Genomic DNA, 115343 nt, shown 5'->3' with positions numbered 1-115343 from the left:
CAATTCTCCGGCAATTCCAACGCGGCCCGCACCGCGCTGGGCGGGATCAAGCGTGCGGCCGACATCATGAACTTCCTCGACAGCTCGATGGAAGCGCAACTGATGGACTCCATCCGCGACATCGACGAGGACTTGTCCGGCCAGATCGAAGACCTGATGTTCGTCTTCAACAACTTGGCAGACGTCGACGACCGGGGTATTCAGGCGTTGCTGCGCGAAGTGTCCTCGGATGTGTTGGTGCTGGCGCTCAAGGGCTCCGACGACAACGTCCAGGAAAAAATCTTCAAGAACATGTCCAAGCGCGCAGCCGAACTGTTGCGCGACGACCTGGAGGCCAAAGGCCCGGTGCGCGTCAGCGATGTCGAATCGGCCCAGAAAGAAATCCTCACCATTGCCCGCCGTATGGCCGAAGCCGGAGAAATCGTTCTCGGCGGGAAGGGCGGCGAAGAGATGATCTAAGTGAGCAACGGTGAGTCGCCCGGAGATGTAATTCGCGCCAAGGATGTGGGGGCTTTCGACGTATGGGGGCTGCCCAGTTTTGACCCTTACCAAGAGCCGCCCGAAGCGCCTGAGCCCGAACCGGTTGAAGAGCTGCCTGTCGACAGCGAAGACGTGCCGCTCGACGAAGTGCAGCCACTGACCCTCGAAGAACTCGAAAGCATCCGCCAGGAAGCCTGGAACGAAGGCTTTGCCACGGGCGAAAAAGAAGGCTTTCACAGCACCCAGCTCAAGGTGCGCCAAGAAGCCGAAGTGGCATTGAGTGCCAAAGTCGCCAGTCTTGAGCGCTTGATGAACCACTTGCTGGCGCCGTTGGCGGAACAAGACCAGCAACTTGAAAAAGCCATGCTTGGGCTGGTCGAACACATGACCCGGCTGGTGATTCAGCGCGAGTTGAAAACCGATTCAAGCCATATCGAACAGGTGCTGCGTGATGGCTTGAAACTGCTGCCCATGGGGGCTGACAACATTCGCCTGTTTATCAACCCACAAGACTTTGACCAGATCAAAGCCCTGCGCGAGCGCCATGATGAGCACTGGCGGATTGTCGAGGACGACAGCCTGCAACCTGGGGGGTGTCGCATCGAGACTGAACACAGTCGTATCGACGCCAGTATCGAAACGCGGATCAAGCTGTCGATGAGCCAGTTGTTTGATCAGTTGCACGAGCAATCGCTGCACCCGGCTGCGGCAGACATCGACGTCGACCTGGACCTGCCCGATGCGCCTTAAACGCACCAGCTTTGCCAAGCGCTTGAGCAGTTACGCCGCGGCGGTGTCATTGCCCGCGCAGCCGGTGGTCGAAGGTCGCTTGTTGCGCATGGTGGGCCTGACCCTCGAAGCCGAGGGCCTGCGTGCCGCCATGGGCAGTCGCTGCCTGGTGATCAATGACGACAGCTTTCACCCGGTCGAAGTTGAAGCCGAAGTCATGGGCTTTTCCGGCAGCAAGATTTTCCTGATGCCGGTGGGCAGCGTGGCGGGCATCGCGCCGGGCGCCCGGGTGGTGCCGTTGGCCGATACCGGTCGTTTGCCGATGGGGATGAGCATGCTTGGCCGGGTACTCGACGGTGCGGGCAGGGCGCTGGATGGCAAAGGTCCGATGAAGGCCGAAGACTGGGTGCCGATGGACGGCCCGACCATAAACCCGCTCAAGCGTGACCCTATCAGCGTGCCGCTGGATGTGGGCATTCGCAGCATCAACGGTTTATTGACGGTCGGTCGCGGCCAGCGTCTGGGCCTGTTTGCCGGTACGGGGGTGGGTAAGAGTGTGCTGCTGGGCATGATGACTCGCTTCACCGAGGCCGACATCATCGTGGTCGGCCTGATCGGGGAGCGGGGACGTGAGGTTAAGGAGTTCATCGAGCACATTCTCGGAACCGAGGGCCTCAAGCGTTCGGTGGTGGTCGCGTCCCCGGCTGACGATGCGCCGCTGATGCGTCTGCGTGCGGCCATGTACTGCACGCGGATTGCCGAGTACTTTCGCGACAAAGGCAAAAACGTCCTGCTGCTGATGGATTCCCTGACCCGTTTCGCCCAGGCCCAGCGAGAAATTGCCCTGGCCATTGGCGAGCCGCCGGCGACCAAGGGCTATCCGCCGTCCGTGTTCGCCAAGCTGCCCAAACTGGTTGAGCGGGCCGGCAATGCCGAGGCCGGTGGCGGCTCGATTACCGCGTTCTACACGGTGTTGTCTGAAGGCGATGATCAGCAAGACCCGATTGCCGACTCGGCGCGGGGTGTACTCGATGGTCACATCGTGCTGTCGCGGCGTTTGGCTGAAGAAGGCCATTACCCGGCCATCGACATTGAAGCCTCCATCAGCCGGGTCATGCCCTCGGTGGTCAGCGCCGAGCATATGCGTCGAGCGCAGCAATTCAAGCAACTGTGGTCGCGCTTCCAGCAAGCGCGGGACCTGATCAGTGTGGGCGCCTACGTGCCGGGCGGCGACCGTGAAACCGATACGGCCATCAGCTTGCAGCCAGCGATGGTGGCCTACCTGCGCCAAGGGCTGAACGACAATATCAGCCTGGGCGAAAGCAGTGGTCATCTGGGCACTCTTTTCGCGCCGGCTGCGGGGGGTTAAGTGCTTATGATCAAGGGTATGAAAACCTGCGCTGGCGCTGGCGAAGACGGTGATCTTTTGCTGGCTGGGTCATCAGGCCGCAGCCTCCGGCAGCTCCCACGGGGTGGACGATGCCCAGAGGTCGTTGGCTATGGCCAGTGATGCAAGAGCGGCGCGTCTGGCGCCGGTGGTCGAAATGGCCGAAAAAACCGAGAAGGCCGCCGCTCAGCGTCTGGGGCACTTTCAGGGGCAAGTCAACCTGGCCAACAGCAAACTCGGCGACCTTGAGAACTTTCGTGGCGAATACCAGTTGCAATGGGTCGAGCGCGGCAGTCAGGGCGTGAGCGGCCAATGGCTGCGCAACTACCAATACTTCCTCAACCAGCTCGAAACTGCGGTTGGCCAGCAGCGTCAGAGCCTGCAATGGCATGAAAACAACCTCAACAAAGCCCGCGAGAGCTGGCAACAGGCCTATGCCCGGGTCGAGGGGTTGCGCAAGCTGGTGCAACGCTACGCCGACGAAGCTCGCCAGCTCGAAGACAAGCGCGAACAGAAACTGATGGACGAACTGTCCCAGCGCCTGCCACGCCAAGAGGTTTATTGAAAACAATTTACGGTAGCCGCTGACGAGTTGCCGTCAGCGTCTATAGTTCAGGGTCAATCGATATTGGACACAGGAGCAGTCGCATGGCAGTGACGTCGCACGTTTCAAACGATGGCAAGCAGTTGACGATCGCCATCAAGGGCCGCTTTGATTTCAGCAAGCATCAAGCATTTCGTGAGGCTTACGAAAAATGCGCGCTCACATCTCCTCAGGTGGTCGTGGACCTCAAAGAGGCCACCTACCTCGACAGTTCGGCGCTGGGCATGCTGTTGTTGCTGCGCGACCATGCCGGGGGCGATGAATCGGATGTGCGGGTGGTGAACAGCAATCCGGAAGTGCGCAAAGTTCTGGCTATCTCCAACTTCGACAAGCTGTTCGACATTAATTGAACGGCCCATTGCCGCAGGCGCATGGGTTGACGGTATTGATCGCCGAGGACGGCGCTGCTGACCGGCTTTTGCTGTCGAGTATCGTGCAGCGTCAGGGGCATAAGGTGCTGCTCGCCAGTAATGGCGCCGAGGCCGTAGAGCTGTTCCGTGAACAACGCCCGCAACTGGTGTTGATGGACGCTCTCATGCCTGTGATGGACGGCTTTGAAGCCACGCGCCAGATCAAGGCGCTGGCTGGAGAGGTGCTGGTACCGGTTATTTTTCTGACATCACTCAACCATGCCGATGCCCTGGCCCGCCCGCTTGAGGCGGGCGGTGATGACGTGCTGATCAAACCCTACAATCCGTTGCTGCTGGCGGCCAAAATCACCGTGATGGACCGTCTGCGCCGCCTGCAGGAAACCGTCCTGCAACAGCGTGATCTGATTGCCCGGCACAATGACTACCTGCTCAACGAGCAGCGAGTGGCCAAGGCCGTGTTTGATCGGGTGGCGCATTCGGGCTGCCTGAGTGCGCCCAATATTCGTTATCGACAATCGCCGTACGCCTTGTTCAATGGTGACTTGCTGCTAGCCGCCTACACCCCGTCGGGCGATACCCACTTGCTGCTGGCCGACTTCACCGGTCATGGCTTGCCAGCGGCGATTGGTGCGATGCCGCTGTCGGAAGTGTTCTACAGCATGACGGCCAAAGGCTACGGCCTGGGTGAAATGCTGCGTGAAATGAATGCCAAGCTCAAACGTATCCTGCCCGTCGACATGTTCTGCTGTGCCACGCTGGTGTGCGTCAGTGCGCAGCGCCGTAGCGTCGAGGTGTGGAGTGGCGGCATGCCCGAGGGTTATCTGCAAGCAAGGGCAACGGGGCAACGCATCACGCTGGTCTCGCAGCATTTGCCATTGGGGGTGTTGAATGCCAAGGCGTTTGACCATTCGACGCAGGTCTTGCCGATGCTCCCCGGTGATCAACTGTTTTTACTCACCGATGGGGTCACGGAGACCAGTGGTCCGGATGAGCAAATGTTTGGCGTGGAACGACTACAGTGCGTGCTGGATGCCAATCGCGATCCGCAGCACTTGATCGACGAGGTTGAGCAAGCCTTGAGAGATTTTCAGGGCTGCACGCGCGATGACGTGAGCATGGTGCAGATCACCTCGAAACTGCCGGAGCATCCGGGCGTACCGGTCATGCTCTACACCGACAGCGGTCAATGCAGCCCGCTCGACTGGTCGGCCAGTTTTGAGTTTCGTGCCTCAACCCTGCAACAATTCAATCCGTTGCCGTATTTGCTGCACTTGCTGATGGAAGTCCACGGGCTGCGCGCACAAGCGGCGGTGATTCATTCAGTTTTGACCGAGCTGTACAGCAATGCGCTGGAGCATGGTGTGTTGGGCCTCGATTCTCGGCTCAAGCGTGACGCCGAAGGTTTTACAATATATTACCAATTGCGCAATCAGCGCCTGGCTGAGCTACAAAGTGGTTTCGTGCGTGTTTCGATGCAGGTCATGCCATGCCCCGGCGGCGGGCGGCTTGAGCTTGACGTTGAAGACAGTGGTCAGGGCTTTGATGTCGCCAGGATGCTGGCCAGGCCGCTTGAGCGGGATCGTCTGTCAGGACGCGGGCTCGATTTGGTGCGCCAACTGTGCCCGACTGCGCGCTGGTCCGAGGAAGGTCGAAAGTCGACCGTAGAGTTTTCATGGGAGGCTCTGGCATAATCTGCAACATTCTTGATCAAGGAGTGAACAAGTGTCTGAAATTCATATGGATGAACAAGTCATCAGCTCATTGCGAGAGGTTATGGAAGGGGGGTTTGCGGACCTGCTGGACACCTTTCTCTCGGACTCCGAAGAGCGCATTGGCCAACTGCACAATGCTCACGAAGCGCGCGACCTGACTCAGGTTGCTCACAGCTTCAAAGGCAGCAGCAGCAACATGGGTGCCATTCGATTGGCGCAGCTGTGCGGTCAGCTCGAAGAGCGGGCGCAAAAGAAACAGCTGGTGGGTATCGAAGAGTTGGTCATCAAAATTGATGATGAGTACCAAATGGTGCGCCAGCTCTATCGTGCCGAGCGCCAGCGAGTCGCCCCGTCCAATTTTGCACCTGGCGGTTAATGGCAAAGCTGGCCCGAACCTTGCTCAGTCCCTTGGACCTGTACCTATGCCAGCCGTACAGTGGAGACTTTGCCAATGCCACTCGCCGCCAATCCGTTACTCCAGACACCCGCTGTTGCTGCGTCCAAATCAACGCTGGGCAACGCTGCGCAGCTTGGCGTCGGCCCCGCAAAGTCTGGGGCTGAGCATTTTTCCAGGGTCTATGCCAAAGCGTCTGATGCCACGTCTGCTCAAGCAAGCCCCAAGGCTGTCGCCCAGCATGAAGCGGTCAATGACCACGTTGAGCAAAGCCCTCCCGCCATTGCCGATACCGGCAAACACTTGCCTGGTGGCAAGAGCAAAGACACCGATCAGCCTGACAATACGCCCAAGCCTGACGAATCCCAATCAGCCCCCGATTTGCCTGAGCCCGCTGCGTTAGCACCCACAGCACCTCCTGTCGCCGAGGCTCCGCCGCCTGCTGCGCCTGCACAACCTGACATCCAGGCTGCGCAATTAGCGGCCGCCGCCATAACGGCGCAAGCCCAGTCACAGCCCGCCGCGGCGCCCGAAGACCCCTTTGACCCGCAGGCAGACCCGCTGGATAACATGCCGGCAGTGCGATTGGCGATGGAGCAGGGCGGTCATGTGTCTGCCAGCAGTCAGCCTGCGGCGAAAAACCTTCAGTCGGATAATTTGACCACCGCCGTCCAAGGCCAGCCGAGCGCGATCGCGATGCTGATCGATCCCGAAGCCGATGCATCCGCCCGTGGTGAAGGTGGCGACAAGGCTTTCAAGGGGCTGGTTGACGAGGGGTTGAAAGACCTGAAAAGCGCTTCCAGCGACACTCGGGTCGATGACTTCGCCAATCGCCTGGCTGCACTGACTCAAGCCGTCGTTCCAAAAACGGCGAATGCGTTGCCGGTTAACCAGCCGTTGGCGATGCACCAGAGTGGCTGGACCGAGGACGTGGTCAACCGCGTGATGTACTTGTCCAGCGCCAACCTCAAATCTGCCGACATCCAACTGGAGCCAGCCGAGCTGGGGCGTCTGGATATTCGGGTCAACATGGCGGCCGACCAGTCGGCGCAAGTCAACTTCATGAGTGGCCATGCGGGGGTGCGTGAAGCGCTGGACAGCCAAATGCATCGTCTGCGTGACATGCTGGCCCAGCAGGGCATGAACCAGGTCGACGTTAACGTGTCGGACTCATCAGGCAATTGGCAGGGCCAAGGCCAGGAGCAGCATGCTCAAAGCCGCTCTACTGGCCAGCGGCTTCAAGGCGCTGGCGAAGAGGACGTGGCTGTCGCTGCACCCGAGGCCGCAGCCCCAGGCATCGTCCTGGGCTCCAGCGCCGTGGACTACTACGCTTAAGCCCGCCCCCCCCTGCTCGCGAATTTTTTGATATTTAATCGATCGCGAGCAAGCTCGCTCCAGCAGTCTCAATGTGATCCCCGGTCGTTCTGGCATAACACTTGCTCTGCCTAGCCATGCACCTGTGAAAACCCAAAAGTGACGGATTATTGGCATGGCGACGAGCGACGCAGTAAAAGATCCCGCCGACAAAGGCAAACTCAAGCTGATTATCCTGATCGTCGTGGGCGTGCTGCTGGCGATCGGCGTGTCGGTGGGTGCCACCTGGTACTTCATGAGCGCCGACAAAAGCGCGCCGCCGGTGGCTGAATCCAGCGTCAGGCCCGCCGCTATTTACGAACCACTGCCTCCCGCCTTTGTCGTCAATTTCAATGACAACGGCCGCCAGCGCTATCTGCAGGTGAGCGTCACCTTGCAGGCGCGTGATCAAAATGACCTCAATGCACTCAAGGTGCATATGCCGGTGATCCGCAACAATTTGGTCATGCTTTTTTCCGGACAGACCTTTGACAGCCTGGCGACCCCCGTGGGCCAGGAAATGTTGCGTCAGAAAACCACTGCCAGCGTGCAGGAAGTCGCGAAAAAAGAACTTGGCAAAGTGGTTATTGACCAAGCGCTGTTTACTAACTTCGTATTGCAGTAGGACCACGACATGGCCGTGCAAGACCTGCTGTCCCAGGATGAAATTGATGCGCTGTTGCATGGTGTCGATGACGGTCTGGTACAGGCCGAAGCCGCCGCCGAGCCCGGTAGCGTCAAAAGTTACGACCTGACCAGTCAGGACCGAATTGTCCGGGGCCGTATGCCGACCCTGGAAATGATCAACGAGCGTTTCGCCCGTTACACCCGCATCAGCATGTTCAACATGCTGCGCCGCTCGGCCGACGTGGCAGTGGGCGGGGTGCAAGTGATGAAGTTCGGCGAGTACGTGCATTCGCTGTACGTGCCCACCAGCCTCAATCTGGTCAAGATCAAGCCGTTGCGCGGCACCGCGCTGTTCATCCTCGACGCCAAGCTGGTGTTCAAACTGGTGGACAACTTCTTCGGCGGCGACGGCCGTCACGCCAAGATCGAAGGCCGCGAATTCACCCCCACCGAGTTGCGGGTCGTGCGCATGGTGCTGGAGCAAGCCTTCATCGACTTGAAGGAAGCCTGGCAGGCGATCATGGAGGTCAATTTCGAGTACATCAACTCGGAAGTGAACCCGGCCATGGCCAATATCGTCGGCCCTAGCGAAGCCATTGTGGTTTCGACCTTCCACATCGAGCTCGATGGCGGTGGCGGCGACCTGCACGTGACCATGCCGTACTCGATGATCGAGCCGGTGCGCGAAATGCTCGATGCCGGTTTCCAGTCCGATCTGGACGATCAGGACGAACGCTGGAGCAAGGCCCTGCGCGAAGACGTGCTGGACGTCAGCGTGCCGCTGAGCGCCACCGTTGCCCGGCGCCAATTGCGCCTGCGAGATATTTTGCACATGGCGCCTGGTGATGTAATCCCGATCGAATTGCAGGACGAGTTGGTGATGCGCGCCAATGGCGTACCCGCCTTCAAAGTCAAGCTGGGCTCGCACAAAGGCAACCTTGCCTTGCAAGTGGTTGAGCCCATCGTTCGGCGCTAAGCGCCGGGCCACCCGAATTTGCTGTGCTAATGATTCACTGCTCGCCGAGGACACCTGATGGCTAACGAACACGATACAACTGCTGCTGACCAGGCGCTGGCTGATGAATGGGCGGCAGCGCTGGAAGAAACCGGCGATGTGGGCCAGGCCGATATCGACGCACTGCTGGCCGCCGATGCTGCCAAAAAACCGGCCTCCAATCGTTTGGCGATGGAAGAGTTCGGCAGCGTGCCGCGCAATAACGACCCGGTCTCGCTGGACGGTCCCAACCTGGACGTGATTCTGGATATTCCGGTGTCGATCTCCATGGAAGTGGGCAGCACCGACATCAACATTCGCAACCTGCTGCAACTCAACCAGGGCTCGGTGATCGAGCTGGATCGTCTGGCCGGTGAACCGCTGGACGTACTGGTCAACGGCACCTTGATTGCCCATGGTGAAGTGGTTGTGGTCAACGAAAAGTTTGGCATCCGTCTGACCGACGTGATCAGCCCAAGCGAACGCATCAAGAAGCTTCGCTAAATGAAACGGGTTCTCGGCGGTTTACTGGCGTTACCCCTGAGCGTGCTGGCGGCAGAGCCGCTGGCCAGCGTAGCCACCGCGCCGGTGGCCGGCAGCAGTTTGGGTGGGCAGTTGACGCAACTGGTGCTGGGTTTGTTGTTGGTGCTGGGGTTGATCTTTGCCTTGGCCTGGCTGCTGCGCCGCGTTCAGCAAACCGGGCCGCGGCAAGGGCAGGTCATTGAGTTGATCGGCTCACGCGCACTGGGCACGCGTGACCGGTTGGTGCTGGTGCAAGTGGGCAATGAGCAAATCCTGCTCGGTCTTACACCGGGCCGTATTACCCCGCTGCACGTGCTCAAAGAGCCTGTCTCGGTGCCGGGCAACGCTCAGCCGGCCAGCCCGGAGTTCGCCAAGCGATTGATGGAAATACTCGGTCAGCAAAAGGACAAGCCGTAATGCGTTTAGTCGTCGCGCTGTTGTTGGCGTTGCTCGCACCGGTCGCATTCGGGGCTGACCCGCTGTCGATTCCGGCGATCACCCTGGGCACTGGGGCCAACGGCCAGCAAGAGTATTCGGTCAGCCTGCAAATTTTGCTGATCATGACCGCCCTGAGCTTTATCCCGGCGTTCGTGATGCTGATGACCAGCTTTACACGGATCATCATCGTGTTCTCGATCTTGCGTCAGGCGCTGGGGCTGCAACAAACCCCGTCCAACCAGATCCTGACCGGCATGGCGCTGTTCTTGACGATGTTCATCATGGCGCCAGTGTTCGACAAGGTTAACCAAAACGCTTTGCAGCCGTACCTCGCGGAAAAACTCACGGCTCAGGACGCGATTCTCAAAGCCGAAGGCCCGATCAAGGACTTTATGCTGGCGCAGACCCGCACCAGCGACCTTGAGCTGTTCATGCGTCTGTCCAAACGCACCGACATCGCCACACCGGACGCCGCCCCCTTGACCATTCTGGTGCCCGCGTTTGTCACGTCCGAGCTTAAAACCGCGTTCCAGATCGGCTTTATAATCTTCATCCCGTTCCTGATCATCGACCTGGTCGTGGCCAGTGTGCTGATGGCCATGGGCATGATGATGCTTTCGCCGCTGATCATCTCGTTGCCGTTCAAAATCATGCTGTTTGTATTGGTCGATGGTTGGGCGCTGATTATCGGCACCCTGGCCAGCAGTTTCGGCGGAGTCTGAGCCCATGACCCCAGAAGTCGCGGTTGACCTGTTTCGCAGTGCGTTGTGGCTGACCACGATGATGGTTGCGGTGCTGGTGATCCCCAGTTTGCTGGTGGGTTTGTTGGTGGCCATGTTTCAGGCGGCCACTCAAATCAACGAACAGACCCTGAGCTTTTTACCGCGGTTGTTGGTGATGCTGATCACCTTGATCGTGGCCGGGCCGTGGTTGGTGCAAACCTTTATGGAATACATCCTGCAGTTGTACGGCAGCATTCCGCAGTTGATCGGCTAAATGTCGCTGCTGGCCCTGACGGACGCGCAGATCAGTACCTGGGTCGCCAGCTTTATGCTGCCGCTTTTCCGGGTGGGCGCACTGCTGACCACCATGCCGATCATCGGTACGACCCTGGTGCCCAAGCGCATCAAGCTGTTTCTGTCGTTGGCGATCACCCTGGCGATCCTGCCCAGCCTGCCGCCGTTGCCCACGGTCAACCCGCTGGACCTCAGCGGGCTGATGCTGATTGCCGAGCAAATCATCATTGGCGCATTGCTCGGGTTTTCATTGCAGCTGTTTTTCCAGGCGTTCGTGGTGGCCGGGCAAATCGTCGCGATCCAGATGGGCATGGGCTTCGCGTCCATGGTCGATCCGGCTAACGGGGTCAACGTAGCGGTCATCGGGCAATTTTTTACCATGCTCGTGAGCCTGCTGTTCCTGTCCATGAACGGGCATCTGGTGGTGTTTGAAGTGCTCACCGAGAGCTTCACCACCTTGCCGGTCGGTGGCGGGCTGCTGACCCAGCACTATTGGGAAATCGCCAACAAATTGGGCTGGGTCCTGGGCGCGGCCCTGTTGCTGGTGCTGCCCGCAATCACCGCCTTGCTGGTGGTCAACATTGCCTTTGGGGTGATGACCCGCGCTGCGCCGCAACTGAACATCTTTGCCATTGGTTTTCCGCTGACCTTGGTGCTGGGCATGGTGATTCTGTGGATCGGCATGGCAGATATTCTCAACCAGTATCAACCGCTGGCCTCCGAGGCCTTGCAGTTTTTACGTGAACTGGCACAGGCAAAATAGCCATGGCAGAAAGCGAGAGCGGTGCCGATAAAACAGAAGACCCCACGGAGAAACGAAAAAAAGACTCCAGGGAAAAGGGCGAAATCGCCCGCTCTAAAGAACTCAACACCTTGGCCATCATGCTGGCGGGCTCAGCCGGGCTACTGATTTTTGGCGGTGCCCTGGCCGAAGACATGATGGAGTTGATGCGCTACAACTTCAGCATCAGCCGCGAAACCCTGCTTAACACCGACTCCATGGGCGCGTTTTTACTGCACTCGGGCAAAGTCGCCCTGATCGCCGTGCAACCGGTGCTTGTCACCTTATTAATTGCCGCACTCATCGGTCCTGTTTCACTGGGTGGCTGGCTGTTTGCCGCGGGCAGCCTGGCGCCAAAATTCAGCCGCATGAACCCGGCGGCCGGGATCAAGCGCATGTTCTCGGCCAAGGCGCTGGTTGAACTGCTCAAGGCGCTGGCCAAGTTTTTCATCATCCTGATCGTGGCGTTGCTGGTGTTGAAATCCGACATCGACGATCTGCTGCGCATCGCCCACGAGCCCCTGGAACTGGCGGTGATCCACAGCCTGCAAGTGGTGGGCTGGAGCGCTTTGTGGATGGCCTGCGGCTTGATCCTGATCGCCGCCGTCGATGTGCCAGTGCAACTGTGGGAGAGCCACAAAAAACTGTTGATGACCAAGCAGGAAATCCGCGACGAACACAAAGATCAGGAGGGTCGACCCGAGGTTAAACAGCGCATTCGCCAAGTGCAGCGCGAAATGTCCCAGCGCCGCATGATGAGCGCCATCCCGGACGCGGACGTCATCATCACCAACCCGACGCACTACGCCGTGGCCCTCAAATACGACCCGGAGAAGGGCGGGGCGCCGATGTTGCTGGCCAAGGGCAGCGACTTTTTGGCGCTGAAAATTCGAGAAATCGGCGCCAAACACAACATCCTGCTGCTGGAGTCCCCGGCGCTGGCGCGTTCGATCTACCACTCGACTGAGCTTGAGCAGGAAATCCCGGCGGGCTTGTACCTGGCTGTGGCGCAAGTCCTGGCATACGTGTACCAGATCCGCCAGTACCAAGCCGGCAAGGGCAAACGGCCTGATCCGCTCAAAGAGGTGCCCATCCCGCCGGATTTGCGGCGGGATGAGTGAAACGCACGATCAGCGGGTGAGTTAGACGCCGGTCTCTCTGATGCCCTCGACCTTCTTCGCCACGCTGTTTTGTCTGTGGACCTCAGGCAGGTGGCTTATTTTAACTGTCACTCGTTGTGGCGTTGTCCGTTCGTGCGCCTGGCTTAGAGGCGTGTACTCGGGTGCTAATTCCCGCGGATCACGCTGCATTGCAAGGGGCAAGGTTTCAAAGTCTGGAGGCGATGATTGAAAGTCAATCAGATGATAGTCCGGTGGGCCTCTATCGTGCGGTTAGGTGTAAATCTGGCTGATTGAGTCAGGGCATTTTCCATGGCGTCCAAGGAGTTCAGAGAGCCTCGATTAGAGAGCCCTTGGCTGGCAGAGCGGTGCGCACTGATCCCCTTCTTCATGGCGACAGCTCCAAGGCTTGCGCTGCTGGTGGCCATTACCGCTCCAATTGCTGTTCCCGGTGCGCTGGCTGCCACTGCCCCATGCAGTATTCCAAGCGCGCCGGCGGCATAAGCGACAATCGCAGAGCCGCTTGTGCGGGCAGGGCTGCTTATAGCAATGACGATGCCTCCAATCGATGCAGAAATGCCCCCTAAAGCAAAAAAATCACTCACGTGAGCAAAGAAGTGTCCTGAAGGATCTCGATAATTAACCGGGTTATTCAGGCAGTAGCTGTAGCGATTGATCCCTCCCTTACCAAATGGGCTCCAACTGTCCGGACTATTAAAACGCATCAATACTGGATTAAACGTCCGGTAACCATTGCCCAATAAATAATGCCCGGTGACAGAGTCGGCTCGTTCGCCATTAAAGCCTAACAAGTGGGTGTATGTGTGTTCGTTCGCATGATGACCAAACGGTGAATAGGCGATGGTCTGTTGTTCTGCTCCGTTTGTCGTCTGCAAGACAGAACGTTGTAAATCGGTGGCAAGCAAGCTGCTGGTGTATTGATTGGCTTGGCGTGTCTGTTGGGCCAGTAATTGATCGCCATGCTGCATGATCGAGTACTGCGCGTCGCCTTGGATTTCTGTGGTGATCCGGTTTTGGCAATAAAACCGTAGGCTGTCTGACTGCCGCGCAGACTTTGTGCCGGTCAGACGGTCAAGGGGGTCGTAATGATAGGTATACAGCGCAACTCTCTCCATGAACCTTCTCTTTGTAAACAGCGCAAGAGCACCTAGGGTGAACTTCATTCGCCGCGCTGGGTACTGGTAGATCTGCTAGGTATAGCCGTCCTGACAGCCTGTCATTTCTGACGGTAGAGGCTTTTGGTAAACCTGCTTAACGTGTGACAACGGGCATCATTTTGTTCGTGTGCTGGCAATTGAAATGCGCGTGTCGATCGAGTTAACCCTTGTGCCCATGAGCCTTTGGAACTCAAGGTGATCCATGGCCTGCATAGCGCCTTGTAGGTGGGCTGCCGTCGATGTGCTTGTTCAGTTGCGTGTGAGGCGCATGAAACGGCTGATGATCAAGCAGTAAATTCCGGCGCGCTTATACACATCCTCATAATAACTCCATGCTCTAATACCATAATCATGTGAAATAAATCGTGCGCGTCCGGATTTTGGTGTGTCGTTACCAATAAGTCAGATTTGCCCGTTCAGAGTTGGCTAGAACGCCGCGTATGTTTCCTGAGCTGACTTGAGCATTGAAGCCCCGCAGGTGCCGAGCGCGAAGTGAGCCATTTACACCGGCACTCGTAAGTTGGTGATCAAATGATGCGCGCGCTTTTAGATAATTCATCTGGTTAAGGGATGAAAGGTCCTTGATGTTTTTTACATGCCTTAGGGTTTCGGGGTGGTTCAGTATAGGGCCAAGGGTTTTGCTGTAGGCCTGCTGTTGCAGTGAAAGGGGCTCAATGGTCTCGCTGACGAGCATGAATCGCGAAGGTTTACCTGTTTCATGTATCGTGGCAATACGGGTTTGGGGGTTGTAATCTAATATTAGTGAATAGACTTCTTTGTTATTGCTGTCATATCTTCTTCTTCCAAACATGCGGCCTGGTTCTTCAAAGTCATGAAATGTGTGGCCTCGCGAAAGCGGCTGATCAAGGCTTGTTATGTTGAGGGGTAAATAAGTGTCGAGGAGTCTATTAAATCTTTCTGTAACTGTGCTCAGGAATGTGAATGGCAAGTGTCCATTGTCATCGCGAAGATTGACAGGATTGTTCAGGCAGTAGGCATAGCTGTTAATCCCTCCTTTATCAAAAGGGCTCATGCTGTCAGGGCTATTGAAGCGCATGAGGATTGGATTAAATGCTCGGTAGCCATTGCCCAATAAATAATGCCCGGTGACAGCGTCAGCACGTTCACCGTTATAGCCTGATAAGCGTTTGAAACCGCTTTGCTTCGGATGATGCCCATAGGCGGTATAGGCAGAGGCATACTGTTCTTGAGTATCGAGTGTATGCAGGATCGACCGCTGCGAATCGGTCACGCACAAGGTGGCTTTTTGCTGGTGAGGTTCGTGTGTCAGTTGGGCCAGTATTTGATTACCCTGCTGCATGATCGAGTGATGCGCGGTGCCCTGGATTTCAGTGGTGATCCGGTTTTGGCAATAAAACCGTAGGCTGTCTGACTGCCGCGCAGACTTTGTGCCGGTCAGACGGTCAAGGGGGTCGTAATGATAGGTATACAGCGCAACTCTCTCCATGAACGTTCTCTTTATAAATAGCGCAAGAGTGTCTAGGGTGAACTTCATTCGCAGCGCTGGGTACTGGTAGATCTGCTAGGTATAGCCGTCCTGACAGCCTGTCATTTCTGACAGTAGAGGCTTTTGGTAAACCTGCTTAACTTGTGACAACGAGCGTCATTTTGTTCGTGTGCTGGCAATGGAGATGCGCGATGTCGATCGAGTTAACCCTTATTCCCAATGGCTCTATCAAAACCTGCGTGTTGAGTGATACGCAGGAAAAAGCCAAGGTCGATCTTGAGGGCTTATTTCCGAAATTCCCCGCGCTGGATGGCACCTTTGCGATTTTTTGGCTGGATCAGCTCAAAGAGCGCCACATTGTGGGGTTCAGCACCGAAGGCACCAATCTGCTCGCCGTCATCTCATTACCCACCGTGCCGCGCAGTTGTGGGCGGGAGCATTACTACAGCGCGATCATGGCGCGCTGCTACAAAGAGCGTGATTCGATACTGTCGTTTATGCGCAAATCACTGAGTTTTGAAGGCATCAACGGTCGCTGTGTGCGCAGTTTTATCCTGTACAAACTCATCCGCCAATTACAGCTGGACAGCGTGCCAGTATGGGAGGAGCACCCGCATGTGCGTGACGGTCGGTGTGGTGCCATTTTGATTGGTGGCAGCGGCACTGACCGCTATGAGCCCAACCGCAAGATAGACGTCGTTTTCGGCTCCAACAGCAGTGCGTGCCTGGTGATTGACCTGGGCGAATGGCGCTGGAACTGAGTCACGCTTCTTTTGCCTCGCCAGAGGCAGATCAAACGATCGTGAGCAAGCTGGAGCCTACAAATTTTGGGTTTGCCTCCCGGTGATGTGGCCATTTGCCAAAGTTGGAAGGTTTCTTGCAGTGGCAGGCTTCAGGGCGCATCTGGCGTCAAAAGTTTGCTAAAGGTTTGTCGCAATGTCATTGGATCGCTCTCAGTTAATCAACACCGCACGCAACGGTCTGGCCGGTTTGGGTCAGGGGCAGTTAGGCGTGCCGCTGTTGTTGCTGGTGATGCTGGCAATGATGATGCTGCCCATCCCGGCGTTCCTCCTGGATGTGTTTTTTACCTTCAATATCGCGCTGTCGATCGTGGTGCTGCTGGTGTGCGTATACGCACTGCGACCGCTTGATTTCGCGGTGTTCCCGACCATTCTGCTGATCGCGACGTTAATGCGCCTGGCGCTTAACGTAGCCTCGACCCGGGTGGTCATGCTCCACGGTCAAGAGGGTCACGCCGCTGCCGGTAAAGTGATTCAGGCATTCGGTGAGGTGGTGATCGGCGGCAACTACGTCGTCGGTATCGTGGTGTTCGCGATTTTGATGATCATCAACTTTGTGGTGGTGACCAAAGGTGCCGGGCGTATTTCCGAGGTCAGCGCACGGTTCACCCTCGACGCCATGCCCGGCAAGCAAATGGCAATCGACGCCGACCTTAACGCAGGCTTGATCGATCAACACCAGGCCAAGCTGCGCCGCCAGGAAGTCGCCCAAGAGGCTGAGTTCTACGGCTCGATGGACGGTGCCAGTAAGTTCGTGCGTGGTGACGCCATCGCCGGTCTGTTGATTCTGTTCATCAACCTGATTGGCGGTATGGCCGTCGGTATTTTCCAGCACGGCATGAATTTCAGCGAAGCCGGCAAGGTGTACGCCTTGCTGACCATCGGTGACGGTTTGGTGGCGCAATTGCCGTCGCTGCTGTTGTCGACTGCCGCCGCGATCATGGTGACGCGTGCCTCGGGCTCCGAAGACATGGGCAAGCAGATCAATCGCCAGATGTTCGCCTCGCCCAAGGCCCTGGCGGTGTCGGCTGGCTTGATGGCGGTGATGGGGATTGTGCCGGGCATGCCGCACTTCTCATTCCTCAGCCTGGCGGCCGTTGCCGGTGGTGCTGCTTACCTGATGTGGAAAAAACAAAACGTGGTCAAGGTGCAGGCCCTGCAAGAGGTGCAGCGTCAGCAAGAGCTGCTGCCTTCGCCAGCCCGTGCCCAGGAAACCAAAGAGCTGGGCTGGGACGATGTGACGCCTATCGACATGATCGGGCTTGAGGTGGGGTATCGCCTGATCCCGTTGGTAGACCGCAATCAGGGTGGGCAATTGCTGGCGCGGATCAAGGGGGTGCGTAAAAAGCTGTCTCAGGACTTGGGCTTTTTGATGCCGACCGTGCACATCCGCGACAACCTCGATTTGGCGCCCAGCGCTTATCGCCTGACCCTGATGGGCGTGATTCTGGCCGAGGCCGAGATCTACCCGGATCGCGAGCTGGCGATTAACCCCGGGCAGGTGTTCGGCACCCTCAACGGGATTACCGCCAAAGACCCGGCCTTTGGCCTGGAAGCGGTGTGGATCGAAGTCAGCCAGCGCAGTCAGGCGCAATCGCTGGGCTATACCGTGGTCGATGCCAGTACCGTGGTTGCAACGCACCTCAATCAAATTCTGTACAAGCACTCCCATGAGTTGATTGGCCATGAGGAAGTGCAGCAATTGATGCAGCTGCTGGCCAAGTCTTCACCTAAGTTGGCCGAAGAGTTGGTACCGGGTGTATTGAGCCTGTCGCAGTTGCTTAAGGTCTTGCAGGCGCTGCTGGCCGAGCAAGTGCCGGTGCGCGATATACGCAGCATTGCCGAGGCGGTCGCGAACAATGCCCATAAGAGTCAAGATACTGCCGCTTTGGTTGCCGCTGTGCGGGTCGGCTTGTCCCGCGCCATCGTGCAAAGCATTGTCGGCGTTGAGTCTGAGCTGCCTGTGATCACCTTGGAGCCAAGGTTGGAACAAATATTGCTCAATAGTTTGCAGAAGGCAGGTCAAGGTCAGGAAGACGGTGTTTTGCTGGAGCCAAGCATGGCTGAAAAACTCCAGCGCTCCTTGATCGACGCGGCTCAGCGTCAGGAAATGCAAGGCAATCCAGTGATCTTGCTGGTGGCCGGCCCGATACGCGCGATGCTTTCGCGGTTTGGCCGTTTGGCGGTGCCTAACCTGCACGTGCTGGCGTACCAGGAAATTCCTGACAACAAGCAAGTGACGATCGTTGCGACAGTTGGCCCTAACGGCTGAGGGTTTGATTTATGCAAGTGAAGCGATTTTTCGCCGCAGACATGCGTCAGGCCATGAAACTCATTCGTGACGAATTGGGGGCTGATGCCGCCATTATTGGCAATCGCCGGATCGCTGGCGGCGTTGAGTTGACCGCGGCCCTGGATTACAAGTTGTCCGCACTGGCACCCAGGGTGCCGAATGTTGAGCTGGAAGAAGAACTGCGCAAGACCCAATCGAAGATTGTGTCGGCCCAGGCCGAGTTGAGTCTGCGCGGTGAGGGCGATGCCGAGGCCAGCCGTCAGTTGTTCGCCGGCTTGCCGCTGACGGCCGCTGAACCGTTGATTGAACCCACGCTGGTAGAACCGCCGCGCCCGCTGCCCGCGCCTGCGCCGTCGATTGATCAGCGTGCTTTCGACAACATGCGCAATGAGCTCAATGGTTTGCGCGAGCTGCTCGAAGTGCAACTGGGCTCGCTGGCCTGGAACCAGTTGCAAGGCTCCCGGCCCGAACAGGCTAACTTGTGGCGGCGTTTGCAACGCATCGGTTTGTCCGGTCCGTTGTCGCGCGATTTGTTGGCGCAAGTGACCCAGATAGAGGAACCGCGTCAGGCCTGGCGGATGTTGCTGGCGTACCTGGCACGCATGATTACGACCCCGCAGCTTGAGCCCCTGGAAGAGGGCGGTGTGATCGCGATGGTCGGTCCCGCAGGCATGGGCAAAACCACAACGCTGGCGAAGCTGGCGGCGCGCTATGTACTCAAATATGGCGCGCAAAATATCGCATTGGTGAGCATGGATAGCTTTCGTATCGGCGCCCAGGAGCAGCTTAAAACCCTGGGACGCATTTTGAATGTACCGGTGACCCACGTGGCCCCCGGCCAGTCGTTGGGCCAAACCCTTGAGCCGCTGGTACGCAAGCGCGTGGTGCTGGTAGATACCGCAGGCCTGCAAGCCAGCGACCCGGCGCTGCGCCTGCAACTTGACAGTCTCGCGGGGCGCGGGATCAAGGCGCGCAACTACCTGGTGCTGGCCACTACCAGCCAGAAGCAAGTGCTGGCGGCGGCTTATCTCAGTTACAAGCGCTGCGGGCTGGCGGGATGCATTCTGACCAAGCTCGATGAAACGGCGAGTCTGGGTGAGGTGCTGAGCCTGGCAATCGGCCACGCGCTGCCGGTGGCGTATCTCACGGACGGTCCAAGGATTCCCGACGATCTTCACCTGCCGCGTCGGCACCAATTGGTTAGCCGGGCCGTCAGTGTACAAATGCAGGAAGAGCCCAGCGAAGAAGCCATGGCCGATATGTTCGCTGATATTTACCACAGCCCGCCCAAACGGGTTGGCTGAGGTAGCGATGATTACGTTGCAATGTACCTACATTGATGGTCTGCACGGTGTTGTTCCTGGGGAACACGCAGCAGTCTCTGTAGCCGCGTCTAAGTAAGACAAGGTAAAAAAAGATCATGGGCAGCATGCATCCCGTACAGGTGATCGCAGTGACCGGCGGCAAGGGTGGCGTCGGTAAAACGAATGTGTCAGTCAATTTGTCCATCGCGCTGGCCGAAATGGGCCGGCGCGTCATGTTGATGGACGCCGACCTCGGGTTGGCGAATGTCGATGTCCTGCTGGGGCTGACCCCCAAATTTACCCTGGCCGATGTGGTCGAGGGTCGTTGCGAGCTGCGTGATGTCTTGCTCCTGGGCCCCGGCGGGATTCGCATCGTGCCAGCGGCCTCGGGCACCCAGAGCATGGTGCACTTGAGCCCTGCGCAACACGCGGGCTTGATTCAGGCCTTCAGCGATCTGAGCGATAACCTGGATGTGCTGGTCATCGACACCGCCGCCGGGATTGGCGAATCGGTGGTGAGTTTTGTGCGCGCCGCCCAGGAAGTGCTGCTCGTGGTGTGCGATGAGCCGACCTCGATCACCGATGCCTATGCCTTGATCAAGCTGCTCAACCGTGACTACGGCATGAACCGTTTCCGGGTTCTGGCGAACATGGCCCAGAGCCCTCAGGAAGGGCGCAACCTGTTTGCCAAATTGACCAAGGTCACTGACCGTTTTCTGGACGTGGCTCTGCAATACGTCGGCGCTGTGCCCTATGACGAATGTGTTCGCAAGGCTGTGCAAAAGCAGCGTGCGGTCTACGAAGCCTTCCCGCGTTCCAAGTGCTCGCTGGCGTTTAAGGCCATTGCCCAGAAGGTGGATACCTGGCCGTTGCCGGCCAATCCGCGGGGTCATCTGGAATTCTTTGTCGAGCGCTTGGTACAGCAAGCGGGTAGGGGACGGGTCTAATGACTGCCAGCGGCTATCGCATGTACAGCAAGCCGTCGCGTGACAGCCAATATGAGCTGATCGAGCGCTACGCGCCGCTGGTCAAGCGCATCGCGTATCACCTGCTGGCGCGTTTGCCTGCCAGCGTGCAGGTAGACGATCTGATCCAGGCTGGAATGATCGGCCTGCTTGAAGTGTCGAGCAAATACGACGCCACCAAGGGTGCGAGTTTTGAGACCTACGCGGGGATCCGCATCCGTGGCGCCATGCTCGATGAGGTGCGCAAGGGTGACTGGGCGCCGCGTTCGGTGCACCGCAACACACGCATGGTCAGTGACGCCATTCGGGTAATTGAAGCTAAAACAGGGTGTGACGCTAAAGATCACGAAGTTGCGGCCGAACTTAAGTTAAGCCTTGATGATTATTACGCCATCTTGAACGACACCCTGGGCAGCCGGCTGTTCAGTTTCGACGACCTGTTGCAGGACGGCGAACACGAAGGGCTGCATGAGGATGGCGCCAGTGCTCATCTTGAGCCGTCGCGAGACCTGGAGGATGAACGCTTTCAGGCCGCGTTGGCCGAAGCCATCAGCCTGTTGCCGGAGCGCGAACGGCTGGTGCTGGCGCTGTACTACGACGAAGAGCTCAACCTCAAGGAAATCGGTGAGGTGCTGGGGGTGAGCGAGTCGCGTGTCAGTCAGTTGCACAGCCAGTGCGCGGCACGATTGCGCGCGCGTCTGAGCCAGTGGCGAGCGCACTGAGGCGACGCCAATCCTGTCGCCGCTGGCGCAGGCTGCGATAAGGGCCCATGGACCTGCTCTTCTATGGGGCTGGGGTCGTTGCGCAACCCATCACGGCCTGCCAGCGGCTACACCGTTATCGATTGTTAAATGCACCGAATTGATTGAAATGGCGCGTTCAGAAACAGGGCGCGTTTAAGACTGCTTGGAGGTCGAATTGGACAAGAATATGAAAATCCTCATCGTTGATGATTTTTCAACGATGAGGCGGATCATTAAAAACCTGTTGCGTGACCTCGGGTTCACCAACACGGTCGAGGCGGATGACGGCACGACGGCGCTTCCGATCCTCAATCTGGGTCACATCGACTTTTTGGTGACTGACTGGAACATGCCTGGCATGACCGGTATTGAACTGCTGCGCCATGTGCGAGCGGACGACAAACTCAAGCATTTGCCCGTGCTGATGGTGACTGCCGAAGCCAAGCGTGAGCAGATCATTGAAGCTGCCCAAGCCGGCGTAAACGGCTATGTGGTCAAGCCGTTCACCGCTATCGCACTCAAAGACAAGATCGAAAAGATCTTCGAACGCATCGGTTGAACGGTTCTCTGGGGGGCGCAATGCAGCAGATAGATTCAACAACGGGCGAGTTTGAGTCGACCCTCAAAAAACATGCTCACGAACTGGTCGAAAGCCTCGAAAAGGGCCAGTTTGGCGACGCCGTGCAATTGATTCATGAACTGAACCAGACCCGTGATCGCGGTCTGTACCGCGAAGTTGGCAAGCTGACGCGCGAATTGCACAGCGCCATAGTCGATTTTCATATTGATCCGACCATGCCGCGCGCTGAAGAAGTGTCGCAGATCACGGATGCCACTGAGCGTTTGGCTTATGTTGTGAAGTTGACGGAAGCCGCCGCCAATCGAACCATGGATCTGGTGGAGAACTGTACGCCCCTGGTCAATGGCCTGGGGCAGGAAGCCAAAGCCTTGAGTGCTGACTGGGGGCGCTTCATGCGCCGTGAAGTCGGTGCCCAAGAGTTTCGTGAGCTGGCACATCGGGTTGACAGTTTTTTGACGCGAAGCGAAGCCGAGCAGCAGATTGTCTCCAGTAATTTGACCGACATTCTGCTGGCCCAGGATTATCAGGACCTCACCGGTCAGGTGATCAAGCGCGTCACGCAGTTGGTCACGGAGGTTGAACGCAATTTGCTCAAACTGGTGCTGATGGCCAGCCAGGTAGATCGTTTCGCCGGGATCGAACATGACCGTGAGGCGCTGCGTGCGGAAAATAATTCGCAAAAAGACCTGACGAAGGGTGAAGGTCCGCAGATTCATGCCGATAAGCGTAGTGACGTCGTATCCGGCCAGGATGATGTTGACGATTTGTTGTCCAGTTTAGGTTTCTAGGTCTTGAGTAGGCGTGCGGGCGCAGTTGTCCGGCGCTGAAAGTCCCTACTTCAAGGAGCACGTACATGAGCTTCGGCGCCGATGAAGAAATCCTTCAGGATTTTCTGGTTGAAGCCGGCGAAATTTTAGAGTTGCTGTCCGAACAACTGGTCGAGCTAGAAAGCCGACCGGATGATGCTGACTTGCTCAATGCTATTTTTCGCGGTTTTCACACTGTAAAAGGGGGCGCCGGCTTTCTGCAGCTCAATGAGCTGGTCGAGTGCTGCCACATTGCCGAAAATGTCTTCGACATCTTGCGCAAGGGTGAGCGCGGCGTCGACTCGGATCTGATGGACGTGGTGCTTGAGGCGCTGGACGCGGTCAACGCCATGTTTGCGCAAGTGCGCGAACGCAGCCCGATCACCGCGGCCACTCCAGAGCTGTTGGCGGCGCTGGCGCGACTGGCCGAGCCCGCTGCAACGCAGGCCCCGGCTACAGCGTCTGCTGCATCCGAGCCAGTCGCTGCGCCAGTGACGGCCACACCAAACACCGACATCGTCGATATTACCGACAACGAATTTGAGCTGCTGCTCGACTCGCTGAATGCGGTCAAGGCCGACGCAGCAGAAGTGGCCCAGGCCACTGAAGTCGCCTCGCTCAATGACGAAATCAGCGATGCCGAGTTCGAGTCATTGCTGGATCAGTTGCATGGCAAGGGGCGTTTCTCCCCGGATGCGGTTTCCCGTACCGCGCCCAGTGTTTCACCCGCTGAGCCGATGGCCGCCAGCAATGAAATCACTGACGACGAATTTGAAGCATTGCTCGATCAGTTGCACGGCAAGGGCTCGTTCAGTGCCGATGCCCTGGATGCCGTAGCCACTGCGCCAGCGCCGGTGGAAGTGGCTGCCGGTCCGACGGAACTGGCCCCGCAGACGCACCCGGACCACATCAGTGATCACGAATTTGAAGCGCTGCTCGACGAGCTGCACGGCAAAGGCAAGTTCTCGGCCCAAAGTCCGGCTGTAGTGGCAGCGGTAGCCTCGGCGCCAGCGTCTGCTGCCACGTTGGTCGCGAAAAAGCCCGACGCCAGCGTTGGCGCACCGCATTCTGCGCCAGCCCGTGCAACGGCGCCTCCTGCGGAAAAACCGACCGCCTCCGAGGCCGAAACCACCGTGCGGGTCGACACCGCACGGCTCGACGAAATCATGAACATGGTGGGCGAGCTGGTGCTGGTGCGTAACCGTCTGGTGCGTCTGGGCCTCAACAGCCACGACGAAGCCATGGCCAAGGCCCTGTCAAATCTGGATGTGGTCACGGCTGACTTGCAAACCTCGGTAATGAAGACGCGGATGCAACCGATCAAGAAAGTCTTCGGTCGTTTCCCGCGTCTGGTTCGCGATTTGGCGCGCCAACTGAAAAAAGAAATCAGCCTGGAGCTGGTGGGCGAAGAAACCGATCTTGATAAAAATCTGGTCGAGGCGCTGGCCGATCCGTTGGTGCACTTGGTGCGTAATGCGGTCGACCATGGTTGTGAAACCCCGGAAGAGCGCGAAGCGGCCGGCAAGCACCGCTGTGGGCGGGTGATTCTGTCGGCCGAGCAGGAAGGCGACCACATTCTGCTGTCGATCTCGGATGACGGCAAAGGCATGGATGCCAATGTGCTGCGTGCCATTGCCGTGAAAAAAGGCCTGATGGACAAAGACGCAGCCGACCGCTTGAGCGAGAACGATTGCTACAACCTGATTTTCGCGCCGGGTTTCTCGACCAAAACCGAGATTTCCGACGTGTCCGGCCGTGGTGTGGGCATGGATGTGGTGAAAACCAAAATCGCCCAACTCAACGGCTCGCTGGCCATTGAGTCGACCCTGGGCAAGGGCTCGAAGATTGTGATCAAGGTGCCGCTGACCCTGGCGATCATGCCGACGCTGATGGTGATGCTGGGCAATCAGGCGTTTGCGTTCCCGCTGGTCAACGTCAACGAAATCTTCCACCTCGACCTGTCGCGCACCAACGTGGTCGATGGCCAGGAAGTGGTGATCGTGCGCGATAAAGCGCTGCCGTTGTTCTACCTCAAGCGTTGGCTGGTGGCTTCGGCGGTCCATGAAGAACAGCGCGAAGGGCATGTGGTGATTCTGTCAGTGGGCACCCAGCGCATCGGCTTTGTGGTCGATCAACTGGTTGGCCAGGAAGAAGTGGTCATCAAACCGTTGGGCAAAATGCTCCAGGGCACGCCTGGCATGTCGGGCGCCACCATTACCGGTGACGGTCGTATTGCCTTGATCCTGGATGTGCCGAGCATGCTCAAGCACTACGCCTCACGGCGTATTTGATTCTGGTTGCGCGGGGCGCGGGTGCCCCAAGCCGCCTAACGGAGTGTTTATGGTAGTCAAGGTCTTGGTGGTGGACGATTCTGGATTTTTCCGCCGCCGTGTCTCGGAAATCCTGTCCGCTGACCCGACGATTCAGGTGATCGGCACCGCCACGAATGGCAAGGAAGCCATTGATCAGGCGCTGCTGCTCAAGCCTGACGTGATCACCATGGACTATGAAATGCCGTTGATGGACGGCATCACCGCTGTGCGTCACATCATGCAGCGCTGTCCGACGCCGGTGTTGATGTTTTCCTCGCTGACCCACGAAGGTGCCCGGGTAACACTCGATGCACTGGATGCGGGGGCTGTAGACTTCCTGCCGAAAAACTTCGAAGACATCTCGCGTAACCCAGACAAAGTCAAACAAATGCTGTGCGAAAAAGTACACAGCATTTCGCGCAGTAACCGTCGCCTGTCCAGCTACAGTGCTCCGGCGCCTGCTCCAACCCCTGCGCCGGTCAGCCGTCCGGCACTCGGTGGGCTTGCGGCGCCCGCTCCCGCGCGGACCCCACCGATTGCCAGTCGCGCGGCACCGGCGCCAGTGCCGCATTCGCCGGCGCCAAAACGCAAATCCTACAAGCTGCTGGCCATTGGCACTTCGACCGGTGGCCCGGTGGCGTTGCAGCGGGTATTGACTCAATTGCCGGGCAACTTTCCGGCCCCCATCGTGCTGGTGCAACACATGCCGGCGGCGTTCACCAAGGCTTTTGCCGAGCGCCTGGACAAGCTGTGCCGCATCAGCGTCAAGGAAGCTGAAGACGGTGACACCTTGCGACCAGGTCTGGCCTTGCTGGCACCTGGCGGCAAGCAAATGATGATCGACGGCCGTGGCACGGTCAGAATCCTGCCCGGTGATGAGCGTCTGAACTACAAGCCGTGTGTCGACATTACCTTTGGCTCTGCGGCCAAGGCTTATGGTGACAAAGTTTTGGCGGTGGTTTTGACCGGTATGGGCGCGGACGGCCGCGAGGGCGCACGCCTGCTCAAACAGGGCGGCAGTCAGGTGTGGGCGCAAGACGAAGCGAGCTGTGTGATTTACGGCATGCCCATGGCTATCGTGAAAGCCGGCCTGGCGGATGCGGTGTACAGCCTCGACGACATGGGGCGGCATCTGATCGAGGCCTGTCATTAATGGACGTCCTGAGCCTGATCGGAATCATCATGGCCTTTGTCGCGATTATTGGCGGCAACTACCTCGAAGGCGGGCATTTTGGCGCCCTGGCCAACGGTCCGGCAGCGCTGATCGTACTCGGTGGCACCCTTGGCGCGGCTTTGTTGCAGTCGCCCATGAGCGCCTTCAAACGCGCCATACAGACCGTGGGCTGGATTGTGTTTCCGCCGCACATCGACATGGCCGGCGGCGTCAATCGGGTCGTCAACTGGAGCCTCACGGCGCGCAAGGAAGGCTTGCTCGGGCTGGAAGGGGTGGCCGACGCCGAACCCGACAGTTATGCGCGCAAAGGCTTGCAGTTGCTGGTCGACGGGGTTGAGCCCGAAGCCATTCGCAGCGTGCTGGAGGTCGATTACATGACCCAGGAAAGCCGCGACATCGAGGCTGCCAAAGTCTTTGAATGCATGGGCGGCTATGCGCCGACCATCGGCATCATTGGCGCCGTCATGGGCTTGATCCATGTGATGGGCAATCTGGCAGACCCCAGCCAGTTGGGCAGCGGGATTGCCGTGGCTTTTGTGGCGACCATTTATGGGGTGGCCAGTGCCAACCTGGTGTTGCTGCCGATTGCCAGCAAACTCAAGGGCATCGCCATGCGCCAATCGCTGTACCGCGAGATGTTGCTCGAAGGCATCCTCTCCATTGCCGAAGGCGAGAACCCGCGGGCCATTGAGCTCAAGCTTCAAGGTTTTACGGGATAACCATGAGCCGTCGCCGTCGCGCTGTCGAAGAGCATGTCAATCACGAACGCTGGCTGGTGTCCTACGCGGACTTCATCACCTTGCTGTTTGCCTTTTTTGTGGTCATGTACTCGATTTCGTCAATCAACGAGGGCAAATACAAGGTGGTTTCCCAGGCGCTGCTCGGGGTGTTCAATGACAGCGAACGCAGCATCAAACCCATTCCGATAGGCGAGGAGCGGCCGTTGACCAGCAAGCCGGCCGAGCCTCTGGTCAAAGACAGTGAGCCTACCGATGCCGGTTTGGGGCAGATTCCGGATGACCCGCTTAAAACCATTGCCAATGACATTACCCAAAGCTTTGGCGATTTGATTGCCTCCCGCCAGATGACCGTGAGCGGCAACGAGTTGTGGGTCGAGATCGAACTCAATTCCAGCTTGCTGTTTGGCAGCGGCGATGCGATGCCCAGCGATTTGGCGTTCAGCATCATCGATAAGGTGGCGGCGATCCTCAAGCCTTATGACAATCCGATCCACGTCGAAGGCTTCACTGACAATTTGCCGATCCGTACGGTGCAATATCCCACCAACTGGGAGCTGTCCTCGGCGCGTTCGGCCAGTATTGTGCGCATGCTGGCGATGCAAGGTGTGGACCCTGCGCGCATGGCGTCGGTGGGGTACGCCGAGTTTCAGCCGGTGGCCAATAACGCCACGCCCGAGGGGCGTGCGCTCAATCGTCGAGTGGTTTTGGTGGTGTCTCGCAACCTGCAAGTGCGTCGCAGCCTGACGGGCAGTGGTACCGCCAAGGCAACAGCGGACGCAACCCTGAAGCGGGCTGGCACACAAACTGCACCGCCGTATACAACGCCGCTGGTTCGTGGGAATGGTGTCAATTCCCCGTCACCGTCCCTATAAGTGCATGTCAATTCTCGGCCGGCAAAGTGCAGCCGGGAGGAACAACTGAATGAGAGTCTGGGCAGTAGCTAATCAAAAAGGTGGAGTCGGCAAGACCACCACATCCATCGCTCTGGCCGGTTTGCTGGCTGAGGCGGGCAAGCGCGTGGTTGTGGTCGATCTCGACCCGCACGGTTCCATGACCAGTTATTTCGGTTATGACCCGGACGCCCTTGAACACAGCAATTACGACCTTTTTTTGCACAAGGGCCAGGTGCCGCAAGGCCTGACCGCGCAATTGCTGTTGCCCACCAGCAACGAGCAGATTGCCTTGTTGCCGGCCAGCACGGCGTTGGCCACCCTGGAGCGCCAATCGCCGGGGCAAAGTGGTTTGGGGCTGGTGATCGCCCGTGCCCTGGCTCAACTGTGGCAAGACTACGACTACGCGATCATCGACAGCCCGCCGTTGCTCGGCGTGCTGATGGTCAATGCTTTGGCGGCCAGCCAGCAGTTGGTGATCCCGGTGCAAACCGAACATCTGGCGCTGATGGGGCTGGAGCGCATGGTCAATACACTGGCGATGATCAACCGTTCGCGCCAGCAGGCGTTGCCGTTTTGCATCGTGCCGACCTTGTTCGATCGCCGTACCCAGGCCTCGATGAGCACCTTGCGGGTATTGCGCGATTCGCACCCCCAAACGCTGTGGCAGGGCTTTATTCCGGTCGACACGCGCTTGCGTGATGCCAGCCGGGCAGGGCTTACACCTTCGCAGTTCGACAACAAAAGCCGTGGCACGATTGCGTATCGCGCCTTGCTTAAACATATGTTGACCCAGCAACTTTCGCCGCAGGCGGTGTGAGATGGGCGGGCATCCAAGTATCTCTGTTGAGCGGCCCAGAACCCTGACAGGTTTTTGTCGCCTCAGCGTTGAGTGGGGCACCTTATGAAGCAACCGGTCGCGCTGTCTACAAGCCCGCAAGTGGCGTTGCAGTCTTACCTGGACACCTTGCTGTTTGATGCCACGCAAGAGGTGCTGGATGACGTGGCGCTGGCTGAGCCCGAACTTGATGCGCTGGAGGATTTCGCCGCTGCCGTGCTCGAAGAGCAGGTGCGTGATGCCCGTGCAGCCCCGGTAGAACTGGCGGTGCCACTGGAACTGTCAGCGGTGATTCCGACCGCCGAGTTGTGGGTGCAACCTGCGGTTGAGGTTCATCGTGCGAGTGCGCCGGGCACGCGCCTGCCGGTTCAGGAAAACGGGCGCCCCGCGTGGGCGAGCGAACCGTTCGAGTGCTTGTTGTTCGACGTTGCCGGGCTGACCCTGGCGGTGCCGCTGGTATGCCTGGGCTCGATTTACTCGCTGCAAGGCCGTGAATTGACCCCGTTGTTTGGCCAGCCTGAATGGTTTTTGGGGATACTGCCAAGCCAGAGTGGCAAGCTCAACGTACTCGACACGGCCCGTTGGGTGATGCCAGACCGCTACCGCGACGATTTTCGTGAAGGGTTGCAATACGTCATCTCGGTTCAGGGTTATGAGTGGGGGCTGGCAGTGCATCAGGTCAGTCGCTCGTTACGCCTGGACCCTAACCAGATCAAATGGCGTTCCCAGCGCGGGCAACGTCCGTGGCTCGCGGGGACCGTGATCGAGCACATGTGTGCATTGCTGGACGTAGCCGAATTGGCGCAATTGATCACCCGTGGTGGCGCCAGACACATAGCCGCCGATAAAGCAGGCACATAAGCGACCGGCCTTGAGCGCGGTTAGACAGCACACACCGTTATGGTTTTTAGTCAGGGGTTTGGGGAATGAAGCAATCAGCCGCACAGGGTTCCGAAGATCCGATCCTGCAATGGGTCACCTTCAAGCTGGACAACGAGACCTACGGCATCAACGTGATGCAAGTGCAGGAAGTGCTGCGCTACACCGAAATTGCCCCGGTACCGGGTGCACCCGCGTATGTGCTGGGCATCATCAACCTGCGCGGCAACGTGGTGACGGTTATCGACACCCGTCAGCGTTTTGGCTTGAACCCTGCCGATATTAGCGACAACTCACGTATCGTCATCATCGAAGCCGACAAGCAAGTGGTCGGTATTCTGGTCGACAGCGTGGCGGAAGTGGTTTACCTGCGCCAGTCTGAAATCGAAACGGCCCCCAACGTGGGCAACGACGAGTCGGCCAAGTTTATCCAGGGCGTATGCAACAAGAACGGCGAACTGCTGATTCTGGTTGAACTGGACAAAATGATGACCGAAGAAGAATGGTCGGACCTGGAGAATATCTGATTGATCCTTGAGGTGGCGGTCATCGTGCTGGGGCTGCTGTGGGCAGCCAGTGTGTATGTGTTCGTGACCTACGTGCGCAAACAGCGCGTGTTGGCGGCGCAGCAGGCTGCGGCCGATGCACAGCGCGATCGCCGCCTCAAAGAACTCGGTCGCCGCCTGGACACCTACCAGAACGGCAATGTGCAAATGGGCGAAGAGCTGCATGAAATGCGCTCGGTCGTTGCGCCCTTGCCTGAAAAACTGACCCGCCTGGAACAGCGCGACCCGACCAGCCTGTCGTTTGATCAGGCGGCGCGGTTAGTGGGCATGGGGGCCAGCGTCGACGAACTGACCCAGTCGTGCGGGCTGACCCAGGCCGAGGCTGAATTGATGAGCAAGATGCACAAAGGTTGAAGTTGAGTGCTCATCCATATCAAGGGTTCCTGATAGTGCTGAGTGCTCTGTAGATATAAATTAATCGGCTTCTTCTGTTTCTATAAACGCTTTGATGGATGACGTCGATTTCTCTTTTTTTAGACGCGCTTCTTAAGTTATAAGGTGTGCTCAGTAGTGCACTTAGTTTGTTTCTCAAGTAGAGGTGTGTTACGTCAAATACTGCGGTACTAACGGCGTCCAACTGGCCGGGCCATGAGTAGTAAACGGGTGTCATGTTGACTGAGGGCAATGTTTTAAATTTGTATTCGGCTTGAGCAGTCCGATAAGCTTTATTGATCATGGCGGTTGTATCGAGTGGTGTTTGATGCACTACAAGACGGCCTTCAAAAAGCCCTTGCTCTTGGGCTGTGAGGGCCTTGGCGTATTCATTAGCTCTTTTTTTTGCATCGTTTTTCATTCTGAGGTTATGGGCGGCACGCTTCGCTGCGCTTGTTGTCGGGGTTGTATTGGACAGTGTAGATGTTGATGTCCCTATCGCCTTCTTCAATGATTTGACTGGGATATTGCCCGAAGGATCATTCCAATTGACGGGGTCGTTTTTACAATAGGCATAAGCATTTATTCCGCCCTCCTCAAACGGACTCATGGGGTCAGGGCTGTTGAACCTCATGAGGACGGGATTGAACGCCCGAAGACCATTGCCTAATAAATAATGCCCGGTGAGCGGCTCGTAACGCTCGCCATTAAATCCTAATAAGCTGGCCAGCCCACTTTGCCCAGATGGGTGACCATACAGGCTGTAAGCGAACGTGCTGCGTTGTGAGCGGTTGATTACTTGAGTGACTGAAGCTTGAAAGTCGGTTGCTAATAGGCTGACTTCATAATCGACACCGCGTTGGCAGTATTGGGCCAAGCGATGTTTATCGTTTTGCAACAGTGAGTATGTAGTCGTTCCTTGAACTTCGGTGGCGAGTTTGTCAGCGCAATAAAAACGCTGCCCAATAGGCTGGCTATCCAACAAGCAACTCTTCAATCGATTCAGCGGATCATAACTATAAACAGAGGCCATGGCTGTGCTCGTCTCAGGTCGTTCAACGTTCGTAGGGTCGGTTGTATAGAGGGCGTTGTCTACTGGCAGAACTGATAGGTACGTCAGGGCATAAGTGCCCCGCGCAACCTGCAGCGAGCTTGTACCTGAAGTTAGGTCATGAGCGCTGACCGTGACGGGGAGAAGGCGTACAGCGCAAAACGCTCATCAGGCCAAGACGAACTGACCCAGACTGTGCAAGATGCACAAGGGCTAGAGCGCCAGTCACTGACCGCATTTTTGTGCGCCTAGGTTTGCATCAATTGTCTACTGGTAGAAGTAGCAGGTAGACAGCCTTCGGGTGAGTGTTGACATTGGAGACTTATAAGAACTCTGTTCGAGGCAGTCCTAATGCGCGCCCATGTTGATGCCGCAGCGGTGGTTTATCACTACGATCCTTTGGACCGTTTGATCTCAGTAGCGCCCACGTCGCGGGCTAAGTCTGGGTTCTTTTATTGCAATGATCGAATGACAAGCCTGAGCCAGGGTTTGGTTTGGCGACGAATCTTTCAGCAAGGCAGCTATTTACTGGCACAAGGGCAGGGGTCGGTTTTTTCGTTGCTGAGCACTGATGCTCAGTTTTCGGTTCTCTGTGTACTCAATGGCCATACGATGGGCTTGATGACCTATTCAGCCTATGGTTATCGGGCGCCTGATGACGTCAACGCAAGTGTGCTTGGCTTTAACGGCGAGCGCGTGGATGAGCTCACTGGGCACTATCTTTTGGGCAATGGTTACAGGGCGCTTAACCCCGTACTGATGCGTTTCAACAGCCCGGACAGCCTCAGCCCGTTTGGCAGCGGTGGGTTGAATGCTTATGCGTACTGCACGGGGGACCCGGTGAATAAAACCGATTCAACTGGGCACTTCAGCCTGCGTCGTTCTATAAGCGTTGCGCGTTCCACACCTGGTTTTTCCTTTGTGGACCCTCGTGACGCTGCTTCGCGGCCCAATCTGGGCCTTTTGATTAACGAAGACGAAGCTCAGGCCCTCAACAGTATTGCAACGATCCTTTACGATCCGCGAGTCGTGCGTTCACCGAGCGTGACGTCCACTGCGCCTGCGTTGCTAGCCCCTGTCGAACCTGTGCTGGCAGGTGTGGGGCCTGCCTCGTTGCAGGCATTGAGCGCACGTCAATTACCGTTGCAAGACCTGGCGGTTTTATCAGGGCTGCATCCTCGTGCCTCTCTTGCTAATGCCGGTTCATTGCTTCGGCTTAAAGAGCATTACATGGCCGCACCCAGTCGATTGTTATTTGCCCGAAATATCAACGCGGGTCGCGTGCCCGGTATTAACAAGGCTGATCTCCCTGTGGCACTCCAGGACGCATTCAGTCGTATTAGAGGTGGGTAGAAAGATAGGACGCCTGTTTGCGCGCCTCATGTTTCAACACAAACCTGCCACAAACTCCAAAAACGCCCGCGCTTTGGCTGCCGGTAAATGGCGCGACGGGTAGAAGGCGTACAGCGCAAAACGCTGATCAGGCCAATTGGGATACAACTCCACCAAACGGCCGAGTTGTTGCAGGTGTCAGGGTAAGGGCAGCTCCCACGGTGTCTAGCGCGGCGTAATATCACGCTCCACCGGCTCCGCATCCGGGTCAAAGCCCTCTGGGAACTTGCCTTTGAGCTGCCAGGCAAAGGCAATAATCTCGGCCAGTGTGCGGTACAGCTCCTGCGGGATGCTGTCGCCCAATTCCATGCGTGCCAATAACCTGACCAGTTCGGCATTCTCATAAATAGGCACTTCGTACTCTCGGGCCAGTTTAAGGATGGCTTCAGCCAGTGCGTCATCGCCTTTGGCCGTCAGGGTGGGGGCCTGTTTACCGTCGTATTTGAGGGCAATTGCCTGACGCGGTTCCCAAGGTGTGCTCATGCGGTGTCGTCGACCCAACGTTGTTCAAGTTTGGCAGGGCCGCTGTCGGGCGGTGTGCCTTGGTGACAGTCGAGGTCGGTGACGCTCAGGCCTGCATCATTCAAGCGCTGACGCAGCACGCCCAGTTGGCTGGCGATCAGTTCGGCCGTGTCGCTGCGTTGCGCCCACAATTGCCCGGACAGGTTGCCACGAATCAATTGCGCCTGCACATGCAGCGGCCCCAAGGGCGTCAGGTCGAAAGCCAGTTCGACGCGCCACAGTTGATCCTTGGTTTCGCGGTGTTCACGTTTGTCTTCCGGCCCTTGCTCGGGCGGCTCTTCGCGCTGGAATTTGACCTGCAGCGGCACGATGTCGTGGGCGTTGCGCATAGGGATTTCCAGCTGCCAGGTGGTCAGCAGATTACCGTCTGCGGTGCGCCCGCTTTGCTCCAGGCTCGCCAGTTGATGGCTTTGCAGGCGCGAAATGGCGGCAGCGGCGAGTTTGAGCAGGTGTTCCAGGCTGTTTTCAGCATCGCCACTTTGCAGCAGGCGCGGCGGCAGGGGGAAACCGCCCGGTTGAGGCTTGGCGCTGACCTGGCCGAGCATGCCCAGCGCGTTGCGCACGAAAGTGGGCAACGCCTGCGCCTGAATGCTGGCGGCAACCCCAGGGTTGAACGTGGCGTTGCCCGGAACACCGGGCAGGATGTGCGCAATCAGGCGCAGCAGGGAGGCTTTCATGTCCGGGGCCAAGGCTTGCAATTGTCCGCCGAGCAGTTTTGCTTCCAGAAACGCGCCACTGTTAAGCAGACTACTGCTTAGCGTGCTGGGGTTGCTCAGTTGTTGGGGGGTCGGCAAGCCGTTCAACAGCTTGTCGATCGCACTGCGCAGTTCGTCCGGCATGCTGTCGCTGTCGGTTGGCAGATTTTGCAAGGTATTCAACAGGCCTTCGAGCGAGCCTTGGCGGGCTTGCTGGGTGGCCAGTTGTTGGGCAATGGCCAATTGGTCTTGGCGCCCACTGAGCGGTACGAAGTTCAGGGTTTGGCTGTCTTGTACCTGCGCGGTCAGCAAACTGTTCACGCGCAGGGGCTGCGGGCTGTCGAGGGTCAATGTGCTGGCGCTCAAGGCGCTGTTGAGCAAGGTCACGATTGAGCGATAGACCACAGGTTGCCCGGCCGCCTGGGGCAACGCTTGAGTGCTCAGTACCTTGCCCTGCAGCAGCGTGCCCACGGGCAATTGTTGCAGATCAAGGCGGGTGAGGGCAGCGGCGCTGCTGCTCAAGGCTTGTGGGATGCTGATCGCCAGGTTGCCAGGTGAGGGTTGAGTCACCGACAGTAGCGTGCCCAGAGGCAAAGGTTGGTTGCTGTTGACCTGCACGTGAGTCTGCTGGCCGCTGTCGAGGGTCAACTTGAGCAGCAACTGAAAGACCGCATCGCCTTGTTTCAAAGACAAGACTTGTGCTTGGGCGCTTTGGCCCGGTCCTATCAGGTCATCGAGCGGTTGCAGCAGCTTGAGCACTTCACCACCGACAGCGCCGGGACGTAGGTTGCTGGGCGCAGCTTGTGGGATGGGGGGAATATTCATATCGCTTTTCATCGTCACAACCTGTCGAAATTGCCCTCTTTAGAGTAGGACATGGCATGTATAATGCGGCCCCGTTGGTTAAGGGGCTTGAAAAACAACACAATTCTTTGATCCAGCTCTCTTATACAGGCCGTAAATGCATTTATGCTGCATCACTTTAACGGCCACGCCCGCGCCGACTTGAACCGTGAAGGCCTCAATTACGTGACCAGCCCTTTTCTTGAAGCCGTAGCGCTCGCCTGTGAGCGTGACTGGCGTCTGTTGTTCGAAAATCTCGAATTGCGCCTGAGCCCCTGCGACATGCTACAAATCAGCGGCCCCAATGGCAGTGGCAAAACCAGCCTGCTGCGTTTGTTGGCGGGCCTGATGCAGCCGACCACGGGCCAGATACGGCTCAATGGGCTGCCCTTGAGTGAGCAGCGCGCGGAGTTGGCCAGCAACGTGCTCTGGATCGGTCATGCGGCCGGGATCAAGGACTTGCTCACCGCCGAAGAAAACCTCAGTTGGCTCTGTGCCCTGCATCGTCGTGCGAGCCGCGAAGCGATTTGGGCTGCCCTGGATGCCGTCGGTCTCAAGGGCTTTGAAGATGTGCCTTGCCACACCTTGTCGGCCGGGCAGCAGCGGCGTGTAGCGCTGGCTCGCCTGCACCTGGACAGCCCGGCGCTGTGGATTCTCGACGAACCGTTTACAGCACTGGATAAACAAGGCGTTGCGCAACTTGAAGAACATTTGGCCCGCCACTGTGAACGCGGTGGCATGGTGGTGTTGACCACTCACCATACGTTGACCCGAATGCCTGCCGGTTATCGCGATATAGACCTGGGGCGTTGGTCCGTATGAGTGTGTTTGCATCGTTGCTGGCGCGTGAAGCGCGTTTGCTGTTTCGGCGTCCGGCCGAGTTGGCGAACCCGTTGGTGTTTTTTGCGATTGTGATTGCCCTGTTTCCGTTGGCCGTTGGCCCCGAGACTCAATTGTTGCAAACCTTGTCCCCTGGTTTGCTCTGGGTGGCCGCGCTGTTATCGGTTCTGCTCTCGCTGGACGGGCTTTTTCGCAGTGATTTCGAAGACGGATCACTGGAGCAGTGGGTCCTTTCGTCGCACCCTTTGCCACTACTGGTGTTGGCCAAGGTACTGGCACACTGGGCGTTTTCCGGGCTGGCTCTGGTGATTTTGTCGCCATTGCTGGCGCTGATGCTGGGATTGCCGGTGGCCTGCTTGCCGGTGTTGTTGCTGTCGTTATTGCTCGGCACCCCGGTGTTGAGTTTGCTCGGTGCCGTGGGCGCCGCGCTCACAGTGGGGCTCAAGCGCGGTGGCTTGCTGCTGGCGTTGCTGATTTTGCCCTTGTATATCCCGGTGCTGATCCTTGGCAGTGGCGCGTTGCAAGCGGCATTACAAGGCATGCCCGCGACCGGTTATCTGTTATGGCTGGCAAGCCTGACCGCCCTGGCAGTCACCCTGACACCTTTTGCTATAGCGGCCGGCCTGAAAATCAGCGTCGGTGAATGAATAATGAGGTCTGGCCCCGCAAGGGCCAGTAAAGACCCGCGCTTTGATAACGGCCCGCACAGGCCGCGTCAAAGCACCGTGATGGAAACAGCGTGATGAACTGGACTTGGTTTCACAAACTCGGCTCGCCCAAATGGTTCTATGCCATCAGCGGGCGCTTGCTGCCTTGGTTGAGTATTGCCGCCGTACTGCTGATTGTCAGTGGCGTGGTCTGGGGGTTGGCATTTGCGCCGCCGGACTATCAGCAAGGCAACAGCTTTCGCATCATCTATATCCATGTTCCGGCTGCCATGTTGGCGCAGTCCTGCTACGTGATGCTGGCGGTGTGCGGGGTGGTGGGGCTGGTCTGGAAGATGAAAATCGCTGACGTCGCGCTGCAATGCGCCGCGCCCATCGGCGCCTGGATGACCGCGTTGGCGCTGGTCACTGGCGCCATCTGGGGCAAACCGACCTGGGGATCGTGGTGGGTGTGGGATGCACGCCTGACCTCAATGCTGATTCTGCTGTTTCTATACTTCGGCCTGATTGCCCTGGGCAATGCCATTACCAATCGCGACAGTGCAGCCAAGGCTTGCGCGGTGCTGGCGATTGTCGGCGTGATCAACATTCCGATCATCAAATACTCGGTGCAGTGGTGGAACACCCTGCACCAAGGCGCAACTTTTACCCTTACCGAAAAACCGGCGATGCCGGTGCAAATGTGGCTGCCGTTGCTGCTCACCGTACTCGGCTTTTATTGCTTCTTTGGCGCCGTGCTGTTGCTGCGCATGCGCCTGGATCTGCTCAAGCGTGAAGCGCGCAGCAGTTGGGCCAAAGCTCAAGTGTCTAAAGCGCTGGAGGGTACGCGATGAGTTTTGCTTCTTTCAGCGACTTTGTCGCCATGGGCCATCACGGTCTGTATGTCTGGTCGGCCTATGGTATTTGCCTGGCGGTGCTGGCGTTAAACGTGGCGCTGCCGCTGGCGGCGCGCCGACGTTATTTGCAACAAGAGGCGCGTCGTCTGCGTCGGGAGCGTTCGAAGTGAATCCGCTGCGTAAAAAACGTTTGATCATCATTCTGGCGATTCTGGTCGGCATCGGCGCTGCCGTCGCACTGGCCCTGAGCGCCTTGCAGCAGAATATCAACTTGTTCTACACCCCGACCCAGATCGCCAATGGCGAAGCACCCGTTGATACCCGGATTCGCGCGGGCGGCATGGTCGAGGCCGGATCGCTGAAACGCTCGGGCGACTCGCTGGACGTTGAGTTCGTGGTCACTGACTTCAATAAGGCGGTGACCATTCAATACCGTGGCATCTTGCCGGACCTGTTTCGTGAAGGGCAGGGCATTGTCGCGCTGGGCAAGCTCAACGCCCAAGGCGTGGTGGTGGCTGATGAAGTGCTGGCCAAGCATGACGAAAAATACATGCCGCCCGAAGTGACCAAGGCGCTCAACGAGAGTGGCCAGTCTGCGCCTGCGCCGGTCGAACCTGTACCGGCTAAAGAGGTTAAGTGATGACGTCTGGACTGTTTATTCCCGAATTGGGCCACTTGGCCATGATTCTGGCGCTGTGCTTTGCCATCGTGCAGGCCAGCGTGCCGTTGCTCGGTGCCTGGCGCGGCGACAAATTGTGGATGAGCCTGGCGCAACCGGCGGCCTGGGGCCAGTTCGCCTTTTTGCTGTTTGCCTTTGGCTGCCTGACGTACGCGTTTATGGCCGATGATTTCTCGGTGGCGTACGTGGCCAGTAACTCCAACAGCGCGTTGCCGTGGTACTACAAGTTCAGCGCCGTGTGGGGCGCCCACGAAGGGTCGTTGCTGTTGTGGGCAATGATTCTGGGTGGCTGGACCTTTGCCGTGTCGGTCTTCTCGCGCCAGTTGCCGCAAGTGATGCTGGCGCGGGTGCTGTCGATCATGGGCATGATCAGCGTCGGCTTCTTGCTGTTTCTGATTCTGACCTCCAACCCGTTCGCACGCTTGCTTCCGCAAATGCCTGCGGATGGCCATGACCTCAACCCACTGTTGCAAGACATCGGTCTGATCGTTCACCCGCCGATGTTGTACATGGGCTATGTCGGTTTCTCGGTGGCCTTTGCCTTCGCCATTGCCGCGTTGCTCGGTGGCCGGCTGGATGCCGCGTGGGCGCGTTGGTCGCGCCCCTGGACCCTCGTGGCGTGGGCCTTTCTCGGCATCGGTATCACGTTGGGTTCGTGGTGGGCGTATTACGAACTTGGCTGGGGCGGCTGGTGGTTCTGGGACCCGGTAGAAAACGCCTCCTTTATGCCATGGCTGGTCGGCACGGCGCTGATTCACTCGCTGGCCGTGACGGAAAAACGCGGGGTGTTTAAAAGCTGGACCGTGCTGCTGGCCATTGCCGCCTTTTCGTTGAGCCTGCTCGGAACCTTCCTGGTGCGCTCCGGCGTGCTGACGTCGGTGCACGCGTTCGCGTCCGACCCTGAGCGCGGGGTGTTTATCCTGATTTTCCTGCTGTTCGTGGTGGGTGGTTCGCTCACGCTGTTTGCGCTGCGTGCGCCGGTGGTCAAAAGCCATGTCGGATTCAACCTGTGGTCGCGTGAGACGTTGCTGCTGGGCAACAACCTGATTCTGGTAGTGGCTGCGTCGATGATTCTGCTCGGCACCTTGTACCCACTGATTCTGGACGCCATCAGCGGCGCCAAAATGTCGGTCGGCCCGCCGTACTTCAACGCGCTGTTTATCCCGCTGATGGGCGTGCTGATGGGGGTGATGGCGGTGGGGGTGCTGGTGCGCTGGAAAGACACGCCGATCAAGTGGCTGCTGGGCATGCTGACCCCGGTGCTGCTCGGCAGCGCTGCGCTGTCGGCGATTGCCGGTGTGGCCTATGGCGACTTCAACTGGGCAGTGATGACCACCTTTATGCTGGCGGCTTGGGTGTTGCTGGCCGGGGTGCGCGACATTGGCGACAAGACCCGTCACAAAGGCCTGATCCAGGGCATGCGCAGCCTGACCCGCAGCTATTGGGGCATGCAGATCGCGCACCTGGGGATCGCGGTATGCGCGCTGGGCGTGGTGTTGTCGAGCCAGAACAGTGCCGAGCGCGACCTGCGTCTGGCGCCGGGCGAGTCGATGGAACTGGCCGGTTACCAGTTCGTTTTTGAAGGTGCCAAGCATTTTGAAGGCCCGAACTTCACGTCGGACAAAGGCACTGTGCGCGTCATGCGCAACGGCAAGGAAGTCAGCGTGCTGCACCCGGAAAAACGTTTGTACACGGTGCAAAGCTCAATGATGACCGAAGCCGGGATCGACGCCGGTTTCACCCGCGACTTGTACGTGGCGCTCGGCGAGCCGTTGGAAAATGGCGCTTGGGCGGTCCGCGTACACGTTAAGCCGTTTGTGCGCTGGATCTGGTTTGGCGGTTTGCTCACCGGGTTCGGTGGTTTGCTGGCGGCGCTGGACCGCCGTTATCGGGTCAAAGTTAAAACCCGCGTGCGCGACGCGCTGGGCATGACAGGAGAAACCGCATGAGACGCTGGCTAATGCTGGTCCCGCTGGTGGTGTTTTTGGGCATGGCGGGGTTTCTCTACAAAGGCTTGTACCTGGACCCGACCGAGTTGCCGTCGACGCTGATCGGCAAACCTTTTCCGGCGTTCAGCCTGCCGTCGGTTGAAGGTGACAACACCCTGACCGAAGCCGACCTCAAGGGCAAACCGGCGCTGGTTAACGTCTGGGCCACGTGGTGTGTCTCGTGCAAAATCGAGCACCCGGTGCTGACCAAACTGGCCGAGCAGGGCGTGGTGATCTACGGCGTTAACTACAAGGACATCAATGCGGACGCGAAAAAGTGGCTCAATGAGTTCCACAACCCGTATCAGTTGGACATCAACGATGAAACGGGCTCGCTGGGCCTGAACCTGGGCGTGTACGGCGCACCGGAAACCTTTTTGATAGACAGCCAAGGCATTATTCGCCACAAGTTTGTTGGGGTGATCGACGAGCGCGTGTGGCGCGAGCAACTGGCTGGCAAATACCAGGCACTGGTCGACGAGGCCAAGCCATGAAGCGCTGGTTAGCGGCTGTTGCTCTCGGCTTGACGCTCACGGGCGTGGCCCAGGCGGCCATCGACATCTACGAGTTTGCCAATGACGCTGAACGTGCGCGCTTTCGTGAACTGACCCAGGAACTGCGTTGCCCCAAGTGCCAGAATCAGGACATCGCTGATTCCAACGCCCCTATTGCCACCGACCTGCGCCGCGAGATTTTCCGCATGCTGGGCGAGGGCAAGGACAACCAGCAGATCATCGACTTTATGGTCGACCGTTACGGCGACTTTGTGCGCTACAAGCCGCCCCTGACCAGCAAAACCGTGGTGCTGTGGTTCGGCCCGCTGGCCCTGCTGGTGGGTGGTTTGGTGGTGATCGGAGTGATTGTCGGGCGCCGCCGTCGCACACAACCTGTTTCAGGTTCGGACACACTTTCTGCCGAGGAGCGTCAGCGCCTCGACACCTTGCTGGATAACACCAAAGATGATTGATTTCTGGCTCGCAGCAGGCCTGCTGCTACTGATCGCCCTCAGCTTCTTGCTCATTCCGGTAGTGCGCGGTCGTCGTGCCCAGCGCGAAGAAGACCGCACCGCCTTGAACGTGGCGCTGTACCAAGAGCGCGTGGCCGAGTTGCAGGTTCAGCGTGAAGAAGGCGTATTGACGGCTGAGCAACTGCAAGCAGGGCGCGCCGAAGCCGCCCGTGAACTGCTGGCGGACACCGAAGGTGTGGCCCCGTCGCGCACCTCCAGCCTTGGCAAGGCCGTGCCGGTTTTGGCTGCGATCCTGGTGCCGGTCCTGGGCCTGGGGTTGTATGTGCACTTTGGTGCCAGTGACACAGTTGAGCTGACCCGCGAATTCTCGACGCCGCCGCAATCACTGGAAGAAATGATTACACGCCTTGAGCGTGCCGCCGCCGCGCAACCGGACTCGGCCGAGAGTTGGTACTTCCTGGGCCGCGCCTACATGGCCCAAAACCGGCCGGCCGATGCGGCCAAAGTATTTGAGCGGGCGGTTGCACTGGCCGGGCGGCAACCAGAACTGTTGGGGCAGTGGGCTCAGGCGCAGTACTTTGCCGACCATAAAAAGTGGAGCGACAAGACCCAGGTGCTGACCGATGAAGCCCTGAAGGCCGACCCGAAAGAAGTCACCAGTCTTGGTTTGCTCGGCATTGCGGCTTTTGAGGGCAAGCGCTATCAGGAGGCAATCACTTACTGGGATCGACTGTTGAAGCAATTGCCTGAAGGCGATCCGTCTCGCGAAGCCTTGCAAGGTGGCATTGAGCGCGCCCGTGAGCAATTACTCGCCAGCGGCGCAAAGGTTGAGGCCGTGCCTGCGACCAAGGCCCAGACGTCGATCAACGTCAGCGTCGATTTGGCGGATGCGGTCAAAGCCAGCGTATTGCCCGGTGACAGCGTCTTTATCTTTGCCCGGGCAATGTCAGGACCTGCGGCGCCGCTGGCGGTCAAACGTGTGACCGTGGCCGACCTGCCCATCACCGTGGAATTAGGCGATGCCGACGCAATGATGCCGCAATTGAAACTGTCCAACTTTCCTGAAGTCCAACTGGTTGCGCGCATTTCCCGTGCTGGCCAACCGACAGCTGGCGAATGGGTAGGGCGCAGCAAACCGTTGGCCAACAGCACCCAAACGCTGCAACAGCTGACCATCGACAGCCCGGATAACTAAGCGGCCCTGACCCTTGCAGGAGCGAGCGTGCTCCTACAGGTAAGCCCGCACTAACATGAGAACCCGTTATGGCCGCACTGGCTCGAATCACCCTGCTCAGTCTGGTATTAGGCCTGAGTGCTTGCGCGGCTCATCAGCCCTACGAACCCACCGCACCGTCGCCCCCCAGCCCCGTCCCGGCGCCTCAGCCTTCTGATAAGCCGCTGCCGGACATGCCCATCCCGCAGCCGCCTAAACCGATGCCGCGCACCTCGGCCACCTTCGCGCCGCCGCCGGGTGGCCCGAGCCACTGGGATGCGCGCCTGGGCGTTTACGTGCTGGACGACCAGAGCAACATCTTCTATCGCCAGCGCACCTACTACCGTTGGGACAACGGTTGGAGCCGCTCGGTCAGCCCGAAAGGACCGTGGGAAGACACCGACATCAGCGGTGTGCCACCCGGCTTGAGTCGGCAGTTCAAGTAGCGCTGAAAGGCGAACTGGGGGCACCGCCCCTTGCAGGCGCGCGCTTTTGATTTTCTAAAAGATCACGAGACAAGTTCGCGCCTACAGGGGAATATCCGGGCTCTAATTGTTCGCCATAAGGAGCCCGGCATGAGCCAATTTGAATTCAAGCAAGTGGATGTGTTCAGCACCGTTGCCCTTAAAGGTAATCCGGTGGCTGTAGTGTTGGATGCCGACAGTTTGACCGATGAGCAAATGGCCGATTTTGCGCGTTGGACCAACCTCAGTGAAACCACCTTTGTGCTCAAGCCACAAAACCCCGAGGCAGATTATCGCCTGCGCATTTTCACCACCCTCCAAGAGCTGCCGTTTGCCGGTCATCCGACGCTGGGCAGTTGCCATGCCTGGCTGCAAGCCGGTGGCAAACCGCGTGGTGAAGAGATCATTCAAGAGTGCGGCGTAGGGCTGATCACTATTCGCCACAGCGGCGAGCAACTGGCCTTTATTGCGCCGCCACTGCTGCGCTCTGGGGCTATTGAAGAGGCGTTGTTGCAGCGTATCTGCGCGGGTTTACACCTAGAGCAGCACGATGTGTTGCAAGCGCGCTGGGTCGATAACGGCCCCGGTTGGGTAGCCGTGCTGCTGCGTGATCGTGAGCAAGTACTGGCCTTGAACCCCGATTACGCCCAACTGCAGGGCGTGGCCTTGGGCGTGGTGGCGCCCTGGACGCCTGAGCGTGATGGCGATGAGGCGCAATTTGAAGTGCGTGCATTTGTGGCGGGCGACGGCATGTCTGAAGATCCGGTCACCGGCAGCCTGAACGCGGGACTGGCGCAGTGGTTGATCGCAGACGGGCTGGCCCCGGCACGCTATGTCGTCAGCCAAGGCACCGCCATGGGCCGTGCGGGGCGGGTTTTCATTGAGCAGGTCGGCCAGGATATTTGGGTCGGTGGCGCAGCGGTGACCTGCATTTCGGGGTCTTTGAGCCTTTGATCGACGCCTGATCACTCATGCACTTTTGGCCTTGGTCACGCGCTTGGCCTTGGGTTTGCCCGCCGGGCTTTTGCGTTTTTTCTTCCATGCTGGCGCCACACCCGCCGGGCTGGCCGGGCCGCTGATGGTCAGGCGCAGACCGCTGCAGCGCTCGATGTGTTTGCTCATCCAGGCGGCTTGTTTGGCGACGAAGATGTCGAGGGTCATTTCGCCGCTTTGCACCATATCCAGCGCTTGCTCCCAGATAGCGGTGGTGCCTGGATCGGCGATGGCGCGGGGTACGGCGTCGATCAGGCTGAAAGCCGGCGCTGTGGCCGCCAGTGCCTTGCCGTTTTTGATCAGGTAGCCGCGGTCGAGCAAGCCTTGAATGATGCCGGCGCGGGTCGCTTCGGTGCCGATACCGGTGGTGTCTTTGAGCTTTTGTTTGAGCAGTGGGTCTTGCACCAGTTTGGCGACGTTTTTCATCGCTTTGATCAGGTCGCCTTCGGTAAAGGGCTTGGGCGGTTGGGTCCACAGGTCTTTGAGGTGGACGTTGGCAATCGCGCAGTCGAGCCCTTCACGCAGAACCGGCAAAGGTTGCGGCGCCGCAGCTTCGCGGCCTTTGGCCGGGGCCAGGGCTTCAGGCAGGGCGCGTTTCCAGCCCGGCTCGACGATTTGTTTGCCGACGGCGCGCAGGTGCTGGCCAGCACAATCGAAATCGGCCTGCGTGCGGTCGTATTCGTGGCTGGGCAGAAACTGCGCCAGATAACGCGCACGAATCAGGGTGTAAACAGCGCGGTGTTTACCGCTCAGGCGTTCGAGATTTTTAGCGGCGGCGGTGGGGATGATGCCATGGTGAGCGCTGACTTTGGCGTCGTTCCATGCCCGTGAGCGGCGTTGTGGGTCGAGGTGTTCGGCCAGCGGCGCAAGGCTTGGATCGGCCTGGCGCAAGGCCGTCAGAATTGAGGCAGCTTCGGCGTGCTGGCTTTGGGGCAGGTAGCCGCAATCACTGCGCGGGTAGGTCACGACTTTGTAGGTTTCGTACAACGCTTGGGCGATGTCGAGGGTTTCCTGGGCGCCGAGGCCGAGCTTTTTTGAACACACTTCTTGCAGGGTGCCAAGGTCGAATGGCAAGGGCGCGACTTCGCGCATGCGCTCGGTGCGCAGTTTGCTGACCCTGGCATGGCTGGCGTTGTTGATCGCCGTTGCGGCCTGTTGTGCATGAGCCTGATTGAGGCAGCGGTCCTGATCGTCGCAGGTGTCGGGGTCGGCCCGCCATTGGGCGGTGAACAACTGGTTGGCATGGTTGAGCTGCACGTCAATCGCCCAATACGCGACGGGCACAAAGTCGCTGATGCTGCGATCACGGTCAACCACGAGACGCAGGGTCGGCGTTTGCACTCGGCCTACGGGCAAGACGCCTTGATAGCCTGACTGGCGCCCAAGCAAGGTAAACAGGCGACTCATGTTCATGCCTATCAACCAGTCGGCCCGCGAGCGTCCCAGGGCGGAGTGGTAGAGGTTGAAGGTTTCGGCGCCGGGCTTAAGAGCGCCCAGGGCCTTGCGAATCGACGCGTCGTCCAGGGCTGACAGCCACAGGCGCTGGATGGGCCCGCGATAGCGGCAGTGCTCGACCAGTTCGCGGGCGATCATTTCACCTTCGCGGTCGGCGTCAGTGGCGATGACCAGTTCGCGGGCTTCTCCGAGCAGGCGTTTGACCGCTTTGTACTGGCTGGCAGTTTTGGGTTTAACCCGCATCTTCCATGTGTCAGGCACGATCGGCAGGTCGGCCAGCACCCAACGCTTGTAGCGTTCGTCGTAGGCGTCTGGCGGGGCGGTTTCGAGCAGGTGACCGATGCACCACGTGACCGTGGCATCAGGCCCCACCCAGCAGCCATCACCGCGTCGGCTGGCGCCGAGCACGGCCGCAATGTCTTTGGCCTGGGAAGGTTTTTCACACAGAAACAGCCGCATAGCTCCACTCATTCATCATGCCGCGCATAAGGTGCACAGCATGGGCAGAGAATGGCGCGAGGGCAACTGTTTTTACTGTGTTTTTGTACAGCTCGCCTGTGTGAGGCTTGTAACTGCTGCCCAAGGTTGCGATGGGGTGCGCAGCGGCCCTCAGAAGGTGAAGGTCCCGCGGCCCTTATCGCAACCTGTTTCTCGGCAGCGGCTATACCTGCAAGATTACTGGCCGTAGATCTGGTCGAATACGCCGCCGTCGTTAAAGTACTTTTTCTGCACGTCGCGCCAGTCACCGAAGGTTTTTTCAACCGAGAGGAAGTCGACTTTCGGGAAGCGGTCGTTGTACTTGGCCAATACCGCCTTGTCGCGTGGGCGCAGGTAGTTGTTGGCGGCAATTTCCTGGCCTTCTGGCGACCACAGGTATTTCAGGTATTCATCGGCTGCCGCACGGGTGCCTTTTTTGTCGACGACCTTGTCGACCACGCTTACTGGCGGCTCGGCTTCAGCCGAGACGCTTGGGTAGATCACTTCGAATTGGTCGCGGCCGAATTCGCGGGCGATCATTTCCGCTTCGTTTTCGAAGGTCACCAGCACGTCGCCGATCTGGTTGGTCATAAAGGTGGTCGTGGCGGCACGGCCGCCGGTGTCCAGCACCGGTGCCTGTTTGAACAGCTTGCCGACAAAGTCTTTGGCCTTGGTTTCGTCGCCGCCATTTTTCAGCACATACCCCCAGGCCGAGAGGAAGGTGTAGCGGCCGTTACCCGAGGTTTTCGGGTTAGGCACGATCACTTGCACGCCATCCTTGAGCAGATCCGGCCAGTCATTCAGGGCTTTCGGGTTGCCTTTGCGAACGATAAACACGGTGGCTGAGGTGAACGGCGCGCTGTTGTCCGGCAGGCGGGTAACCCAGTTCTCTGGCACCAGTTGGCCGTTATCGGCCAGGGCGTTGATGTCGGTGGCCATGTTCATGGTGATCACATCAGCTTTGAGGCCGTCGATGACCGAGCGGGCTTGTTTGCTGGAACCGCCAAATGACATCTGCACGTTGATGTTGTCTTTGTGCTCGGCTTGCCAGTGTTTCTGAAAAGCAGTGTTGTAGTCCTTATAGAAGTCCCGCATGACGTCGTAGGACACGTTCAGCAACGTGGTGTCCGCGTGCGCGAAGCTGCTGAGGGCAAGGCCGGCGGCCAATACGGAGGCGCTAAAGAGTTTTTTCACTGCGTATTCCTTGTTATAGGGAGCAATAGGGGCAATTTGCCAGCGACTATAGCGGGTGATGCATAGTCCTTAAAAGATTAAAAAGCACTTTGGTTATACGTTTTTAGTAAAGAGTGGATTGCCACAGCGCGAGCAAAAAGACGCCGATGTTTCGTGCTGATCTTTCTTGCAGGTAGGGCATTTGTGCTTCAGCTGCTCACCGCGCATGGCGTTGGCCAGTTCGGCAGTGAATATCCCGGTGGGCACCGCGATGATCGAGTAACCGGTGATCATCACCATGGCCGAAATGATTTGCCCCGGGATTGTTTTTGGCACGATGTCGCCATAACCCACCGTGGTCAGGGTCACGATGGCCCAATAGATACTGACCGGGATGCTGGTATACCCGTTTTCCGGGCCTTCGACCACGTACATCAAGGTGCCGAACACGGTCACCAGCGTGGAGACCCCGACTAAAAATACGATGATTTTCTGTTTGCTGCCGCGCAAGGCCGAAAGCAGGTAGTTGGCCTGGCTCAGGTACGGCAGCAGTTTGAGAATCCGGAATATGCGCAGCATGCGAATGATGCGGATGATCAGCAGGTACTGCGCGTCGCTGTAATAAATCGCCAGAATCCCCGGCACGATGGCCAGCAAATCCACCAGCCCGTAAAAGCTGAAGGCGTAGCGCAGGGGTTTGGGCGAGCAGTACAGGCGCAGGCCGTATTCGACCGCAAACACAAAGGTGAAGCCCCACTCGATGTTCGCCAACAGATCGGCGTAGTTGCGGTGAATACTGTTAATGCTGTCCAGTATCACCACCACCAGGCTCGCCATGATGATCAACAACAGGGTGGTATCAAAGCGGCGTCCGGCTGGCGTGTCGGACTGAAAGACCATCACATACAGGCGCTGCCGCCAATCCTGATTATTCATGTAGGTTGCTCGATACCCAAATGTCAGAAGATTCGGGTATTAACGCTCGATGCGCAACCTGCTTTGCTTGTCATCTGCAACGGGTTGCGGTCTGAACAGCCGTATACCGCTGACGATCAACCAGCAACCGAGCACAAACGGGGCGGTTAATGGCGGCACCCCTAAAGCCTTGAAAACCGGCGTCAGCAGCAACGTGACGGCGATACCGCTGAGCGGCAGCCAGACGCCGCGGCGTTGCTGGCTTAAGGCCAGTGCGGCCAAAGCCGGGTTGTAGCCCGCCAGCCCGCTGAGCGCCGCACTGGCATCGTGTTGGTAAAAACTGAACAAAAGCCCCGCCAATGAACCGATGAGTGCCCACACGGCAGCGCGCCAACGGCTTAGCCACAGGCCCAGCACAATCAGCAACCCGGCGACCGGGTGTTGCAGCAGCATGACCTGCCCGATGCCTTTGAACAGCCCTGCAGCCAGGGTAAGACCGCTGATTGCGTGCACGTGTTCGGCCTGCGCAGGGACAGGATTCAGGCTGAGCAGCATCCAGCCCAGGCCCACGAACGGCGCGGTATAGATCAACAGGCTTTGAGGGTGGGTGGCTCGCTTGAGCCATTGATGAACCAGCATGCTGCTGAGCCCGGAACTGGCAATGATCAGCAGCGGCAGCATGGCTGACCACGGCAATTGATGGCTCAGCAGTAACCCCAGCAACACGCCGTTGTAACTGTAGAGCCCGGCCTGGCGCTCGGTTTTCGCATAGCCGCGACGTTGCGCGGTCAGTAAACCTGCGATGGCGCCGAGCAATGCGCCGCCCACTAGCGTGGGCGCGCTGATCACAATGGCCAGCAGGCACAAAACGCCGCAGAGCGGGTGGCGTTGCAGAAAAATCTGGCTGAAACCATTGCACAGGGCGGTGGCCCAATCGGGGCAATTAGTCATGGTGCAATCAACTTTCTCGGGGTGTGCGAAGGCCCCGCGGGCTGCGATCTTTTTAAAGGTCAAAAGATCGTAGCCTGCGGTAGCTCCCACAGGTTGCGGATGTCTCGGGTGGGATTAGTCGCGGATAGAGAAGTTGGCCATGTGCTCCAGGCCTTTGATCAGCGCCGAGTGGTCCCAGTTGCTGCCGCCTATAGCGGCGCACGTGCTGAACACCTGTTGGGCGTTGGCGGTGTTGGGCAGGTTGATCCCCAGTTCACGGGCGCCCGCCAGTGCCAGGTTGAGGTCTTTCTGGTGCAGGCTGATGCGGAAACCAGGATCGAAGGTGCCTTTGATCATGCGTTCACCATGCACTTCCAGAATCTTCGACGAAGCGAAACCGCCCATCAGCGCTTCGCGCACCTTGGCCGGGTCGGCGCCGTTTTTGGCGGCAAAAACCAGGGCTTCAGCGACGGCCTGAATGTTCAGTGCAACGATGATCTGGTTTGCCACTTTAGCGGTTTGACCGTCGCCATTGCCGCCCACCAGGGTGATGTTTTTGCCCATGCTTTGCAGCAGGGGCAGGGCGCGGGCGAAGGTTTTTTCATCGCCGCCGACCATGATGCTCAAGGTGCCAGCCTTGGCCCCGACTTCGCCGCCTGACACAGGAGCGTCAAGGTATTGCGCGCCCTTGGCGTTGATTTTTTCAGCGAAGGCCTTGGTCGCGGTAGGAGAGATCGAACTCATGTCGATCACCACTTTGTTCGGGCTCAGACCGGCTGCGATGCCGTCTTCGCGAAACAGCACGTCATCGACCTGTGGGGTGTCGGGCACCATGACGATGATGAATTCGGCTTCCTGGGCGACTTCTTTCGGGCTGGCCAGCGCGATGGCACCTGCGGCCACCAGATCGGCCGGAGCGGCGCCATGGTGAGTGGACAGGAACAGGTTGTGCCCGGCCTTTTGCAGGTTGCTGGCCATAGGCGAGCCCATGATTCCGGTGCCGATAAATCCGATTTTAGCCATGACAAATCCTCTTGTTTTTATTAGGTGCGAAACCTGTCGCCGGTCTTACACCGCGTTATGCGTTTTAAGCCATACCAGCCCAGCTTCGGTGCTGGTCAGCGGCTTGTATTCGCAACCCACCCAGCCCTGATAGCCGATGCGGTCCAGGTGATCGAACAGGAAGCGGTAGTTGATCTCGCCAGTGCCTGGCTCATGCCGTCCAGGGTTGTCGGCCAGTTGGATGTGGTTGATCTGTGGCAGGTGCGTTTGCATCGTGCGCGCCAGATCGCCCTCCATGATTTGCATGTGGTAGATGTCGTATTGCAGGAACAGGTTGGCGCTGCCGACCTTGTCCTGAATCGCCAGCGCTTGCTGGGTGTTATTGAGATAAAAGCCCGGGATGTCACGGGTGTTGATCGCTTCCATCACCAGCTTGATGCCCACCGCCTGCAGTTTGTCGGCGGCGTATTTGAGGTTGCTCACAAAGGTGCTTTCGACAGTCGCATCGTCCACGCCTTGCGGGCGGATGCCGGCCAGACAGTTGATTTGTGTGTTGCCCAGGACTTGCGCGTAGGCGATGGCCAGGTCGACACCCGCCTGGAATTCTTCAACCCGATCCGGGTGGCAGGCAATGCCGCGCTCGCCCTTGGCCCAATCACCGGCGGGCAGGTTGAACAGCACTTGGGTCAGTTTGTTGGCATCCAGATGCGCCTTGATCTCGGCGCTGCTGTAGTCGTAAGGAAACAGGTATTCAACGCCGTGGAAACCAGCATTGGCAGCCGCTTGAAAACGGACAAGGAAATCCTGTTCGGTGAACAGCATGGACAGGTTGGCAGCAAAACGCGGCATGGTGAACTCCTGCTTTTGGTGCCCTCTCCCTGTGGGAGAGGGGAAGGACTAATCAGTTAATCGAGCATTGAAATGGCGGTCGGTGCATCGTTACCCACCAGCGCCAGATCTTCAAATTCGTTGACTGCGTTGATTTCGGTGCCCATCGAAATATTGGTCACGCGCTCCAGAATAATCTCCACGACCACCGGGACGCGGAATTCTTTGATCAGCTCTTGAGCCTTGCGCAGCGCAGGCTGGATGTGGTCCGGTTCAAAGACGCGCAGCGCCTTGCAGCCCAGGCCTTGCGCGACGGCGACGTGGTCGACGCCATAACCGTTGAGTTCCGGAGCGTTGAGGTTGTCGAAAGACAGCTGTACGCAGTAGTCCATTTCGAACCCGCGCTGTGCCTGACGGATCAGACCCAGGTAGGAGTTGTTTACGACCACGTGGATGTACGGCAGGTTGAACTGTGCGCCAACGGCCAGTTCTTCGATCATGAACTGGAAGTCATAGTCACCCGACAAAGCAACCACGCTGCGGCTTGGGTCGGCTTTGACCACGCCCAGCGCCGCGGGAATGGTCCAGCCCAGTGGCCCGGCCTGACCGCAGTTGATCCAGTGACGCGGCTTGTAAACGTGCAGGAACTGCGCACCGGCTATCTGCGACAAACCGATGGTGCTGACATAGCAAGTGTCTTTGCCAAATACCTGGTTCATCTCTTCGTACACGCGCTGCGGCTTGACCGGCACGTTGTCGAAGTGGGTCTTGCGGTGCAGGGTAGCTTTGCGTTGCTGGCAGTCTTGCAGCCAGGCGCTGCGGTTTTTCAGTTTACCGGCGGCTTTCCATTCACGGGCCACTTCCAGGAACACCTTGAGCGCAGAGCCTGCGTCGGAAACGATGCCCAGATCAGGGGTGAATACACGGCCGATTTGCGTGGGCTCAATGTCGACGTGAATGAACGTGCGGCCCTCGGTGTACACCTCAACCGAACCGGTGTGCCGGTTGGCCCAGCGGTTGCCGATGCCCAGCACCACGTCGGATTTGAGCAGGGTGGCGTTGCCATAACGGTGCGAAGTTTGTAGGCCAACCATGCCCACCATCAGCGGGTGATCGTCGGCAATCGTGCCCCAGCCCATCAGGGTCGGGATCACAGGAATGCCGGTCAACTCGGCAAACTCCACCAGCAGCTCGCTGGCGTCGGCGTTGATCACGCCACCGCCGCTGACCAGCAGCGGGCGTTCGGCCTGATTAAGCATCGCCAGGGCCTTTTCGACCTGGACGCGCGTGGCCGAGGGCTTGGCCAGCGGCAGTGGCTCGTAAGCGTCGATGTCGAATTCGATTTCAGCCATTTGCACATCAAACGGCAGGTCGATCAGCACCGGGCCTGGGCGGCCGGAGCGCATTTCGTAAAAGGCTTTCTGGAACGCATACGGCACTTGGCCCGGTTCGAGCACGGTGGTCGCCCACTTGGTCACGGGCTTGACGATGCTGGTGATGTCGACGGCCTGGAAGTCTTCTTTGTGCATCCGCGCCCGGGGTGCCTGGCCGGTGATGCACAGAATCGGGATCGAGTCGGCAGAGGCGCTGTAAAGCCCAGTCACCATGTCAGTGCCCGCCGGGCCGGAAGTGCCGATGCACACGCCAATGTTGCCGGCTTTGGTGCGGGTGTAGCCCTCGGCCATGTGCGAGGCGCCTTCCACGTGGCGAGCAAGGACGTGATCGATGCCGCCCACTTTTTGCAGGGCTGAATACAGCGGGTTGATGGCGGCGCCCGGAATACCAAAGGCCGTGTCGACACCTTCGCGACGCATTACCAAAACGGCGGCTTCGATTGCTCTCATTTTGCTCATTTGATTGTGCCTCTTACGTTTTATAATTGTATACAAGTGGCTGTGTGCCGAGTTTATTCATGGACGGGTGTACAGGTCAATCGGTTTTGTTTGATCGGGTGGTAGAAGGAGATGAGCCGCATCTACGGGCTTTCTTGATTGCGGTTTTAGTTCTTTAAGCTAAAAATTGTATACAAACTACATGATTATTGTGTTCTATTGGTTGTGTTCGGGCTGCGCTCATACAGGCGCGCGCCAGGCTTTCCAATAACAAAATAAGGACGGCAACCATGAGTGCTTTAACCTTGAAAGTCGCTTTAAACCTGACCGCTCAAGCGCTCGGCGCGGGTCGGCAGATCAATGCATCCCCGCTGACGGTGGCGGTGCTCGACGCGGGCGGGTATTTGCTGGCCTTGCAGCGTGAGGATGGCGCGAGCCTGCTGCGGCCCAACATTGCGATTGGCAAAGCCTGGGGCGCGATTGCCTTGGGTAAAGGGTCGCGCTTACTGGCGCTGGACGCACAGCAGCGCCCGGCGTTTTTCGCGGCACTCAACGGGATGGGGCAGGGCGACGTCGTGCCTGCGCCGGGTGGTGTGTTGATTCGTGATGATCAAGGCAATGTGATCGGTGCGATTGGCATCAGCGGCGACACCTCGGACATTGATGAGCAATGCGCGATCAGCGCGGTAGAAGGGCTAGGGCTGCGGGCAGATGCGGGGGTTGCGGTTTAAGCGCAAAGCTTGTCTTTGTGGGAGCGTGCTTGCTCGCCACTGGTGTGGGCGAGTTTGAGTGCGACGGGATCAGTTCTGTTTTTATGCGCCGCATTGGGATACCTAGCGTTTGCTATAAAACTGATCGGACAGATTGTCTTGATTATAGAAGTTGAGCCCCCACAAGAAAAACCATGAGTACGCCTGCAAAAAAATTATCTGTAAAACTGCTGAAGACTGTAAGGCATTTATTTAGACGGTCGCAGTCTTCGGCAGCGCTTGCGGGAATTTGTTTTGGTTTTAATCCGGGGCGCAGCCCTTGAGCACCAGTCGAATAATGGTCTGGGTCGCGGCTTCGTAGTCGCTGTCGTCAAGCTTGGCCTTGCCAGTGATGGCGGAGATTTGCCAGTCAAAGTCAGCATAGGTCTGGGTCGCCGCCCAGATGCTGAACATCAGGTGGTGCGGGTCGATCGGGGCGATTTGCCCACGGTCGATCCAGGTCTGGATGCAGGCGATGTTGTGCTTGGCTTGGGCGTTGAGCAGTTCGACCTGTTTTTCACTCAGGTGCGGAGCGCCGTGCATGATTTCGCTGGCGAATACTTTTGAGGCAAACGGCAGTTCACGCGAAATCAGAATTTTTGAACGGATGTAATTGCTCAGCACTTCGTTCGGCTCGCCGTCGGCGTTGAACGGGGTTGAGACTCGCAGGATCGGCTCGATGATGCTTTCGAGCACTTCGCGGTACAGGTTTTCTTTGGACTTGAAGTAGTAATAGACGTTGGGCTTGGGTACCCCGGCCTTGGCTGCGATGTCGCTGGTTTTGCTGGCGGCGAAACCTTTGTCGGCGAATTCTTCGCTGGCGGCTCGCAAAATCAGTTCTTTATTACGCTCGCGGATACTGCTCATAAACCGGGTATTTCCTTGCCTGTGGTGGCGGTCGGGCATGGTAGCACCGGGCTTGCGGGCGGCTCAAGATTGCAGCTTATAGGCTGACGCACGCTATGCTTAGGTCCATTGACACTTTAAGGAATACTCCTCCATGGCAGGCAGCAGTTTGCTGATGTTGCTCGACGATATTGCCGCCGTGCTTGATGACGTCGCGTTAATGACCAAAATGGCTGCAAAAAAGACGGCCGGGGTGCTGGGCGATGATTTGGCGCTCAATGCGCAACAGGTGTCGGGCGTACGCGCGGAGCGCGAGTTACCGGTGGTCTGGGCGGTGGCCAAAGGCTCGTTCCGTAACAAGTTCATTTTGGTGCCCGCCGCCTTGGCGATCAGCGCATTTGTGCCGTGGGCGGTCACGCCGTTGCTGATGGTGGGTGGGGCTTTCTTGTGTTTCGAGGGCTTTGAGAAGCTGGCGCACAAGTTTTTGCACAGCAAGGAAAGCGCTCACACAGAGCGTCAAGCCTTGCAAGACGCTGCCGCCCGTTCTGATGTCGACCTGGCGGCGTTTGAGAAGGACAAAATCAAGGGCGCGGTGCGCACCGATTTTATTTTGTCGGCCGAGATCATTGCTATCACCCTGGGCACCGTTTCCGAGGCGCCGTTGATCCAGCAAGTGGTGGTGCTGTCCGGTATCGCGATTGTGATGACCATCGGCGTGTATGGCGTAGTCGCGGGTATCGTCAAACTGGATGACGGTGGCCTGTACTTGACTCAGAAGAGTGGCGAGGGCGCCTGGCGACGCTTTCAGCGCAGCTTCGGGCGTGGGGTGTTAAATGCCGCACCGTACATGATGAAAAGCCTGACGGTGATCGGTACCGCCGCGATGTTTTTGGTCGGTGGCGGGATTCTGACCCACGGCGTGCCGGTGCTGCATCACTGGATCGAAGGCGTTGCGCAAAACACCACGCCGTGGCTGGGTTCGGTGTCGGCGATTGTGCCGCCCTTGCTTAACGCCGTGGCCGGCATTATTGCCGGCGCAGGGGTATTGGCGGTGGTGAGTGTGGCAAGCAGGGCCTGGCGCGCCGTGAAAAGCTAGGCCAGCGCGCGAGAGGGGGGGGAGGTGCTGTTTTGCAGCAGGCGATAGCCCAACACGGCAAACAGCAGCATGCTCAGACCCGCCGCCATCGACACCTTGAAACCGGCCGTTGCGCCGCAAGCATCGATCACCCAGCCGCCTGCTACGGCGCCGAGGGCAGCGCCGATGCCCAGGCCGGTAATCATCCAGGTCAGGCCTTCGGTCAGCTTGGCCGGTGCGACGATGTTTTCCACCAGCGCCATCGCCGTAATCAGCGTAGGGGCGAAAAACAGCCCCGCGACAAACATGGCGGCGGCCAGGGTGATGATGCTGTTGGCCCACATCAGCGGCACCATGGTGATGGCAGTGGCCAGTGCACCCAGCAGGAAGAGCCTGGGCAATGGCATCTTCAGTTTGAGCATGCCAAAGGCCAGCCCGGCGATGCAGGAGCCCAGCGCGTAGACCGAGAGCACAATGCTCGCGGCGGCGGGCTGGTTCTGATGCTGAGCAAAGGCCACGCTGACCACGTCGACGGTGCCAACAATGGTGCCCAACCCCAACAGCGCCATGACCAACACCCGCACGGCGCCCTGACGCAATACAGTACCGTTATTGTCCAGCGTGCGTGGGTGTACCGGCGGCTCGGTTTTGCGTTGCAGCACAAACGCGCTCACCCCCACGGCCATGAAGATCGCCGCAACCAGTGGTCCGGCCTGTGGGAACAGTGCCACGCTGAGGCCTACTGAAATGGGCGGGCCAACGATAAAACACACCTCATCGAGCACCGATTCGAAGGCGAAGGCGGTGTGCAGTTTGGGCGAGCCGCGATACAACTCGCTCCAGCGGGCGCGGACCATCGCGGGCATGCTGGGCATACACCCGGCAAGGCCGGCGCAGACGAACAGCGTCCAGTCAGGCGCCTCTAGATAGCTGCACAGCAGCAACGCGAGCATGGCGCACACACCGATGGCGGCGGCGCCTGGCAAGACGCGGCCTTGGCCGTAGCGATCAACGGCGCGTGAGATTTGTGGTGCCAGCAACGCCATTGCCAGGGCGAAGGTCGCCGCCACGGCACCAGCCAGCCAATACGAGCCGTGCAATTGCGCGAGCATGGTGATGATGCCGATACCCGCCATGGAGACGGGCATACGGGCGATCAGGCCGGCGGCGCAAAAGGCCTTGCTGCCGGGGGCGCTGAAAATCTCGCGATAAGGGTTAGCCATACAAGCTCCGGAACGTTGCAAGGGGCCTGGTGGAGTGAGCGTGCCTCGCGATTCTTTAACGATCAAAAGATCGTGAGGCACGCTCGCCCCTTCAGGAGGGCATGTATTTCTACATACGCGGCGTATGTAGAAATATACGCATACGTGGTGTATGTCAATTAACATACGCCGCGTATCTCAAAAAAAGGTGGCACACATGGCGCCCAAAGCGCGGTCGCAGATGATTGAACAAACCCGTGGCAAGCTGCTTGATGCTGCGCGTCAGGCGTTTGGCTCGATCGGTTATGCGCAGACTTCTATGGACGAGTTGACGGCCTCGGTCGGGTTGACCCGTGGGGCGTTGTATCACCACTTTGGTGACAAGAAGGGCTTGTTGCAGGCGGTGGCGAAGCAGATCGATGCCGAACTGGATGCGCAATTGGCGCAGGTGTTTGCGCAAGCCGCGAGCCCTTGGGAAGGATTTGGGGCGCAGTGCCGGCTGTATCTGGAAATGTCGCTGCAAGTCGAAGTACAACGCATCATCTTGCGTGATGCGCCCTCGGTACTGGGCGCTGAGTATTTACAGAGCAGCCAGTCGGCGTGCAAAGCCTCGGTGGGTGGGATTCTGCAAGGCTTGATGGACACGCAGGTGATTCAGCGCACCGACCCTGAGGCGTTGGCACATTTGATTCAGGGCGGCTTGATGGATGCGTCGTTTTGGATTGCTGAGGCCGAGGACCCGCCGCAGCGTCTGAAGGCGGCGCTGGGCAGCCTGGACGTGATGCTGCGGGGGTTGCTGCTGGCGCCTCAGCCTTCGTAGGCGCGAGCGTGTTCGCGATCTTTTAAACGATCGCGAACCTTTGGTGCGTATCAGAAGTGGTACTTGACCAACAGGCTTGCGGTGTCCTGATTGGTTTTGAAAGAACCGCTGTCTTCGATGCCGTATTTGTTTTTCCAGTAGTCGTATTCGATACCGACATACAACTGCTTCGCGCCCCAGTTCAGTGCCTTGCCCAAGTCATATTTGATCTGTGGGTTGAAGTGCAGGTTGGCGTGATAAGTGCCGCGGGCGTTTTGGTCATTGTCGACCACCCAGTCCATATAGCCGTCGATGACGATGTCGGATTTGCCCATCGGGAGGGTGTACGACCACACCGGGGTGATCTGCCAAACGCCACGACCGGCACGATTGCCTTCTGGATAACGCTTGTAGAAGTTCAACTGGAAGAAGTCGAAGCCCGGAACATTCAGGTCGAAACCCGGGCCGATCAAGTAAGAATCAGAGTCGCCTTCACCAAACTCGTAAGTCATGGCCAGCAATACGTCTTTGATCGGGCCAAGCTCAAACTTCTGGTCGAAGATTTTGCCGAACGATAAGCGCGGGGTGAACTCGCCGTAGTACGTATTCGGGCCGACGTTCCCATCTTCTTTGCCGTTGTAAAAAATACGGTCGAGGAAGAAGAAGTTGTCACCGTATTTCCAGCTGTCAGCGTGCTCGAAGGTCAGGGTCTGTTGAATCTTTGGATTCACCTGGAAGTCCTTGCCATACAAGTACGTCAGGCTGTTGGTTTGCCATTGCAGCAAGTCTTCAGCGACTGCCGTCGACCCGCCCAGCAAGCTCCCCGCAAGCATCAGGCCGGTAAGAATGCGCTTCATTCGGTTACTCCAAAATTTTTAAAAAAATCTGCATGAATAAGAACGCGGTGCTCTGTTTGGCCCTTGGTTCTTCTGTTTTAAAACTTGCCTTTTTGGTCAGCTTTAATGCGTTAAGCAAGTGCTGGGCCATGCGTGTCCTGCGGCCAAAAAGCAGCGCTCAACTGTCGTCTGAGAGTTGAGTGGCGGGAGACTGAAGCAGGCCGTAAACGCTTGGTTTAAACGCGTAAAGTTGTCTTAAAAGTCAGCTTTAAAACAGCGCCCATCTTTGAGCGGCCGCGGAGAATACTGGCTCTGACGCTGGCACTCAAGTGCCCCGTCATTGCGCAGGGCGGGCAATGACGGGGCACAGATTGTGTTTAGGTTAAAAGTGGACTTTGATCAGGGCGCTGGCGGTATTCTGGTTAGTGTCTAAACGGCTGCTGCTTTCGATGCCGTATTTGTCTTTCCAGTAGCTGTATTCAATGCCGACATAGAGCTGTTTTTCACCCAGGTTGAGGGCTTTGCCCAAGTCATATTTGATCTGTGGATTGAAGTGCAGGTTGGCGTGATAAGTACCGCGTGAATTCTGGTCGTTGTCGACCACCCAGTCCATATAGCCATCGATCAGCACGTTGGAGCGGCCCAGGGGAATGGTGTAGGAGAACGACGGGGTAATCTGCCAGACGCCCGTGCCAGGGCGCGGTCCTTCGGTGTGACGGCGATAAAAGTTGAGAGTGAAGTAGTTAAAGCCAGGCACCGCCAGGTCAAAGCCCGGGCCGATCAGATAGGCCTCGCTGTCGCCCTCGCCGTACTCGTAGGTCATCGCCAGCAACACGTCCTTGATCGGCCCGAGCTCTAGTTGTTGATCGAAGATCTTGCCGAACGACAAGCGTGGGCTGAACTCGCCGTAATAAGTGTGCGGCCCTTTGTTGGGGTCATCCTTGCCGTTGTAGAAAATGCGGTCGACAAACAGAAAGTTGTCGCCATATTTCCATTTGTCGGCATGTTCAAAGGTGATGGTTTGCTGGATCGACGGGTTGATCGCGAAGTTCTTGCCGTAGAGGTAAGTGAGGCTATTGGTTTGCCACAAAAACAGATCACCGGCCATGGCTTGACTGGCAGCCAAAAACCCACCCGCGAGCGTAACGCCCCAGTGTTTGCAGTGCATGGGTAACTTCCTTTTTTATTATTTTTTGTGCCAACGGCTGGCGGGTGTGTGGGGGCGAGCTAGCCCGCTCCCACACAAAAACTCATCGCGCTTCAGTGCTGATGCACGTGACCGCTCATGGCTGCGCGCTCTGCGCCACCCAGTACGTTGAACAACAGGTTCAGTGACACGGCGCTGACGGCTGCCATGGCAATCCCGCTGTGGGTGATCGGGCCCATCCACAATGGCAGGTGCGCGAAGAACTCAGGGCGCACCACCGGGATCAGGCCCATGCCGATGCTCACGGCCACCAGCAGTTGGTTGCGACGGTCGGCAATGTCGGCTTCCTGGAGGATTTTGATCCCGGTGGCCGCGACCATGCCGAACATCGCAATCGCCGCGCCGCCCAATACGGCTGGCGGTATCGAAGCCACCAGATACGCCGCTTTAGGTAGCAGGCTGAGGGTGATCAGGAAGGCGCCGGCCATGATGGTCACGGAGCGGCAACGCACGCCGGTCATTTGCACCAGGCCGATGTTCTGTGCGAATGAGGAGTGGGTAAAAGTATTGAAAAAGCCCGCCACAAACGATGCCCCGGCATCGCACAGCAAGCCGCGACGCAGCATGCGCGGGGTGACCTCCTGGCCGGTGATTTTGCCCAGTGCCAGGAACATCCCGGTGGACTCGACAAAAATGATCACCACCACCAGGCACATCGAGAGAATCGGTGCGAGGTGAAATTCAGGCATGCCGAAGTGCAGCGGTGTGACGATCTGGAACCACGGCGCCAGGCCAATACCCTGAAGGTTGACCATGCCAATGGCGCCAGACAAGACATAGCCGAGCGCCATGCCGATCAGCACGGAAATGTTGACCCAGAAACCGCGCATAAAGCGATTGATCAGCAAAATGGTGGCCAATACCAAAGCAGCAATGAACAGGTAGATCGGTGAGCCAAATTGCGCCGCAGCGCTACCGCCGCCAGCCCAGTTCACCGCGACCGGAAACAGCGACAGGCCGATGGAAGTAATCACCGTGCCGGTGACCAGAGGTGGGAAGAAGCGCACCACCTTGGACATGAAGGGCGCGATGATCATCCCGAAGAAACCGGCGGCAATGGTGGCGCCGAAGATTCCCGTCATGCCGATGCCGGGCATGCCCGCCATCGCCACCATACTGCCCACGGCGGCAAAACTGGCGCCCATCATGACCGGCATGCGAATGCCCATGGGACCGATGCCCATTGATTGGACGATGGTTGCAATCCCCGCCACCAACAGGTCGGCGTTGATCAGAAAAGCGATCTCCTCACGACTCAGACCGGCGGCTTGTCCAATGATCAGCGGTACGGCAACCGCGCCGCCGTACATCAGCAACACGTGCTGTAAACCAACCAGAATCAATTGCATCAACGGCAGCCGCTGGATAGGCGGTGGCGCGGTCACGGCGGGTATGCGCGGTTCTGTTAAATCGGACATGCAACACCTCGGTCTTTTTTATTGTTGTGAGCTAATGGTGTGGTTGTATGGCCGCCCACGGCGCGGCCACACTGCGTTCGTATCAGTTGGTTTGGGCTCCTGCGTTGATCCATGCGCCAATCAGGTCGCGTTCTTGTTGAGTCATTTGAGTGATATTGCCCAGCGGCATGATCTGGCTGGCGACCGCCTGTGCCTGAATCCGCGGAGCCATCAGCTGGATTTGCTGCTCGGTGTCGAACATCACGCCTGCCGGAGCTGCGCTGAACAGCGGGCTGGTCGGTGTGGCGGAGTGGCAGACGGTGCAGCGTTCCTGGATCACGGAGTGGACTTTTTCGAAGTCAACGCTGGCCACCGGCGCAGGGGCAGGGGCAGGGGCAGGAGCTGTGACGGGTGCCGGGTTGGCATCAGGCTTGGCCCCGCTGACCGCGGTTTCCGGGATCGGCTGGTATTTGATGACCTTGGCCACGTCTGGCGCGGAAGGTGCAGGTTTGGGACCGGTCACATACGCCAGGCAGACCATGCCCAGTGCCGCGACCGGTAGGGTCCAGGCATATTTATGGCTGTCATGGCGGGTGTTGAAGTAGTGGCGAACCAAGACCGCCAGTACCGCAATCCCGGCTAGGATCAGCCAGTTGTATTGGCTGCCATAGGTGCTCGGGAAGTGGTTGCTGATCATGATGAACAGCACCGGCAAGGTGAAGTAGTTGTTGTGACGCGAACGCAGCAGGCCTTTGGCCGGCAATGCCGGATCGGGCGTGCGGCCTTCTTTGATGGCGGCCACCAATGCACGCTGGGCGGGCATGATGATACGGAATACGTTGCCGACCATGATGGTGCCGATAATGGCGCCGACATGCAGGTACGCACCGCGTCCACTGAACACTTTGCTCAGGCCAAAGGCTGCGGCGACCAGCAACACAAACAGGATGAAACCGAGCAGCGCCGGGCGTTTGCCCAAGGCGGAGTCGCACAAAAAGTCGTAGATAAACCAGCCGGCAATCAACGAACCGATGCCGATGGCAACCGCTTCAGGGCCGCTTAGCGTGGAGCCTGGAGCAATCAGATACAGCGCAGGGTTGAAGTAAAACACCAGGCACAGCAGGGCGATGCCTGACATCCAGGTGAAATAGGCTTCCCATTTAAACCAGTGCAGGTTGTCCGGCATGGTCGGTGGGGCCAGCTTGTACTTTTCGAGGTGGTAAATACCGCCCCCGTGAATGGCCCATAAATCACCGGCCAAACCGTTTTTGGGGTTGGCTCGATTGAGGTTGTTCTCAAGCCAGACAAAATAAAACGACGCGCCAATCCAGGCCACACCGGTAATCATATGAATCCAGCGCACGCTCAGATTCAGCCATTCCAATAGATGTGCTTCCACAGTCTTTACCTCTCGCCTGTCACTCTTGAGTGAATGATCAGACCTTCTCTTATTGGTGGGGGGCGAGGATTAAACGCTCATCCTCTTTAAAGAAATGCTCATCGCAGTTATTACCTGCACCACTGCGATCAACCACCAGGAAGTCATCCCGCTTTTCGATCGTCAGCACCGGGTGGTGCCAGACGCCGCGATGGTAATTAATGCCCTGCCTGCCATTACTGACAAAGGCGCGGACCAAGCCTGATACAGGTTCATCGCCAAGTGGCGCGACCACGATCAGAAAGGGGTTGCCGAGCAGCGGGATAAAAGCCTGACTGCCCAGCGGATGGCGCTCCAGCATGCACACGGTCAAGGGCATGTCCTGCGCTTGGGCGCGGAAAATGCTGATGATCGCTTTGTCCTCTGGCGTCGCCGTTTCGACCTCGGCCAGACGGTGAAAACGCATGGTTGAACCGTTGTTGATCATGAAGTGGTCGCTGCCATCGGTTTCAATCACGTCACCGAACGGGGCGAAGGCTTCTTTGGTCAGCGGTTCAATCTGCAATGTGCGCATGGTGGTCTTCTTTTTCTGATGTTCGTTTATGTGTGGGAGCTGGCGAAGCCTGCGATCTTTTTAAGATCGAGCGATCGCAGCCTGCGGCAGCTCCCACGGTTTTGCCTTATTTAGCGACTTTGCCCAAAATACGCAGGCGGCTTACACCGCCGTCCGGGAACAGGTTGAGCCGGATGTGAGTGATCGGGCCAAGGGCTTTGATCTGCTCGCTGAAGCTGTGCTCTGCGTGCATTTCAAGTTTTTGGCTCGGCAGCAATTCACGCCAGAACAGGCTCTGGGTTTCGATCTGGCTGTCGGTGCCGCCTTTGACGAACGCGCCTTGAATCGAGCAGCTGTCCGGGTAGTTGCCCTTGAAGTGCAGGGTGTCGACGATGATTTGTTCAATTTCACCGGCATGCCCCAGCGCGACGATGACCCAGTCGTTGCCTGGCGTACGGCGACGTGCAGTTTCCCAGCCGTCGCCCATGTTGATGCCACGGCCCGGGTTGAGGATGTTGCTCATGCGGCCGAAGTGTTCGTCCGAGCAAGCGAGGGCGCGGCCACCATTGAGGGCTGCGGCCAGGTCGACCCTTTCGTTGTCGCCCACGGCTGACCAGTCGCGGAACGGCACGCCATACACGCGCAGACGTGCTACACCGCCATCCGGGTAAATGTTGAACCGCAGGTGGCTGAACGCCTGATCATTGCTGATCTCGTGGTAGTGATGGCTGTTGCCTTGCAATTCGACGGCGGACAGCACTTCAACCCACTGAGTCTTTTCGTTGGGTTCACCTTCAGCCAAAAAGCAGGCTTCAAGCGAGGCAGATGGCGGGAAGTTGCCGGTAAAGAATGAAGTGTCGATGTCTACGCCCTTGATCCGGCCCGGAACGCCGAGGCGGATGACGGCACTGTCATAGCCTTCAAAGCGCTTGCGGCGGGACTCCCAGCCGTCCATCCACTTGCCGTTGTCATCGAAAACGCCCTCCTTCCATACGGCCGGGGTCGGCTGGAACAGACGGTTGGCGTCTGCGAACCAGTCATCGGTCACCGAAATAATCTTGGTGCCAAGACGGGCGTCGGCCAGGTTGACGAATTTCTCGAAAGGTACGGGTTGCGCTTTCATTCTTCTTGTCTGCCTTTAAGTAAGTGGCTGGAGATGCGTCACCGGCAGGTGCCGGCTCGGCTTAGAGCTGGAGTAATCGGAACAGGGCGATTTTGTTGATTTCTGCCAACGCGCATTTGAACTCGACGTCTGCCGGGTTATGGATACGGGTTTCGAACGCGGCGAGGATCTGGTGCCGGTCGCTGCCTTTTACCGCCATGATGAAGGGAAACTTGAACGTGGCTTTGTAGGCCTCATTCAGCTCGGTGAAGCGCTGAAACTCTTCTTCCGTGCATTGGTGAATACCGGCGCCAGCTTGTTCGTGGGTGCTGGCTTCGGTCAGTTGGCCCTGTACGGCAGCCTTGCCCGCCAGGTCCGGGTGAGCGTTGATCAGTGCCAGTTGGCTGTTGTGATCGGCGCTCAATAAAATGTCGCTCATGCGCTGGTGCAGGGTTTCGATCTGATCGACGCTGGCATCCAGGCCCAGGTCGTAAGCCTTTTCGGCGACCCAGGGCGAGTGTTCATAAATGTCGGCAAAAGCGTCGACAAACGCTTCACGGCTCATGGCTGAAGGCTTGAGGGTCTTGAAGGCGCTCATTGGTCGTTCTCTGCAACAAAAGGGTGGGTGGCGTGCCAGTGACGGGCGATGTCCACGCGGCGGGTGAACCACACTTGCTCGTGACCCTTGGCGTATTCAATGAAGCGCTTGAGGGCGGCGAGACGCGCAGGGCGGCCAATGAGGCGGCAATGCAGGCCGATGGAAAGCATTTTCGGCGACTCTGCGCCTTCGGCGTACAGCACATCGAAAGCATCCTTGAGGTACTGGAAAAACTGCTCGCCGGTGTTAAAACCCTGCACTTGGGTGAAGCGCATGTCATTGGTGTCCAGGGTGTAAGGAATCACCAGGTGCGGCTTGCCGGTCGGGTTGTTCGGTTCCCAGTAGGGCAGGTCGTCGTCATAGGTGTCGCTGTCATACAAAAAGCCGCCTTCTTCCATCACCAGCCGCCGGGTATTAGGACCGGTGCGGCCGGTGTACCAGCCCAGCGGCCGCTCGCCGCTGATTTCGGTGAGGATGCGGATCGCTTCGAGCATGTGTTCCCGCTCCAGCGCCTCGTCCATGTACTGGTAGTCAATCCAGCGATAGCCGTGGCTGCAAATCTCGTGCCCGGCGGCGACCATGGCGCGGATCACATCTGGGTGGCGTTGCGCAGCCATGGCCACGGCAAACACCGTGAGCGGGATGTCGAATTCCTGAAACAACTTGAGCACGCGCCACACGCCAGCGCGGCTACCGTATTCATACAGAGACTCCATGCTCATGTTGCGCTCGCCCTGCAGCGGCTGCGCCGAAACCATTTCCGAGAGGAAGGCTTCTGATTCTTTGTCGCCATGGAGGAGGTTGCGCTCACCGCCTTCTTCGTAATTGAGTACGAAAGACAGAGCGATGCGGGCATTGTCCGGCCAATGTGGATGAGGAGGGTTGGGACCGTAACCAATCAGGTCGCGTGGGTAGTCAGCGCTCACTACAGTCTTCCTTATTGTGGGTGTTTACAGTCGACTGGCCAGACCAGGCGTCACTGTGATGGCCTGATTGTATACAACTTTGTGATGTATTTGTAACCCTGAATTTGTGCATTTTTATCATGCCTTGTGCTGAAAAGGTACCTGCAAGAAACTTGCCTGATTAGTCAGCTTCTGAACATAAAGTCTCGAAAGGCTGTGGCTTTGAGAGCAAACAACGTCTAGGCCGCGTGGATCGTGGGTTGGGTAAAATTGCGTTTATAATTGTGTACAATTTTTGTTTGAAATGTCTTAATCTTCGCTTCGCTGTGACTTTTAGCGTGCTAACAGTGACAGCGGCCGTTTTTATTCACCGAGGTCGGGGAGGTCGCAGAACCAATGGGACGTTTGACTACGCACGTTTTAGATGCCGCACACGGTTGTCCGGGCAGCTCGATCAAGGTCGAGTTGTATCGGGTAGAAGGTTCACAGCTGACGCGGGTGGCGAGTGCGCTGACTAACAGCGACGGTCGCTGCGACACGCCGCTGTTGCAGGGCGATGACTACCGTAGCGGGGTATATCAGTTGCAATTCGAGGCGGGTGATTACTATCGCGCGCGAGGTGTGAAGCTGCCTGAACAGGCGTTTCTGGACGTGGTGGTGCTGCGTTTCGGGATCAGTGCCGAGCAGGATCACTACCATGTACCGCTGCTGATCTCGCCGTACAGCTATTCGACCTATCGTGGGAGTTAGGGCTTAAGAACTGCGCACCGTGGTAGATTTTTGCCCGCTCACACTGCGGGCTTTTTTTTGCCTGGCGTTTGATGAAAAGCCCGTAGCCGCTGCCGCAGGCTGCGATAAGGCCCGAAGGACCTTCGCTTCTAAAAGCGTGATGCCTTCGGGCTCAATCGCAGCCTGCGACAGCGGCTACACGTTTGGCACTCTCTAGCGGCTCAACAGCGACGCGGTGCCTGCTATGCCAAACAAACCGGCGCTGATCCGGTTGAACCAGCTCTGGCCCTTGCCGCTGCGCAGGTAATTGGCTGCGCCGTGTGCGCCCAGCCCATAGGCCAGCTTGCACAGCAGGTCGAGCACGGTCCAGGTGGCGATCATCACCAGCAGTTGCCCCAGGAAGGGCTGAGCGGGGTTGAGAAACTGCGGCAAGAACGCGGCGAAGAATAAAATGTCTTTCGGGTTGCTGGCGCCGAGCACAAATGCGCGCCCAAACAGGGCGCTGAAGCGCGGTTTTGGTGCGGCCTCTGGCACTTTTGCGGCCGTTGCCGGTTGACGCGATTGCTTCCAGCTTTGCCACGCCAGATAGAACAGGTACAGCGCGCCGACGATTTTCAGGGCGCTGAATAGCTGTTCCGACGCCAGCAGCAGCGCGCCCAAGCCCAATGCCGAGGCGCTGAGCAAGCAGATTGAGGCAATGACACCGCCCAAGAAAGCCGGGTAAGAACGGCGCAGGCCGTAGTTCAGGCTGTTGCTGATCATTAATAACGACAGGGGTCCCGGTATCAGGATCACTACCAATGCCGCGCTGCTGAACAGCAGCCAGGTTTCGAGACTCATCACTTCCTCCAAGTACACGCGCCTCCCGATACAGTGCCGGGGTCTGCTGATTTATGCGTTTGTATACAAATAAAGCAAGTATTGTTTTAACTTTTAGCGACTTTGCCCCAGCGCCTGATTAACCGCCAGCCAGCCGTTGACCGCCTCTTCGCCTGCTTGAGCGAACACCCGTTGCAACAGCTTGACTTGCTCGCGGCGCAGAGTGGCCTCAAAACGAACGCCCTCGGCGGTTAATTCCAGCAGGCGTTTACGTTTATCGGTTTCGGGCGCCACGCTGAGCACCAGGTTCATTTCGATCAATTGGCGCAGCGGTGTGTTGAGCGCCTGCTTGCTCACGCCGAGCAACGACAGCAGTTCTGTCACGCTGACACCCGGGTGGTGGGCGATAAAAAAAACGATGCGCTGATGCACCCGGCTAAGTCCGCGGCGGGCAAGCATTTCGTCCGCTTTGGCGGTAAACGCTTGATAGCCGAAGAAGAAGGCCTGCATCGCAGCGCGCTGAGCGGTTGGATTTTTAAGGTCAAGCATATTGACGTATCTAGGCTTCGCGGCGTAATTTCGGTCAACCAGTTTGACTTATTTTCAATGACTTCTGCCACCGGTGATCTGTATGGCCTTCTCCGAACGTGTTTCCCGCCTGAAAAGCTCTTTGATTCGTGAAATTCTGGCTGCGGCCCAGCGTCCGGAAGTCATGTCGTTTGCAGGCGGTCTGCCGGCCGAAGCCATGCTACCCAAGGTCGACTGGACCGACATGCCGGTCTCGATGGGCCAATACGGCATGAGCGAAGGCGAGCCGGCCCTGCGTGAAGCGCTGGCCGCCCAGGCCCGCGCGCTGGGTATTAACTGCGACCCGAGCCAGGTGATGGTACTCAGCGGTTCGCAACAGGCGCTCGACCTGGCGGCCAAGCTGTACATCGACAAGGGTACCGAGATCATGCTCGAAGCGCCGACCTACCTGGCGGCGCTGCAGATTTTCCAACTGTTTGGCGCGCAGTGCCTGAGCTTCCCGTTGCAGGCTGATGGACCGGACCTGGCGGCGCTGCGCGTACAACTGGAAAAACACCGCCCAGCGTTTATCTACCTGATCCCGACGTTCCAAAACCCGTCTGCCGTGCGTTACAGCGAAACCAAGCGTGACGCTGTTGCGGTGTTGCTGGACGAGTTCGGCGTGACCCTGATTGAAGATGAGCCTTACCGTGAACTGAACTTCGACGGCGCCAGCGCGACCCCCATCGTCAGTCGCCTGAAAAAAGCCAGCTGGATCTACACCGGCACCGTGTCCAAGACCCTGTTGCCGGGCCTGCGTGTTGGTTTCCTGATTGCCAGCCCGGACTTGTTCCCGCACTTGTTGCGCCTAAAGCAATCGGCAGACTTGCACACCAATCGCGTGGGGCAGTGGCAGGCCTTGCAGTGGATCGGCACAGACAAGATGGCCCGCCACCTGGCCGAGTTGCGTGATTTCTATCGCGTGCGTCGGGATGGTTTCCAGTTGGCGCTGCAAGAGCACTTTTCGGACCTGGCTGACTGGAACGTACCGCAGGGCGGGCTGTTTTTCTGGCTGACACTTAAACAGCCGCTCGATACCCGAACCTTGCTCAAGCCTGCGCTGGCGCAAAACGTTGCGTTCATGCCGGGCGAACCGTTCTTCGCCAACCCGGACCAGAACGTGGGGAGTCTGCGTCTGAACTTCAGTCACATCGATCCAGAGCGCCTGCATGAAGGCCTCAAGCGTCTGGCTCATGTTATTCGTCAAGCACAAGCCGCAGAGGCGGCTTAAGGGGGGCGTGATGCTCAAGGTTTACGGCGATTACAACTCGGGTAACTGCTACAAAATCAAGCTGATGCTGCACTTGCTGGGTCTTGAGTATCAGTGGCAGCCAGTGGACATTCTGAAGGGTGAGACCGAAACCCCGGAGTTCCTCGCGAAAAACCCAAACGGCAAAGTGCCGGTTCTGGAGCTGGAGGATGGCACGTATTTGTGGGAGTCCAACGCGATTCTCAACTACTTGGCGGACGGCAGCGAATACTTGCCCACTGAGCCGCGCCTGCGCACCCAAGTGCTGCAGTGGCAGTTTTTTGAGCAATACAGCCATGAGCCTTGCATTGCGGTGGCGCGGTTCATCCAGTTTTATCTGGGTTTGCCCCAGGAGCGGCTGGCGCAATACCATGCGTTGCAAAAGCGCGGTTACAAGGCGCTGGATGTGATGGAACAGCAGCTGTCCCGCACACCTTTTCTGGTGGGTGAGCACTTCTCGATTGCCGACGTGACGCTGTATGCCTACACCCATGTGGCAGATCAGGGCGGTTTCGATCTGGACCCTTATCCGGGTATACGGGCCTGGCTGCAGCGGGTGGCAAGCCATCCGCGGTATGTCGGGATGCTCGATTGAGCGGATCATGAACCGATAAACCCAATCAGAGGCTGCCGCAGCCTCCCGATAAACCGTGCCCCCACCTTCGAGCAGGTGGGGTTTACGGATCGCCTACGTTGAGCATTGCGCCTCTACAGGGCGTTGACAATGGCTTGAACCGTGGCCTGCAACTCAGCCACCGGATCTGCACCGTCAGCGTTCACCACCACGAATTGGCTGCCGCCCTCAGCAATCGCCGACTTCAATTCTGGCGAAGGCTCGCGATGGTCCAGCACCAGCGCGACCTCATTGTCCTTGAGCGTTAGGGTCAGAGCCTTCAACGCTTCAGGTGTCCATGGCTCATCGCCTTGGTGCGTCACGTCAATCCGTTCCAGGTTCAATCCACTGATCAAGTAGTCCAGTCGATCCGAGACACTCACCACGCTCAAGTTATCGGCCTTGGCCAGCTGTGCTTCGCTGTGGGCACTGAGGTTGAGCAGGCGCTGTTTCAGATTGGCCAGGTTGGCCTCAATCCTGGGTTTTGCCGCAGGTGCCAAGCGCACCAGGTCTGCAGCGATCACGTCGGCCATGCGCCCCATGTTGTTGCTGGCCAGCCACGGCTGGCTGTTCAGGCCATCACGGTGCACGGCGGGTTGCACGGCAATGCCGGGCAAGCTGCCGTCCACCGGGCGTGCCGCGTCGACTTCAACGATGCGAATGTTGCTGCGTCGTGCCATCGGGTACAGCGGGTCGTCGCGCCACAACGAGCGTAAGCCCACCACGGCATCGGCGTTTTCGGCCAGCTTTTGTAGTACCGGGGCACCGCGCCCGCTGAAGTAGGCGCTTTGTCGGCTACCGGGCAGGTTGGCGGCCGCCGCGCGTTCCAGGGTCACGCCAGTGTCCTTGAGCAGTAAATCGCTCAAGCCGTAGGTGATCGGCAAGCTGGCGAGAATGCGCACCGGCTGTGCGTTGGGAGTGGCCGCCAGCAGCGGTGTGCTGAGCAGGCCAGTGATGGCGATTGCCAGGGTCAGTTTGCGCGCAGTGAACATTTATCCAATATTTCCTTTCAGGCCAGGCACCACGCCACGGGCTATGGCGGCCAGGGCGAAGGCGATACCGGCCACCAGAATGATCGCGGCGCCGGACGGAATCGGTAGGTCGAAGACGATGGGCAGCAAGATTCCGCACAAGGTGCTGATCGTGGCGATCAACACCGACATCCAGAAAAAGCCCTTCAGCGACTGGCTGAGCAAGCGCGCCGCCGCCGCCGGGATCACCAGCAGTGCACCGACCAGGATCGCGCCAATCACCTTGACCGCAGCGACGGTGATCAGCGTCACCAGAATCACAAACAGGTAGTCCAATGATTTCACGGCCACCCCGCGCACGGCGGCCAGTTGCGGGTTGAAGCTGGCGAGCATGATGCGGTTGTAGAGCGGCAGGCTGAGGCCCAGCACCAGTGCACCGACAATCGCCAGCACCAGCAAGTCGTTGCCGTTGACGGTCAACACCGAGCCGAACAGCACGTTTTCAAGGATGTGCACATTGATCTTGCCCGCCAGCACCAGCAGCAGGCTGGCGCCCAAAGCCAACGACACGGAGAGGAAGACGCCGATCAGGGTGTCTGGCGCCAAACCGGTGCGATTGCGCAAGTAATTGAGCGAAATCCCGAACAACAGGCAATAACCGAACAGGCTGCCGTACGGCCCGGTGTAGGGTTCGCCAAGCAAAATGCCGATGGCGACACCCGTCAGGGCTGCGTGGCCCACAGCCTCGGAAAAGAACGCAAAACGCTTGACCACCACCAAGGTCCCGAGCCCGCCCAGTACCGGGCCGATCAGCAAACCTGCCAGCAGCGCATTGACCACAAAACCGTAGGCCAGCACTTCAGGCAGATACCCGGCTGTGGCCCACCCCTGAATCAGCAAACGGAAGGCTTCATAGCTCATGGCTGGCGGCTCCCGTTAGCCTGGGGATGGGTCGAAAACAGGGTCAGCAAGCGTTCCGGGCTGAGCGTTTGTTCGGGCGGACCATCAAACAGAATCTGCCGATTGAGCCCGGTCACGCGCTCGGCCAAGCGTTTGACGGCGGCCAGATCGTGCTCGATCCACACCACCGTGACGCCGGCTTGCCGCCACTCATTGAGCAGGCGTTCAAATACTTGCGCACCGGCTTCGTCCAGCGCAGACATCGGTTCGTCCAGCACCAGCAATTGGGGGGCCGGGATCAGGCCTTGAGCCAATAGCACGCGTTGGCGTTCACCGCCCGACAATGCGCCCATGCGTCGCTTGCGTTTGTCTTGCATGCCCACCCTTTCCAGGGCTTGACCAATCTGTGGCGCCACCTTGCGCGACAGGCCCATAAAGGCCGGACGTCGTTGGCACATGGCGGCCATAAAATCCTCCACGGTCATGGGCAAGCCACGGTCAAATTCCAGTGCTTGCGGCACATAACCGATCAACCCGGGCTCGCCGGCCCAGTTCAGGCGCAATTGGCCCTGATGCGGCATTTGCCCGAGCAGGGTCTTGATCAGCGAACTTTTGCCGCCGCCATTGGGGCCGACCAGCGCATGCACGCTGCCGGCACGAATGCTGAAACTGATCCGGTCCAGAATGGGGGTGCGGCCCAGGGTCAGTGATACTTGATCAAACTCGACACCGGGCCCGATTGCCTGCACGGCGATAGATTCTGCCGCTGTCATGCGCCGGACTCCTGAATGGCCTTGACCACTGTATTGAGGTTGTTGGTCATTTCTTTTTCGTACTTGTCGGCGCTGTAGTCGCCATACGAAATGTGCGAAAGCGGGTACAACTTGACCCCGGATTCACGCTGGATGGTGTCAACGTAAGTAGACGGGAAGTCCATCTCCGAGAAGATCACCTTCACATCTAGTGCGCGCAGTTGGTCGATGGTTTTCTTCAACTGGCTAGGGCTCGGTTCAATGCCGTGCGCAGGTTCAACCACGGCGGTGACTTCGAGGCCGAATTCGCGCAGCAAATAGTCATAGGCCGCGTGCACCGTGGCTACGCGCAGGTCGGGGTTGGGTGCCTGAGTCAGCTTGGCCAGGGCATCGGCGCGCATCTGGCGCAGGCGCTTGCCGTAGGCGCGGGCATTGGCGGTGTAGGTTTTGGCGTTGGCCGGATCGAGTTTGCCCAGTTCGCGGGCGATGTTATTGACCTGGGCAATCGAGGCGCTGATCGACAAAAAGGTGTGCGGGTTGACCACCTTGCCTGCGCCACGCGCGGCGGTCCCGGTGGCCGCCAGCAGCGGCACGTTCTCATTGGCCTCGATGACCGGGATGTTTGGCTTTTCACTGGCTTGGATCATTTTGTCGGCAAAATCGTCATGACCGACTCCATTGAGGACGATCACATCCAGCGTGCCGATGCGCTTGATGTCCTCAGCGCGTGGTTCATAGGCATGCGGGTTAAAGCCTGCCGGAATCAGCGGCACGACCTCGGCCTTGTCGCCAACGATAGTGGCCACATAGCTGTAATACGGATGCAGGGTGATGCCAATGCGCAGCGGCTTGGCCAGCGGGGTCGGGGTGTCAGCATGCGCCAGTGGCGAAAGGCAAAGCGCCAACAGGCCAGCCAGCAGTAAGGTGCGGCGGCGCACAACAGATGAAATGGACATGGCGAGCAGTCTTCTCTCAGGTAAAGCGGTGGGTTCAGTGCCGATGCTGGCGAGTCACCCCGGCATCGAATTGCGCGATCACTTGCTGCCAGCCGTCTTGATTCAACGCAGCATCGCTAAAGTCGGTGGGCGCGCTGACAGTGTTGTTGTGGTTGAGCCATACATCGGGCTGCGCGCTGATGCGCATTAAAAACGAGCCCGCGACCTCAGGCTTTGGGCTCACGCCCAGGTACGCTTGTTCGCCCAACAACTGCCACACATGGTTACCGCGGCTGACCGAACTGGCGTCGCTGGCAAAGGGCGCAAAGCCTTCTTCGGCCAATTGCTCGGGCTGGGGCAGGGCGCTGACCTCTTCGCGCAGCAGTTGGATTTCGTCGAGCGTGACCCGCAAATCGGCATAAATGCCTTGCTCGGCGGCATTCAAGTCGCGCCGTGCATCGAGTTGGTGGGCCGCCACCGAGGGGGTTTCTTGCGATTCATGACGCCACGCCACCACCGAGCCCGCCACGCACAGAATCAGCAGGCACAACAGCAGCACAGACAGGGTTTCATGCCCGGCTCCGGCCGGGCGCACGACGTGTGTACTCATGGGGCCTCGATGTCGGCTTGGTCGATTTCAACAATGTGGCCGGGGCCTGCGTCAAACAGCACGTAAAACTCGGAAGCAGGGCGCTTGAACGTCAGGGTTGAATCTGCTCCTAGTTTGCCCGGCACCAAAATGGTTTCGTCGTAGCCGATCACGTCAAGCGTCACCCCGGGTGCGCCGCTGCCATCCGAGAAGCCGCCGGTGCAGCGGATCTGTCCGCCTGCGATCTCCTTGCACTCGCACATTGGGTTGTGGGCCATGGCTTGCCCGCCCAAGCCCAGCAAGGCCACGCTGATTGCCAGGCGCATAGGGTGTTTAAACAGGCGCGAACTCATCGTTTGCCTCCTTGTTGGGCCAGCCAGGCGATAGTCGCCGGTGACGCTTCGCTCAGGGGAATGGATGCCTGATGCATCGAGCCGTCCCACCCCTCAAGGGTGATCCACAGTTCGGCATCGGCTTTGGTACGTTCCGGGATTGGCAGCGTGGCGCCCATGCGGTAGGGAGTGCCGAAGAAAATCACCCCGGCGGCGCGTAAGCTGCGGGGCTTGCCGATGCGCAAATAAGTGGCCTTGACCTGATCGATGCATGTCTCGCACAGCGCCGCGTTAAAGCTCTTCATATAGCCTGCCGGGCCGTCAGGGCGCGGTGCTTCATTGCGCAATTCGGCCAGTTGCAGGCTCCATGGGCCGACGTGCACCGTACCGATTTCGCGCTCGCCCAAACCGCTGTCCCCGCGAAACAGCGAGGCATCGGCAAAGTACTTGGGCATAAATCCCAGCGGCACCAGCAACAGTAAAATATTGATGTGAAAACGCCATTTGAGCCACCAGCGACCCAGTGCGCAAGAAGGCTGTACTGCCGCGGCCTTACTCATACGTTGGCCTCCTGGGGCTGAGTGCTGCGCGCCGTGACGGTCTGGGTATTGACCGGCACAGGGGCAGGCTTATTGCTGCGTTTAAGGGCGTTGGCCGTGGCCAGCGCGGTGCGCTTGGTCCAGATCAGCAAGCCGCTCAGCACCATCATGCTCAGCACCAGACCGAAGAAGAACCAGATCAGCTTGACCCACAGCCCGCCAAAATCGCCGGTGTGCAGCGGTCGCATGGATTCGGTTACCAGCTCCAGCCCCGAGCGGTCGGCAATCATCCGCGAACCCTCAATAACGCCGTTGTAAGGGTTGATGTCAGCGGTCTGGAACAGCAGCGGGTACCAGCCCGGTCCGCCCACTTCGATATGACCGTAAGCATTGCTTGGCAGGCTGACAAAGCTCGCTTCCAGCCCGGGGATCTTCTGGGCGGCAATCTTCACCGCCTGATCGAGGCTGATCTGCGGTGCCGGAGTACCGTGCGGCATCAGCGGGACATCTTCACGAGCGACGACAGGCGGGTTGCCCGTGGTCGAGATTGAAATCTGGTTATCGAACATAAAGGCCTGAATCAAAAACCACAGGCCAGTGATGGAAATCACCGCGATAAACCAGATCGACCACACCCCGCACAAACGATGGAAGTCGCCCCAAAAAATCCGCGCGCCGTGGTTAAAGCGCAGATTGGGTTTAAAGAAGCCTTTCCAGAACTTTTTGTAGACCACCAGTCCGGTAATCAAGGAGCCCAGCAATGGCAGGCCGAGAAACGACACCAGGTACCAACCCCAGCTATAGCCATTGGTGAACGGCACGAGCCACCAGCCATGCAGGGCGCGGGTGAATTGCTGGAAGTTAAAGCGTGGGCTCTCGCCCTGGATGGCTCCCGTGTAAGGGTTGATATACAGCGACGGCGAGCGCCCGTCCGGGTACACCACGCTGGCGACCAGGGCAAAGTGCGACTCGTCCGGGCGGCTGATCGACTCCACCGCCAACGCGGGTTCGGCCTTGTGAATAGCGGTCAACACTTGCTCATACGTGAGCAGCGCAGCGTTATCCGACGGCTGAGTGGCCCGGGCTTCAGGGGTGGCCAGCCACACAATTTCCTGGCTGACCACAGCCAATGTGCCGGTGACACAGACAATCAACACGAAGAACCAGATCGGCAGCGTTAACCAGCTATGGACCAGGAACCAGACCTTGGAACGGGATTTTTTGGACATGGGAGACGACAGACTCACGGCTGAGCAGGTGTGTAATCGCAATTGAGAATGCGATTGCTATCCATGTAGGACGTATGAGATGTCGAAAACCCGAAGGTTTAGTTGTAAAAAAATGTGACCGATAAGGGCTGGGCTGTCTCAAGGCAAGGCTGATTTCTTGATAGACGCGCCGCGTCCGCAACCCTTTATGCGTTATCCCAAACCCGTCATAAGCCCTGCGGGGTAACGCTCAGCGCATCACCTCATTGCGTCAGAGATGATGAATAGACCGTCGCGAGCCCTCGAGCCTCTTCTGGCTCTATCTGCAGGAAATTGAGGGGCGTGCAAAAAAGGCCTACTCCAGCGACCGTCCCCATTGCCAATACCCCATCAACGTCAGCCCCTTGCGGTCCATCCCGCATTCATGGATGAAAAACCGCCGAATATCCATCACCGCCGCAGATTCCCCGGCAACCCAGGCATAGAACTCGCACTGTTTGGCGCTGGCCAGTTCCCACAGGCGCTGGCTGTCCAGGTCCAGCTCTTCAAGCGCGGTGGTGCTGCGCAGGTGAGTGCGTACCGGTGGCAGGCTCGCCAGTTCGCGCGCGGCCAGGATCATGCCCTCGCCATGCTGTTTGTGCAGGGTGGCACGCGGTAGCCAGTGGACTTTTGCATGCAGGCCGCACACCAGCGCCAGGCAATCGGACTCGTCAGGGACTTCGATAAAAGCCTGCACCTGCGGGGTGTCGGGGTGATTGGCGAGTTGTTCGAGAATCCTGGCAATCGCTGGCAGGGCGGTTTCGTCGCCGATCAACAGCACGTTGCGCAGGCCTTGCGGCGGCCGCCATTCATAGCCGCCGGGGTCGGCATGGTAAGCCGCATTGGGGGCGACGATCTGCAACGGGTCACCGATGTTTGCGTGTACGGCCCAGCGCGATGCAGGGCCGGTTTCGCCGTGCAGCACAAAGTCGATGTCCAGCTCGCCGGTCTCGGGGCGCAGGTTACGAAGGGTGTAAGTGCGCATCGGCGGCCTGTGTTCGGGGGCGAGATTGCGGCGGGCGGCTTGCCAGTCGCCGTATTTGGGTAAATTGGGCGCGGCACCCTTGGCACTGGGGAAGAACAGCTTGACCCGCTGATCGGGGGCCAGTGTGCGCATCAGCGCCACATCCCTGGCGCTGAACACAAAGCGCATCAACGAAGGGCTCAAGGCAATGCGTTGCTTGAGCTCAATATCGAACAGTTGATAACCGGTTGGTTTACTGAGTCGTTTGCGCAGGTTCTGAACCAGCGTGGCAGCGGCGGACATAAGCAGCACCCATCAATGAGCAGGAGTCTTGGGAACGAAGCGCGGGGAGAATAATTTAGGTGGGCCGAACCCCATGGGGGGAGCTGGCGCAGGCTGCGATCTTTTAAACGATCAGAAGATTGCTGCCTGCGCCGTTCTCACGTGCACAGGGTTTAATTTTCCCGCTGCTTCATCCGTTCCGTAGGGATAGCCGAGCCAAAGCTCGATAGCCAACGTGTACGGAAGAAGTCAGATGAATGCTGAGAAGTCCCTCAAGCTTGCCCGCCGGTTCATCGAATTACCGCTGCAAAAGCGCCGGCTATTTCTCGACGGTCTGCGTGCTGAAGGGATCGACTTTTCGCAGTTTCCGATTCCGGCCAATGTGCCCCAGGCTGACCGCCAGGCGTTGTCTTTCGCCCAACGGCGCATGTGGTTTTTGTGGCAGCTCGACCCCCAGAGCGGCGCCTATAACTTGCCCGGCGCCGTACGCCTGACCGGCGCCCTGAACATTGACGCGCTGAAGCAGGCTTTTGCCCACGTGGTGCAGCGCCACGAAACCCTGCGCACGGTGTTTCGGCAGAACGCCGATGACAGCCTCGAACAAGCCGCGTACACCGCACCGCTGGCAGTCGAGCAGGTGGATTTCACCCTGTTGCCCGCGCTCGATCGCGAACAGGCTGTCGCCGCCCAGGCGCAGCAACAGTCGTTGCAACCCTTCGATCTGGCCACTGGCCCGCTCTTGCGCATCCAACTGCTCAAGCTTGGCGCCGCCGAACATGTGTTGCTGCTGACCTTGCACCACATCGTCTCGGACGGTTGGTCGATGAATGTGCTGATCGACGAATTTATCCGCAGTTATGACGCCTTCGAACGCAACGAACAACCGCAACTGCCCGCGCTGGCGATTCAGTACAGCGACTACGCCCTGTGGCAACGCCGCTGGCTGGAAGCCGGTGAGCAAGCGCGGCAACTGGAATACTGGCAAGCCAAACTGGGTGACGAGCACCCGGTGATGGCGTTGCCCACCGATTACCCGCGCCCGGCCATGCCCAGTTATCGCGGCACGCGCCATGAATTTACGGTGGCCCCGGCGCTGGTTGAGCAACTGAGAAACCTGGCGCAACGCCATAACGTCACGCTGTTTATGCTGCTGTTGGGCGCGTTCAATATCCTGTTGCAACGCTACAGCGGGCAAAACGATCTGCGAGTCGGGGTGCCAATTGCCAACCGCAATCGCCGCGAAGTCGAAGGCCTCATCGGCTTTTTCGTCAACACCCAGGTGCTGCGCACGCAACTGACCGCGCAGACCACGGTGGCCGAGCTGCTGAGTGCGATCAAAGAGACCGCCCTTGGGGCACAAGCGCATCAAGAGTTGGCGTTCGAACACCTGGTTGAAGCCCTGAAAGTTGAGCGAAATCTGAGCCACAACCCGCTGTTTCAAGTGATGTACAACCATCAGCCCAACGTCGCTGATATTGAGGCGGTGAAAACCGCCTCCGGCCTGGCATTAGGTCTGATCGAATGGGAAGGGCGCACGACCCAGTTCGACCTGAGTCTGGACACTTACGAAAAATCCGGCCGCCTGCACGCGGCGCTGACCTATGCCAATGACCTGTTCGACGGCGCAACCATCGCCCGTATGGCGCGGCACTGGAGCAACCTGCTGCGGGCGCTGGTCGAGAACCCTGAGCGGCGCATTGGTGAGTTGCCCATGCTCGACGCCAGCGAAGTGCAGACCCAGGTGCATGACTGGAACCGCACCCACGCTGAGTACCCGACCCACACTTGTTTGCAGCAATTGATTGAGGCTCAGGTTGAGCGCACGCCAAATGCCGTGGCCGTGGTGTTTGGCTCGCAGTCCATGACCTACCGGCAACTCAATGCCCGCGCCAACCAAATGGCACATCTACTGCGCAAACAGGGCGTTGGCCCGGATGTGCTGGTGGGGATCGCGGCCGAGCGCTCATTGGCGATGGTGGTCGGCCTGCTGGCGACGCTAAAAGCGGGAGGCGCTTATGTGCCGCTCGACCCGGAACATCCCGCCGAACGCTTGAGCTACCTGATCGAAGACAGCGGCATTCAGTTGTTGCTGACGCACAAGCACCTGCTCGCGGGTTTGCCGTGGCCGGCGGATTTGCCGTGTGTGTGCCTGGAATTTGAAGATCCACAGATCGCGAGGCAGGTTCACGCTTACCCTGTCGAGAACCTGCCCAGCCTCACGCAGCCCGAGAATCTGGCTTATGTGATCTACACCTCGGGTTCCACGGGCAAGCCCAAAGGCGCAGGCAATACCCATGCAGCGCTGGTCAATCGCCTGAGCTGGATGCAGCAGGCTTACCGCCTGGGCGCCGACGACGCGGTGCTGCAAAAGACCCCGTTCAGTTTTGACGTGTCGGTCTGGGAGTTTTTCTGGCCGCTGCTGACCGGTGCACGTCTGGTCGTGGCGCAACCCGGTGAGCACCGTGAGCCGCTGCGCTTGATCGACACCATCCGCGAGCGACAGATCAGTACCGTGCACTTTGTACCGTCGATGTTGCAGGCGTTTATTCGTGAGGTCGGGGTCGAGCAGTGCAGCAGCTTGCGACGGATCGTATGCAGCGGCGAAGCGTTGTCGTTAGAAGCCCAGCAGCAGGTGTTCGCCAAGCTGCCAAACGCTGAGTTGTACAACCTGTACGGCCCGACTGAAGCGGCTATCGACGTCACCCATTGGACCTGTGTCGATGAAGGCGCCAGCAGCGTGCCGATTGGCTTGCCCATCGCTAACCTGCGCACGCTGGTCCTCGACGCGGACCTGTCGCCAGTGGCGCTGGGCGTGGCCGGTGAGCTGTATCTGGGGGGGGCCGGACTGGCGCGCAGTTACCATCGGCGCCCAGGGCTGACGGCCGAACGTTTTGTGCCGTGTCCGTACAACGATGGCGAGCGCCTGTACCGCACCGGTGACTGGGTGCGCCAGCGCGTCGACGGGGTGATTGAGTACCTGGGCCGTCTCGACCATCAAGTCAAATTGCGTGGGTTGCGCATTGAGCTGGGGGAAATCGAAGCGCGTCTGGCCGAGCAGCCAGCGGTACGCGAAGCCGTGGTGGTAGTGCTCGATGGCAAGCAACTGGTGGCCTACGTAGTGCTGCAAGACCCGGCCACCCGCGATGACTGGCAAGCGGCGCTGCTCAGTCAATTACAGCTCGGCCTGCCGCTCTACATGGTGCCCAACCATTGGGTCCGTCTTGAGCGCTTGCCGCTGTCGCCCAACGGCAAGCTGGAACGCAAAGCCTTGCCGCGCCCGGACCTGAATACCGCGCAGCAAGGTTTCGTGGCCCCGGCCAGTGAGGTGGAGCAGCGTTTGGCCGAGATCTGGCAACAGGTACTGGGCGTGGCGCGGGTCGGCGTCGATGACAACTTCTTTGCCCTGGGCGGCGACTCGATCATCTCGATTCAAGTGGTCAGCCGCGCGCGGCAGGCCGGCATCGCCTTTAGCCCGCGCGACTTGTTCCAACATCAAACCATTCGCAGCCTGGCGCGAGTGGCTGCCTTGAGCCCCCACACCCTGCTCGATCAAGGCCTGGCCACCGGCGCAGTGGCATTGGCCCCGGTGCAACAGTGGTTTTTTGCCCAAGACATGCCCCGGCGTGAGCACTGGAACCAGTCGCTGTTGCTGCACCCGCGCCAGCCGGTCGACGCTGCACAGCTGGAGCAAGCACTTAATAAGCTGCTGAGCCATCACGATGCGCTGCGTTTGCGTTTCGAACAGCGTGACGGCGAGTGGCAGCAAGCCTACACCGACCTGCCCACCGAGAGCGTGCTGTGGCTGCGGCAGGCGACTTCAACAGACGAACTCAACACCCTGTGCGAACAGACCCAACTCAGCCTCGATTTGCAAGCAGGCCCGCTGCTGCGCGCACTGTTGGTAGAGATGCCTGATCACAGCCAGCGCCTGTTGCTGGTGATTCACCACTTGGTGGTGGACGGCGTGTCGTGGCGCGTATTACTCGAAGATTTGCAGCAGTTCTACACCCAGCCAGCGCAGGCGCCCCACGCCAAAACCAGTGCTTACCAAGCCTGGACGGCCCGTTTGGCGGATGAAGCGCGGGCTCGGGTCGATGAGCTGGCGCTGTGGCAACGCCAACTGGCGGGAGCCTCCAGCGACTTGCCGTGTGATCGGCCCAACGCCGGGCTGCAAAATCGTCATGGGCGCAAGTTGACACTCACACTCGACAGCGAGTTGACCCGCCAGTTACTGCACGTCGCGCCCGCCACCTACCGCACCCAGGTCAACGACGTGCTGCTCAGTGCGTTGGCGCGGGTGATCTGCCGCTGGAGCGGGCAAACCAGTAGCTTGATTCAACTGGAAGGTCATGGCCGCGAAGAGTTGTTTGCCGAGCTCGATCTATCGCGCACCGTGGGGTGGTTTACCAGCCTGTTCCCGGTGCAACTGACCCCGCAAGCTGACATCGGCGCTTCGATCAAGTCGATCAAGGAACAACTGCGCAGCGTGCCCGACAAAGGGGTGGGCTACGGCCTGTTGCGTTATCTGGCCGGTGACGAGATGGGCGCGCAACTGGCCCGTCTGGCGACGCCGCGCATTCTCTTTAACTACTTGGGCCAGTTTGATCGCCAGTTTGATGAGGCTGCGCTCTTTGACCCTGCGGCGCAGAGCGCAGGCGTGGCCCAGGATGAAAATGCACCGCTGGCCAACTGGCTGAGCATTGAAGGGCAGGTATACGGCGGCGAGTTGAGCCTGCAATGGACTTACAGCCACGAGATGTTTGATGACGCCACGGTGCAGGCGCTAGTCGATGATTATCAGCGCGAATTGTCAGCGCTGATCACCCATTGCGTGAACTGCGAACAGGGCGGCATAACCCCATCCGACTTCCCGCTGGCGCAGGTGACCCAGGCGCAACTGGATAACCTCAACGTGCCGGCCAACGCCATCGAAGACATCTATCCGCTGTCGCCCATGCAGCAAGGGCTGCTGGTGCACACCTTGCTGGAGCCGGGCTCGGGCATTTATTTCATGCAAGACCGGTACATCATCGACAGTGAAATCGACCTGCCGCGCTTTACGGCAGCCTGGCACGCGGTCGTCCAACGTCATGATGCGTTGCGCGCTTCGTTCAGCCTCGACGATGACGGCCAAATGCTGCAAATCATCCACCGCGATGCCGCGCCGAACGTGCAGCTTCATGACTGGACCGATCAGCCGCAAGACCAGCATGAAGCGGCCTTGCAGGCGCTGCTGAGCGAGGACCGGGCCCAGGGGTTTGACCTGCTCAACACGCCGCCTTTGAGCCTGCGCCTGATTCGCCGCAGCACCGGGCATTACTGGTTCATCCTCAGCAATCACCACATCCTGATCGATGCCTGGTGCCGCTCGCTGTTGCTGCAAGACTTCTTCGCCCTGTACAGCGGGCAACGCAGCTTGCCGCCCGCTGCGCGTTATCGCGATTTCATTGAATGGCTGCAAGGGCAGGGTGAGCGCGAGGCGCTGCACGCGTGGACGCTGGAGCTGGCCGGTTTTGCGCAGCCGACGCCACTGCCGTTTGACCGTGCGGTGCGCCGCCAGGGCGGGGTTTCGCAGATCGGTGATTGCTACGCCAACCTGGACGTCAGCCAAGGCCGTGCCCTGCGCGAATTGGCCCAAGGTTATCAACTGACCGTCAACACACTGACCCAAGCCGCGTGGGCGCTGGTGTTGCAGCGCTACAGCGGGCTCGACGAAGTGCTGTTCGGCGTGACGGTGGCCGGGCGCCCGATCAGCCGCCCGCACATGCAGGACACCGTAGGCCTGTTCATCAACAGCATCCCGTTGCGCATGCGTTTGCCCCGTGCCGGGCACAGCGTCAGCGTGCGCGAGTGGCTGCAAGACCTGTTTGAGCACAACCTGGCGCTGCGTGAGCACGAACATTTACCGCTGCTCAAGATTCAGGCGTGCAGCGCGCTGGAGCAAGGCCAGCCGATTTTCGACAGCCTGTTTGTCTACGAAAATGCCCCGGTCGAAAGTGCGGTGGTCAGCGGCGCCGAGCAGATCCGCGCCAAATCGGACAGCGCCCGCACCCATACCAACTACCCGATGACAGTGGTGGTGTACCCCGGCGATGCGCTGGGCTTGCACCTGTCGTACGACAAACGCTTCTTTGACGAGGCCACGGTCGAGCGCCTGCTGGCGGACTTCAAGCGCCTGCTGCTGGCGATTGGCGAACACGCCGACGGCCATTTTGCTGACCTGCCATTGGTGGCTGCCACCGAGCGCGAGCACTTATTGCAGGCGGGCAACCAGACGGCCCGTGATTACCCGCTAACGCAGGGCTATGTGCGTTTGTTTGAGGCGCAATTGGCGGCGCAGCCAGAACAGGTGGTTGCCACCTGCCTGGAACAGCGCTGGACCTATCGTGAGCTCGACCGCCGGGCCAATCGCCTCGGTCATGCATTGCTCGCGGCAGGTGTGTGCATTGATCAGCCGGTGGCCTTGCTGGCCGATCGCAGTCTGGCCTTGTTGGGCATGATGCTCGGTAGCTTCAAGGCGGGTGCGGCCTACTTGCCGCTCGACCCGCAGTTGCCGACTCAACGTTTGCTGGATTTGTTGCAGTTGGGCCAAGTGCCGATGCTGGTGGCCAGCGTTGCTTGTCGCGAGCAGGCCTACAACCTGCTGTCGCTGTTCAACCCGCAACAGCGTCCGCCATTGCTGATTTGGGACGAAGTGCAAACCGCCGGTTACTCCAGTGACCAGCCCGGCATCTACACCGGGCCGAACAACCTGGCCTATGTGATCTTCACATCGGGTTCGACCGGCACGCCCAAAGGGGTGATGGTCGAACAGGCCGGGATGCTCAATAACCAGTTGAGCAAAAAACCGTACCTGACCCCGGCAGATGTGATCGCGCAGACCGCGTCCCAGAGTTTCGATATTTCGGTGTGGCAGTTCCTCGCGGCGCCATTATTGGGTGCGCAAGTCGACATCGTGCCGAACGCCATCGCCCACGATCCGGCTGCGCTGCTGGCGCATGTCGACGCGCGCGGGATCAGCGTGCTCGAAAGTGTGCCGTCACTGATCCACAGCCTGCTTGATGAGCCCAATGGCTCACTGACCGCGCTGCGCTGGATGCTGCCTACCGGCGAAGCCATGCCGCCTGAATTGGCGCGCCGCTGGTTGCAGCGCTACCCGCAGATCGGTCTGGTCAATGCTTATGGCCCGGCCGAATGTTCGGACGACGTGGCGCTGTTCCGCGTCGATGCGGCGTCGGCTGAGGGCGCGTATTTGCCGATTGGCCTGGCCACCGACAACAACCGTTTGTATGTGCTGGACGGCGACTTGCAGCCCGTGCCGACAGGCGTGGTCGGTGAGTTGTACGTCGCGGGTACTGGCGTGGGGCGCGGCTATTTTAACGATCCGCTGCGCACGGCCACGGTGTTTATGCCCAATCCCTACGCCGAGCAGGCGGGGGAGCGGCTGTACCGCACCGGCGATTTGGCACGGCGTCGCAACGACGGCCAACTGGAATACGTGGGCCGTATCGACCAGCAGGTCAAAGTGCGTGGGGTGCGCATCGAGCTGGGCGAAATCGAATCGCGTCTGCGCGATCTGGCTGGCGTGCGTGAAGCCGCGGTGGCGGTGCAAGACGGCCCGACCGGCAAGGCGCTGGTCGCCTTTGTGGTGGCGGACGATGGCGCGCAGGTCTGGAGTGAATGGTGCAAGCATCTCAAGGCCGGGCTCAAAGCACAGCTGCCGGATTACATGGTGCCCATGCAATGGGTGCAACTGGGCACCTTGCCGTTGAATGCCAACGGCAAGGTCGACCGCAAGGTGTTGCCACAGGCACCAACGGGCGACGGGCAGCGCGAGGTGATTGCGCCGCGGGCCGGGATCGAAACCCGCATCGCCAGCATCTGGCAAGCGGTGTTGAAGCTGGACGCGGTGAGCCGCGACGACAACTTCTTTGAACGGGGAGGCCATTCGCTGCTGGTGGCGCAAGTGGTGTCACGGGTGCGTCAACAATTGCACATTGAGCTTCCCCTGAGCAGCCTGTTCGAAAGCAGCGTGCTCAGTGATTTTGCCGCCCGTTGTGCAGCTTTGCCGCCTAGCGTCAGCCAGCCACCCTTGCGCCCAAGGGCGGGCGATGAGCCGAGCGTGTTGTCGTATGCGCAACAGCGCCAGTGGCTTCTCTGGCAGCTTGATCCGGACAGCGCCGCGTACAACATCCCAGCGGCGCTGCGGCTTAAAGGTTCGCTCAATCGCGCGGCCTTGCTGCGCAGTTTTAACGTGCTGCAACAGCGTCACGCGACCTTGCGCACCACCTTCACTCAAGACGGCGAACAGGCCCGTGCTGTATTGCACGCCAGCTTGCCGCTGGCCTTGCGCGAGTTGACCCTCGAGCCTGCCGATCCGGCGCGAATTGAAGCGCTGGTGGCGCAAGAAATGCGCCAGCCATTCGACCTGCGCAACGGCCCGCTGCTCCGGGTGTTGTTGCTCAAAGTCGCGACCGATGAGCATGTGCTGGTGCTGACTGTGCATCACATCGCGGCGGACGGCTGGTCAATGCAGGTGATGGTCGATGAGTTCAGTGACGTGTACTCGGGCCATGACCTGCCGCCATTGGCCGTGAGCTATGCCGATTACGCCAGCTGGCAGCATGACTGGCTGCAAGCGGGCGAGGGTGAGCGCCAGTTGAACGCTTGGCGCGAAAAGCTGGGTAGCCAGCATCCACCGCTGCAACTGCCCAGCGAACTGGCTCGCCCGGCGATCCGCAGCGAGCGCGGTGCACGTCTTGAGTTAGCGATTGAACCCGCGCTGGCGGGCGGGCTGCGACAGTTGGTGCAACAGCACAACGTGACCCTGTTTATGTTGTTGCTGGCCAGTTTCCAGAGCCTGTTGCATCGCTACAGCGGTCAGTCAGCGATCAATGTCGGGGTGCCGAATGCCGGGCGCGGGCGCCTCGAAACCGAAGGTTTGATCGGCTTCTTTATTAACACCCAGGTGCTGCGCGCCGAGATCGACGGCCAGCAGACCTTTGCCAGCCTGTTGCAACAGGTCAAACGCGATGCCTTATGGGCGCAGGCGCATCAGGACCTGCCGTTCGAGCAACTGGTTGACGCCTTGCAGCCGCAACGCAGCCTGAGCCATAGCCCGCTGTTTCAAGTGCTGTTCAATCATCAGCGGCAGATGGGCGACAGTGTTGAGCGGGCCTTGCCAGGCCTGAGCATTGAGCGAATGGACTGGCAGCAGCACACGGCGCAATTCGACTTGGCGCTGGACACCGAAGAGCAGGGCGAGCACTTGCACGCCAGCCTGACCTACGCCTGCGAGGTGTATGACGCCGCAACCATCGAGCGTCTGGCCGGTCACTGGTTGAACCTGCTGCGAGCCGTGGTCCGCGAGCCGCAGCAACGCATAGCTGAGTTGCCATTGCTCGACAGTGCCGAGCAACAGGCCCTGATTGCACAGTGGAACCCGCACGTGCGGGTGCAGCCGGTAGGCCCCCAGCTGCACTCGCTGTTTGAAGCGCAGGCCAGCTTGCACCCGCAGGCGGTGGCGTTGCGCTGCGGCGATGATTCGCTGACCTATAGCGAACTCAACGCCCAGGCTAATCGTCTGGCGCACAAGCTGCGTGAGTTGAAGGTTGGCCCGGAAGTGCGGGTTGGCATCGCCACTGAGCGCGCATTGGCGCTGGTGGTCGGGGTGCTGGCGATTCTCAAAGCCGGGGGGGCTTACGTGCCGCTGGACCCGCAATACCCCGCCGAACGCTTGAGCTACATGATCGAAGACAGCGGCATTCAGTTGTTGCTGACTCAGGAGCACCTGCTGCAAAACCTGCCACCACGGGGCGGGGTGCAGACGCTGTGCCTGGAGCATGTGGTGCTGGACGCGTTCAGTGCCGACAACGTGCCTAACCTCACCCAGCCGGACAATTCGGCTTATGTGATCTACACCTCGGGCTCCACGGGGCGGCCGAAAGGCGCGTTGCTGACCCACGCCAACGTCACCCGCTTGCTGAGCGCCACGGCCGATGACTTTGGCTTTGGCCCCAGCGATGTGTGGACGCTGTTCCATTCCTGCGCGTTCGATTTCTCGGTGTGGGAATTGTTTGGCGCGCTGTGCACGGGCGGGCGCCTGGTGATCGTGCCGTACTTCATCAGCCGCGAGCCACACGCGTTCCATCAGTTGTTGTGCGATGAACAGGTGACGGTGCTCAACCAGACCCCGACCGCTTTCCGGCAACTGTTGCCCATTGCCTGCAACAGCCCGCAAGCACTGGCCTTGCGGTGGGTGATCTTCGGCGGCGAGGCGCTGGAAGTGGCGAGCCTGCGCCCGTGGTACGAGCGTTTTGGCAACGACCAGACCACCTTGGTCAACATGTACGGCATCACCGAAACCACGGTGCACGTGACCTACCGCGTCCTCAACCCGATTGATCTTGACGCCAAGCTGCACAGTCCGATCGGGCGGCCCGTCAGCGACCTGAGCTGGTATTTGCTCGACAGCCAGTTGCAGCCTGTGGCGCCGGGCTGTGCGGGTGAGCTGTATATCGCCGGGGCGGGCTTGGCACGGGGGTATCACGGCCGCGCCGGGCTGAGTGCCGAGCGCTTTGTGCCAAGCCCGTTTACGCCGGGGGCGCGTCTATACCGCAGCGGCGATCTGGCCCGTCAGCGTGCTGACGGCAACATCGACTACCTGGGGCGTATCGACCAGCAAGTGAAGATTCGCGGGTTTCGTATCGAGTTGGGCGAAATCGAAACGTGCCTCAAGCAGCAACCGGGCGTCAGCGATGCGGTGTTGAGCGTTCATCAAGGCCTGCTCTGCGCCTATGTGGTGGCCGACCAACCCCCTGTTGAGGCGCTGCTGTGGCGTGAGCATCTGCGTGCGGCGCTCAAGGTCGACTTGCCCGATTACATGGTGCCGACCCATTGGCAGCTGCTCGATGCGCTGCCGCTGACCGGCAACGGCAAGCTGGACCGCTCGGCTTTGCCCTGGCCCGACACCGACCTTTATCAACGCCCTTACAGCACGCCGGTGGGAGAGCTGGAAACCCGGCTGGCCGCGATTTGGGCGCAGGTGCTTGAGGTCGAGCGCGTGGGCCGTCACGACAACTTCTTTGAATTGGGTGGGCATTCGCTGCTCGCGGCTCAAGCCAGTGCCCGGGTCGAACTTGAATTAGGCCTCGACGTGGCGCTGCGAGCGCTGTTCGAAGCGACTGACCTGCAAGCCTATGCCGCCCTGGCACAGGCACAAACGCCTGCGGATAACGATGTTCGTCTGAGCGCACTGGAATCGCTGCTCGATGAGATGGAGACCCACTGATGGAACACTCAACCGCCTGGCGCATTGCCAACCGTTTCGCCAGCCTTGCGCCAGAACAGCGCCGCGTGTTTTTGCAAAAGATGCAAGAGCAGGGCGTCAGCTTCGGCCAGTTACCGATCCCGGCGACCGCACCTGAAGACGCGCCGTGTGAGCTGTCGTATGCCCAGCAACGGCAATGGTTTTTGTGGCAACTGGACCCACACAGCGCCGCGTATCACATCCCGGCGGCCTTGCGTTTGCGCGGCGCGCTGAATGTACCGGCCTTGCAGCGCAGTTTTGATGCCTTGCTTGAACGCCATCACAGCTTGCGCAGTGTGTTTGTTGAAAAACCTGTGGCCGCTGCCCAAGGCTGCGATGGGGCGCGTAGCGGCCCCGATCTTGAAGGTCCTGCGGCCCTTGTCGCCGCCTGCGGCAGCGGCGACAGGGTGTTGATGGCACGCCATGATTTACGCGATTTCCCGCAGGCCGATCGTCTGAACATGGCGCTGCATCGGGTAGAGCAAGACATTGCCCAACCTTTCGATCTGCAACACGGCCCGCTGCTGCGGGTGAGCCTGTTGCAACTGGACGCGGACGATCATGTGCTGGTGCTGACCTTGCACCACATCGTCGCCGATGGCTGGTCGATGGGGGTGCTGGTTGAGGAGTTCTCGCAGTTGTATGCGGCGCATGCGCAAGGACAGGCGCTTGAACTCCCGGTGTTGCCGATTCAATACGCCGACTATGCCATGTGGCAACGGCGCTGGATGGAGGCCGGGGAGTTGGACCGCCAACTGGACTGGTGGCGCGAGCAATTGGGCAGCGAGCAACCGGTGCTCGAACTGCCGGGCGATCGTTCGCGTCCGGCCCAGCCGACGCACCAAGGTGCGCGCCTGGATTTCGCTCTGCAACCCGCACTGGCCAAAGGTTTGCTGGCTTTAGCCAAGCAGCGCGGGGTGACGCCATTTATGTTGCTGCTGGCCAGTTTTCAGGCGCTGTTGTACCGCTACAGCGGTCAGCAAGACCTGCGCGTCGGGGTGCCGGTGGCGAACCGCAATCGGGCCGAAACCCGTGGTCTGATCGGTTTTTTCGTCAACACTCAGGTCATGCGCGCCGAGCTGGACGGGCAGATGCCGTTCAGCCAGTTGCTGAGCCAAACCCGTGACCGTTCGCTGGATGCCCAGGGCTATCAAGACTTGCCCTTCGAGCGGTTGGTCAACGCGCTGCAAGGCGAACGCAGCCTGAGCCACAGCCCGTTGTTTCAAGTGATGTTCAATCACCAGCAAAGCCGCCCCGGTGCTCTGGGTGCAATGCTTGCCGGGTTGCAGATCGAAAGCCTGGAATGGCAGGCCCGTACCGCGTCATTTGACCTGCAACTCGATACCCACGAAGAAGGCGAGCAACTGCTGGCCAGCCTGACCTATGCCACCGACCTGTTTGACGCGGCGCGCATCGAAGGCATGGCCGAGCATTGGCGCAATCTGTTGGCGGGCATCGTGTCTGATCCCGAATGTGTGATTGGCGAGTTGCCGATGCTGACGCCCCAAGAAGTTGAGGCGACGTTGCATGGGTTGAATGCCACGCAACAGCGCTATCCCGGCCCCGATTGCGTGCACGTGGCTATCGAGGCGCAAGCTGCGGCCACGCCAGACGCTTGCGCGGTGGTGTTTGGCGAGTACGCGTTGAGTTACCGCCAATTGAATGAACGGGCCAATCGCCTGGCGTGGCAGTTGCGCGATCAGGGGGTTGGGCCGGAAGTGCGGGTGGGCGTTGCCTGTGAACGCTCGCGGGAGCTGGTGATCGGTTTACTGGCGATTCTCAAGGCCGGGGGCGCTTATGTGCCGCTTGACCCGCAATACCCGGCCGAGCGCTTGGCGTATATGTTTGAAGACAGTGGCATCAGCTTGCTGTTGACCCAGGCGCATGTGCAGGCAGCTCTGGCGTTGCCGGAGAGTTTGCCGGTGATGTGCCTGGACATTGAAGCGCAAAAGATCGCGAGACCGGCTCGCCCCTACAACCGCCGTGTGGAGAATCTGCCAAATCTGGCCTGTGCGCAGAATCTGGCGTATGTGATCTATACCTCGGGTTCCACGGGCCGCCCGAAAGGCGCGGGCAATAGTCATGGCGCGTTGTACAACCGATTGGCATGGATGCAAGACGCTTATGGCCTGAGCGCCGCGGACCGGGTGTTGCAGAAAACCCCGTTCAGTTTTGACGTCTCGGTGTGGGAGTTTTTCTGGCCATTGATGTGCGGCGCGACGTTGGTGGTGGCCGCTCCCGGCGCTCATCGCGACCCGCAGCAACTGGCGGCGCTGATCGTTGAGCAAGCCATCACCACGCTGCATTTTGTGCCGTCAATGCTGCAAGCCTTTATCGGCGCGGACGAAGCCGTACAGTGCCGTTCGTTGCGGCGCATTGTCTGTAGCGGCGAAGCGTTGCCGATGGCGTTACAACGTCAGACCCTGCGTAGCCTGCCGCAGGCGACGCTTTACAACTTGTACGGCCCGACCGAAGCGGCCATCGACGTGACGCATTGGACATGCGTGGAAGAAGGTCGCGACAGCGTGCCCATTGGGCGGCCGATCGCCAACCTGCGCACGTACATTCTCAGCCCTGAATTGTTGCCGTTGCCGAGCGGTGCAGTTGGCGAGTTGTACCTGGCAGGCGCGGGTTTGGCGCGGGGGTATCACGCCCGCCCGGGGTTGACTGCCGAGCGCTTTGTGGTCGACCCGTTTGGCTGTGGCGAACGCTTGTACCGCACGGGTGATCTGGCGCGTTATCGGGCAGACGGCGCCATTGAATACTGCGGGCGCATCGACCATCAGGTAAAAATCCGTGGTTTGCGCATCGAGTTGGGTGAGATCCAAGCGCGCCTGCAAGAACACCCGCAGGTGCTGGAAGCCGTGGTGCTGGCGCTGGACAATCAACTGGTGGCGTATGTCGTGCCCAGCGACTTGCAGGCCGGATGGCGTGATGCCGTGAACGCGCATTTGCTGGCCCGCCTGCCCGATTACATGGTGCCGACGCACCTGGTGCTGATCGAACGCATGCCGCTGAGCCCCAATGGCAAGCTGGACCGCAAATTGTTGCCCGAGCCTCAGGCCAGCGTCAGCCAGCGGGTTTTCGAGGCCCCGCGCAGTGACCACGAACGCCAGTTGGCGGCCATTTGGCAAGACGTGCTGGGGCTGGAGCGAGTAGGGCGTCAGGACAATTTTTTTGAGCTGGGCGGCGACTCGATCATCTCGATTCAGGTGGTCAGCCGGGCGCGGCGTGCCGGTCTGCGCTTGCAGCCGCGTGATCTGTTTCGACAGCCGACCTTGCAGGCATTGGCCGCGGTGGCCAGCCACCAACAGGCGCCGCAGATCGCGCAAGGGCCGGTGACTGGCCTGCAAACCCTGACCCCGGTGCAACAGTGGTTCTTCGCCCATCAGACCGTGCAGCCGCAGCACTGGAATCAATCGGTACTGCTTGAGGTGCGCGAGCCACTGGACTTGCTGCGCCTGCAAAGCGCCGTGCAACAGGTGCTGGCCCAGCATGACGCGCTGCGTTTGCAGTTTCGCGAGCAGGCCGGGCACTGGACGGCGCGCTATGTGCCGTTGGACAGCGCAGCTGCCACCGATTTGCTGTGGACCGCCCAGGTGCAAAGCAATGAAGCGCTGCAAACGCTGTGTCATGAAGCGCAACGCAGTTTGTCGTTGTACGACGGGCAACTGCTGCGCGGGGTGCTGATTGACCATGAAGACGGCGTTCAGCGTTTGTTGCTGGTGATCCACCATTTGGTGGTGGACGGTGTGTCGTGGCGGGTGCTGCTTGAAGACTTGCAGGCGGCTTACGCTGGGCAGGCACTGCCGGAAAAAAGCAGCGCGCTGCAAGACTGGGCCGCGCAGCTTTCGGTGTATGCGAACAGTGAGCAACTGGCGGCTGAACAGCGCTGGTGGTTAGGCCAATTGCAGGGCGCGAGCGGTACGTTGCCGCACGCTCGGGTTTTGGGCAGCCAAGCGTTGCGCCATCGCCAGGTGGTCAGTCTGGGGCTGGACCGCGAGCAGACCCGCCAGCTACTGCAACAGGCACCTGCGGCCTATCGAACGCAGATCAATGACCTCTTGCTGACAGCTCTGGCCCGCGCCTTGTGTGACTGGACCGGCGAGTCGACGGCGCTGATTCAACTGGAAGGCCATGGCCGTGAAGAGCTGTTTACCGACATTGACCTGACCCGCACCCTGGGTTGGTTCACCAGCCTGTTCCCGGTCAAGCTGACTCCGGCGGCCGGCGTGGCCGAATCCATCAAGGCGATCAAGCAGCAACTGCGCGATGTGCCGGGTAAAGGCCTGGGCTTTGGGTTGTTGCGCTATCAAGGCGATGCTCATATCCAAGCCAGCCTTGCGGCCTTGCCAGCGGCGCGGGTGACGTTCAACTACTTGGGCCAGTTCGATCAGAGCTTCGGCGAAGACGCGTTGTTTGTCCCGGCCAAAGAGCCCAGCGGCACAGCGCAGAGCCTGGATTCACCCTTGGCCAACTGGTTGTCGGTGGACGGCCAAGTGTTTGGCGGTGAGCTGCAACTGGACCTGAGCTTCAGCCAGGAATGTTTCGACAAGGCTGACATCCAGGCCCTGGCCTTTGGCCTCAAGGCGCAGGTACAGGCGCTGATTGAGCATTGCCTGCACCCACAACACAGCGGCGTGACCCCGGCGGACTTCCCGCTGGCGAGCCTGACTCAAGCGCAACTCGAGCAACTGCCAATGGCGCCACGGCAGATTGAAGACCTGTACCCGCTGTCGCCGATGCAACGCGGTTTGTTGTTCCACAGCCTTTACGAGCCGCAGGCCGGGGCGTATGTCAACCAGCTCAGCGTTGAAGCGAGCGGGCTCGACGCCGACCGATTGGCTCGCGCCTGGCAAGCCACGCTGGCTGCTCACCCGATTTTGCGCAGCGGTTTTCATTGGCCACAAGGCGCCAGCGAGCCGGTGCAGGTGGTGCAACGAACACTGGAATTGCCGCTGACGGTGCTCGATTGGCGCGGTCGCGAGGAGCAAGCTGCCGAGCTGCAATTGCTGGCGCGCAGTGAGCGTTTGCAGTTCGACCCGGCGCAGCCGCCGCTACTGCGGTTGGCCCTGGTGCGCCTCGATGAACAGCGTCAGCAACTGATCTACACCCATCACCATTTGCTGCTGGATGGCTGGAGCAATGCGCTGTTGCTGGGGGAGGTGTTGCAGCGCTATGGCGCGGTGCCAGTGACGGCTCTTCCGGGGCGTTTCGCCGACTACATCGGCTGGCTGCAAGCGCAGGACGCTCAGGCCGATGAAGCGTTCTGGCGCGCGCAACTGGCGACGCTGGATAACCCGACCTTGCTGGCGCAGAGCCTGGCGCATGGGCCTTCGGACAGCAGTGATTACGCGGATCATCGGTACGTGTTCGATGCCGCCAGCAGCCAGGCTTTCAATGTGTTTGCGCGTCAGCACAGCATCACCCTCAACACCTTGGTGCAGGGCGCGTGGGCGCTGTTGTTGCAGCGTTACAGCGGTCAGCAGACGGTGGCGTTTGGCGCCACCGTGTCTGGGCGCCCGGTGGATTTGCCGGGAGCAGAAAACCAGCTCGGGCTGTTTATCAATACCTTGCCGGTGATCACCCGGCCGCACGCGGCCGAAAGTGTGGCGCAATGGTTGAACCGCTTGCAGGCGCACAACCTGGAACTGCGTGAGCATGAATTTAGCGCCTTGAGCGACATACAGCGCTGGGCCGGACGTGCCGGTGAGCCGTTGTTTGACAGTTTGCTGGTGTTTGAAAACTTCCCGATTGGCGAGGCCTTGCAGCAGGGCGCGCCGGACGGCTTGAGCTTCGCCGTGCCGGACAATCACGAACGCACCCACTACCCGCTGACGCTGGCGGCGGTCAGCGAAGGCCAGTTGAGCCTGACCTGGAGTTTCTTGCTCAGCCATTTTGATCCGGCCGCGATTGCGCGCATGAGCGAGCATTTGGCGTGCCTGCTGCACGGTATGGTCGCTGCGCCGCAGATCAGTCTTGGGGAATTGCCACTGCTGAGCGCTGCCGAAAAAACCCGCCAGTTGCACGACTGGAACCCGCCTCGGGGCGCTGCGACTGAACAGTGCGTGCATCAAGTGATCGAGGCGCAGGCGGCGATTCGTCCTGACGCCACGGCGCTGATTTTTGGCACCGAGCGCTTTACCTACGCCGACCTCAACCAGCGCGCCAACCGGCTGGCCCACCGCTTGCGTGAGCTGGGGATTGGCCCCGAAGTGCGGGTCGGGCTGGCGGTGGAGCGTTCGCCACAGATGATGATCGGCCTGTTGGCGATTCTCAAGGCCGGGGGGGCCTATGTGCCGCTGGACCCGGCGTACCCGGCCGAGCGTTTGAGTTACCTGATGCACGACAGCGGCATTGCGTTGCTGCTGAGCCAGTCGTGGTTGCGCCCGACCTTGGCGCACATTGACGGCTTGCCAGTGCTGGAACTGGACCGCGAGAACGTCAGCTGTCTGCCAGACAGCAACCCGCTCAACCTGACGGATGCGCAGAACCTTGCGTACCTGATTTACACCTCGGGCTCGACCGGGCGCCCCAAAGGCGTGAGCGTGGCCCACGGCCCGCTGGCCATGCATTGTCTGTCGATTGGTGCGCTGTACGGCATGACCCCGGATGACCGCGAGCTGCAATTTGCCTCCATCAGTTTTGATGGCGCTCACGAACGCTGGCTGACCCCGCTGATGTTCGGTTCGGCGCTGATGCCGCGTGATGATGAGGTGTGGAGTGCGCAGCGCACCTGCGAAGAGATCGAGCGCCATGGCATCACCATTGCCTGTTTTACCCCGAGTTACCTGCTGCAAATGGCTGACTACATCGGTGAAGCGGGTCGCAGGCTGCCGATTCGCTCTTACACTGTGGGCGGTGAAGGCATGCCCAAGCACGCATTCGAGGAGGTGCAGCGGGTGTTGCAACCGCCGCGCATCATCAACGGCTATGGCCCGACCGAAACGGTGATCACGCCGTTGATTGGGTGCGCCTACCCGGACACGCAGTTTGACTCGGCGTTCTTGCCTATCGGGCGACCCGTAGGCGAGCGCAGCGCGTATGTGCTGGACGCCAGCATGCAACCGCTGCCGGTCGGGGTGGCCGGCGAACTGTACTTGGGCGGTGAAGGCATCGCGCGCGGTTATCACCAGCGCCCGGATTTGACAGCTGAACGCTTTGTGCCCGACCCGTTTGTGCCCGGCGCGCGGTTGTATCGAAGTGGTGACTTGGCGCGCTTGCGCGAAGACGGTGTGGTCGAGTATTTGGGGCGGATGGACCAGCAAGTGAAAATTCGCGGGTTTCGCATCGAGCTGGGCGAAATCGAAGCCTGTTTGCTGGAGCACGACGCCGTGCGCGAAGCCTTTGTGGTGGATCGCGAAGGCCCGGCCAGCCGTCAGTTGGTGGGGTATGTGGTGGCCCGCGATCCGCAGGCCGACCCAGCAGCGTTGCGTGAAGGGGTGATCACTCATCTGCGCAGCCGTTTGCCGGCGCATATGTTGCCCGCGCATGTGATGTGTCTGGCAGCGTTGCCGTTGACGCCCAATGGCAAGCTGGACCGTCAGGCGCTGCCCGCGCCTGAGGCCAGTCGACCGGGCACAGAGCGTGTGCCGCCGAGTACGCCAGCCGAAACGCTGCTGGTCGAGATCTGGCAGGAACTGCTGGGGCTGGACGCGATTGGGGTCACCGAAAACTTCTTTGAACTGGGCGGTGATTCGATTATTTCCCTGCAAGCGGTGAGCCGCGCCGGGGCATGCGGGCTGGCCTTTACCCCCAGGCAAGTGTTCACCGCGCAGACCATTCGCGCTTTGGCGGCACTGGCGAGCAATGCCGAGCCGCAGGTGTTGGACGTGTTTGAAACGCCGGCGTTTGCCCAAGTGCCAGGCCGCCTGAGTGTGGATCGCAGCCAGTTGGAAGATCTGTACCCGCTGTCGCCGATGCAGCAGGGCATGCTGTTCCATTGCCTCGAATCGCCGGAGCTCAATCTGTACGTCAACCAGCTCAGCGTGGCGGTTGAGGGGTTGCAGGTGGAGCGCTTGCGCGCTGCCTGGCAAACCTTGCTCGAGCGCCACGAGGTGCTGCGCGCAGCCTTTATCTGGCGCGATGGTTTGGCCGACCCGTTGCAGGCGGTGTATCAGCATGTCGAAGTGCCGATGGTTGAGGTTGACTGGCGCGAGCATGGCGCCCCGCAGAAGGCCTTGTTGGCGTTGGCGGCGCAGGATCAAGCGCGAGGGTTTGATCTGAGTTGCCCACCGTTGATGCGCTTTACGCTGGTGCGCTTGGGTGAGTCTCAGTTCCAAATGATCTGGACTTATCACCACTTATTGCTCGATGGCTGGAGCGCTTCGCGCCTGCTGGGCGAAATGTTGCGCGTTTACGCCAACCAGCCTCTGCCGGTGCTGACCGGGCGTTATGCCGACTACATCAGTTGGTTGCAGCGTCAGGACGCCAGCGCCGCCGAGCGTTTCTGGCGCGAGCGCTTACAGGCGCTGCACGCCCCGAGCATTTTGGCCAATGCCGCCAATACCCAAGGCCGCGGGCATGGGGTGCTGTATAGCTATCTCGACAGCGACGCGACCCAGCGTTTGCATCGTTTTGCCAATGCTCAGCGCGTAACGTTGAACACGCTGATTCAAGCGGCCTGGTTGTTGCTGTTGCAGCGTCACACCGGGCAGCGCAGTGTGGCCTTCGGTGCAACAGTGGCAGGACGCCCGGCCCAGTTGGCCGGGGCGCAAGACATGCTCGGGCTGTTTATCAACACCTTGCCGGTGATCCAGACCCTCGATCCGCAGCAGACCTTGGGCGACTGGCTGCGCCAGTTGCAGGACTACAACCTGGCGATCCGCGATTTTGAGCACACGCCGCTGGCGGATATTCAGCGTTGGGCCGGGCAGGGCGGGCAAGGGCTGTTCGACAGCATCATCGTGTTCGAGAACCACCCGGTAGACCGAGCCTTGCGCGGCGAACAGGAGGGTGAGCTGAAATTTGCCGAAGTGGGCAGCGGCGGCGTGACCAACTTCCCGATGGACCTGATGGTCAGCGCCACCGATCAAGGTCTGGAGGTGGAATACCTGTACCTGCGCGAACGGTTCGATGCGGTTTCGGTGGAGCGGATTCGCGAGCAACTTGAAGGTTTGTTGAGGCGCTTGCCACAAGACGCTGACTGTTTGATCGGCGAGATAGGCTTGCCGACAGGCCGCGTCGAATGGGCGCAAGACGCCACGTCGGTACGTGATCTGGTGCAGGGTTTTAGTGATCAGGTGGCGCGTCAACCCCAGGCCCAAGCCCTTAGCTGTGAGGGGCGCGAACTGAGCTACGCCGAGCTGGAGCGTCAGGCCAATGGCTTGGCCGTGCAGTTGCAGGCTCGTGGTATGGGGCCTGAGCAGGTGGTGGCGGTGGCGCTGCCACGTTCGGAGCACACGATTGTGGCGTTTTTGGCGGTGCTCAAGGTGGGGGCGGCGTATCTGCCGCTGGACCTGGGTTACCCGGCTGAGCGACTGGCATTCATGCTGGCGGACGCGGGCGCGAACCTGCTGCTGTGCCAGCACGATGTGGATCAGCGTGTCACGCTTGATGCGTCAATCCCCCGCTTGGTCCTGGATCCGTTGGCCGAACTGCAGGGCGTCCCCCGCGAGGTTGAATCCCTGCCCGGGCACTTGGCCTACCTTATTTACACCTCGGGTTCCACGGGTAAGCCCAAGGGTGTGGCGGTGGCCCGCGAGCCGATTGCGCGGCATTGCCAAGGGATTATTGAGCTCTATGAGTTGAGCCCGGCGAGCCGCGAACTGCACTTCATGTCCTTCGCCTTCGATGGCGCGCAAGAGCGCTGGCTCAGTGTGTTGTTGGCCGGTGGCAGCCTGGTGATTCGCGACGACAACCTGTGGACCCCGGAGCAGACCTTGCAGGTGCTGCATCAGCAGCATGTGACGGTCGCGTGTTTCCCGCCTGCCTACCTGCTACAACTGGCCGACGTGGCGTGGGTGCAAGGCAATCCTCCGGCGGTGCATACCTACTGTTTTGGCGGCGATGCGGTGCCGGCTGCCAGCTTTGAACAGGTCAAGCGCGCCTTGCGCCCGCAGCGACTGGTCAATGGGTATGGCCCGACTGAAACCGTGGTCACGCCGCTGCTGTGGCGCGCCGAGGTGACGGAGTGTTGTGAGGCGGCCTATGCGCCGATTGGTCGTGGTGTGGCCGGGCGCGGGCTGTATGTGCTGGACACAGACATGAACCCGTTGCCAGCGGGCGTCAGTGGGGAGTTGTATCTGGGCGGCGCGTGCCTGGCTCGCGGTTACCATCAGCAGCCTGGCTTGAGCGCTGAGCGCTTCGTACCGGATCCTTTCGACGGCAAGGGCGGGCGCATGTACCGCACCGGTGATCGGGTGCGCCAGCGCGAAGATGGGGTGATTGACTACCTGGGGCGGTTGGATCAGCAGGTGAAGATTCGCGGTTTCCGTATTGAACTGGGGGAAATCGAAGCGCGTCTGCGTCAGTGTGAGGGCGTACAGGACGCGGCGGTCAACGTGATTGAAGGGGCGTGCGGCAAGCAGTTGGTGGGGTATGTGGTCGCCCCGTCCAACGTGGCGCTTGAACGCGCGTTGAAAGCGCAATTGCAGGCACAACTGCCCGATTACATGGTGCCTGCGCATATCGTGCAATTGGCGCGCCTGCCGGTGTCTGCCAACGGCAAACTGGATCGCCGCGCCTTGCCGCAGCCGCAACCGGCCCAGGGCCATTACCGTGCCCCGCGCCATGCACGGGAGCAGGCGCTGGTTGAAATCTGGCAAGACGTGCTCGGGCTGAAACAGGTGGGTATCGACGATAACTTCTTCGAGCTGGGCGGCGATTCGCTGCAAGTGCTGAAAGTCATCTCGCGGGTGCGCAATCAGCCTGAACTGGGGTTAAGCCTCAGGCTGCGCGACCTGATGCAAAAGCCGTGTATTGCCGAGTTGAGCGGGTATGAGCCGGTGGCTGCTGGCAGCGCGCCCGACCCGTTGCTGGCGCTCAACAGTCGGGTCAGTGAAGTGCCGCCATTGTTTTGTCTGCACGCGGGGTTCGGCACGGTGTTCGACTATGAGCCGCTGGCCCGTCAATTGGACGGGCGCCGCAGCGTCTATGGCGTGCAGTGCCGGATGTTGCTGGACCCGGCGTGGCAGGACGATTCGTTGCACACCATGGCCCAGGCGTACGCTGAGCGCATTCGTCAGCAGCAGGCGCACGGCCCCTATCACGTGCTCGGCTGGTCGTTGGGCGGGGCGTTGACCTTGCTGGTGGCGCAGGCGCTGGAGGCCCAGGGTCAAGAGGTGGCGTTTGCCGGCCTGGTCGACAGCTACGTGGCCGGTACGGCCGAGGCCACTGACGGGCGTGAAGATTTGCAGGACTTTTTGCGTGTTGTGCTGGGCGTGACTGAGGCCGAGGCGCAGGAGCTGATGCGCGATGAGCAGCGGGGCGCGGAGCAGGTGATTGAGGCGGCAACGGCGCTGAATGAACACGGGGTGTTGGGGGCAGCGGAGTTGAGCCATATCTTCGCGGTCGGTGCACGGCTCAAGCACTTGGCCTTGGACCAGCGTTCATTGCCGCAGACCCACGTGCAGGCGCATCACTGGTGGGTGGCCGGGCGCGAGGATGAGCGCCGGGTGCATGCAGCGCAAATTGGTGCCGGAGCCAGTCACACAGTGTTGAGCGCTGGGCATTATGACGTGCTGCGCCATGCCACCTTGCTGGCGCAACTGGATGATGTGTTGGCAGACACGGTAGCCGCTGTCTCTTTTTGACTACAAGGAAATTGCGATGTCGTTGTTACCCGATCTTGAAGATTTTTTAAGCCTGGCTGAAATGGGCCGCATGACCGGCAAGAGCCTGCCGATGCATGCGCTAACCCCGGCGCAGGCGCGCAGTGAGTTTGAGCTAAGCGCCAGCGTGTTCGATGTCCCGGTGCCACACGTGGACAGCGACGAGTTGCGTATCCCGGCACGCGATGGCTTTAGTCTGCGGGCGCGGCTTTATCGTCGACCCGGGCTTGAGGTCAGTCCTGTGCCGGTGGTGGTTTATTTTCATGGGGGCGGTTATGTCATTGGCAGCCTCGACAGCCACGACGCGCTGTGTCGACGATTGGCGGCGCTCGGGGGGTTTGCGCTGCTGGCGGTGGATTATCGGTTGGCCCCGGAATGGGTGTTTCCGACGGCGGTGCATGACGCTTGCGATGCGGTGAACTGGCTGCTCCGGAACGGCGCCAAACAGGGGCTGGATGCCTCGCGGGTAGCGTTTGCCGGAGACAGCGCGGGCGGGACCTTGAGTACTGTGCTATCGATTCTGGCGGTGTACGAGCCCCAGGAAGTGGCCATCGTGCCGCGTGCGCAAGTGCTGCTGTACCCGGTGACCGATGGCAGCTGCAAGCGTGACTCCCATGTGCGCTATGCCGAGGGTTACTTGCTCGAAACCGCAACCATGGACTGGTTTTATAAGCACTACGCAACGGCAGAGCAACTGAGTGACTGGCGTATTTCACCTGTGCTGGCGGCGGATGTCAGTGGCTTGGCCCCGGCGCTGGTGTATTTGTCGGGTTATGACCCCTTGTATGACGAAGGGCTGGCCTATGCCGAGCAGCTTAAAGTCGCGGGCAACGACGTACTGTTGCTGGAAGAACCCGGCATGACCCACGACTTTATGCGCATGAGCGGGTTGCTGGAAGAAGTGCCGGGGATTCATGGGCGGGTGGTGGGATGGTTGGATAAGCGGCTGAGTTGAATGCTGTAGCTGCTGCGAAAGCTGCGACAAGGGCGAAGGGCCTTCGTTTTTTTAAATGATCAATCTGGTGGGGCAGGCTGTAGATGCATGCTTCTTTTCTACGATTTACTGTCTGGAATCACCACGTTAGTGGCGTCTATGCTTGCTCTTTCTGTGTTTGTGAGGACTCAAAAAGATTCGGGTAATGCCTCGGTCAAGTGCTGAGGTCGTCTGATAGCTTGCTGTGTATTTCATGCGCCAACGCGTCTATGGAGAGCGCCCGCTCGGTAGAAGTCATCATGCCGGTCTGGATGTCGAGCGTCGCCTCCAGCCGGCTGAAGACCTGTTCCCAGTCGCGTGTATTGAGTACAACCCTGTCGAGGGCTCTCACTTCTTTCGCAGGCTCGCCGGTCACATTGCAGATAGTGTGAATGATGAGTTGGCGAATGAAGTGAAGTGTCATGGATGTGATCATTTTGGGTTGATCTTTACTTAACGAAGGGAATCAAGCTGATACTCGCATGACTCGTTACGTCGTAAGCGAGTTGCGTTTTTTGTTGTAATGCAAACATTCTATTTTTTTAAATTGCACTCGATCGCGTGAGTAGTCAAATAACGTTTAATCGAAAAAGTCAGGATGAGGGCGGTAAGTATTAAAAGGTTTGGTTGTTGTGTAATACATTTCTTAATATAAATATAAGGTTTAACTTGTGTAATTGTAGGTGGATTCTTACATGGTGCTGTGTGGTTTTAGGTTGGGTTGAGGTATAAGGTTTGTTGATGTATTTTTGGTTGCAATTATCATTGTTGAAGCCGTGAAGAGTGCCGGATGACTTTGTTCATTAGCGACAATGGGGCATCGAATACTGCGTACTAAATCATGACCACAGACGAGCAACGCTACTCACCTAAAGTAGATCGACTTCTGCATATTCGCAAAATCGCGTCTCTGAGCAATCTCGTCCTGCGCGTGTTTCCTATAGCCCCATTGCCGGCCATCGTGACTGGCAGCCTGCCGCCGGCGGCCGACGCGGTATCGATCTACGCAACTACTTTGGAAGCAGCTTTTCCGCAGTTGAGGCAGCGGGTGGAGGAGGTGTGTGGTCCAGCGCCCTGGATCGTACGCAGTGCGGGGCACGAGGACTTAACTGATCTCGTTAATGCTGGCGGCTATGAAAGCCTTATATGTCATGAGCCACAAGCGCTGACACGGTGCATTGCCGTTGTGGCCAAGAGTGGATCAACAGAGCACGCACAACGCCAGCTTGCACTTTCGGGACATTATGGTGATACCGATGCGATTCCATGCTTTGTGCAGCCACTGCTGAAAATTGAGGTCTGCGACGATATCGCCCCTGACCATTCGCCGTATCTGGATACAGCCGTTCTGGATTATATGGAGTCGGTATGTAATGAGTTGATGCAGGCATTTGACTTCGCGGCGATAGATTGCGAATGGGGGCTGGAGACGACGCTGGGTTTCGTGTCCGTCACGACCGTCATGCCGAGGAATCCAAAGCTGATGAACGTCGCGCATACACTCGGTTTTGGTTTCGCCTGCGCTCAGAGTACGGGCTCCCGTGCGACGACCTTGGCATTGCGTCCGGCTTCCTCAGGTCTTAGGCTCTGGCGTGGACGTCATCTGCGTATGACGACGGTGAAGCATTTACATTTGCTTCAGGTTAGGCCCGCGTCTTTGGAAGGTGACTTTCGTGACCGTGAAGTGCTTAGCGATTCATGCCGTGAAGCGCTGATCGGACGTTACGATGTCGTTGAAGCAAGCTTGTTGACGCTAGGTACACACGCTTCGGGGCGCGCATTAGTGGCGCCCGATCTCATGAGCGCCTGGCGCCGCTATCTCGTGTTCAATGCGAATGAGAAAGCTGATGTGGCAGTGGTCGTGGTGGATGAAGGCAGTGCGGAGGAACACGCTGGCATCATGTTTCGCCAGCAGAAAATCACCTGCATCAAGATGGACACTCGACGAGCGCCTGTTGGAGCAGACTGCGTTGTATTTGATCGTGGTGCTTGCATTCTCGGCGACTCGACGATGTTGCGGTCCATTCAAAGTGAGACTCGCCGAGAGTTGGTGCTGCCCGATGACTGCGGTGTTGTCTTCACTGATGAGGTGTTGCTACCCGGTGGTGAGGTCGCACAGGACTGTGTCGAAGTCCTTTCTGAGTTGCGTCGCCTGCCGATCGCGAGTGAAGTCAAGGGCAGTCTGATCGCCCGCACCGAGCAGCCTGGGCCGACAAGGTGGATACAGCTCGCTGATGGAACCGTGGAGTCACCCTCTCTGTTCGCGGCAATCTGGCGTTCACAGCACTCGCGAGAGCCTGAAAAATGCGACCCGCTCACTGAGTTCGCCAGAGACTATAAACGTGCCTTTCAGGTCTTGCAGGGGGCATCCCAGCAGGAGCTGCACGCACTGTCCGCGTTATCCCCCGCAACACGTGCGCTGATCGGGAGTGGTGACCTTCGAATCGTCATGGCACTGCTCAACTGTGAAGCCGCGACGTGCTGGGTGCCGCCGCAGACGTTGCAGCGCTTGCTCTATTCGGCGGCCGCACAAGTGACGGCATTTCGGCGCGACCACGCCGTCCTGATTCTTGAAAGTGTGGCCTTTGTTAGAAAGGAAGGGGCGCAACTGCCGGTTTATACGCTAGAGGAGATCGTTTCCTACCTCGATGCATTGGTGTACGACCTTGAAGGCGGTCTGCTTGTCGAGGCGATAGTATCCATCCGCTCATTGGAGTTGCCGATCGTAAGTGCGATCTTGCTTGCGCGGCAGGCTCTCATTAATCCAGTCGTTCTTGAGCCGGTGGATGCATTCCGGCAGTCAGTGGAGTTATTCAGAGGCATTGTGTCGGGGGGCGACGGGACGCAGAGACTTGCTCCGCAACTCAATAACGCCTATTGGACGCTACGGGGGGCGTTGCATGATGCCGGTCTGGAGAACTTGGGCGAGCAGATCAGAGGATCGCTAATCGAAATCTACGACGCCTCATTGAAGGGGTTGCTGGGACGTACTGTTGAGAAGGTCGACGATACCCGCTATCGCTGCTATCTGAATGTGATGCAAGGGTGGATCGGGTTTCTGAGTATGGGATCGTTGACTGAGCGTGATAGCGCAGTGCTTGAGCGCTTTCAAATTTGGTTGCGTCAATGGGCTGATGAAGGGATACCTGAGTCATTTGACATACAGGATTGCAACTGGCGATTCGAATTTGACCTGATTGCAGGCTCCTGCGGCACACCCGCGCGATATGAAAATCCGCACGTTCTACACAATCTCCTTCATCAATACTCTTTGGCCGGGTTGCAGCTTGATACGTTGCGACTGCCAAAACGCGTGCAAGCGCTCGAACACTTTTGTTCAACGTTTAGTAGTCGCTCGACAAAAGTTCTGCGTTTTGAGCGCGAGTTACTAGAGATCCAGATTCCGATGGGAACGCACAAGGCGAGTTACGTGTTCACGCCACGGCAGATTTCGGTTGAATGGACGGAGCCGCCTGATTGTCCCAGCGACGAAATCGCCCGGGTCTTGGCGTTTGAGGTGTTTCTAGATCTGTTTCGCACCTGGATGTTTCCTGCGCTGACGGTTCGACGCGAGCACGTGCTGGGAACTTGGACGCTTTACATACGGCTGACTGCGCCGGGATCAGATCCTTGGGATTACGAGGCGCTCAGGCACTTTGTGGTTGTTACGCGTTTACTGTTCGATGCCTCTTACGATTTTTCATATGTCGCCAACGAAGCCGTCGATGGCTTTGCCGAACGTTTCAGCGGGCAGGAATGGAGGGCGATACTGGCCACGATGGTGCGCTATCGAGCTGTACTCGATGACGCGTCGCAATACGTCGCCTTGCACGCTCTGCCGATGTCGTCGTTGGTCGCCTCGATAGCGCGTAGCCGAGTTATTCGGGGTCTACTATTGCGTTGCTTACGCAGGGGATTTAATGATTGCCGGGGTCTGATTGACAGGTATGCGTACTGGTTGAATGAGGCGTCCGAGGGAGATAGGCGGTGGTCCGCTCGTTATGAGACGCTCAGGCAGGCTAGCCTTTTCCTTGCGGCCAAGTGGCCGAAAGAGGCGCTTGGGGATCTCTCCAGACGCAGAGTCTTCAATGTCGGGGATGACCTGGTCGCTGCCTGCTTGTTTAAGCGTTCGGACATGGCGGATGACCTCCGGCAAGTCGTGGCGGCGGGGTCGTTATCATTGTCGGGATTGTCGGGGATGATTGTTCGGCATATCCCTGAAATAACAGTGACGGCCTACGGGGCATCGTCGTTGGCTGCCCAACTCCTCGGCGCCGACATTGGATTTCGCCGCGCGAAACATTTTGTCGTTGCCCGATTCGGCGATCGCCTTGATCGGGGCCTATTGGCGGGTTTGCTACAGGGCATGGACACCGTTCCGTGGGGCCATACCGCCGACGCTGAGGAGGCCATCCAGGCGCAGCTATTGCTGGGTGGTCCTGTCTGTCGGTTTGAACTGGAAAAAGGTATCGACTGGACGACTTTGGGTGCCTAGCGGGTACTTGAACAAAGGCTTCTCAGTGGCAAGCGGCCCATCGCAGCTTGTGGCAGTGGCTACAAGGCGTTGTGGGTTAATCGCCCAAGCCGATTTGCACAATCAACCACACATTCGCCCCGCTGATCACTGCAAACAGAAACCACGCCAGCAGCCGGGTTGGCAGGCGGTTGGCAAAGGGGCCCATGAGTTTTTTGTCGCTGGTCATGCGGATCAGCGGGTAGAGGGCAAACGGTAATTGCAGGCTCAGTACCACTTGGCTGAGGATCAGCAGTTTGCCTACCGCGTCGTCGCCCATCAGCCACACACCGAGAAACGCCGGGATCAAGGCCAGCCCCCGGGTGATGAGGCGGCGTTGCCAGCATGGGATTCGCAGGTCCAGGTAGCCTTCCATGATCACTTGCCCGGCAATGGTGCCGGTGAAAGTCGAGCTTTGCCCCGAGGCCAGTAATGCGACGCCAAACAGGATGCTGGCCATAGCGCCGCCAACCAGAGGGTCGAGCATGCGGTAGGCGTCTTGTATTTCGATAACGTCGGAGTGGCCGGTCTGGTGGAAGGCGGCCGCCGCGAGGATCAGGATGGCCGCGTTGACCAGCAAGGCCAGGGCCAGCGAGCCGATGGTGTCGATGCGTGACAGGCGCACGGCGTCCAGTTTGCTGGCGTAGTCGGTGCCAGTCAGGCGGGTTTGCACGATGGAGGTGTGCAGGTACAGGTTGTGCGGCATGACGGTGGCGCCAACGATGCCGATCGCGATGTACAGCGGTGCCGCGTCACTGATGGCTGCGAATGAAGGTTTGAAGCCTTCGAACACGTCCGGCCAGTACGGTTTGATCAAGACCAGTTCGACAAAGAAGCATGCGGCGATGGTCATGACCAGTGCCAGCATGATGGCTTCCAGGCGGCGGAAGCCTTTGCCTTGCAGGGCCAGGATCAGCAGGGTGTCGAAGGCGGTGAGGGCGATGCCGAAGGTCATCGAGCAGCCCAGCAGCAGGTGAAAGGCCAGTGCACAGCCGAGTACTTCGGCAAGGTCGGTGGCGATGATCGAGATTTCCGCCAGTAACCATTGCACCCGCGCCGAGCGCTGGCTGTAGCGCTCGCGGCACAGTTGCGCAAGGTCACGGCCGGTGGCGATGCCCAGCCGTGAGCACAGGCATTGCACGGCCATGCCGGCAAGGCTGGCGAGCAACACCACGAATAGCAGGGTGTAGCCGTAACGTGAACCTGCTTCGATCGCGGTGGCCCAGTTTCCGGGGTCCATGTAGCCGATGCTGATCAGCAGGCCGGGGCCGGCAAAACGCAGCACGCGCTTCCAGAAGGGGGCGCTTGCGTTGACGGGGACGCTGCCACTGACCTCTGGCGGGCAGAAGGGTGCAGTGGCAATTTTCGGCAGGCTGAATTTCAAGCGTGGGCTCCGCAGGTTTAAGAATCAGGCGGGCTCAGGTAGCGCCACGGGAGTCAGCACCGGCTGCTCGGCAAAAAACGCCAGCAGGTTTTTGACCACCAGTAGTACGGTGCCTTCGACCGCTTCGGGCGATTGTCCGGCTACGTGCGGGGTCATGACCACATTGCCGAGGGTTTTGAGTGCGTCCGGTACCAGAGGCTCGGTTTCAAAAACATCCAGCCCGGCCCCGGCGATCCGGCCGGTGGTCAGGGCCGCGATCAGGGCGGCAGTGTCAACGACACTGCCGCGCGCGATATTGACCAAATAGCCGTCAGGACCCAGCGCGTCGAGCACGCTCGCGTTGACCAAATGGTGGGTGGCGCTGCCACCGGGGGCGGCGATGATCAGAAAATCGACTGCGCTGGCCAGCTCGAGCACATTGGCGCAGTAGGTGTAGGGTGAGTCGTCGCGTGGCTGTCGGGTGTGGTAGCTGATGTGCATATCAAAGCCGTGGGCGGCGCGTTTGGCGATAGCCTGGCCGATGGCTCCCAGGCCGATGATGCCCAGGCGTTTGCCGGTCAGCGAAGGTTGGCGCACTTTGACCCATTCGTTACGACGAATGCTCGCGTCGGCCTGGGGAATGCCGCGTACCGCTGAAAACAGCAAGGCCATGGCATGGTCGGCCACGCAGGAGGCATTGGCGCCTGCGCCGTTGGTGACGGTGATGCCGCGATTGCTGGCGGCTTGCAGATCCACGGCCTCATAGCCGGCACCGATCACACAGATGATTTTGAGCAAGGGCAGGGCGGCTATTTCATCCGCGCGCAAGCCCAGCGGGCCTCGGGTCAGTACGACATCGATGCGGTCAGCGTGGTGGGCGATGGCTTCGGCGCGGCTGGCGGGGGTCGGTGCAAGGATCAACGCGTAACCCTGGTGCTCCAGCAGGTGCAAATAATCATCAACGGTTTCAACCAGCACCAGCACTACGTGGGTCATTGCGTGTCTCCTGACAGCGAATACCGGGAATGGGTCGAGATTAGCATTTCTGCCTCAGGGGTTTCCCTGTATCAATTCGATACAACCGCTCTATTTAAGGTTTTTTCATCTATGCGTCGGGTCATCTGTCTTTGGCGGCGTACTGCGCTGGAGCCAAGCCGGTTCGGCCTGTTAAGATTCGCCCTTTGTTTTATCTCTACTTCGAGACCGCCCATGACCACCGTTCGCACGCGCATCGCGCCATCGCCTACCGGCGACCCCCACGTAGGTACTGCCTACATCGCTTTGTTCAACTACTGCTTTGCCAAGCAGCATGGCGGCGAGTTCATCCTGCGGATCGAAGACACCGACCAACTGCGTTCGACCCGCGAGTCCGAGCAGCAGATCTACGATGCCTTGCGCTGGTTGGGGATCACCTGGAGCGAAGGCCCGGACGTCGGCGGCCCGCACGGCCCGTATCGCCAAAGCGAACGTAGCGACATCTATAAGCAGTACACCCAGCAACTGGTTGATATGGGGCACGCCTTCCCGTGCTTCTGCACCGCGCAAGAGCTGGACCAGATGCGCGCCGAGCAAATGGCCAGGGGCGAAACCCCGCGTTACGACGGCCGTGCCTTGTTGCTGTCCAAGGAAGAAGTGGCCCGCCGTCTGGCCGCTGGCGAACCCCACGTGATCCGCATGAAAGTGCCGACCGAAGGCGTGTGCGTGGTGCCTGACCTGTTGCGTGGTGATGTTGAGATCCCGTGGGACCGCATGGACATGCAAGTGCTGATGAAGACCGACGGTCTGCCGACGTACTTCCTGGCCAACGTGGTCGATGACCATTTGATGGGCATCACCCATGTATTGCGTGGTGAGGAGTGGCTGCCGTCGGCGCCAAAACTGATGCTGCTGTACGAATACTTTGGCTGGGAACAGCCGCAGCTGTGCTACATGCCGCTGCTGCGTAACCCGGACAAGAGCAAACTGTCCAAGCGCAAGAACCCGACGTCGGTGACGTTCTATGAGCGCATGGGCTTCATGCCTGAAGCCATGCTCAACTACCTGGGCCGCATGGGCTGGTCTATGCCGGACGAGCGCGAGAAGTTTTCGCTGCAAGAAATGGTCGATAACTTTGACCTGTCCCGCGTATCGCTGGGCGGGCCCATCTTCGATATCGAGAAGCTGTCGTGGCTCAATGGCCAATGGTTGCGTGATCTGCCGCTGGAAGAGTTCGCCAGCCGTGTTCAGCAGTGGGCGTTGAACCCTGATTACATGATGAAGATTGCGCCGCTGGTGCAGGGCCGGGTTGAAACGTTCAGCCAGATCGCGCCCTTGGCCGGGTTCTTCTTCGCGGGCGGACTGCAACTGGATGCCAAGCTGTTTGAACACAAGAAGCTGTCCAACGAGCAAGTGCGTCAGCTGATGCAACTGATTCTATGGAAGCTCGAAAGCCTGCGTCAGTGGGAAAAAGACCCGATTACTGCCTGCATTCAGACGGTGGTTGAGTCGCTTGAGCTGAAACTACGTGATGCCATGCCGCTGATGTTTGCTTCGATCACGGGCCAGGCCAGCTCGGTGTCGGTATTGGACGCGATGGAGATTCTGGGGCCGGACCTGACCCGTTTCCGTCTGCGTCAGGCACTCGACCTGCTGGGCGGCGTGTCGAAGAAAGAGAACAAAGAGTGGGAAAAGCTCTTTAACGCGATGGCTTGATTCGTTTTTATGTGGAGTCGCTGCGCCAGGCTGCGATAAGGTCCAAAGGACCTTCGCTTTCTATTTAAGAACAGCAGAGCCGCTGCGCAGCCCATTGCAGCCTGCGGCAGCGGCTACACATTTTGCGGGTAACAACCCGTATTTCCTGGGTTTTAAGGGTAAGTGGTTGTTCTCTCGACAGATTTTTTTAAAAAACTTTGAAAATAAGTTTGACAGCCTACCGATCCAGTCTTAATATGCGCCCCGTCCACACAGCAACACGCAACACTGACTGTTTGGGGCTATAGCTCAGCTGGGAGAGCGCTTGCATGGCATGCAAGAGGTCAACGGTTCGATCCCGTTTAGCTCCACCAAATTTACAGTTCAATGCTTGGCCACACCGGCATTGAATCGATCAGCACTCAGCGCTGATCAGTTAGAAGGTTTATGTCCCCTTCGTCTAGTGGCCTAGGACACCGCCCTTTCACGGCGGTAACAGGGGTTCGAGTCCCCTAGGGGACGCCAGTTTCACAGAAGCAGCATTTCGGTGTTGCTCCGCCGCCAGGCGATAAATCGGGGCTATAGCTCAGCTGGGAGAGCGCTTGCATGGCATGCAAGAGGTCAACGGTTCGATCCCGTTTAGCTCCACCAATTTACAGTTCAATGCCGGGCCACACTGGCATTGAATCGATCAGCACTCAGCGCTGATCACTGTTAGAAGGGTTTGTGTCCCCTTCGTCTAGTGGCCTAGGACACCGCCCTTTCACGGCGGTAACAGGGGTTCGAGTCCCCTAGGGGACGCCACGATTACCCGCTTTGCGGGATTTTTAAGGGTCATTCAATTATTGAATGGCCCTTTTGTTTGTCTGGCGTTTGCCAAATCCTCTCCCTTATCTCTTGGCCCCATCCCAATCCTGCCTTTGTGCAGATGGGGTGCGTTACACTGCGCGCTTCATTTGTGTGCAGGGAGACAGGCATGAGTTGGGATCTGGCAACGCCGTTCATCATTGATCTGCTCGTGCAGGCCGAAGACATTGACGGCTTTGGTCATGCCAATAACGCCGCCTATGTGGTTTGGCTGGAACGTTGTGCCTGGCGCCACTCGCAGCGCCTTGGGCTGGATTTGACCGAGTACCGCAGGCTCGATCGGGCAATGGCTGTGGCGCGTCATGAGATCGATTACCTGGCCAGCGCTTATGAAGATGACGAGTTGCAACTTGCGACCTGGATTGTCGATTGCGACAAGCGTCTGCGCATGACCCGGCACTTTCAATTGGTCCGGCCTGCTGACGGCACCACCTTGCTGCGTGCGCAGACCACGTTCGTCTGCATTGAATTATCGACGGGCAAACCCAAGCGTCTGCCGCCCGAGTTCCTGGAGGGCTACGGCCCGGCGGTCGTGACGGCCTGATCAAGATACCGGTTGGTCGCAGAACCCCGTAAACTGCTGCACGTTTTTTATGAGAGCCTCCCATGCAAATTGCTTTGGCGCCGATGGAAGGGTTGGTCGACAACATCCTGCGTGATGTCCTGACCCGCACCGGCGGTATTGATTGGTGCGTGACCGAATTTATTCGGGTCACCGAGCGAGTATTGCCAGAAGCGTACTTCCACAAATTCGCCCCGGAACTCAAGCATGGCGCGCAAACCCGCTCCGGCGTGCCGTTGCGCGTGCAATTGCTGGGCTCCGATCCGGCCTGTCTGGCGGATAACGCGGCGTTGGCCTGTGAGTTGGGTTCGGGGGTCATTGACCTCAACTTTGGCTGCCCGGCCAAGACCGTTAATAAATCCCGAGGCGGTGCGGTGCTGCTTAAAGAGCCTGAGTTGCTGCACGCGATCTTGCTGCAAGTTCGGCGCACGGTGCCTGCGCATATTCCGGTCACTGCCAAGATGCGTTTGGGGTTTGATACGCCTGATAGCGCCAATGAGTGCGCGATTGCACTGGCAGAAGGCGGCGCGAGTCAGATCGTGGTGCATGCGCGGACCAAGATGGACGGCTACAAGCCGCCTGCGCACTGGGAATACATTGCCCAGGTGCAAGAGGTGGTCAAGGTGCCGGTGTTCGCCAATGGCGATATCTGGTCGGTTGAAGATTGGCGCCGATGCCGCGAAATCAGCGGGGCAGAAGACATCATGCTCGGTCGCGGGCTGGTTTCGCGCCCCGACCTGGCCCGGCAAATTGCTGCCGCGCGTGCGGGCGAAAAAGTGGTCGAGATGACCTGGGCCGATTTGCAGCCGATGATTCGCGATTTTTGGGCTCAGGCCGAAGCGCAACTGACGCCACGCTCAGCGCCTGGGCGTCTCAAGCAGTGGCTGGCGATGCTGACCCGCAACTACCCTGAAGCCGTAGTGCTGTTCAACGCCATGCGCCGTGAGACCGACTGCGAGAAGGTCCGGCATATGGTCAATAACCTGCCTGCGGATGCTGCCTGAAGCGTCTGAAAAAAAATTCAAAAAAACCCTTGAAATGGTTTTGCCGATCCCTATTTAGGGGTTAAGCGATGCCGAAACCGGGTCGCGCAGACAAATTCTCGCTGAAATCAGGAGGCTAAATTATGAGCAACGCATTTTCCATGGCGCCACTGTTCCGTAGTTCTGTCGGCTTTGACCGTTTTAGTGATTTGTTTGAAACCGCACTGCGCAATGAGCCAGGCAGCAGCTATCCGCCTTACAACGTCGAGAAGCATGGTGAAGACAGCTACCGCATCGTGATCGCGGCGGCAGGTTTCACTCAGGAAGATCTGGACTTGCAAGTCGAAAAAGGCGTGTTGACTGTCAGCGGTAGCAAACGTGAAACCTTTGGTGACAACACCGAGAGCAGTACACAGAGAAGTGCATCAAGTGTGACCTATTTGCATCAGGGCATCGCGCAACGGGCATTTAAGCTGTCCTTCCGCCTCGACGATCATATCGAGGTCAAAGGCGCGAACTTGAGCAATGGCTTGCTGAGCATCGACCTGCAGCGGGTGGTGCCAGAAGAAGCGAAAGCCAAACGTATCCCGATCAATGGGGGTCAACAACCTGCTCTGCAAAACTGATCCGAGCCGGTGCTAGTCAAGAACCCCGTCTTCAAGGCGGGGTTCTTGTTAAGAGGGAGAGGGTTGCTTCAACTGATCTGCAAGCACGTGTTTCTATGGCGCTAGAGAGTGCCTGACTTCGACTAGCCTGCTGGGACCGACCTCATTGGAAGGTCTTTACGGGAACTTGAGATGAAGAACAAACGCGCACGTGATTCAGGGACAGGTCTGTTTATTTCGTTGGATGAGGCCAAGCGTCGTCCGAAAGAAACCACCGTCGAAACCATCAAAAAAACGCCTAAGCCTGCACCCAAGCGTTAACGAGCAGCACGCAGGCATTTGCTTCCGACTCTCTCCCCGGGGCAAGTGCCTGCTTTTTTTCGCCCGTTATTACGGGGTGCTGGCACGCTCAGGGCTCAATAGCAGCCAATACAGCACATCCCGATTACAGCTCAGCGTCACGCTGCTGACCGGGCCATGCGCAGGCATAAACAAACACTTGAGATACGTCAAACCAGGCCCGGGATGCCGGGCCTGGTCCACCAGGATTACTTTGCGGCCTGAGCTGCATTGCCCTGGCGGTGTTGCAGGTTTTTGTCCGCTTTGTAGCGCATGGCTACGTCAGGCACGCTCGTGGTCTTGCCGGTTTCAACCCAGTTGCGAATCCGTCCGGCATCGGCAAAGTGGGTGTATTTGCCAAACGCATCAAGAATGACCAGCGACACAGGGCGATTGCCCATTTCGGTCACCAGTACCAGGCAGTGGCCGGCCTGATTGGTGAAGCCGGTTTTGGTGATCTTGATGTTCCACTTGTCTTTGTTGATCAAGTGGTCGGTGTTATGGAAGCCCAGTGTGTAGTTGGGTTTGCGGAACGTAACGGATTTCTCTTTGGTGGTGCTCAACTGGCTGAGCATGGGGTAGTGACGTGCTGCGGCCAGCAGTTTGCTCAAGTCGCGTGCGGTGGAGACGTTGCGAGGCGACAGGCCGGTCGGCTCAACATAATGGGTATTCATCATGCCCAGGCTCTTGGCCTTGGCATTCATGGCCGCAATAAACTTTACATAGCCGCCCGGGTAGTGGTGCGCCAGGCTGGCTGCTGCACGGTTTTCCGATGACATGAGGGTGATCAGCATCATTTCGTGGCGCGACAGCTCGCTGCCGAGTTTTACGCGTGAAAACACGCCTTTCATTTCAGGGGTGTCGCTGATGTTGACCGAGATGTACTCGTCCATCGATTGCTTGGCGTCCAGTACCACCATCGCGGTCATCAGCTTGGAAACCGAGGCGATAGGAACGATCACGTCCGGGTTGCTGGCGTAAATGACTTTATTGGTTTGCAGGTCGATCAACAGTGCACTGCCCGAGGCAATGTGCAATTTAGAGCTGTCCCGTGGGGACGAAGTGCTTTCAGTCGCTGCGGCGATTGAGGGAGCGGCGGTGCCTGTGAGAACTAAAAATAGGCTCAAAATCGAAAGATGAATTTTCACGCAGGTTGACTCAATGGTGGTTAGGGAATGCCGAGCTGTAACCGTTCGCATACATATAGCGTTACATTTTTTGAGTATGGATTAATAACGTCAAAAATGCCTGATTTAGCAGGGGTTTAGCAGAGATATTTCGCGCTATGGGTGATCAGCGGTTTTTAGCCTTATAGACCTGGGCCTTACGGGTTCCCCTGTCCATGCAGCGTGCATCGCACGAGCCTAGCAGCGCCATGCTGTTCGCTGGCTGAACAGACTTGAGGGTTTAAGGCTGCATGTGATGTACAAAGCAAAGCGCCCTTGAGGTTTCTACCTCAAGGGCGCTATGGCAGTTGACAGGCGGTTGCGAGGACGGTTTAGGACTCCGGTCGATAGTGCAGCAAGTCCCCTGGCTGACAATCCAGCGCGATGCAAATGGCTTCCAGAGTGGCGAGCCTTATACCTTTGACCTTTCCTTGCTTGAGCAGTGAAAGGTTTTGCTCTGTAATCCCGATGATTTGCGCGAGGTCTTTGGACTTGATCTTGCGGGTAGCCAGCATGACGTCCAGCTTTATATCTATCGGCATCTTGCCCTCTTAAACAAATTGCTGATTCTCTCGTGCCAACGAGCAAGCGTTGTACAAGCTGCGGGCGATGATCATAAGAGAGGCAGAGAGAAATAAGGCAACAATATGTGACGGATCAATGCTCAGCGTAAATAACCGTTCGCCAACAGGGCGGGTCAAAGTGATCCAGACACTCATGACGGGTGTCAGTATCAGGCTGGCCAGCACCCATAACGTCACGCTTTTACCGACTTTGCCCAGCAGTTCAGCCGACTCCGAAGAGAAATATTCTCCTTTGCTGTAGGCCAGAAACAACCCACGCAACGCCAGCAAGCCCTTAGCCAGGATCAGCAGGGGGATGCTGGACAGAATGATTGCGCCAGACGCCTGCCACCAAGGCATGAGAAGGATGTCTGCCTGCAGTGTTTCAGTCAGGGCGCTCAAGCTGAAGCCGCCTATGTACTTACCGATGGCAGTAGGGAAAATCCAGTAAGCGATATTGCTCAGCAGCATGCTGGCGACTAATACCAATGTGGCTGTTGCCAGGACCCGGCTGCGGTTGGCCAAGAGATCAGTTTTCATCGAACAATCCTTTTGAGTTGTAGTTATCGATATAAATGTCCGGACACTGCGCAGCTCTTGCGGGTAGATCTAAGCAGTGCCAGCATCGTAGTTCGATAATAAATGATTGTAAAACGATAATTATTGACGTTGCAGGTGTGCTCTTCGATTGGATTGCTTTGCCTCGGTCAGGACGGTGTTGCGCGTTGGCTAGATGCGTCCCTGCAATTGTGTAAAATGCCGGCCCTTGAAATTGACCGGCCAGCCCGATGACCCCTGAAGCGTTAACCACCCTGCATCTGCACTTATTAACGGCCCTGGAGACTGCGCCCAGTGAAACCCGGCGTATTTTTCATGGGCGCGGGCGCTGTTGGCCGGGCTTGGAGCAGTTAACAGTGGACTGGCTGCAGGGTGTGGTCCTGGTTTCGTTATTCAAAGAGCCTGAGCCTGCGCAACTGGATGCGCTGAAGCACCTGCTGCTCGATCTCGCCCAGTCGCCCGTGTGGCAAGCCAGTGGAGCGCACACACTGGTGCTGCAGCATCGCTATACATTGCAAAGTGATACTGAATGGCTGGTGGGTGAGGTGATTGATGAGTGGACCCTCACCGAGGGTGGCTTGCGCTATCGGGTGGACTTGGGCCGCAAGCAGAACAACGGCCTGTTCCTCGACATGCGTTACGGCCGCGACTGGGTGCGGGCCAATGCCGAGGGCAAGCGGGTGTTGAATCTGTTTGCCTACACGTGCGGCTTTTCGGTCGCCGCCATTGAGGGCGCAGCCGAGCACGTGGTCAACCTCGACATGTCACGGGCG

General features: G+C 59.0%; 98 protein-coding genes and 4 tRNA genes (2 of these 102 running past the window's edge). 63 read left to right on the top strand and 39 right to left on the bottom strand.

Annotated elements, in window-relative coordinates; translation table 11 throughout:
* The 16 genes from fliG to flhB all read left to right on the top strand — a co-directional run.
* Positions 1-459: the 3' portion of a flagellar motor switch protein FliG gene (gene fliG / locus ACIQYF_RS06785; RefSeq protein WP_402858465.1), read on the top strand. The gene continues 564 nt to the left of window position 1, outside the view; the window shows 459 of its 1023 coding nt (coding positions 565-1023); its start codon lies off the left edge, out of view; its stop codon occupies positions 457-459.
* On the top strand, positions 460-1230 hold the full coding sequence (gene fliH, locus ACIQYF_RS06780) for a flagellar assembly protein FliH (protein ID WP_402858462.1): 771 nt from the start codon (positions 460-462) through the stop codon (positions 1228-1230).
* On the top strand, positions 1220-2578 hold the full coding sequence (gene fliI, locus ACIQYF_RS06775; RefSeq protein ID WP_402858459.1) for a flagellar protein export ATPase FliI: 1359 nt from the start codon (positions 1220-1222) through the stop codon (positions 2576-2578). The genes fliH and fliI overlap by 11 nt, the downstream gene beginning before the upstream one ends.
* Before the next feature lie 130 nt (positions 2579-2708).
* On the top strand, positions 2709-3161 hold the full coding sequence (gene fliJ / locus ACIQYF_RS06770) for a flagellar export protein FliJ (protein WP_402858456.1): 453 nt from the start codon (positions 2709-2711) through the stop codon (positions 3159-3161).
* An 83-nt stretch (positions 3162-3244) separates the two neighbouring features.
* Complete coding sequence (locus ACIQYF_RS06765; RefSeq protein ID WP_402858453.1) at positions 3245-3550, top strand: STAS domain-containing protein; 306 nt, start codon at positions 3245-3247, stop codon at positions 3548-3550.
* 8 nt (positions 3551-3558) lie between these two features.
* The gene (locus ACIQYF_RS06760; RefSeq protein ID WP_402858764.1) at positions 3559-5262 is read left to right on the top strand and encodes a SpoIIE family protein phosphatase; all 1704 of its coding nucleotides are present in this window, start codon (positions 3559-3561) and stop codon (positions 5260-5262) included.
* Positions 5263-5293: 31 nt separating this feature from the next.
* On the top strand, positions 5294-5659 hold the full coding sequence (locus ACIQYF_RS06755; RefSeq protein ID WP_402858450.1) for an Hpt domain-containing protein: 366 nt from the start codon (positions 5294-5296) through the stop codon (positions 5657-5659).
* Positions 5660-5734: 75 nt separating this feature from the next.
* Positions 5735-7012: a flagellar hook-length control protein FliK gene (locus ACIQYF_RS06750; RefSeq protein WP_402858447.1), complete on the top strand. Its 1278-nt coding sequence runs from the start codon at positions 5735-5737 to the stop codon at positions 7010-7012.
* A gap of 154 nt (positions 7013-7166) precedes the next feature.
* Positions 7167-7655 carry a flagellar basal body-associated protein FliL gene (gene fliL / locus ACIQYF_RS06745; RefSeq protein WP_402858444.1) on the top strand — a complete coding sequence of 163 codons (489 nt, stop codon included), beginning with the start codon at positions 7167-7169 and terminating at the stop codon, positions 7653-7655.
* 9 nt (positions 7656-7664) lie between these two features.
* On the top strand, positions 7665-8633 hold the full coding sequence (gene fliM, locus ACIQYF_RS06740; RefSeq protein WP_322240366.1) for a flagellar motor switch protein FliM: 969 nt from the start codon (positions 7665-7667) through the stop codon (positions 8631-8633).
* 57 nt (positions 8634-8690) lie between these two features.
* On the top strand, positions 8691-9155 hold the full coding sequence (fliN, locus tag ACIQYF_RS06735) for a flagellar motor switch protein FliN (protein WP_402858439.1): 465 nt from the start codon (positions 8691-8693) through the stop codon (positions 9153-9155).
* Positions 9156-9590, top strand: coding sequence for a flagellar biosynthetic protein FliO (gene fliO / locus ACIQYF_RS06730; RefSeq protein ID WP_402858436.1), 435 nt, complete (start codon positions 9156-9158; stop codon positions 9588-9590).
* A complete protein-coding gene (gene fliP / locus ACIQYF_RS06725) occupies positions 9590-10333 on the top strand; it encodes a flagellar type III secretion system pore protein FliP (RefSeq protein ID WP_402858433.1) in 744 nt (247 codons plus the stop codon). Before fliO ends, fliP begins: the two co-directional genes overlap by 1 nt.
* 4 nt (positions 10334-10337) lie before the next feature.
* On the top strand, positions 10338-10607 hold the full coding sequence (gene fliQ, locus ACIQYF_RS06720) for a flagellar biosynthesis protein FliQ (protein WP_019409960.1): 270 nt from the start codon (positions 10338-10340) through the stop codon (positions 10605-10607).
* A complete protein-coding gene (gene fliR, locus ACIQYF_RS06715) occupies positions 10608-11390 on the top strand; it encodes a flagellar biosynthetic protein FliR (protein WP_402858429.1) in 783 nt (260 codons plus the stop codon).
* A 2-nt stretch (positions 11391-11392) separates the two neighbouring features.
* Entirely contained in the window at positions 11393-12529 is a 1137-nt protein-coding gene (gene flhB / locus ACIQYF_RS06710) for a flagellar biosynthesis protein FlhB (RefSeq protein WP_402858426.1), read from the top strand.
* Positions 12530-12765: 236 nt separating this feature from the next.
* Here flhB and ACIQYF_RS06705 read toward each other — a convergent pair whose 3' ends face one another.
* Complete coding sequence (locus tag ACIQYF_RS06705) at positions 12766-13710, bottom strand: RHS repeat-associated core domain-containing protein (RefSeq protein WP_402858423.1); 945 nt, start codon at positions 13708-13710, stop codon at positions 12766-12768.
* A gap of 385 nt (positions 13711-14095) precedes the next feature.
* Complete coding sequence (locus ACIQYF_RS06700) at positions 14096-15172, bottom strand: RHS repeat-associated core domain-containing protein (RefSeq protein ID WP_402858420.1); 1077 nt, start codon at positions 15170-15172, stop codon at positions 14096-14098.
* A gap of 191 nt (positions 15173-15363) precedes the next feature.
* Between ACIQYF_RS06700 and ACIQYF_RS06695 the strand changes: the two genes are divergently transcribed.
* The 15 genes from ACIQYF_RS06695 (at position 15364) to ACIQYF_RS06625 (ending at position 30416) form a co-directional block, all read left to right on the top strand.
* Complete coding sequence (locus ACIQYF_RS06695; protein WP_402858417.1) at positions 15364-15933, top strand: hypothetical protein; 570 nt, start codon at positions 15364-15366, stop codon at positions 15931-15933.
* A gap of 181 nt (positions 15934-16114) precedes the next feature.
* A complete protein-coding gene (gene flhA / locus ACIQYF_RS06690; protein ID WP_402858761.1) occupies positions 16115-18244 on the top strand; it encodes a flagellar biosynthesis protein FlhA in 2130 nt (709 codons plus the stop codon).
* Between the two features lie 11 nt (positions 18245-18255).
* Positions 18256-19569: a flagellar biosynthesis protein FlhF gene (gene flhF / locus ACIQYF_RS06685; protein WP_402858414.1), complete on the top strand. Its 1314-nt coding sequence runs from the start codon at positions 18256-18258 to the stop codon at positions 19567-19569.
* 116 nt (positions 19570-19685) lie between these two features.
* On the top strand, positions 19686-20516 hold the full coding sequence (gene fleN / locus ACIQYF_RS06680) for a flagellar synthesis regulator FleN (protein ID WP_402858411.1): 831 nt from the start codon (positions 19686-19688) through the stop codon (positions 20514-20516).
* Entirely contained in the window at positions 20516-21256 is a 741-nt protein-coding gene (fliA, locus tag ACIQYF_RS06675; protein ID WP_402858408.1) for an RNA polymerase sigma factor FliA, read from the top strand. Before fleN ends, fliA begins: the two co-directional genes overlap by 1 nt.
* Positions 21257-21464: 208 nt before the next feature.
* Positions 21465-21836: a chemotaxis response regulator CheY gene (locus tag ACIQYF_RS06670; RefSeq protein ID WP_402858405.1), complete on the top strand. Its 372-nt coding sequence runs from the start codon at positions 21465-21467 to the stop codon at positions 21834-21836.
* A gap of 20 nt (positions 21837-21856) precedes the next feature.
* Complete coding sequence (locus ACIQYF_RS06665; RefSeq protein ID WP_402858402.1) at positions 21857-22645, top strand: protein phosphatase CheZ; 789 nt, start codon at positions 21857-21859, stop codon at positions 22643-22645.
* A 65-nt stretch (positions 22646-22710) separates the two neighbouring features.
* Positions 22711-24954, top strand: coding sequence for a chemotaxis protein CheA (locus ACIQYF_RS06660; RefSeq protein ID WP_402858399.1), 2244 nt, complete (start codon positions 22711-22713; stop codon positions 24952-24954).
* 49 nt (positions 24955-25003) lie between these two features.
* Positions 25004-26128 carry a chemotaxis response regulator protein-glutamate methylesterase gene (locus ACIQYF_RS06655; RefSeq protein WP_402858396.1) on the top strand — a complete coding sequence of 375 codons (1125 nt, stop codon included), beginning with the start codon at positions 25004-25006 and terminating at the stop codon, positions 26126-26128.
* A complete protein-coding gene (locus ACIQYF_RS06650; protein ID WP_402858393.1) occupies positions 26128-26868 on the top strand; it encodes a flagellar motor protein in 741 nt (246 codons plus the stop codon). Before ACIQYF_RS06655 ends, ACIQYF_RS06650 begins: the two co-directional genes overlap by 1 nt.
* A 2-nt stretch (positions 26869-26870) precedes the next feature.
* Positions 26871-27761, top strand: coding sequence for a flagellar motor protein MotD (gene motD / locus ACIQYF_RS06645; RefSeq protein ID WP_402858390.1), 891 nt, complete (start codon positions 26871-26873; stop codon positions 27759-27761).
* A gap of 49 nt (positions 27762-27810) precedes the next feature.
* Positions 27811-28599 (top strand): ParA family protein, encoded by a 789-nt coding sequence (locus ACIQYF_RS06640; RefSeq protein WP_402858387.1) that lies wholly within the window; start codon positions 27811-27813, stop codon positions 28597-28599.
* Between the two features lie 84 nt (positions 28600-28683).
* Positions 28684-29478 (top strand): chemotaxis protein CheW, encoded by a 795-nt coding sequence (locus tag ACIQYF_RS06635; RefSeq protein ID WP_402858384.1) that lies wholly within the window; start codon positions 28684-28686, stop codon positions 29476-29478.
* 65 nt (positions 29479-29543) lie between these two features.
* Positions 29544-30023 (top strand): chemotaxis protein CheW, encoded by a 480-nt coding sequence (locus ACIQYF_RS06630; RefSeq protein ID WP_019411563.1) that lies wholly within the window; start codon positions 29544-29546, stop codon positions 30021-30023.
* A complete protein-coding gene (locus tag ACIQYF_RS06625; RefSeq protein ID WP_402858379.1) occupies positions 30024-30416 on the top strand; it encodes a DUF2802 domain-containing protein in 393 nt (130 codons plus the stop codon).
* Positions 30417-30435: 19 nt separating this feature from the next.
* Here the strand turns inward: ACIQYF_RS06625 and ACIQYF_RS06620 are convergent, their stop codons facing one another.
* The gene (locus tag ACIQYF_RS06620; protein ID WP_402858376.1) at positions 30436-31467 is read right to left on the bottom strand and encodes an RHS repeat-associated core domain-containing protein; all 1032 of its coding nucleotides are present in this window, start codon (positions 31465-31467) and stop codon (positions 30436-30438) included.
* A gap of 639 nt (positions 31468-32106) precedes the next feature.
* Here ACIQYF_RS06620 and ACIQYF_RS06615 point away from each other — a divergent pair.
* A complete protein-coding gene (locus ACIQYF_RS06615) occupies positions 32107-32838 on the top strand; it encodes an RHS repeat-associated core domain-containing protein (protein ID WP_402858373.1) in 732 nt (243 codons plus the stop codon).
* Positions 32839-33042: 204 nt separating this feature from the next.
* Here ACIQYF_RS06615 and ACIQYF_RS06610 read toward each other — a convergent pair whose 3' ends face one another.
* Together ACIQYF_RS06610 and ACIQYF_RS06605 are read right to left on the bottom strand one after the other, a co-directional pair.
* Positions 33043-33360, bottom strand: coding sequence for an EscU/YscU/HrcU family type III secretion system export apparatus switch protein (locus ACIQYF_RS06610; RefSeq protein ID WP_402858370.1), 318 nt, complete (start codon positions 33358-33360; stop codon positions 33043-33045).
* Positions 33357-34931 (bottom strand): flagellar hook-length control protein FliK, encoded by a 1575-nt coding sequence (locus ACIQYF_RS06605; protein ID WP_402858367.1) that lies wholly within the window; start codon positions 34929-34931, stop codon positions 33357-33359. Before ACIQYF_RS06605 ends, ACIQYF_RS06610 begins: the two co-directional genes overlap by 4 nt.
* 192 nt (positions 34932-35123) lie before the next feature.
* On the opposite strand from ACIQYF_RS06605, the gene ccmA reads away from it, so the two are divergent.
* From ccmA to ACIQYF_RS06550, 11 genes are all read left to right on the top strand, one after another.
* Complete coding sequence (ccmA, locus tag ACIQYF_RS06600) at positions 35124-35759, top strand: cytochrome c biogenesis heme-transporting ATPase CcmA (RefSeq protein ID WP_402858758.1); 636 nt, start codon at positions 35124-35126, stop codon at positions 35757-35759.
* A complete protein-coding gene (gene ccmB, locus ACIQYF_RS06595) occupies positions 35756-36424 on the top strand; it encodes a heme exporter protein CcmB (protein WP_402858364.1) in 669 nt (222 codons plus the stop codon). Before ccmA ends, ccmB begins: the two co-directional genes overlap by 4 nt.
* 92 nt (positions 36425-36516) lie before the next feature.
* Positions 36517-37275, top strand: coding sequence for a heme ABC transporter permease (locus tag ACIQYF_RS06590; RefSeq protein WP_402858362.1), 759 nt, complete (start codon positions 36517-36519; stop codon positions 37273-37275).
* Positions 37272-37448 carry a heme exporter protein CcmD gene (gene ccmD, locus ACIQYF_RS06585; RefSeq protein WP_402858359.1) on the top strand — a complete coding sequence of 59 codons (177 nt, stop codon included), beginning with the start codon at positions 37272-37274 and terminating at the stop codon, positions 37446-37448. Before ACIQYF_RS06590 ends, ccmD begins: the two co-directional genes overlap by 4 nt.
* Entirely contained in the window at positions 37445-37918 is a 474-nt protein-coding gene (ccmE, locus tag ACIQYF_RS06580) for a cytochrome c maturation protein CcmE (RefSeq protein WP_402858356.1), read from the top strand. Before ccmD ends, ccmE begins: the two co-directional genes overlap by 4 nt.
* A complete protein-coding gene (locus tag ACIQYF_RS06575; protein WP_402858353.1) occupies positions 37918-39906 on the top strand; it encodes a heme lyase CcmF/NrfE family subunit in 1989 nt (662 codons plus the stop codon). Before ccmE ends, ACIQYF_RS06575 begins: the two co-directional genes overlap by 1 nt.
* On the top strand, positions 39903-40439 hold the full coding sequence (locus ACIQYF_RS06570) for a DsbE family thiol:disulfide interchange protein (protein WP_402858350.1): 537 nt from the start codon (positions 39903-39905) through the stop codon (positions 40437-40439). The genes ACIQYF_RS06575 and ACIQYF_RS06570 overlap by 4 nt, the downstream gene beginning before the upstream one ends.
* Positions 40436-40912: a cytochrome c-type biogenesis protein gene (locus ACIQYF_RS06565; RefSeq protein WP_402858347.1), complete on the top strand. Its 477-nt coding sequence runs from the start codon at positions 40436-40438 to the stop codon at positions 40910-40912. Before ACIQYF_RS06570 ends, ACIQYF_RS06565 begins: the two co-directional genes overlap by 4 nt.
* Positions 40905-42107: a c-type cytochrome biogenesis protein CcmI gene (ccmI, locus tag ACIQYF_RS06560; RefSeq protein ID WP_402858344.1), complete on the top strand. Its 1203-nt coding sequence runs from the start codon at positions 40905-40907 to the stop codon at positions 42105-42107. The genes ACIQYF_RS06565 and ccmI overlap by 8 nt, the downstream gene beginning before the upstream one ends.
* Before the next feature lie 68 nt (positions 42108-42175).
* Entirely contained in the window at positions 42176-42571 is a 396-nt protein-coding gene (locus ACIQYF_RS06555) for a hypothetical protein (protein WP_402858341.1), read from the top strand.
* Positions 42572-42700: 129 nt separating this feature from the next.
* A complete protein-coding gene (locus ACIQYF_RS06550) occupies positions 42701-43543 on the top strand; it encodes a PhzF family phenazine biosynthesis protein (RefSeq protein WP_402858338.1) in 843 nt (280 codons plus the stop codon).
* A 15-nt stretch (positions 43544-43558) separates the two neighbouring features.
* Here the strand turns inward: ACIQYF_RS06550 and ACIQYF_RS06545 are convergent, their stop codons facing one another.
* The 7 genes from ACIQYF_RS06545 to gcl form a co-directional block, all read right to left on the bottom strand.
* Complete coding sequence (locus ACIQYF_RS06545; RefSeq protein ID WP_402858335.1) at positions 43559-45496, bottom strand: DNA topoisomerase III; 1938 nt, start codon at positions 45494-45496, stop codon at positions 43559-43561.
* 216 nt (positions 45497-45712) lie between these two features.
* Positions 45713-46708, bottom strand: coding sequence for a sulfate ABC transporter substrate-binding protein (locus ACIQYF_RS06540; RefSeq protein WP_402858333.1), 996 nt, complete (start codon positions 46706-46708; stop codon positions 45713-45715).
* Between the two features lie 93 nt (positions 46709-46801).
* Positions 46802-47623, bottom strand: a complete 822-nt coding sequence (locus tag ACIQYF_RS06535) for an ion transporter (RefSeq protein WP_402858330.1) — start codon at positions 47621-47623, stop codon at positions 46802-46804.
* Positions 47624-47662: 39 nt separating this feature from the next.
* A complete protein-coding gene (locus ACIQYF_RS06530) occupies positions 47663-48553 on the bottom strand; it encodes an urea transporter (RefSeq protein ID WP_402858327.1) in 891 nt (296 codons plus the stop codon).
* 114 nt (positions 48554-48667) lie between these two features.
* Positions 48668-49555, bottom strand: coding sequence for a 2-hydroxy-3-oxopropionate reductase (locus ACIQYF_RS06525; RefSeq protein ID WP_402858324.1), 888 nt, complete (start codon positions 49553-49555; stop codon positions 48668-48670).
* 45 nt (positions 49556-49600) lie between these two features.
* A complete protein-coding gene (hyi, locus tag ACIQYF_RS06520; RefSeq protein WP_402858321.1) occupies positions 49601-50383 on the bottom strand; it encodes a hydroxypyruvate isomerase in 783 nt (260 codons plus the stop codon).
* Positions 50384-50439: 56 nt separating this feature from the next.
* Positions 50440-52215: a glyoxylate carboligase gene (gene gcl, locus ACIQYF_RS06515; protein ID WP_402858318.1), complete on the bottom strand. Its 1776-nt coding sequence runs from the start codon at positions 52213-52215 to the stop codon at positions 50440-50442.
* A 269-nt stretch (positions 52216-52484) separates the two neighbouring features.
* Between gcl and ACIQYF_RS06510 the strand changes: the two genes are divergently transcribed.
* Positions 52485-52925: a heme-binding protein gene (locus ACIQYF_RS06510; protein WP_402858315.1), complete on the top strand. Its 441-nt coding sequence runs from the start codon at positions 52485-52487 to the stop codon at positions 52923-52925.
* Between the two features lie 279 nt (positions 52926-53204).
* Here ACIQYF_RS06510 and ACIQYF_RS06505 read toward each other — a convergent pair whose 3' ends face one another.
* The gene (locus ACIQYF_RS06505; RefSeq protein WP_402858312.1) at positions 53205-53810 is read right to left on the bottom strand and encodes a TetR/AcrR family transcriptional regulator; all 606 of its coding nucleotides are present in this window, start codon (positions 53808-53810) and stop codon (positions 53205-53207) included.
* A gap of 133 nt (positions 53811-53943) precedes the next feature.
* Between ACIQYF_RS06505 and ACIQYF_RS06500 the strand changes: the two genes are divergently transcribed.
* The gene (locus ACIQYF_RS06500; RefSeq protein ID WP_402858309.1) at positions 53944-54885 is read left to right on the top strand and encodes a DUF808 domain-containing protein; all 942 of its coding nucleotides are present in this window, start codon (positions 53944-53946) and stop codon (positions 54883-54885) included.
* Here the strand turns inward: ACIQYF_RS06500 and ACIQYF_RS06495 are convergent.
* Entirely contained in the window at positions 54882-56087 is a 1206-nt protein-coding gene (locus tag ACIQYF_RS06495) for an MFS transporter (protein ID WP_402858306.1), read from the bottom strand. The two genes, ACIQYF_RS06500 and ACIQYF_RS06495, sit on opposite strands and share 4 nt — an antisense overlap.
* 196 nt (positions 56088-56283) lie before the next feature.
* Between ACIQYF_RS06495 and ACIQYF_RS06490 the strand changes: the two genes are divergently transcribed.
* The gene (locus ACIQYF_RS06490) at positions 56284-56886 is read left to right on the top strand and encodes a TetR/AcrR family transcriptional regulator (RefSeq protein WP_402858303.1); all 603 of its coding nucleotides are present in this window, start codon (positions 56284-56286) and stop codon (positions 56884-56886) included.
* A gap of 50 nt (positions 56887-56936) precedes the next feature.
* Here the strand turns inward: ACIQYF_RS06490 and ACIQYF_RS06485 are convergent, their stop codons facing one another.
* The 8 genes from ACIQYF_RS06485 to puuE all read right to left on the bottom strand — a co-directional run bounded on the left by ACIQYF_RS06485 (position 56937) and on the right by puuE (position 64862).
* Entirely contained in the window at positions 56937-57722 is a 786-nt protein-coding gene (locus ACIQYF_RS06485; RefSeq protein WP_402858300.1) for an outer membrane protein OmpK, read from the bottom strand.
* Between the two features lie 361 nt (positions 57723-58083).
* Positions 58084-58869, bottom strand: coding sequence for an outer membrane protein OmpK (locus ACIQYF_RS06480; protein WP_402858297.1), 786 nt, complete (start codon positions 58867-58869; stop codon positions 58084-58086).
* A 92-nt stretch (positions 58870-58961) separates the two neighbouring features.
* A complete protein-coding gene (locus ACIQYF_RS06475) occupies positions 58962-60326 on the bottom strand; it encodes a nucleobase:cation symporter-2 family protein (protein WP_019411533.1) in 1365 nt (454 codons plus the stop codon).
* Positions 60327-60408: 82 nt separating this feature from the next.
* Positions 60409-61704 (bottom strand): urate hydroxylase PuuD, encoded by a 1296-nt coding sequence (locus ACIQYF_RS06470; RefSeq protein ID WP_402858292.1) that lies wholly within the window; start codon positions 61702-61704, stop codon positions 60409-60411.
* Between the two features lie 49 nt (positions 61705-61753).
* On the bottom strand, positions 61754-62257 hold the full coding sequence (locus ACIQYF_RS06465) for an ureidoglycolate lyase (RefSeq protein WP_402858289.1): 504 nt from the start codon (positions 62255-62257) through the stop codon (positions 61754-61756).
* 106 nt (positions 62258-62363) lie between these two features.
* Positions 62364-63359 (bottom strand): allantoicase, encoded by a 996-nt coding sequence (alc, locus tag ACIQYF_RS06460; RefSeq protein WP_402858286.1) that lies wholly within the window; start codon positions 63357-63359, stop codon positions 62364-62366.
* A gap of 61 nt (positions 63360-63420) precedes the next feature.
* Complete coding sequence (gene uraD, locus ACIQYF_RS06455; protein WP_402858283.1) at positions 63421-63936, bottom strand: 2-oxo-4-hydroxy-4-carboxy-5-ureidoimidazoline decarboxylase; 516 nt, start codon at positions 63934-63936, stop codon at positions 63421-63423.
* Entirely contained in the window at positions 63933-64862 is a 930-nt protein-coding gene (gene puuE, locus ACIQYF_RS06450) for an allantoinase PuuE (protein WP_402858280.1), read from the bottom strand. Before puuE ends, uraD begins: the two co-directional genes overlap by 4 nt.
* Before the next feature lie 375 nt (positions 64863-65237).
* Between puuE and uraH the strand changes: the two genes are divergently transcribed.
* A complete protein-coding gene (gene uraH, locus ACIQYF_RS06445; protein WP_402858277.1) occupies positions 65238-65591 on the top strand; it encodes a hydroxyisourate hydrolase in 354 nt (117 codons plus the stop codon).
* A gap of 192 nt (positions 65592-65783) precedes the next feature.
* Here the strand turns inward: uraH and ACIQYF_RS06440 are convergent, their stop codons facing one another.
* Positions 65784-66410: a LysE family translocator gene (locus tag ACIQYF_RS06440; RefSeq protein ID WP_402858274.1), complete on the bottom strand. Its 627-nt coding sequence runs from the start codon at positions 66408-66410 to the stop codon at positions 65784-65786.
* 93 nt (positions 66411-66503) lie between these two features.
* Positions 66504-66938, bottom strand: a complete 435-nt coding sequence (locus ACIQYF_RS06435) for a MarR family winged helix-turn-helix transcriptional regulator (RefSeq protein WP_402858271.1) — start codon at positions 66936-66938, stop codon at positions 66504-66506.
* Positions 66939-67020: 82 nt separating this feature from the next.
* Between ACIQYF_RS06435 and ACIQYF_RS06430 the strand changes: the two genes are divergently transcribed.
* Positions 67021-68187 (top strand): PLP-dependent aminotransferase family protein, encoded by a 1167-nt coding sequence (locus tag ACIQYF_RS06430; RefSeq protein WP_402858267.1) that lies wholly within the window; start codon positions 67021-67023, stop codon positions 68185-68187.
* Positions 68188-68197: 10 nt separating this feature from the next.
* Positions 68198-68800, top strand: a complete 603-nt coding sequence (locus tag ACIQYF_RS06425) for a glutathione S-transferase family protein (protein ID WP_402858264.1) — start codon at positions 68198-68200, stop codon at positions 68798-68800.
* A gap of 113 nt (positions 68801-68913) precedes the next feature.
* Here ACIQYF_RS06425 and ACIQYF_RS06420 read toward each other — a convergent pair whose 3' ends face one another.
* The 9 genes from ACIQYF_RS06420 to ACIQYF_RS06380 form a co-directional block, all read right to left on the bottom strand.
* Positions 68914-69810 carry a metal ABC transporter solute-binding protein, Zn/Mn family gene (locus ACIQYF_RS06420; protein ID WP_402858261.1) on the bottom strand — a complete coding sequence of 299 codons (897 nt, stop codon included), beginning with the start codon at positions 69808-69810 and terminating at the stop codon, positions 68914-68916.
* A complete protein-coding gene (locus tag ACIQYF_RS06415) occupies positions 69811-70710 on the bottom strand; it encodes a metal ABC transporter permease (protein ID WP_402858258.1) in 900 nt (299 codons plus the stop codon).
* On the bottom strand, positions 70707-71462 hold the full coding sequence (locus ACIQYF_RS06410; RefSeq protein WP_402858255.1) for a metal ABC transporter ATP-binding protein: 756 nt from the start codon (positions 71460-71462) through the stop codon (positions 70707-70709). Before ACIQYF_RS06410 ends, ACIQYF_RS06415 begins: the two co-directional genes overlap by 4 nt.
* Positions 71459-72397 (bottom strand): metal ABC transporter substrate-binding protein, encoded by a 939-nt coding sequence (locus ACIQYF_RS06405; protein ID WP_402858252.1) that lies wholly within the window; start codon positions 72395-72397, stop codon positions 71459-71461. Before ACIQYF_RS06405 ends, ACIQYF_RS06410 begins: the two co-directional genes overlap by 4 nt.
* 34 nt (positions 72398-72431) lie before the next feature.
* On the bottom strand, positions 72432-72986 hold the full coding sequence (locus ACIQYF_RS06400; RefSeq protein WP_402858249.1) for a DUF6162 family protein: 555 nt from the start codon (positions 72984-72986) through the stop codon (positions 72432-72434).
* Positions 72983-73291: a hypothetical protein gene (locus ACIQYF_RS06395; RefSeq protein WP_402858755.1), complete on the bottom strand. Its 309-nt coding sequence runs from the start codon at positions 73289-73291 to the stop codon at positions 72983-72985. Before ACIQYF_RS06395 ends, ACIQYF_RS06400 begins: the two co-directional genes overlap by 4 nt.
* 23 nt (positions 73292-73314) lie before the next feature.
* Positions 73315-73857, bottom strand: coding sequence for a thiamine pyrophosphate-binding protein (locus ACIQYF_RS06390; protein ID WP_402858246.1), 543 nt, complete (start codon positions 73855-73857; stop codon positions 73315-73317).
* Complete coding sequence (locus tag ACIQYF_RS06385; protein WP_402858243.1) at positions 73854-75065, bottom strand: PepSY-associated TM helix domain-containing protein; 1212 nt, start codon at positions 75063-75065, stop codon at positions 73854-73856. The genes ACIQYF_RS06390 and ACIQYF_RS06385 overlap by 4 nt, the downstream gene beginning before the upstream one ends.
* Before the next feature lie 334 nt (positions 75066-75399).
* Positions 75400-76350 (bottom strand): siderophore-interacting protein, encoded by a 951-nt coding sequence (locus ACIQYF_RS06380; protein WP_402858240.1) that lies wholly within the window; start codon positions 76348-76350, stop codon positions 75400-75402.
* Between the two features lie 232 nt (positions 76351-76582).
* Between ACIQYF_RS06380 and ACIQYF_RS06375 the strand changes: the two genes are divergently transcribed.
* The 3 genes from ACIQYF_RS06375 to ACIQYF_RS06365 are packed head-to-tail and all read left to right on the top strand — an operon-like array spanning position 76583 to position 100363.
* Positions 76583-87619 carry a non-ribosomal peptide synthase/polyketide synthase gene (locus ACIQYF_RS06375; RefSeq protein WP_402858237.1) on the top strand — a complete coding sequence of 3679 codons (11037 nt, stop codon included), beginning with the start codon at positions 76583-76585 and terminating at the stop codon, positions 87617-87619.
* Positions 87619-99390: an amino acid adenylation domain-containing protein gene (locus ACIQYF_RS06370; RefSeq protein WP_402858234.1), complete on the top strand. Its 11772-nt coding sequence runs from the start codon at positions 87619-87621 to the stop codon at positions 99388-99390. The genes ACIQYF_RS06375 and ACIQYF_RS06370 overlap by 1 nt, the downstream gene beginning before the upstream one ends.
* Positions 99391-99406: 16 nt before the next feature.
* The gene (locus tag ACIQYF_RS06365) at positions 99407-100363 is read left to right on the top strand and encodes an alpha/beta hydrolase (RefSeq protein WP_402858231.1); all 957 of its coding nucleotides are present in this window, start codon (positions 99407-99409) and stop codon (positions 100361-100363) included.
* 193 nt (positions 100364-100556) lie between these two features.
* Here ACIQYF_RS06365 and ACIQYF_RS06360 read toward each other — a convergent pair whose 3' ends face one another.
* On the bottom strand, positions 100557-100817 hold the full coding sequence (locus ACIQYF_RS06360) for a DUF6137 domain-containing protein (protein WP_402858228.1): 261 nt from the start codon (positions 100815-100817) through the stop codon (positions 100557-100559).
* Positions 100818-101222: 405 nt separating this feature from the next.
* Between ACIQYF_RS06360 and ACIQYF_RS06355 the strand changes: the two genes are divergently transcribed.
* Positions 101223-104876, top strand: a complete 3654-nt coding sequence (locus ACIQYF_RS06355) for a hypothetical protein (protein ID WP_402858225.1) — start codon at positions 101223-101225, stop codon at positions 104874-104876.
* A 76-nt stretch (positions 104877-104952) separates the two neighbouring features.
* Here the strand turns inward: ACIQYF_RS06355 and ACIQYF_RS06350 are convergent, their stop codons facing one another.
* Both ACIQYF_RS06350 and ACIQYF_RS06345 read right to left on the bottom strand, forming a co-directional pair.
* Positions 104953-106278 (bottom strand): Nramp family divalent metal transporter, encoded by a 1326-nt coding sequence (locus ACIQYF_RS06350; RefSeq protein WP_402858223.1) that lies wholly within the window; start codon positions 106276-106278, stop codon positions 104953-104955.
* 24 nt (positions 106279-106302) lie between these two features.
* Positions 106303-107253 carry a 2-hydroxyacid dehydrogenase gene (locus ACIQYF_RS06345; RefSeq protein ID WP_402858221.1) on the bottom strand — a complete coding sequence of 317 codons (951 nt, stop codon included), beginning with the start codon at positions 107251-107253 and terminating at the stop codon, positions 106303-106305.
* A 213-nt stretch (positions 107254-107466) separates the two neighbouring features.
* Between ACIQYF_RS06345 and gltX the strand changes: the two genes are divergently transcribed.
* The 9 genes from gltX (at position 107467) to ACIQYF_RS06300 (ending at position 112265) form a co-directional block, all read left to right on the top strand.
* Entirely contained in the window at positions 107467-108948 is a 1482-nt protein-coding gene (gene gltX, locus ACIQYF_RS06340) for a glutamate--tRNA ligase (RefSeq protein WP_402858219.1), read from the top strand.
* Between the two features lie 277 nt (positions 108949-109225).
* A tRNA-Ala gene (locus ACIQYF_RS06335) sits at positions 109226-109301 on the top strand.
* Between the two features lie 75 nt (positions 109302-109376).
* Positions 109377-109452 (top strand) — tRNA-Glu (locus ACIQYF_RS06330).
* Between the two features lie 50 nt (positions 109453-109502).
* Positions 109503-109578, top strand: a tRNA-Ala gene (locus ACIQYF_RS06325).
* Positions 109579-109655: 77 nt separating this feature from the next.
* Positions 109656-109731, top strand: a tRNA-Glu gene (locus tag ACIQYF_RS06320).
* 172 nt (positions 109732-109903) lie between these two features.
* Positions 109904-110338: an acyl-CoA thioesterase gene (locus ACIQYF_RS06315; RefSeq protein WP_402858217.1), complete on the top strand. Its 435-nt coding sequence runs from the start codon at positions 109904-109906 to the stop codon at positions 110336-110338.
* A gap of 62 nt (positions 110339-110400) precedes the next feature.
* The gene (locus ACIQYF_RS06310) at positions 110401-111360 is read left to right on the top strand and encodes a tRNA dihydrouridine synthase (RefSeq protein WP_402858215.1); all 960 of its coding nucleotides are present in this window, start codon (positions 110401-110403) and stop codon (positions 111358-111360) included.
* Between the two features lie 122 nt (positions 111361-111482).
* Positions 111483-111965, top strand: coding sequence for an Hsp20 family protein (locus tag ACIQYF_RS06305; protein ID WP_402858213.1), 483 nt, complete (start codon positions 111483-111485; stop codon positions 111963-111965).
* Positions 111966-112136: 171 nt separating this feature from the next.
* Positions 112137-112265, top strand: a complete 129-nt coding sequence (locus tag ACIQYF_RS06300) for a hypothetical protein (RefSeq protein ID WP_402858210.1) — start codon at positions 112137-112139, stop codon at positions 112263-112265.
* Between the two features lie 227 nt (positions 112266-112492).
* Here ACIQYF_RS06300 and pbpG read toward each other — a convergent pair whose 3' ends face one another.
* From pbpG to ACIQYF_RS06285, 3 genes are all read right to left on the bottom strand, one after another.
* Positions 112493-113431: a D-alanyl-D-alanine endopeptidase gene (pbpG, locus tag ACIQYF_RS06295; protein WP_402858207.1), complete on the bottom strand. Its 939-nt coding sequence runs from the start codon at positions 113429-113431 to the stop codon at positions 112493-112495.
* Between the two features lie 350 nt (positions 113432-113781).
* A complete protein-coding gene (locus ACIQYF_RS06290; protein ID WP_402858204.1) occupies positions 113782-113991 on the bottom strand; it encodes a helix-turn-helix domain-containing protein in 210 nt (69 codons plus the stop codon).
* Positions 113992-114000: 9 nt separating this feature from the next.
* The gene (locus ACIQYF_RS06285; RefSeq protein ID WP_402858201.1) at positions 114001-114552 is read right to left on the bottom strand and encodes a DUF2975 domain-containing protein; all 552 of its coding nucleotides are present in this window, start codon (positions 114550-114552) and stop codon (positions 114001-114003) included.
* Between the two features lie 248 nt (positions 114553-114800).
* Between ACIQYF_RS06285 and ACIQYF_RS06280 the strand changes: the two genes are divergently transcribed.
* Positions 114801-115343: the 5' portion of a class I SAM-dependent methyltransferase gene (locus ACIQYF_RS06280; RefSeq protein ID WP_402858198.1), read on the top strand. 399 nt of this gene lie beyond the right edge of the window; 543 of the gene's 942 nt are visible here — the first part of the coding sequence; the start codon lies at positions 114801-114803; its stop codon lies off the right edge, out of view.

It is taken from the genome of Pseudomonas sp. NPDC096917 (assembly GCF_044762555.1).
Classification (GTDB): Bacteria; Pseudomonadota; Gammaproteobacteria; order Pseudomonadales; family Pseudomonadaceae; genus Aquipseudomonas.
This window is presented reverse-complemented; position numbering and strand designations above follow the sequence as displayed.

Bases quoted from the DNA above. Each gene is read 5' to 3' on its own strand.
- fliI (WP_402858459.1), top strand. From the start codon at position 1,220: ATGCGCCTTAAACGCACCAGCTTTGCCAAGCGCTTGAGCAGTTACGCC.
- fliJ (WP_402858456.1), top strand. From the start codon at position 2,709: ATGGCCAGTGATGCAAGAGCGGCGCGTCTGGCGCCGGTGGTCGAAATG.
- ACIQYF_RS06765 (WP_402858453.1), top strand. From the start codon at position 3,245: ATGGCAGTGACGTCGCACGTTTCAAACGATGGCAAGCAGTTGACGATC.
- ACIQYF_RS06750 (WP_402858447.1), top strand. From the start codon at position 5,735: ATGCCACTCGCCGCCAATCCGTTACTCCAGACACCCGCTGTTGCTGCG.
- fliL (WP_402858444.1), top strand. From the start codon at position 7,167: ATGGCGACGAGCGACGCAGTAAAAGATCCCGCCGACAAAGGCAAACTC.
- fliM (WP_322240366.1), top strand. From the start codon at position 7,665: ATGGCCGTGCAAGACCTGCTGTCCCAGGATGAAATTGATGCGCTGTTG.
- fliN (WP_402858439.1), top strand. From the start codon at position 8,691: ATGGCTAACGAACACGATACAACTGCTGCTGACCAGGCGCTGGCTGAT.
- fliO (WP_402858436.1), top strand. From the start codon at position 9,156: ATGAAACGGGTTCTCGGCGGTTTACTGGCGTTACCCCTGAGCGTGCTG.
- fliP (WP_402858433.1), top strand. From the start codon at position 9,590: ATGCGTTTAGTCGTCGCGCTGTTGTTGGCGTTGCTCGCACCGGTCGCA.
- fliQ (WP_019409960.1), top strand. From the start codon at position 10,338: ATGACCCCAGAAGTCGCGGTTGACCTGTTTCGCAGTGCGTTGTGGCTG.
- fliR (WP_402858429.1), top strand. From the start codon at position 10,608: ATGTCGCTGCTGGCCCTGACGGACGCGCAGATCAGTACCTGGGTCGCC.
- flhB (WP_402858426.1), top strand. From the start codon at position 11,393: ATGGCAGAAAGCGAGAGCGGTGCCGATAAAACAGAAGACCCCACGGAG.
- ACIQYF_RS06705 (WP_402858423.1), bottom strand. From the start codon at position 13,710: ATGAAGTTCACCCTAGGTGCTCTTGCGCTGTTTACAAAGAGAAGGTTC.
- ACIQYF_RS06700 (WP_402858420.1), bottom strand. From the start codon at position 15,172: ATGGAGAGAGTTGCGCTGTATACCTATCATTACGACCCCCTTGACCGT.
- ACIQYF_RS06695 (WP_402858417.1), top strand. From the start codon at position 15,364: ATGTCGATCGAGTTAACCCTTATTCCCAATGGCTCTATCAAAACCTGC.
- flhF (WP_402858414.1), top strand. From the start codon at position 18,256: ATGCAAGTGAAGCGATTTTTCGCCGCAGACATGCGTCAGGCCATGAAA.
- fleN (WP_402858411.1), top strand. From the start codon at position 19,686: ATGGGCAGCATGCATCCCGTACAGGTGATCGCAGTGACCGGCGGCAAG.
- fliA (WP_402858408.1), top strand. From the start codon at position 20,516: ATGACTGCCAGCGGCTATCGCATGTACAGCAAGCCGTCGCGTGACAGC.
- ACIQYF_RS06670 (WP_402858405.1), top strand. From the start codon at position 21,465: ATGAAAATCCTCATCGTTGATGATTTTTCAACGATGAGGCGGATCATT.
- ACIQYF_RS06665 (WP_402858402.1), top strand. From the start codon at position 21,857: ATGCAGCAGATAGATTCAACAACGGGCGAGTTTGAGTCGACCCTCAAA.
- ACIQYF_RS06660 (WP_402858399.1), top strand. From the start codon at position 22,711: ATGAGCTTCGGCGCCGATGAAGAAATCCTTCAGGATTTTCTGGTTGAA.
- ACIQYF_RS06655 (WP_402858396.1), top strand. From the start codon at position 25,004: ATGGTAGTCAAGGTCTTGGTGGTGGACGATTCTGGATTTTTCCGCCGC.
- ACIQYF_RS06650 (WP_402858393.1), top strand. From the start codon at position 26,128: ATGGACGTCCTGAGCCTGATCGGAATCATCATGGCCTTTGTCGCGATT.
- motD (WP_402858390.1), top strand. From the start codon at position 26,871: ATGAGCCGTCGCCGTCGCGCTGTCGAAGAGCATGTCAATCACGAACGC.
- ACIQYF_RS06640 (WP_402858387.1), top strand. From the start codon at position 27,811: ATGAGAGTCTGGGCAGTAGCTAATCAAAAAGGTGGAGTCGGCAAGACC.
- ACIQYF_RS06635 (WP_402858384.1), top strand. From the start codon at position 28,684: ATGAAGCAACCGGTCGCGCTGTCTACAAGCCCGCAAGTGGCGTTGCAG.
- ACIQYF_RS06630 (WP_019411563.1), top strand. From the start codon at position 29,544: ATGAAGCAATCAGCCGCACAGGGTTCCGAAGATCCGATCCTGCAATGG.
- ACIQYF_RS06620 (WP_402858376.1), bottom strand. From the start codon at position 31,467: ATGGCCTCTGTTTATAGTTATGATCCGCTGAATCGATTGAAGAGTTGC.
- ACIQYF_RS06615 (WP_402858373.1), top strand. From the start codon at position 32,107: ATGACCTATTCAGCCTATGGTTATCGGGCGCCTGATGACGTCAACGCA.
- ACIQYF_RS06610 (WP_402858370.1), bottom strand. From the start codon at position 33,360: ATGAGCACACCTTGGGAACCGCGTCAGGCAATTGCCCTCAAATACGAC.
- ACIQYF_RS06605 (WP_402858367.1), bottom strand. From the start codon at position 34,931: ATGAAAAGCGATATGAATATTCCCCCCATCCCACAAGCTGCGCCCAGC.
- ccmB (WP_402858364.1), top strand. From the start codon at position 35,756: ATGAGTGTGTTTGCATCGTTGCTGGCGCGTGAAGCGCGTTTGCTGTTT.
- ccmD (WP_402858359.1), top strand. From the start codon at position 37,272: ATGAGTTTTGCTTCTTTCAGCGACTTTGTCGCCATGGGCCATCACGGT.
- ACIQYF_RS06575 (WP_402858353.1), top strand. From the start codon at position 37,918: ATGACGTCTGGACTGTTTATTCCCGAATTGGGCCACTTGGCCATGATT.
- ACIQYF_RS06570 (WP_402858350.1), top strand. From the start codon at position 39,903: ATGAGACGCTGGCTAATGCTGGTCCCGCTGGTGGTGTTTTTGGGCATG.
- ACIQYF_RS06565 (WP_402858347.1), top strand. From the start codon at position 40,436: ATGAAGCGCTGGTTAGCGGCTGTTGCTCTCGGCTTGACGCTCACGGGC.
- ccmI (WP_402858344.1), top strand. From the start codon at position 40,905: ATGATTGATTTCTGGCTCGCAGCAGGCCTGCTGCTACTGATCGCCCTC.
- ACIQYF_RS06555 (WP_402858341.1), top strand. From the start codon at position 42,176: ATGGCCGCACTGGCTCGAATCACCCTGCTCAGTCTGGTATTAGGCCTG.
- ACIQYF_RS06550 (WP_402858338.1), top strand. From the start codon at position 42,701: ATGAGCCAATTTGAATTCAAGCAAGTGGATGTGTTCAGCACCGTTGCC.
- ACIQYF_RS06545 (WP_402858335.1), bottom strand. From the start codon at position 45,496: ATGCGGCTGTTTCTGTGTGAAAAACCTTCCCAGGCCAAAGACATTGCG.
- ACIQYF_RS06535 (WP_402858330.1), bottom strand. From the start codon at position 47,623: ATGAATAATCAGGATTGGCGGCAGCGCCTGTATGTGATGGTCTTTCAG.
- ACIQYF_RS06530 (WP_402858327.1), bottom strand. From the start codon at position 48,553: ATGACTAATTGCCCCGATTGGGCCACCGCCCTGTGCAATGGTTTCAGC.
- ACIQYF_RS06525 (WP_402858324.1), bottom strand. From the start codon at position 49,555: ATGGCTAAAATCGGATTTATCGGCACCGGAATCATGGGCTCGCCTATG.
- hyi (WP_402858321.1), bottom strand. From the start codon at position 50,383: ATGCCGCGTTTTGCTGCCAACCTGTCCATGCTGTTCACCGAACAGGAT.
- gcl (WP_402858318.1), bottom strand. From the start codon at position 52,215: ATGAGCAAAATGAGAGCAATCGAAGCCGCCGTTTTGGTAATGCGTCGC.
- ACIQYF_RS06510 (WP_402858315.1), top strand. From the start codon at position 52,485: ATGAGTGCTTTAACCTTGAAAGTCGCTTTAAACCTGACCGCTCAAGCG.
- ACIQYF_RS06505 (WP_402858312.1), bottom strand. From the start codon at position 53,810: ATGAGCAGTATCCGCGAGCGTAATAAAGAACTGATTTTGCGAGCCGCC.
- ACIQYF_RS06500 (WP_402858309.1), top strand. From the start codon at position 53,944: ATGGCAGGCAGCAGTTTGCTGATGTTGCTCGACGATATTGCCGCCGTG.
- ACIQYF_RS06495 (WP_402858306.1), bottom strand. From the start codon at position 56,087: ATGGCTAACCCTTATCGCGAGATTTTCAGCGCCCCCGGCAGCAAGGCC.
- ACIQYF_RS06490 (WP_402858303.1), top strand. From the start codon at position 56,284: ATGGCGCCCAAAGCGCGGTCGCAGATGATTGAACAAACCCGTGGCAAG.
- ACIQYF_RS06485 (WP_402858300.1), bottom strand. From the start codon at position 57,722: ATGAAGCGCATTCTTACCGGCCTGATGCTTGCGGGGAGCTTGCTGGGC.
- ACIQYF_RS06480 (WP_402858297.1), bottom strand. From the start codon at position 58,869: ATGCACTGCAAACACTGGGGCGTTACGCTCGCGGGTGGGTTTTTGGCT.
- ACIQYF_RS06475 (WP_019411533.1), bottom strand. From the start codon at position 60,326: ATGTCCGATTTAACAGAACCGCGCATACCCGCCGTGACCGCGCCACCG.
- ACIQYF_RS06465 (WP_402858289.1), bottom strand. From the start codon at position 62,257: ATGCGCACATTGCAGATTGAACCGCTGACCAAAGAAGCCTTCGCCCCG.
- alc (WP_402858286.1), bottom strand. From the start codon at position 63,359: ATGAAAGCGCAACCCGTACCTTTCGAGAAATTCGTCAACCTGGCCGAC.
- uraD (WP_402858283.1), bottom strand. From the start codon at position 63,936: ATGAGCGCCTTCAAGACCCTCAAGCCTTCAGCCATGAGCCGTGAAGCG.
- uraH (WP_402858277.1), top strand. From the start codon at position 65,238: ATGGGACGTTTGACTACGCACGTTTTAGATGCCGCACACGGTTGTCCG.
- ACIQYF_RS06440 (WP_402858274.1), bottom strand. From the start codon at position 66,410: ATGAGTCTCGAAACCTGGCTGCTGTTCAGCAGCGCGGCATTGGTAGTG.
- ACIQYF_RS06435 (WP_402858271.1), bottom strand. From the start codon at position 66,938: ATGCTTGACCTTAAAAATCCAACCGCTCAGCGCGCTGCGATGCAGGCC.
- ACIQYF_RS06430 (WP_402858267.1), top strand. From the start codon at position 67,021: ATGGCCTTCTCCGAACGTGTTTCCCGCCTGAAAAGCTCTTTGATTCGT.
- ACIQYF_RS06425 (WP_402858264.1), top strand. From the start codon at position 68,198: ATGCTCAAGGTTTACGGCGATTACAACTCGGGTAACTGCTACAAAATC.
- ACIQYF_RS06420 (WP_402858261.1), bottom strand. From the start codon at position 69,810: ATGTTCACTGCGCGCAAACTGACCCTGGCAATCGCCATCACTGGCCTG.
- ACIQYF_RS06415 (WP_402858258.1), bottom strand. From the start codon at position 70,710: ATGAGCTATGAAGCCTTCCGTTTGCTGATTCAGGGGTGGGCCACAGCC.
- ACIQYF_RS06410 (WP_402858255.1), bottom strand. From the start codon at position 71,462: ATGACAGCGGCAGAATCTATCGCCGTGCAGGCAATCGGGCCCGGTGTC.
- ACIQYF_RS06405 (WP_402858252.1), bottom strand. From the start codon at position 72,397: ATGTCCATTTCATCTGTTGTGCGCCGCCGCACCTTACTGCTGGCTGGC.
- ACIQYF_RS06400 (WP_402858249.1), bottom strand. From the start codon at position 72,986: ATGAGTACACACGTCGTGCGCCCGGCCGGAGCCGGGCATGAAACCCTG.
- ACIQYF_RS06395 (WP_402858755.1), bottom strand. From the start codon at position 73,291: ATGCGCCTGGCAATCAGCGTGGCCTTGCTGGGCTTGGGCGGGCAAGCC.
- ACIQYF_RS06390 (WP_402858246.1), bottom strand. From the start codon at position 73,857: ATGAGTAAGGCCGCGGCAGTACAGCCTTCTTGCGCACTGGGTCGCTGG.
- ACIQYF_RS06385 (WP_402858243.1), bottom strand. From the start codon at position 75,065: ATGTCCAAAAAATCCCGTTCCAAGGTCTGGTTCCTGGTCCATAGCTGG.
- ACIQYF_RS06380 (WP_402858240.1), bottom strand. From the start codon at position 76,350: ATGTCCGCCGCTGCCACGCTGGTTCAGAACCTGCGCAAACGACTCAGT.
- ACIQYF_RS06375 (WP_402858237.1), top strand. From the start codon at position 76,583: ATGAATGCTGAGAAGTCCCTCAAGCTTGCCCGCCGGTTCATCGAATTA.
- ACIQYF_RS06370 (WP_402858234.1), top strand. From the start codon at position 87,619: ATGGAACACTCAACCGCCTGGCGCATTGCCAACCGTTTCGCCAGCCTT.
- ACIQYF_RS06365 (WP_402858231.1), top strand. From the start codon at position 99,407: ATGTCGTTGTTACCCGATCTTGAAGATTTTTTAAGCCTGGCTGAAATG.
- ACIQYF_RS06360 (WP_402858228.1), bottom strand. From the start codon at position 100,817: ATGATCACATCCATGACACTTCACTTCATTCGCCAACTCATCATTCAC.
- ACIQYF_RS06355 (WP_402858225.1), top strand. From the start codon at position 101,223: ATGACCACAGACGAGCAACGCTACTCACCTAAAGTAGATCGACTTCTG.
- ACIQYF_RS06345 (WP_402858221.1), bottom strand. From the start codon at position 107,253: ATGACCCACGTAGTGCTGGTGCTGGTTGAAACCGTTGATGATTATTTG.
- gltX (WP_402858219.1), top strand. From the start codon at position 107,467: ATGACCACCGTTCGCACGCGCATCGCGCCATCGCCTACCGGCGACCCC.
- ACIQYF_RS06315 (WP_402858217.1), top strand. From the start codon at position 109,904: ATGAGTTGGGATCTGGCAACGCCGTTCATCATTGATCTGCTCGTGCAG.
- ACIQYF_RS06310 (WP_402858215.1), top strand. From the start codon at position 110,401: ATGCAAATTGCTTTGGCGCCGATGGAAGGGTTGGTCGACAACATCCTG.
- ACIQYF_RS06305 (WP_402858213.1), top strand. From the start codon at position 111,483: ATGAGCAACGCATTTTCCATGGCGCCACTGTTCCGTAGTTCTGTCGGC.
- ACIQYF_RS06300 (WP_402858210.1), top strand. From the start codon at position 112,137: ATGAAGAACAAACGCGCACGTGATTCAGGGACAGGTCTGTTTATTTCG.
- ACIQYF_RS06290 (WP_402858204.1), bottom strand. From the start codon at position 113,991: ATGCCGATAGATATAAAGCTGGACGTCATGCTGGCTACCCGCAAGATC.
- ACIQYF_RS06285 (WP_402858201.1), bottom strand. From the start codon at position 114,552: ATGAAAACTGATCTCTTGGCCAACCGCAGCCGGGTCCTGGCAACAGCC.